At 67.5% G+C, this 100,617-nt stretch carries 103 protein-coding genes and 1 pseudogene; 60 read left to right on the plus strand and 44 right to left on the minus strand.

What is annotated here, in order from left to right; translation table 11 throughout:
* The 11 genes from ACGF7Y_RS32780 to ACGF7Y_RS32830 form a co-directional block, all read left to right on the plus strand.
* A partial coding sequence (locus ACGF7Y_RS32780) for a hypothetical protein (RefSeq protein ID WP_393240695.1) occupies nt 1-935 on the plus strand: 935 nt, incomplete at its 5' end.
* A 44-nt stretch (nt 936-979) separates the two neighbouring features.
* On the plus strand, nt 980-1,606 hold the full coding sequence (locus tag ACGF7Y_RS32785; protein WP_393240697.1) for a hypothetical protein: 627 nt from the start codon (nt 980-982) through the stop codon (nt 1,604-1,606).
* Between the two features lie 23 nt (nt 1,607-1,629).
* A complete protein-coding gene (locus ACGF7Y_RS32790; protein WP_393240700.1) occupies nt 1,630-2,004 on the plus strand; it encodes a hypothetical protein in 375 nt (124 codons plus the stop codon).
* Nucleotides 2,005-2,033: 29 nt separating this feature from the next.
* Nucleotides 2,034-3,530 (plus strand): hypothetical protein, encoded by a 1,497-nt coding sequence (locus ACGF7Y_RS32795; RefSeq protein ID WP_393240702.1) that lies wholly within the window; start codon nt 2,034-2,036, stop codon nt 3,528-3,530.
* Entirely contained in the window at nt 3,530-3,931 is a 402-nt protein-coding gene (locus ACGF7Y_RS32800; RefSeq protein WP_393240705.1) for a hypothetical protein, read from the plus strand. The genes ACGF7Y_RS32795 and ACGF7Y_RS32800 overlap by 1 nt, the downstream gene beginning before the upstream one ends.
* A complete protein-coding gene (locus ACGF7Y_RS32805; RefSeq protein WP_393240708.1) occupies nt 3,931-4,350 on the plus strand; it encodes a hypothetical protein in 420 nt (139 codons plus the stop codon). Before ACGF7Y_RS32800 ends, ACGF7Y_RS32805 begins: the two co-directional genes overlap by 1 nt.
* Nucleotides 4,347-4,688 carry a hypothetical protein gene (locus ACGF7Y_RS32810; protein WP_393240710.1) on the plus strand — a complete coding sequence of 114 codons (342 nt, stop codon included), beginning with the start codon at nt 4,347-4,349 and terminating at the stop codon, nt 4,686-4,688. Before ACGF7Y_RS32805 ends, ACGF7Y_RS32810 begins: the two co-directional genes overlap by 4 nt.
* Nucleotides 4,689-4,690: 2 nt before the next feature.
* Nucleotides 4,691-5,707 (plus strand): toprim domain-containing protein, encoded by a 1,017-nt coding sequence (locus ACGF7Y_RS32815; RefSeq protein ID WP_393240713.1) that lies wholly within the window; start codon nt 4,691-4,693, stop codon nt 5,705-5,707.
* Nucleotides 5,708-5,737: 30 nt separating this feature from the next.
* Nucleotides 5,738-6,085 (plus strand): hypothetical protein, encoded by a 348-nt coding sequence (locus tag ACGF7Y_RS32820; RefSeq protein WP_393240716.1) that lies wholly within the window; start codon nt 5,738-5,740, stop codon nt 6,083-6,085.
* Nucleotides 6,086-6,126: 41 nt separating this feature from the next.
* Complete coding sequence (locus tag ACGF7Y_RS32825; RefSeq protein WP_393240719.1) at nt 6,127-7,077, plus strand: sigma factor-like helix-turn-helix DNA-binding protein; 951 nt, start codon at nt 6,127-6,129, stop codon at nt 7,075-7,077.
* A gap of 79 nt (nt 7,078-7,156) precedes the next feature.
* Nucleotides 7,157-7,900 (plus strand): phage Gp37/Gp68 family protein, encoded by a 744-nt coding sequence (locus tag ACGF7Y_RS32830; RefSeq protein WP_280496240.1) that lies wholly within the window; start codon nt 7,157-7,159, stop codon nt 7,898-7,900.
* Nucleotides 7,901-7,962: 62 nt separating this feature from the next.
* Here the strand turns inward: ACGF7Y_RS32830 and tcmP are convergent, their stop codons facing one another.
* The 3 genes from tcmP to ACGF7Y_RS32845 form a co-directional block, all read right to left on the minus strand.
* Nucleotides 7,963-9,027, minus strand: coding sequence for a three-Cys-motif partner protein TcmP (gene tcmP / locus ACGF7Y_RS32835; protein ID WP_393240722.1), 1,065 nt, complete (start codon nt 9,025-9,027; stop codon nt 7,963-7,965).
* 176 nt (nt 9,028-9,203) lie between these two features.
* Entirely contained in the window at nt 9,204-9,839 is a 636-nt protein-coding gene (locus ACGF7Y_RS32840) for a hypothetical protein (RefSeq protein ID WP_393240725.1), read from the minus strand.
* Nucleotides 9,836-10,474, minus strand: coding sequence for an RNA polymerase sigma factor (locus tag ACGF7Y_RS32845; protein ID WP_393240728.1), 639 nt, complete (start codon nt 10,472-10,474; stop codon nt 9,836-9,838). The genes ACGF7Y_RS32840 and ACGF7Y_RS32845 overlap by 4 nt, the downstream gene beginning before the upstream one ends.
* A 1,321-nt stretch (nt 10,475-11,795) precedes the next feature.
* Between ACGF7Y_RS32845 and ACGF7Y_RS32850 the strand changes: the two genes are divergently transcribed.
* From ACGF7Y_RS32850 to ACGF7Y_RS32860, 3 genes are all read left to right on the plus strand, one after another.
* Nucleotides 11,796-11,978 carry a hypothetical protein gene (locus tag ACGF7Y_RS32850; RefSeq protein ID WP_393240731.1) on the plus strand — a complete coding sequence of 61 codons (183 nt, stop codon included), beginning with the start codon at nt 11,796-11,798 and terminating at the stop codon, nt 11,976-11,978.
* Between the two features lie 24 nt (nt 11,979-12,002).
* The gene (locus tag ACGF7Y_RS32855) at nt 12,003-13,049 is read left to right on the plus strand and encodes a hypothetical protein (protein ID WP_393240734.1); all 1,047 of its coding nucleotides are present in this window, start codon (nt 12,003-12,005) and stop codon (nt 13,047-13,049) included.
* Between the two features lie 136 nt (nt 13,050-13,185).
* The gene (locus ACGF7Y_RS32860) at nt 13,186-14,103 is read left to right on the plus strand and encodes an HNH endonuclease (RefSeq protein ID WP_393240737.1); all 918 of its coding nucleotides are present in this window, start codon (nt 13,186-13,188) and stop codon (nt 14,101-14,103) included.
* Between the two features lie 648 nt (nt 14,104-14,751).
* Here the strand turns inward: ACGF7Y_RS32860 and ACGF7Y_RS32865 are convergent.
* Nucleotides 14,752-14,940 (minus strand): hypothetical protein, encoded by a 189-nt coding sequence (locus ACGF7Y_RS32865; protein ID WP_393240740.1) that lies wholly within the window; start codon nt 14,938-14,940, stop codon nt 14,752-14,754.
* Between the two features lie 100 nt (nt 14,941-15,040).
* Between ACGF7Y_RS32865 and ACGF7Y_RS32870 the strand changes: the two genes are divergently transcribed.
* The gene (locus tag ACGF7Y_RS32870) at nt 15,041-15,388 is read left to right on the plus strand and encodes a PadR family transcriptional regulator (RefSeq protein ID WP_393240743.1); all 348 of its coding nucleotides are present in this window, start codon (nt 15,041-15,043) and stop codon (nt 15,386-15,388) included.
* Between the two features lie 1,184 nt (nt 15,389-16,572).
* Nucleotides 16,573-16,932, plus strand: a complete 360-nt coding sequence (locus tag ACGF7Y_RS32875) for a PadR family transcriptional regulator (protein ID WP_393240746.1) — start codon at nt 16,573-16,575, stop codon at nt 16,930-16,932.
* Between the two features lie 899 nt (nt 16,933-17,831).
* Here the strand turns inward: ACGF7Y_RS32875 and ACGF7Y_RS32880 are convergent.
* The gene (locus ACGF7Y_RS32880) at nt 17,832-19,490 is read right to left on the minus strand and encodes a DUF262 domain-containing protein (protein ID WP_393240749.1); all 1,659 of its coding nucleotides are present in this window, start codon (nt 19,488-19,490) and stop codon (nt 17,832-17,834) included.
* Nucleotides 19,491-20,210: 720 nt separating this feature from the next.
* Entirely contained in the window at nt 20,211-21,647 is a 1,437-nt protein-coding gene (locus ACGF7Y_RS32885) for a recombinase family protein (RefSeq protein WP_393240752.1), read from the minus strand.
* Nucleotides 21,648-21,830: 183 nt separating this feature from the next.
* On the opposite strand from ACGF7Y_RS32885, the gene ACGF7Y_RS32890 reads away from it, so the two are divergent.
* A complete protein-coding gene (locus ACGF7Y_RS32890) occupies nt 21,831-22,952 on the plus strand; it encodes an Abi family protein (protein WP_051175523.1) in 1,122 nt (373 codons plus the stop codon).
* A gap of 483 nt (nt 22,953-23,435) precedes the next feature.
* Here the strand turns inward: ACGF7Y_RS32890 and ACGF7Y_RS32895 are convergent, their stop codons facing one another.
* On the minus strand, nt 23,436-24,092 hold the full coding sequence (locus ACGF7Y_RS32895; RefSeq protein WP_393240755.1) for a hypothetical protein: 657 nt from the start codon (nt 24,090-24,092) through the stop codon (nt 23,436-23,438).
* Nucleotides 24,093-24,253: 161 nt separating this feature from the next.
* Between ACGF7Y_RS32895 and ACGF7Y_RS32900 the strand changes: the two genes are divergently transcribed.
* Nucleotides 24,254-25,117, plus strand: coding sequence for an alpha/beta fold hydrolase (locus ACGF7Y_RS32900; protein ID WP_393240758.1), 864 nt, complete (start codon nt 24,254-24,256; stop codon nt 25,115-25,117).
* Between the two features lie 37 nt (nt 25,118-25,154).
* On the opposite strand, the gene ACGF7Y_RS32905 is transcribed toward ACGF7Y_RS32900, so the two are convergent.
* Nucleotides 25,155-25,589, minus strand: a complete 435-nt coding sequence (locus ACGF7Y_RS32905; protein WP_393240761.1) for a hypothetical protein — start codon at nt 25,587-25,589, stop codon at nt 25,155-25,157.
* Nucleotides 25,590-25,763: 174 nt separating this feature from the next.
* Here ACGF7Y_RS32905 and ACGF7Y_RS32910 point away from each other — a divergent pair, with 174 nt between their 5' ends.
* Nucleotides 25,764-27,056 (plus strand): phage tail tip lysozyme, encoded by a 1,293-nt coding sequence (locus ACGF7Y_RS32910; protein ID WP_393240763.1) that lies wholly within the window; start codon nt 25,764-25,766, stop codon nt 27,054-27,056.
* A gap of 49 nt (nt 27,057-27,105) precedes the next feature.
* Here ACGF7Y_RS32910 and ACGF7Y_RS32915 read toward each other — a convergent pair whose 3' ends face one another.
* On the minus strand, nt 27,106-28,548 hold the full coding sequence (locus ACGF7Y_RS32915; protein WP_051175521.1) for a cytochrome P450: 1,443 nt from the start codon (nt 28,546-28,548) through the stop codon (nt 27,106-27,108).
* Nucleotides 28,549-28,661: 113 nt separating this feature from the next.
* On the opposite strand from ACGF7Y_RS32915, the gene ACGF7Y_RS32920 reads away from it, so the two are divergent.
* The 11 genes from ACGF7Y_RS32920 to ACGF7Y_RS32970 all read left to right on the plus strand — a co-directional run bounded on the left by ACGF7Y_RS32920 (nt 28,662) and on the right by ACGF7Y_RS32970 (nt 38,794).
* Entirely contained in the window at nt 28,662-29,300 is a 639-nt protein-coding gene (locus ACGF7Y_RS32920; protein ID WP_393240766.1) for a TetR/AcrR family transcriptional regulator, read from the plus strand.
* Nucleotides 29,301-29,569: 269 nt separating this feature from the next.
* A complete protein-coding gene (locus ACGF7Y_RS32925; RefSeq protein ID WP_393240769.1) occupies nt 29,570-29,725 on the plus strand; it encodes a hypothetical protein in 156 nt (51 codons plus the stop codon).
* A gap of 243 nt (nt 29,726-29,968) precedes the next feature.
* Nucleotides 29,969-31,585 carry a hypothetical protein gene (locus ACGF7Y_RS32930; RefSeq protein WP_393240772.1) on the plus strand — a complete coding sequence of 539 codons (1,617 nt, stop codon included), beginning with the start codon at nt 29,969-29,971 and terminating at the stop codon, nt 31,583-31,585.
* Between the two features lie 283 nt (nt 31,586-31,868).
* Nucleotides 31,869-33,263 carry an ATP-binding protein gene (locus ACGF7Y_RS32935; RefSeq protein ID WP_393240775.1) on the plus strand — a complete coding sequence of 465 codons (1,395 nt, stop codon included), beginning with the start codon at nt 31,869-31,871 and terminating at the stop codon, nt 33,261-33,263.
* Nucleotides 33,264-33,288: 25 nt separating this feature from the next.
* On the plus strand, nt 33,289-35,238 hold the full coding sequence (locus ACGF7Y_RS32940) for a VWA domain-containing protein (protein WP_393240778.1): 1,950 nt from the start codon (nt 33,289-33,291) through the stop codon (nt 35,236-35,238).
* A 51-nt stretch (nt 35,239-35,289) separates the two neighbouring features.
* On the plus strand, nt 35,290-35,631 hold the full coding sequence (locus tag ACGF7Y_RS32945; protein ID WP_357957422.1) for a hypothetical protein: 342 nt from the start codon (nt 35,290-35,292) through the stop codon (nt 35,629-35,631).
* Nucleotides 35,632-36,093: 462 nt separating this feature from the next.
* On the plus strand, nt 36,094-36,453 hold the full coding sequence (locus ACGF7Y_RS32950) for a hypothetical protein (protein WP_391464315.1): 360 nt from the start codon (nt 36,094-36,096) through the stop codon (nt 36,451-36,453).
* Complete coding sequence (locus tag ACGF7Y_RS32955) at nt 36,443-37,273, plus strand: hypothetical protein (RefSeq protein ID WP_393240782.1); 831 nt, start codon at nt 36,443-36,445, stop codon at nt 37,271-37,273. The genes ACGF7Y_RS32950 and ACGF7Y_RS32955 overlap by 11 nt, the downstream gene beginning before the upstream one ends.
* A complete protein-coding gene (locus ACGF7Y_RS32960; protein WP_245549078.1) occupies nt 37,270-37,746 on the plus strand; it encodes a roadblock/LC7 domain-containing protein in 477 nt (158 codons plus the stop codon). The genes ACGF7Y_RS32955 and ACGF7Y_RS32960 overlap by 4 nt, the downstream gene beginning before the upstream one ends.
* Before the next feature lie 11 nt (nt 37,747-37,757).
* Nucleotides 37,758-38,129 carry a hypothetical protein gene (locus tag ACGF7Y_RS32965; RefSeq protein ID WP_040869544.1) on the plus strand — a complete coding sequence of 124 codons (372 nt, stop codon included), beginning with the start codon at nt 37,758-37,760 and terminating at the stop codon, nt 38,127-38,129.
* A gap of 80 nt (nt 38,130-38,209) precedes the next feature.
* A complete protein-coding gene (locus ACGF7Y_RS32970; protein WP_393240785.1) occupies nt 38,210-38,794 on the plus strand; it encodes an NADPH-dependent FMN reductase in 585 nt (194 codons plus the stop codon).
* Between the two features lie 43 nt (nt 38,795-38,837).
* Here ACGF7Y_RS32970 and ACGF7Y_RS32975 read toward each other — a convergent pair whose 3' ends face one another.
* Nucleotides 38,838-39,152, minus strand: a complete 315-nt coding sequence (locus ACGF7Y_RS32975; RefSeq protein ID WP_393240788.1) for a hypothetical protein — start codon at nt 39,150-39,152, stop codon at nt 38,838-38,840.
* A gap of 175 nt (nt 39,153-39,327) precedes the next feature.
* On the minus strand, nt 39,328-39,810 hold the full coding sequence (locus ACGF7Y_RS32980) for a MarR family winged helix-turn-helix transcriptional regulator (protein ID WP_393240791.1): 483 nt from the start codon (nt 39,808-39,810) through the stop codon (nt 39,328-39,330).
* Between the two features lie 71 nt (nt 39,811-39,881).
* Between ACGF7Y_RS32980 and ACGF7Y_RS32985 the strand changes: the two genes are divergently transcribed.
* Complete coding sequence (locus ACGF7Y_RS32985; protein WP_393240794.1) at nt 39,882-41,336, plus strand: MFS transporter; 1,455 nt, start codon at nt 39,882-39,884, stop codon at nt 41,334-41,336.
* A gap of 383 nt (nt 41,337-41,719) precedes the next feature.
* Here ACGF7Y_RS32985 and ACGF7Y_RS32990 read toward each other — a convergent pair whose 3' ends face one another.
* A complete protein-coding gene (locus tag ACGF7Y_RS32990; protein ID WP_393240922.1) occupies nt 41,720-42,691 on the minus strand; it encodes a helix-turn-helix transcriptional regulator in 972 nt (323 codons plus the stop codon).
* 89 nt (nt 42,692-42,780) lie between these two features.
* Here ACGF7Y_RS32990 and ACGF7Y_RS32995 point away from each other — a divergent pair, with 89 nt between their 5' ends.
* A complete protein-coding gene (locus ACGF7Y_RS32995) occupies nt 42,781-43,422 on the plus strand; it encodes a TIGR03086 family metal-binding protein (protein ID WP_393240797.1) in 642 nt (213 codons plus the stop codon).
* Between the two features lie 246 nt (nt 43,423-43,668).
* Here ACGF7Y_RS32995 and ACGF7Y_RS33000 read toward each other — a convergent pair whose 3' ends face one another.
* Genes ACGF7Y_RS33000 through ACGF7Y_RS33015 form a run of 4 tightly spaced genes read right to left on the minus strand, consistent with a single transcriptional unit; the run spans nt 43,669 to nt 47,243 of the window.
* Nucleotides 43,669-44,643, minus strand: coding sequence for a glycine betaine ABC transporter substrate-binding protein (locus ACGF7Y_RS33000; protein WP_393240800.1), 975 nt, complete (start codon nt 44,641-44,643; stop codon nt 43,669-43,671).
* On the minus strand, nt 44,640-45,404 hold the full coding sequence (locus ACGF7Y_RS33005) for an ABC transporter permease (RefSeq protein ID WP_393240803.1): 765 nt from the start codon (nt 45,402-45,404) through the stop codon (nt 44,640-44,642). Before ACGF7Y_RS33005 ends, ACGF7Y_RS33000 begins: the two co-directional genes overlap by 4 nt.
* On the minus strand, nt 45,401-46,600 hold the full coding sequence (locus ACGF7Y_RS33010; RefSeq protein ID WP_393240806.1) for an ABC transporter ATP-binding protein: 1,200 nt from the start codon (nt 46,598-46,600) through the stop codon (nt 45,401-45,403). The genes ACGF7Y_RS33005 and ACGF7Y_RS33010 overlap by 4 nt, the downstream gene beginning before the upstream one ends.
* Complete coding sequence (locus ACGF7Y_RS33015) at nt 46,593-47,243, minus strand: ABC transporter permease (protein WP_393240925.1); 651 nt, start codon at nt 47,241-47,243, stop codon at nt 46,593-46,595. Before ACGF7Y_RS33015 ends, ACGF7Y_RS33010 begins: the two co-directional genes overlap by 8 nt.
* A gap of 183 nt (nt 47,244-47,426) precedes the next feature.
* Between ACGF7Y_RS33015 and ACGF7Y_RS33020 the strand changes: the two genes are divergently transcribed.
* The 3 genes from ACGF7Y_RS33020 (at nt 47,427) to ACGF7Y_RS33030 (ending at nt 50,292) form a co-directional block, all read left to right on the plus strand.
* Nucleotides 47,427-48,044, plus strand: a complete 618-nt coding sequence (locus ACGF7Y_RS33020; protein WP_393240809.1) for a CHAP domain-containing protein — start codon at nt 47,427-47,429, stop codon at nt 48,042-48,044.
* Between the two features lie 230 nt (nt 48,045-48,274).
* Nucleotides 48,275-49,402, plus strand: a complete 1,128-nt coding sequence (locus ACGF7Y_RS33025; RefSeq protein WP_393240812.1) for a hypothetical protein — start codon at nt 48,275-48,277, stop codon at nt 49,400-49,402.
* A gap of 176 nt (nt 49,403-49,578) precedes the next feature.
* A complete protein-coding gene (locus ACGF7Y_RS33030; RefSeq protein WP_393240815.1) occupies nt 49,579-50,292 on the plus strand; it encodes a DUF1906 domain-containing protein in 714 nt (237 codons plus the stop codon).
* 15 nt (nt 50,293-50,307) lie between these two features.
* Here ACGF7Y_RS33030 and ACGF7Y_RS33035 read toward each other — a convergent pair whose 3' ends face one another.
* Entirely contained in the window at nt 50,308-50,667 is a 360-nt protein-coding gene (locus tag ACGF7Y_RS33035; protein ID WP_062974541.1) for a hypothetical protein, read from the minus strand.
* 129 nt (nt 50,668-50,796) lie between these two features.
* A complete protein-coding gene (locus tag ACGF7Y_RS33040) occupies nt 50,797-51,597 on the minus strand; it encodes a hypothetical protein (RefSeq protein ID WP_393240818.1) in 801 nt (266 codons plus the stop codon).
* A 252-nt stretch (nt 51,598-51,849) separates the two neighbouring features.
* On the opposite strand from ACGF7Y_RS33040, the gene ACGF7Y_RS33045 reads away from it, so the two are divergent.
* The gene (locus ACGF7Y_RS33045) at nt 51,850-53,148 is read left to right on the plus strand and encodes a mannosyltransferase (RefSeq protein WP_393240928.1); all 1,299 of its coding nucleotides are present in this window, start codon (nt 51,850-51,852) and stop codon (nt 53,146-53,148) included.
* 110 nt (nt 53,149-53,258) lie between these two features.
* Here the strand turns inward: ACGF7Y_RS33045 and ACGF7Y_RS33050 are convergent, their stop codons facing one another.
* Nucleotides 53,259-53,546 (minus strand): 4a-hydroxytetrahydrobiopterin dehydratase, encoded by a 288-nt coding sequence (locus ACGF7Y_RS33050; RefSeq protein WP_393240821.1) that lies wholly within the window; start codon nt 53,544-53,546, stop codon nt 53,259-53,261.
* A 51-nt stretch (nt 53,547-53,597) separates the two neighbouring features.
* Nucleotides 53,598-53,774 (minus strand): hypothetical protein, encoded by a 177-nt coding sequence (locus ACGF7Y_RS33055; protein WP_085994939.1) that lies wholly within the window; start codon nt 53,772-53,774, stop codon nt 53,598-53,600.
* A gap of 233 nt (nt 53,775-54,007) precedes the next feature.
* Here ACGF7Y_RS33055 and typA point away from each other — a divergent pair, with 233 nt between their 5' ends.
* The 6 genes from typA to ACGF7Y_RS33085 all read left to right on the plus strand — a co-directional run bounded on the left by typA (nt 54,008) and on the right by ACGF7Y_RS33085 (nt 61,666).
* On the plus strand, nt 54,008-55,906 hold the full coding sequence (gene typA / locus ACGF7Y_RS33060; protein ID WP_393240824.1) for a translational GTPase TypA: 1,899 nt from the start codon (nt 54,008-54,010) through the stop codon (nt 55,904-55,906).
* A gap of 943 nt (nt 55,907-56,849) precedes the next feature.
* Nucleotides 56,850-58,577 carry an ABC transporter family substrate-binding protein gene (locus tag ACGF7Y_RS33065; RefSeq protein ID WP_393240827.1) on the plus strand — a complete coding sequence of 576 codons (1,728 nt, stop codon included), beginning with the start codon at nt 56,850-56,852 and terminating at the stop codon, nt 58,575-58,577.
* Nucleotides 58,574-59,458: an N-acetyl-1-D-myo-inositol-2-amino-2-deoxy-alpha-D-glucopyranoside deacetylase gene (mshB, locus tag ACGF7Y_RS33070; RefSeq protein ID WP_393240830.1), complete on the plus strand. Its 885-nt coding sequence runs from the start codon at nt 58,574-58,576 to the stop codon at nt 59,456-59,458. The genes ACGF7Y_RS33065 and mshB overlap by 4 nt, the downstream gene beginning before the upstream one ends.
* Nucleotides 59,459-59,567: 109 nt before the next feature.
* Nucleotides 59,568-61,037, plus strand: a complete 1,470-nt coding sequence (locus ACGF7Y_RS33075) for an amino acid permease (protein WP_393240833.1) — start codon at nt 59,568-59,570, stop codon at nt 61,035-61,037.
* Between the two features lie 36 nt (nt 61,038-61,073).
* Complete coding sequence (locus tag ACGF7Y_RS33080) at nt 61,074-61,232, plus strand: hypothetical protein (RefSeq protein WP_168434053.1); 159 nt, start codon at nt 61,074-61,076, stop codon at nt 61,230-61,232.
* The gene (locus ACGF7Y_RS33085; RefSeq protein ID WP_393240836.1) at nt 61,229-61,666 is read left to right on the plus strand and encodes a hypothetical protein; all 438 of its coding nucleotides are present in this window, start codon (nt 61,229-61,231) and stop codon (nt 61,664-61,666) included. The genes ACGF7Y_RS33080 and ACGF7Y_RS33085 overlap by 4 nt, the downstream gene beginning before the upstream one ends.
* 99 nt (nt 61,667-61,765) lie before the next feature.
* On the opposite strand, the gene ACGF7Y_RS33090 is transcribed toward ACGF7Y_RS33085, so the two are convergent.
* Nucleotides 61,766-63,373, minus strand: coding sequence for a PH domain-containing protein (locus ACGF7Y_RS33090; RefSeq protein ID WP_393240839.1), 1,608 nt, complete (start codon nt 63,371-63,373; stop codon nt 61,766-61,768).
* Nucleotides 63,370-63,867, minus strand: coding sequence for a PH domain-containing protein (locus ACGF7Y_RS33095; protein ID WP_393240842.1), 498 nt, complete (start codon nt 63,865-63,867; stop codon nt 63,370-63,372). Before ACGF7Y_RS33095 ends, ACGF7Y_RS33090 begins: the two co-directional genes overlap by 4 nt.
* A gap of 510 nt (nt 63,868-64,377) precedes the next feature.
* On the opposite strand from ACGF7Y_RS33095, the gene ACGF7Y_RS33100 reads away from it, so the two are divergent.
* The 4 genes from ACGF7Y_RS33100 to pruA all read left to right on the plus strand — a co-directional run bounded on the left by ACGF7Y_RS33100 (nt 64,378) and on the right by pruA (nt 70,496).
* Nucleotides 64,378-66,978 carry a bifunctional FO biosynthesis protein CofGH gene (locus ACGF7Y_RS33100; protein WP_393240845.1) on the plus strand — a complete coding sequence of 867 codons (2,601 nt, stop codon included), beginning with the start codon at nt 64,378-64,380 and terminating at the stop codon, nt 66,976-66,978.
* 319 nt (nt 66,979-67,297) lie between these two features.
* On the plus strand, nt 67,298-67,621 hold the full coding sequence (gene fdxA, locus ACGF7Y_RS33105) for a ferredoxin (protein ID WP_014987978.1): 324 nt from the start codon (nt 67,298-67,300) through the stop codon (nt 67,619-67,621).
* Nucleotides 67,618-68,739, plus strand: coding sequence for a succinyldiaminopimelate transaminase (gene dapC, locus ACGF7Y_RS33110; protein WP_393240849.1), 1,122 nt, complete (start codon nt 67,618-67,620; stop codon nt 68,737-68,739). The genes fdxA and dapC overlap by 4 nt, the downstream gene beginning before the upstream one ends.
* A gap of 122 nt (nt 68,740-68,861) precedes the next feature.
* Complete coding sequence (gene pruA / locus ACGF7Y_RS33115) at nt 68,862-70,496, plus strand: L-glutamate gamma-semialdehyde dehydrogenase (RefSeq protein ID WP_393240852.1); 1,635 nt, start codon at nt 68,862-68,864, stop codon at nt 70,494-70,496.
* A gap of 9 nt (nt 70,497-70,505) precedes the next feature.
* Here pruA and ACGF7Y_RS33120 read toward each other — a convergent pair whose 3' ends face one another.
* Nucleotides 70,506-71,369: an oxygenase MpaB family protein gene (locus ACGF7Y_RS33120; protein ID WP_393240855.1), complete on the minus strand. Its 864-nt coding sequence runs from the start codon at nt 71,367-71,369 to the stop codon at nt 70,506-70,508.
* 169 nt (nt 71,370-71,538) lie between these two features.
* Between ACGF7Y_RS33120 and ACGF7Y_RS33125 the strand changes: the two genes are divergently transcribed.
* Nucleotides 71,539-72,171, plus strand: coding sequence for a TetR/AcrR family transcriptional regulator (locus ACGF7Y_RS33125; RefSeq protein WP_040869514.1), 633 nt, complete (start codon nt 71,539-71,541; stop codon nt 72,169-72,171).
* Between the two features lie 5 nt (nt 72,172-72,176).
* Here the strand turns inward: ACGF7Y_RS33125 and ACGF7Y_RS33130 are convergent, their stop codons facing one another.
* Together ACGF7Y_RS33130 and ACGF7Y_RS33135 are read right to left on the minus strand one after the other, a co-directional pair.
* Nucleotides 72,177-72,896: a hypothetical protein gene (locus ACGF7Y_RS33130; RefSeq protein WP_393240857.1), complete on the minus strand. Its 720-nt coding sequence runs from the start codon at nt 72,894-72,896 to the stop codon at nt 72,177-72,179.
* A gap of 105 nt (nt 72,897-73,001) precedes the next feature.
* A complete protein-coding gene (locus ACGF7Y_RS33135; RefSeq protein ID WP_393240860.1) occupies nt 73,002-73,853 on the minus strand; it encodes an oxygenase MpaB family protein in 852 nt (283 codons plus the stop codon).
* Nucleotides 73,854-73,979: 126 nt separating this feature from the next.
* Here ACGF7Y_RS33135 and ACGF7Y_RS33140 point away from each other — a divergent pair, with 126 nt between their 5' ends.
* Together ACGF7Y_RS33140 and ACGF7Y_RS33145 are read left to right on the plus strand one after the other, a co-directional pair.
* Entirely contained in the window at nt 73,980-75,398 is a 1,419-nt protein-coding gene (locus ACGF7Y_RS33140; protein WP_393240862.1) for an acyl-CoA synthetase, read from the plus strand.
* 33 nt (nt 75,399-75,431) lie between these two features.
* Complete coding sequence (locus tag ACGF7Y_RS33145) at nt 75,432-75,824, plus strand: PPOX class F420-dependent oxidoreductase (RefSeq protein WP_393240865.1); 393 nt, start codon at nt 75,432-75,434, stop codon at nt 75,822-75,824.
* Nucleotides 75,825-75,902: 78 nt separating this feature from the next.
* Here the strand turns inward: ACGF7Y_RS33145 and dapD are convergent, their stop codons facing one another.
* Nucleotides 75,903-76,850, minus strand: coding sequence for a 2,3,4,5-tetrahydropyridine-2,6-dicarboxylate N-succinyltransferase (dapD, locus tag ACGF7Y_RS33150; protein WP_063051105.1), 948 nt, complete (start codon nt 76,848-76,850; stop codon nt 75,903-75,905).
* A gap of 10 nt (nt 76,851-76,860) precedes the next feature.
* Nucleotides 76,861-77,028 carry a hypothetical protein gene (locus ACGF7Y_RS33155; RefSeq protein WP_393240868.1) on the minus strand — a complete coding sequence of 56 codons (168 nt, stop codon included), beginning with the start codon at nt 77,026-77,028 and terminating at the stop codon, nt 76,861-76,863.
* A 101-nt stretch (nt 77,029-77,129) separates the two neighbouring features.
* Between ACGF7Y_RS33155 and dapE the strand changes: the two genes are divergently transcribed.
* The 7 genes from dapE to ACGF7Y_RS33190 all read left to right on the plus strand — a co-directional run bounded on the left by dapE (nt 77,130) and on the right by ACGF7Y_RS33190 (nt 84,303).
* The gene (gene dapE / locus ACGF7Y_RS33160) at nt 77,130-78,233 is read left to right on the plus strand and encodes a succinyl-diaminopimelate desuccinylase (protein ID WP_393240870.1); all 1,104 of its coding nucleotides are present in this window, start codon (nt 77,130-77,132) and stop codon (nt 78,231-78,233) included.
* Between the two features lie 112 nt (nt 78,234-78,345).
* Nucleotides 78,346-79,125, plus strand: a complete 780-nt coding sequence (locus tag ACGF7Y_RS33165; RefSeq protein WP_393240872.1) for an enoyl-CoA hydratase-related protein — start codon at nt 78,346-78,348, stop codon at nt 79,123-79,125.
* A 152-nt stretch (nt 79,126-79,277) separates the two neighbouring features.
* Complete coding sequence (locus ACGF7Y_RS33170) at nt 79,278-80,087, plus strand: TIGR00730 family Rossman fold protein (protein ID WP_357036257.1); 810 nt, start codon at nt 79,278-79,280, stop codon at nt 80,085-80,087.
* Nucleotides 80,081-80,641 carry a TIGR00730 family Rossman fold protein gene (locus ACGF7Y_RS33175; RefSeq protein ID WP_393240875.1) on the plus strand — a complete coding sequence of 187 codons (561 nt, stop codon included), beginning with the start codon at nt 80,081-80,083 and terminating at the stop codon, nt 80,639-80,641. Before ACGF7Y_RS33170 ends, ACGF7Y_RS33175 begins: the two co-directional genes overlap by 7 nt.
* Before the next feature lie 14 nt (nt 80,642-80,655).
* Nucleotides 80,656-82,425 (plus strand): long-chain-acyl-CoA synthetase, encoded by a 1,770-nt coding sequence (locus tag ACGF7Y_RS33180; RefSeq protein WP_393240878.1) that lies wholly within the window; start codon nt 80,656-80,658, stop codon nt 82,423-82,425.
* Nucleotides 82,426-82,483: 58 nt separating this feature from the next.
* The gene (gene folP / locus ACGF7Y_RS33185; RefSeq protein WP_393240881.1) at nt 82,484-83,368 is read left to right on the plus strand and encodes a dihydropteroate synthase; all 885 of its coding nucleotides are present in this window, start codon (nt 82,484-82,486) and stop codon (nt 83,366-83,368) included.
* On the plus strand, nt 83,365-84,303 hold the full coding sequence (locus tag ACGF7Y_RS33190; protein ID WP_062974573.1) for a glucosyl-3-phosphoglycerate synthase: 939 nt from the start codon (nt 83,365-83,367) through the stop codon (nt 84,301-84,303). The genes folP and ACGF7Y_RS33190 overlap by 4 nt, the downstream gene beginning before the upstream one ends.
* A gap of 31 nt (nt 84,304-84,334) precedes the next feature.
* Here the strand turns inward: ACGF7Y_RS33190 and ACGF7Y_RS33195 are convergent, their stop codons facing one another.
* From ACGF7Y_RS33195 to sigE, 9 genes are all read right to left on the minus strand, one after another.
* Nucleotides 84,335-84,670 carry a hypothetical protein gene (locus ACGF7Y_RS33195; protein ID WP_393240884.1) on the minus strand — a complete coding sequence of 112 codons (336 nt, stop codon included), beginning with the start codon at nt 84,668-84,670 and terminating at the stop codon, nt 84,335-84,337.
* A 225-nt stretch (nt 84,671-84,895) separates the two neighbouring features.
* Nucleotides 84,896-85,972, minus strand: a complete 1,077-nt coding sequence (locus ACGF7Y_RS33200) for an XdhC family protein (RefSeq protein ID WP_393240887.1) — start codon at nt 85,970-85,972, stop codon at nt 84,896-84,898.
* 93 nt (nt 85,973-86,065) lie between these two features.
* Nucleotides 86,066-86,401: a hypothetical protein gene (locus ACGF7Y_RS33205; protein ID WP_393240890.1), complete on the minus strand. Its 336-nt coding sequence runs from the start codon at nt 86,399-86,401 to the stop codon at nt 86,066-86,068.
* A 21-nt stretch (nt 86,402-86,422) separates the two neighbouring features.
* Nucleotides 86,423-86,971 (minus strand): hypothetical protein, encoded by a 549-nt coding sequence (locus ACGF7Y_RS33210; protein ID WP_393240893.1) that lies wholly within the window; start codon nt 86,969-86,971, stop codon nt 86,423-86,425.
* A gap of 364 nt (nt 86,972-87,335) precedes the next feature.
* Entirely contained in the window at nt 87,336-88,193 is an 858-nt protein-coding gene (locus tag ACGF7Y_RS33215) for a hypothetical protein (RefSeq protein ID WP_393240896.1), read from the minus strand.
* A gap of 52 nt (nt 88,194-88,245) precedes the next feature.
* Nucleotides 88,246-88,662, minus strand: coding sequence for a Sec-independent protein translocase protein TatB (gene tatB / locus ACGF7Y_RS33220; protein WP_040869494.1), 417 nt, complete (start codon nt 88,660-88,662; stop codon nt 88,246-88,248).
* A 33-nt stretch (nt 88,663-88,695) separates the two neighbouring features.
* Nucleotides 88,696-90,234: a trypsin-like peptidase domain-containing protein gene (locus ACGF7Y_RS33225; protein ID WP_393240899.1), complete on the minus strand. Its 1,539-nt coding sequence runs from the start codon at nt 90,232-90,234 to the stop codon at nt 88,696-88,698.
* A 10-nt stretch (nt 90,235-90,244) separates the two neighbouring features.
* Nucleotides 90,245-90,637: a hypothetical protein gene (locus ACGF7Y_RS33230; RefSeq protein WP_393240902.1), complete on the minus strand. Its 393-nt coding sequence runs from the start codon at nt 90,635-90,637 to the stop codon at nt 90,245-90,247.
* 61 nt (nt 90,638-90,698) lie between these two features.
* Nucleotides 90,699-91,358, minus strand: a complete 660-nt coding sequence (gene sigE / locus ACGF7Y_RS33235; protein WP_357036291.1) for an RNA polymerase sigma factor SigE — start codon at nt 91,356-91,358, stop codon at nt 90,699-90,701.
* A 277-nt stretch (nt 91,359-91,635) separates the two neighbouring features.
* On the opposite strand from sigE, the gene ACGF7Y_RS33240 reads away from it, so the two are divergent.
* The 3 genes from ACGF7Y_RS33240 to ACGF7Y_RS33250 all read left to right on the plus strand — a co-directional run bounded on the left by ACGF7Y_RS33240 (nt 91,636) and on the right by ACGF7Y_RS33250 (nt 93,044).
* Nucleotides 91,636-92,268: an O-methyltransferase gene (locus ACGF7Y_RS33240; protein WP_373283906.1), complete on the plus strand. Its 633-nt coding sequence runs from the start codon at nt 91,636-91,638 to the stop codon at nt 92,266-92,268.
* A 75-nt stretch (nt 92,269-92,343) separates the two neighbouring features.
* Entirely contained in the window at nt 92,344-92,577 is a 234-nt protein-coding gene (locus ACGF7Y_RS33245) for a hypothetical protein (protein ID WP_393240906.1), read from the plus strand.
* Nucleotides 92,578-92,819: 242 nt separating this feature from the next.
* Entirely contained in the window at nt 92,820-93,044 is a 225-nt protein-coding gene (locus tag ACGF7Y_RS33250; RefSeq protein WP_393240909.1) for a hypothetical protein, read from the plus strand.
* 13 nt (nt 93,045-93,057) lie between these two features.
* Here the strand turns inward: ACGF7Y_RS33250 and glgC are convergent, their stop codons facing one another.
* Nucleotides 93,058-94,272: a glucose-1-phosphate adenylyltransferase gene (glgC, locus tag ACGF7Y_RS33255; RefSeq protein ID WP_357036297.1), complete on the minus strand. Its 1,215-nt coding sequence runs from the start codon at nt 94,270-94,272 to the stop codon at nt 93,058-93,060.
* Between the two features lie 137 nt (nt 94,273-94,409).
* Between glgC and glgA the strand changes: the two genes are divergently transcribed.
* Entirely contained in the window at nt 94,410-95,564 is a 1,155-nt protein-coding gene (gene glgA / locus ACGF7Y_RS33260) for a glycogen synthase (protein WP_393240931.1), read from the plus strand.
* Nucleotides 95,565-95,573: 9 nt separating this feature from the next.
* Here glgA and ACGF7Y_RS33265 read toward each other — a convergent pair whose 3' ends face one another.
* From ACGF7Y_RS33265 to ACGF7Y_RS33295, 7 genes and pseudogenes are all read right to left on the minus strand, one after another.
* Complete coding sequence (locus ACGF7Y_RS33265) at nt 95,574-96,449, minus strand: putative RNA methyltransferase (protein WP_393240912.1); 876 nt, start codon at nt 96,447-96,449, stop codon at nt 95,574-95,576.
* Entirely contained in the window at nt 96,450-96,617 is a 168-nt protein-coding gene (locus ACGF7Y_RS33270; protein ID WP_011211259.1) for a DUF3117 domain-containing protein, read from the minus strand.
* A 141-nt stretch (nt 96,618-96,758) separates the two neighbouring features.
* On the minus strand, nt 96,759-97,352 hold the full coding sequence (locus tag ACGF7Y_RS33275) for a DNA-3-methyladenine glycosylase I (protein ID WP_040869482.1): 594 nt from the start codon (nt 97,350-97,352) through the stop codon (nt 96,759-96,761).
* The gene (locus tag ACGF7Y_RS33280; RefSeq protein WP_040869480.1) at nt 97,349-97,669 is read right to left on the minus strand and encodes a DivIVA domain-containing protein; all 321 of its coding nucleotides are present in this window, start codon (nt 97,667-97,669) and stop codon (nt 97,349-97,351) included. Before ACGF7Y_RS33280 ends, ACGF7Y_RS33275 begins: the two co-directional genes overlap by 4 nt.
* 51 nt (nt 97,670-97,720) lie before the next feature.
* A complete protein-coding gene (locus ACGF7Y_RS33285; protein WP_063051087.1) occupies nt 97,721-98,857 on the minus strand; it encodes an Mrp/NBP35 family ATP-binding protein in 1,137 nt (378 codons plus the stop codon).
* A 19-nt stretch (nt 98,858-98,876) separates the two neighbouring features.
* Nucleotides 98,877-99,740 carry a lytic transglycosylase domain-containing protein gene (locus ACGF7Y_RS33290; RefSeq protein ID WP_393240919.1) on the minus strand — a complete coding sequence of 288 codons (864 nt, stop codon included), beginning with the start codon at nt 99,738-99,740 and terminating at the stop codon, nt 98,877-98,879.
* A gap of 113 nt (nt 99,741-99,853) precedes the next feature.
* Nucleotides 99,854-100,617: pseudogene (locus ACGF7Y_RS33295) on the minus strand (lytic transglycosylase); the annotation flags it as partial.

The raw sequence follows: 100,617 nt of genomic DNA on the forward strand, positions 1-100,617 counted from the left end.
CCAGCGAGGGCCAGCATTTCGATGAGATGCGCCGCCGCATCGTCTCTCTCGTGGTGAACGCGCCGGTCGGGCCGCCCCAGTCGTCGGTGGAGTTCCTTCAGCGGTTGAACGCCGATGTGCTGCTGGACCTGTGGGGTGGTGCTCCGGATGTGAAGCGGATGATCGCCGCGTTGCAGGCGGAGAAGGTGCCGCAGCTGGATGACGCGCTGATCAAAGCGTCGAACTTGTTCGATCTGTTGCAGGACCAGCACGGGCGCATGGTGTTCGACGGCGGTAAAAGCCTCGATGACCTCGATGTGCTGTATGTGACCGTGCCGGGTCTGGACAAGGACGCCGCCCGCGCCCAGGTCGCCGCGATCCTGCGCATGGTCATGCTCCGGGCCGGGCGCACCGCCAAGGACCAGCGCCGCTCGGTGACGATGATCATCGACGAGGTTTCCGCGACCACCACCGAACAAGGCTCGATCGGCTTGGTCGACGTGTGCGAGCGCGGCCGCTCCCAGGGGGTGGCGTTGATGTTCGCCGCCCAGTCCCAGGAAGGTCTGGCCCGCGATGAGTGGAGCCTGAAGCGGCTGCTGAAGGCGTGCGCTGGTGGGTTGATCCTCGGCTACAACGAGAACGCCGGCGACCTGTGCGAACACCTCGGCTCCGTGCACGGCATGCTGCCCAGCCGTCATCTGATCAAGGGGCAGCGCACCGGCGACGAGGGCCAGGTCTCGATCGGTGAGAAGTGGCTGATCAGCCCGGATGTGCTGCGGCAGCTAGAGACCGGCGAATTCGTCTACGGCCGCGGGCGTCGCGCGCAATGGGGCCACATCGTCCAGGTCAAACGCTCCGAACTGACTCCGCTGCCGGGCACCCCGGCCGCCGAAGCCGCCGCTGCGGCGAAGACGAGCGGCAAGCCGCAGGTCTCCGGCGACACCGCCGTCGCCTAACCCGTCGTCCGTAATCCCACCGAATCGATTGAGAGGCAACACCCATGCGCATCATCCGCGACAACAACGACCACAACAACGACGAGGACCCTGACGAGCGCCGTCGGCCCGCTAGCGAGCGGGATCAGGCCGAGATCCTCGCCGAGGAGATCGAGGACTACCTCGCCGACGTCCTGGCCTGTGCCCCACCCGACACCCAGGACTTCACCCCGCCCGCACCGCAGCCACGGCCCGCGCTGCACCTGGTCAAGACCGACACCGACACCACCGGCGGCGCCGACCCTGACTACGACAAGCCGCTCGATCCCGAGGTGTTCGCTGCTGCTGGGCGGGCGGCGCGGCGGCGGATGGCACGCGGTACGGCGGGCGGCTCCGCTGTTGTGGTCACCGCGACCGTGCTCGCCACCTGGGGGCAGCCGTGGATCGTGACCGGTCCGCTGGCCGGGTACGGCACGGCGTGGCTGGCCTACCTGTGGTGGAACGCCGCACTGCGGCCCAGCATCCCCGAGCTCATCAGCACCGTCACCAGCGGCATCGGCCACGCCATCGCCGTCATCGCCACCGCTATCGCCGCGATCGTGCGCGGCCTGGCCGACCGCCGCGACCAGCTCGATACCGCCGATCCCGGTCCCGAAATTCAGCCTGCCAGCCCGGCGGCTCCGTCCCTGTAACCCGACCAGTGAGAGGAATCCTCATGTCCGACACCACGAACGACCCCATCCTGCCGGTTCCGTGCGAGCTGGACCGGCAGCTGTGGGAGTACTCCGAACGCATCGAGCAGGTACGCCGTGACCTGCTGACGATGCAGTGGCAGTTCAGCGAACTCCAGGGTGCGCCCGAGTCGATCGCCGTCGATTCGCTCGGTGAGCCGATCGACCCGCAGCAGGCGACCGAGCGCGTGCTCACCGCGCTGGTCGCCGCCGACGCGGCCCTGGGCGCGACCGCAGACACGCTCTCCGGCGCCCGCCGCTACTCCAACCGGCTCAAGCTCACCGACGCCGCCGCTGAGGTGCGCGAGCAGCGCCTCACCGCCGCCAAGCGCCGCCAGCGCTCCGGCCGCTCCCGATAACCCTCACCCCACGAAAGGAATTCATCACCATGTCTGACCGCAGTGTCGAAGACGAATTGATCGCCGAGGCCCGCAGATTCGGCCACTCCCTCACTCACATGCTCCGGTTGCACGCCCAAGCCGCCAACTGGTTGGAGCGGCGGAAGGTGCGCAAGCAGATCAGTTTGGCGTTGCGTGAGCAGCGCCGCGAGGCCGAGGTGCTGCGTAAGCATCAACTGTCCTGGACCACTCAGGCCGTCGACCGCTACCGCGTGCACGTCCAAACGGTCGCCACTCGCGCGAACGACCCGAGCGTGGACCACGAGCGGCGCGCCCGCGACGCTCACGCGCTGGCCGAGCACCGCGATCGACTCGCGCGCGGCTTCATCGGTAACGAGCACCTGACCCACACCGAGCAGGGCATCGCCCTGGACGGTTTGGACGCCGCGACGGTATTCCCGCAGTACAAGACCGGTAACCTGTTCGCCCGCGCCCACAAGGTCAAGGGCCTGGAAGCCTTGCACTACCGCGCCCGTGTGGCCCGCGAGAGCGCCAGCATCAACCGTGGCGCCGATCGCGAGCGGCAGCACGGCTTGGACGCCGCGCGCCGAGCCAACACCGAGGAGTCGTTGCTCGCCCGTATCGACGCCGCTCAGGCCCACCGCCACCGCTACACCGCGCAGATGACGTGGTCCGATCCAGACGGCGGGAAGCTCACCGAATCCCGCTCGTTCGCCACCGAGCACACCGCCACCAGCTGGTTGCAGCGCAACATCAGCGGCACGTCGTGGTCGGCCGGCACCATCTTGCAGATCGAGACCCGCGACACCCTCAACGCCGCGAATCAGTACGTCGACTACGGCCGCCCCGAGACCGTCGCCGACCAGCTCACAACCCGCGAGGCTGTGTTGCGGGAGCGGACGCTATCCGGGCAGGTGCACCGCGAGCAGGCCGAGCAGGCCCCCCGGCAGCGCGAGAACACCGACCGGGAACGCCCGCCCGAAACCGCCGGCGTTGACCGGCTGGCACAGGTGGAGCGCCAGTTGAACGATATGGCCGCCGACCGGGACCGGCTCGAAAGCCGGGTCGGGATGCTGCAACGCGGCCTGGATTCGGTCACCGCCGACCGCGACCAGATCCGCCGCAAACTCGATTCGGCCGAAGGGCACATCGAGGCGTTGAAGAACCGCAACCTGCGCCTCGCGGCCGAGATCGGCGAGTTGCGGGACCGGCCGGGTGTCGAGCAGCTCACCGCCGAGCGTGACCAGCTCAAGCAGGAACGCGACGAAGCGGTGCGCAAACTCGTGCAGTCCACGCCCGAGCATGAGCGCTACGGCAGCCGCCAGCGCAGCAACGACACCGGCGCCGCAACGCCGCCGGCGGATCCGGGTCGGCAGTCCGGCGACACCGGTCCGGTGGGCAAGCGAGCCAGCTACCTGCGCGACCTCACCGGAAATGGCCACGAGCAGGCCGGGCCGGACACGCAGTCCTGGCCGCGGCCGGACCGAAACGGAAATGGCCGCAACGGTATCGAGAGGAGCCGGTGATGCAACGCGAGCGTGAAGACCAGATGCGCGTGGATTTCGCCGAGTACATCGGCGTGCTGCGGCAGATGACGGGTGCCAGCATCACCGACCCGGAGCAGCGGACCCGGTTCGCCCGCACGGCGCAACTGGCCGACCCGTGGCGTGGCGGTCGCGACGGCGGCCACTGGGAGTACCTCGAAGACGCCTACGCCCGCGCCGAACGCGATCCGCAGTCGACCACACGGATTCTTGCCGGTATCGAGCGTGCCGAGTCGCTCGGGTTCGAACCGTTCCTGACCGACATGCAACTGCGCAGCCTGCGCCAAGTCCGTGATCTCACCGGGCACAGCCGACCCGAACGGGCCAGTGATAATCCCGCGCCGCGCCACGACCGCGGTAGTGGGATCGAGAGGAGCCGGTGATGCAGCGCGAGCACGAGGAAGCGATGCGTGCCGAGTTCGCCCGGTACACGCAGCTGGGTGAGGACATGTACCGGCCGGGCACTACCGATGCCGAGTTCGACCGCATCGTCGCGCAGCGCCGCGAGACCGATCAGCGGTGGGGCGAAGGGCCGCACGCCGGGCACTGGAGTTACCTGTCGGACGCCTACGAGGACTGGCGGCAGGCGCCCGACACCATGTTCCGGTTCCTCGACAACATCGACCACAACAGTGGCGAAGGGGTCACCGACCTCCAGCACCGCAGTCTGCGCCAGGCCGGGCAACTGGCCGGTCGAAACAGCGAGAAAGTCCGCGACGCCGCCCGCCGCTACATCGACCGCGCCACCTCCCAGCAGTCCACACCCCGATCAGGCCGCGGACAGATCGAGAGGGGGCGGTGAGCATGCACATCGAGCACGAAGAAGCGATGCGCGAAGCCTTCACCGAAGTCGACCGACTGTCGCGGCTGCGGGACCGACCGGGCGCCAGCGAGGCCGAGGTCCACAGCTTGTACGCCCAGTCGCAGGCGATCGACCAGGGTTGGCGCAACGGACCCCATCCCGGGGAGTGGAAGTACCTGAACGACGTGCACGACATGTGGTCGCGTTCACCCAGCACTATGCGGCGGATGCTCGCCTCGCCGGGCGCTGGCCGGTTGGACGGGGTGCAGCGGCGCAGTATCGAGCAGGCCCGCATCCTCACCGCAGCCCACCGGGCCCAGGTCGAACGGGGGCGGTGACGGTGCCCGAACAGCCTCCGCAGCAGGGCCGTTCGTACGAGGTGGTCACCGCCGCATTGATTCGCCGCGTTGGTCCGGCCAAGTGGCCGCGGGAGCCGCAGCAGTGGACGAACTACCTGTGCCCGGTGCACGAGGGCGACGGCCACCACCACAACCCCAGCCTGGGCGTGCGGTACGACCCGCGGCAGGGCAAAACGATGGTGCGCTGCTGGGCCCGCTGCGACGACCAGGACGTACTCGACCGAATCGGATTACGGGTGCGGGACCTGTGGGACCGCCTCCCGGAGCGTGACCCGAACCGGCGCGCGAGCACCGGTGTGCACGGTCAGCGGAACGGCGTCACCGAACGCCGAACGCTCACGCCTGTGGAGCGGGCGATCGCCGCAGCCCGGTTCCCGATACCGGCGAAGCGTGACCTGGGGGCGCAGATCGGGCGGCCGGTGAACGTGGACACCTACGTCTACAAGTGGCCCGACGGCCGCGTGGAGGGCGCGGTCACGCGGGTGCACACACCGCACGAGCACGGACACGCCAAAAGCTTCTGGCAGGCCCACTGGACCGGAACCGAATGGGTGAAAGAGGGTTTCGCGCCGATCCCATGGAAACTCCCCGACATCCGCGAAGCCCTCGACACCGGCCGGGAGATCTTTGTCTGCGAGGGCGAAAAGGACGTGCAGCAGGCGAACCGAGCCGGGTTGATCGCGACCTGCAACGCGATGGGCGCTGGCTCCTGGACCCCGGAGCACGCGCGGTGGCTGGCGGGGGCGGGGCGGGTGATCGTGGTCGCCGACCGCGACCGCCCCGGCTACCAGCACGCTGCCAAAGTCGCCGACACCCTCACCGGCCGCGTCGGCGAGGTTCGCGTGCTGCAAGCCCGCTCCGGCAAGGACCTGTCCGATCACTTCGACGCCGGCTACGACCTCACCGACCTCGACCCAGTCCCACACCTGGACCGACCACAGCAGCAGGAGCGATTTCGTATCCCGGCCGCGAGCCGGGACCGCACCCGCAGCCGCTGACACGACCACAAACGAAGGGAAACAACCGCCATGACCAACAACGCAGACCCGGGCGACATCTACCAGCGTGCCAGTGAACTGGGGCGCGCCATGATCGCCGCCACCACCGCGGCGAACAACCCGGAGTTGGCCTATCCCGACTGGCCCGATACCACGCCGTTGCCCGACCTCGGGCATCAGGAGGTGGCCGCCGAGATCGCCTACTACAGCTTCCTCGACGAGCACCGGGCCGAACTGGGCCAGCATCCCGATTTCCGCATCGAGTACGGCGTGCTCGACGAACTTGCCGCCGAGCAGCGCAGCGTGACCGACCTGTTCACCGACACCGGCAACCCCGAGGAACGTCACCGCGATAGCGACCGACGTCGCAGCCGTTGATCCCTCCGCACCGATCACACCAGAGAGGAGAACCCTGAATCATGACCGAGAACGTGACCGGTGCGGAAGCGGTGCGTAGCAACGACGCTGCGCACCGCAGCGCACCAACTGATGCACAACCCAGTTCACACGCCACCGGCAACCGGCTGCGGGCGTGGCCGGTCCTGCTGCTGGCGCTGCCTGCGTTCGTGGCGATCTGGTCCGGCTGGGTCGGCCTGGGGCAGTTGACCGGGTTCGGGCCGGTGCGTCCGCTGCCCGGGATCGCTGACGAGTTGGAGATCAATTCGGCGATTACGCTGCCGATCGGGATGGAGACCTATGCCTCCTACGCGCTGTATGTGTGGCTGTCGGGGCGTATCCGTTCGGACCGAACTCGCAGCTACGCGAAGTGGTCAGCCTTCGGTAGCCTCATCCTCGGCGCCGTCGGGCAGGTCGCCTACCACCTGATGAAAGCCGCCGGCGTCACCTCCGCGCCATGGCCGGTCACCGTCCTCGTGGCCTGCCTGCCGGTCGCTGTGCTGGGCATGGGCGCTGCGCTGGCGCACATGATCGGCCGTGAGCACCACACCGCACCGCCCGTGCGCACCGAGCCGGAACCAGCGCACCAGCCCGAACCAGTACGCACCGTCTCGGTGCACGAGGTCCGCACTGAGACCCGCTCGACGTCCACCGAGCTGACTGCCCCTCGGGCGGCAGCCGAGTTGGAGGGTGCACAGCAGATCGCGATCGAAGCCCCTGCGCACCACGAGTCCGACAGTGCACCGGAGCGCATCGACCGGTGGGTGACGGTGGCGCAGCGGGTGTGCAGCGCCGACCCTGCCGGGCGCCGGGATCCGGAGACGGTCGCTGCGATTCTGCGGCTGCGGCACGAGGACGGGTGGTCGCACGCGCGCATCGCCGAGCAGGTCGAGGTCAGTTCCTCCACAGTGACCCGCACGCTGTCCGCCGCCCGGGAGTACACGAGCCCGGCTGTAGTGGACGAGCAGTTCTGAGACAGGAAACACACGATGTGTAACCGCGGGCTACGAAGACGGAATGTCGTAGTGTCAGCAGCATTCGGGAGGAGGCGGCATGTCGGATAGGTCAGGGATCGAATGGACCGAGGCGACGTGGAACCCGGTCACGGGGTGTGACCGCGTATCGGCGGGCTGCGATCACTGCTACGCCATGGTGCTGGCGAAACGCCTCAAAGCGATGGGGGCCGACAAATACCAGCATGACGGAGATCCACGCACGTCCGGCCCAGGCTTCGGCGTGACGATCCATCCACAAGCGCTGGACGTGCCGCAGCGGTGGCGGGCTCCACGGGTTGTGTTCGTCAACTCGATGTCGGACCTGTTCCACGCCAAGGTGCCGGTCGGATTCATCCGGGACGTTTTCGACGTGATGCGCGAGACCCCGCAGCACACCTACCAGGTGCTCACCAAGCGGTCGATGCGATTGAAGCGCCTGGCCGACCGGCTGGAGTGGCCGAACAACGTGTGGATGGGAGTGTCGGTGGAGAACACCGACTACCTCGATCGCGTGGACCACCTGCGGGAAGTCCCAGCAGCCGTGCGGTTCCTGTCGTGTGAGCCGCTGCTCGGGCCGCTGGACGGTTTGGTGCTGGACGGCATCGGGTGGGTGATCGCTGGCGGAGAATCCGGCGCTGAGCACCGGCCGATGGATCCGGCGTGGGTCCGCGGCATCCGCGACAGTTGCCAGGCCGCGGACGTCCCGTTCTTCTTCAAGCAGTGGGGTGGGCGGACACCCAAAGCGATGGGCCGAGAACTCGACGGACAGCTGTGGGACGAGATGCCAGCCCTGACTGCATGACCAAAGGTACTGGGCCCCGTCGACTACGGCGGGGCCCAGTTCTGTCGTACCAAGGGGCGGTTCTATGCTTTGGCGTCGCTGGTTGCGATGGTGACGATGGATCCTATTCGGATTTGGCGACCACCATTGTCGAGTTTTACAGCTCCGGAATGCACGAGTGGTCGTAGAGCTTTGATGACGTGCTCCGGGCGGAACACCGTGTTGAACAGGGTGTAGTCGCGCAGGTCTGCGACTCGCGCCTGCCCGATCTCTTTCAGACGTTGGTGCAGCAAGCGGGTCAGCGGACCCAGTTGCGGATCCTCAAACTCGAAAAGCGCTTCCAGTTGGCTATCGCGCGGGTCACGGAATCCCACGCCGAACACGCGATCGACTTCCCACAGGCTATCTTTCATCTTCTGAACGCCGAGTCGGTGGTTGGTCCCAAATACCAGATACAGCGTGTCGCCGCGCCGGTCGACCAGCTCGAAGTCCAGCAGGTACTTGAATCCCGCGCTTTTGAGTGCCGATCGGTAGCAGGTGAGGATGAACTGCCGTTTCTTGCTGCTATCGATCGATCCAGCTTGGCGCCAGGTCTGGTCTCCGCCGAACACTTCGTCTGCGGACTCGCCGAGATCGTCGACGAAGCGCACGAAGTGCTGGGGTTTGAAGGTGACGATCACTTCCGAGCCCTTGTTGTTGGCGATGCGCTGCAGGAACCGGTATGGCACTGGCGCGTTGCCCCAGGAATCGAGAACCGCGAGGATGGGTGCCTCCCATGCCCCTGCACTGTCGAGCTCTTTCTCAAGAAGTTCTTCGCACTTGCCCTTCTTGACCAGTACAGGCATCTGATCTTCTGGTCGCGGCCGCTCGGGGAACGCTCGCTTCAGCTGTTCGGGGAGCATGGCGATGCAGCGTTCGTCGTCGTCGATGAACAGGAAACGCGCCTTCTTCGAGTAGTTGGAGACCTGTTCGACGAAGGCGCGCACCGCAATGATGGGCGAACCGTCCTCGCCGCGGTCGTACACGCCCGGTCCGGAAAACCCCTCGGCGTAGGTGGCTGTGTTCCACGAGTTGTCGCTGAGGATGATCGGGAACCATCGACGCAGGTAGCGGTCGTAGATGTCGTGCTTGGCGGCAGTGTGTTCCACCCGCGGCCATGGCACAGGTCCGTCGACTGGCATGCTTGCAACCCCCTTGTGCAGTCTCCGCAGTCGGCACGCCTTCCAACCCAAGGGTATCGGTGTGAGGGCGGCGGAGTAGGCATCTTTGCTATGAAACCTTCTGTGATGAAAAATGTTTCGCATGACACGCTCGCGGTAGCTCGCTATGCCTCTCGTGCCATCGCGGTTTCGGTATCCCACAGCGGCCGCAGCCGGCTCCTCGTTGGCCGCCGACAGTCGGTCTTGACCGAGGACAGGCGCACCAGAACGTGCTCAAGTGGCATCCTTAGCTCGTCGGCAAGGTAGTGAAGGATCCGCATGATGGCTGCGCTGTCGAGCTCCTGCGGGTCGGTAAGAATCTCGTCGAAAACCATTGCGCTCAGCGCTTGCTGGCGACTCAATATCATGTCTGGCAGCCAACTCACCGACCATCGCTCGCCGTGCTTCCCGTTACCGAGACGTACCGCCACCTCCGGCGAGGTTGTGCTCCGAATACGCAGCGGTGCGATGAGAAGCGCATCCATGCGTGTGCCCACCTCATGGAGTCGTTCCGCCAGCTGCCACGCCGCAGGCGGGAAGAGCTCCCACCCCAGGTAGTGGTCTTCGTGGCGTTCTTGTGTCTGGCTGTCGGAGAATGGGCGTCGTTTCCGATCGAAGCCGAGGCGCCGCCGCAACTGCGCAAGTCCAGCCTCAACGTCGTACTGCACTTCGTCGTCGTAGGTTTCGTCCGCTGCGTGCACGTAGGTCGTCTCGCCGATAGCAGCCGATCTGCTGTAGTGCCCTCCCATGTTCGCGGTCATGCCGAGACTCCACCTCCACTGCTTTTACCCGAGTTCGAGCACCCGCCCTCGAACTCGCGGTGGTTGCTAATGCGATGCTCGCCGCGTGCGACGATCGCTTGTATCTTCAGGCGTGCTCTGGACTTGTGAGATCGCACAGTCGACGGTGCGATACCCATGTTCTCGCTCACCTCGGCATCGGAGAGATCGAATTTCCAACAGGAGATTGCTATTTGGAACTCGGCCTCTGTCAGCTCGTTCGCCATAACGATCCAGAAGTGCTCCTCTTCCATTGCACTGAGCACGAGGTCGAGAGGGTTCTTTCTCCCCGTTGGCGCGAACAGGGAGACGTGATCGTCGATGTAGTCGGATACGAGCACCACCCTCGTGCTGCGTCTACGCATGTGGTCGTGCACCCGTCGAGTAGCGATTCTTATTATCATCGGCAGGGCCGAGTCCGCTGACTTGTCCTGGAAGTCGCGACCGAACTGGATCCACACGGCTGTGAATACCTCTTGAACGATCTCGTTCGCGCGATCACTCTCGCCGTTGAGCAGTTTGTTGGCGTACCGGAACACCGCGGGTGCATGACGTCGAAACAGCTCTTCGAATCTCTGTTGTACTTCGAGCGGTTCCGGAAGGATCGGATCGGTCATTGTGCGGGGGTCCCCCAATGATGCGTAGCTGCCACGCTCACCCGAACGGTAGCTCGGCGAGTCTCGTTCGAGGCGGTGTTGCAGTAGGACTCGACCGCCGTGCCCGGGGCACGGAGGCGGCGCGCTGGTGTTCGAAGCGACCCGGCTAGGTGGTCGCCCGCCGTCGCCGGCTGTGGAACATGTGAACACCACGCTGACCGGCGCACCACTGCGAACCGGTCTCCGGCAACCCGCAAAAGAGTCATACCTAGTAGTCGCGGAAGCCGCCCCAAATGTTGAGACACGGCTGAACCTCGCGAGCGACACGCCGTCACGCCCCTCTCATCAGGGGCCGCGGGGTGCACCGATGCCGGGATCGCGCCGGGACAGTGCCGGGACAGTGCCGGGAGGGTGCCGGGATTTCCAAGTCCCGGCAGTGTCCCGGCATGCCCAGGCCAAACTGGCGTTTGACCTGGGGTGTTTTGCGCCGCCTCCTGCCCTGCCCGGCCGACACTCTCTATGGCTTCGCTGTTCATAGAGAGTGTCGGCCGGGCAGGGCAGGAGACAACACAAAACACAGAAGACGAAAAGACAAGAGATGACCACAAGGGAGGCAGGGACCACAAAGGGGGAAGGGAGGACCACAAGAGGCCGGGGTTGGGAGCGTGGCTGGGGTGGGAGCGGACGTCGCGTATAGGGCACGCGGGTGGGGAAGGTGGCGGGTCGTTCGGGGCGTGTGCGCGACGCGAGGGTAGGAGGATGGACCACAAGAGGAGGGGGTGGGTTGCGGGTAGGGCCGACGCTCACCATGCCAGCAAGGGCAATTCCGCCCCGACCGCTGGCAGCACGGCGACACCGTCCTACCCGAACTCGCCCTCCACACCAGCGTGCTGGCCACCACCGCCCGCGACGTCCTCAAGGTGATGGCCCACCACGCGGTCCACGGAATCGCCCGGACCCGCGAAATACGCGAGACCAGTCGCGGGGCGCCTACCACAACGGGCAAAACCGGCTGGTCGCCGCGAAACTCGACCTCACCGCCACCCGCGATGACCGCGGGTGGGCGCTGACGGCACTCTCGGACACCGTCGCCGAGCATAACCGCGGCCAACTCGACACACTCACCGCCGCACTCGACAGCCACCTACCCCGCGACCTCGACAACGCCGATGCCAGAGCACCGACACCGCGCGGCCCGGCCCACCACACAACGGCTACGCCTTGACCTGTAGTTGTGTGCCACTGCGGCGGCTGCGGGCCGCCCAGCGCACATCGACACCGGCCCGATCCTGTGCAGAACCTGCCACCATCCCTTCACCATCGACACCCAGGAGCGCTGACCATGCAACGCAACCAGTTCCCGAGCCTGTGCATCGAGTGCTCCCGCGGCATCGCGAAAAACTGCGGATTCATCTACAGCCCCGGCGCTCGCAACCTCGTCGTCTGCGACGACTGCATATACCGCATCTACGGCACGCACAAAGGCTTCCTGACACCACCTCTCGACAGCGACTCGGAGCAGTAGCTTCGGGGTTGTACATTGCTCGCCATGGAAGCGGAGGAACAGCCATCACCAGATGACGTCGCCGAACCGGCACCGGACAACCCGAATGCATCGTCTGATTCACGAATGGTGCAAATCGGGATGGTCCTGAACGACTTGTCAGATGATCTAGAGTTCCCCGTCGATATGGGAAATGGGTGGTCGCTGGACCGTGCTACTCCAGAAGAAGTGGCCCATATCAAACGGGAGTTCAATTCAATAGGGCAAATTGCCAAGGGTGGTGGGTCGCGAAATTTTCACTACTTACCGTATGAGTCGAAACCTCACATTCAGGAGAGCGGTGCTCTATGGCGCGACTACTCGCCGAACCCGAGCGACTGGAGATACACTGTCATTCGGTTGCTCTCGGAAAGTATGACCGACTTCTGGAAAGTAGTCGAAGCCTTGCGCATTTCGGAAGCTGGGATTCGGATAGGCGGGTGGATCGGATTCACGCCCGGCCAGACGCAATACCAGACGACCATCAATTACATCGAGAGTATACATTATCTAGACTGGATTCATGCGCGTTGGCTACCTCAGACACCTGATCTTGCGCACGTCCGAGAAGTGGCAGCTCTTCGATGGCAATTGGATGATAACAGATTTCCGTCCATAGCTAAAGCCATGAAATTGTTCTTGCAGCTAGATCAGATGGCGGACAATTACGATGCAAAACTGCTGGGTCATTTCGCAGTGCTGGAAAGCCTGTTGAGTCACCAGCCGAATCCTAACGATCCCGTAGACTCGATAAGTCGCCAGTTGAAGAGAAATTTAATCCTGCTGGATCATCGGATGCCGCAGGGGCAGGGTCTGGGATTATCCGCTTTCAAAGAAGCATCCGCAGAGCAGGTGATCGGAAAGCTGTACTCGGTACGCAGCGCAGCGGCGCATGGTGGAGACAATAAAACGGCACTCGAATGGTTGAACAAACGCAAACCCGAAGACTGGGGACTTATGGACACGATTCAGCAGTTTGTCATGAAGATTACCGCCCGGGTGCTCGTTGCGGCGCTGAAAGAGCCGCAACTTGTGACCGACCTGACTGGGTAGGCCCCGCAGCGTGTGCGCTGAGTCTTCGTGACCGACCTCTATCCGAGGTGGTGAATATCGATGTGTCGCACCAGCTTCGTAGTCTTGATGTGTGCGGGTCCGCGGCGGGCCGCGCTGATTGCTGGGAGGGTCGCGAGTGCGTGCATGGGCGCTGTTGTCGAAGGTGGATGGCCGGGTGTGGGAGAGCAACGAGGGGTACCCCGATGTGCTCGGTTCGATCTATGTCTATGACAGCGGAGTCGCGCGTCATCGGCAGGTGCAAGTCGGAGACGTGGTGATCTTGCGGAGTTCGACTTCGGTGTACGGGGTTTCGCGGATCGACCGCATCGACTCCGAAGCGGGGACGAAGGTTCGGTACGTGTGCTCGCGATGTCGGAGGACGGGGCAGGTTCCGCGCAAGACCAAGGGCTCGAAGTTCTTGTGCCGTCACGCCGATTGCCGCAACGAGTTCGATGAGCCACTACGTCTTGAGGTGCCGGTCACTCGATTTGCCGCCAGCTACGGCGCGCAGTGGACCGCCCTCGACGGTGCGTTGCCGCTCCATGCGGTCGAGGCGTTGTTGGACCGCGCTCGCCAGAACGCTATCCGGAAGTGCGATCCGGACGGGTTGGTTCGCCTTCTGGAGGGGCTGTCGGTGCCGGTGCCGGCGGTCTCGGGTCCGCGGACGAAGCCGCCGAAGGGCGGCAGGCGCGAGGCTCTGGTTCGAGTGCGGAACGGACAGAAGCAGTTCCGGGATGGACTACTGGAACGATATGGCGTGCGATGCGCGGTGACCGGTCCTTGCCCGGTGAAGGTCGTGCAGGCCGCACATCTGCGTGCGTTCGCAGAACACGAGACACACGACCTGGACGAGGGGTTGCTGCTGCGGTCCGACTTGCACCAACTGTTCGATGCTGGTCTCATGGCGATCGATCCGGCAACGAGGTCTGTCGTGTTGGCGCCGTCGATGGACCACTACCCCGACTATCAAAAACTCGTGGGAACGGTGATCGCTGATGGCCCGTACATGGCGGCACTCGCCGACCATCACGAGGCGGCCACCGCGGCATGGTAGTTCGATCTGTTCGCGACCCGATAGACAGCGTCGTTCGGCGTTTGTCAGGTGATTGGCCCCTCCCGTTCGACCACAATGGGGGGACCGCGAGGCTTGATACGTCGGTGAAGGATCAGGAAGGTTGTGTTGTGCGTCGCCACACCGAGGTCACTCCACCGTGTGACCGCCCCGGGGTTGATCGAACACCCACCTTCACGATGTATCCGCGGTCGCGCAAACCGAAGAGCTCGGCCCGAACCGTCGAGGTTCGGGCAGTTCGGGCCAAACCCGCGGCACGGATAGACCCGCGGCACGGATAGATACGGTCAACGCCCTCGAGAGTGATCTGATGGTGTTCTGGCGGATACTGCGCGACCGTCCGACCGAATTGGCGCGCGTGTGCGCGCCCCGCACGCGCGGACCGAGCACGAGGCCTCGCGCGAGCGGGCCCGCCGAGTATGCCGATCGCAGCCCGGGGGACAGGGCATCTAACGGAACTCGCTGCGCCGCACCGGGCTGCGGGCTGCCGGTGAAGCGGCCCACGACGGGGCGACCGCGTCGGTTCTGCTCGACCGCCTGCCGCGTCCGTGCCCATCGAGCGCCGAAGTCCGCTACGGGCTGACGCGTCGGCGGACGCACGCCGCCAGACGCGGACCTCGACATTCCCGGCTAGAGCGCTGCGATCACGGCGACTCCCAGACCGACTGTTCCGCCGAAGGCCGCGCCCCCGCGAAGCACCGCATTGGCCGGCGTCGTTCCGCCGATCCAGCTCAGAAACCCGGCCAGCATGCCGCAAATGACACCTATGGCGACTACCAGGGACAGCGACAGTACGAGCACATACGGGTTGCCCTTCATCGGGTGTTCCACTCCTTCAATCGAGACTTTCCTCAGCTGGCATCTGGCCAGCTCGCACCCCTATATAGAGTTACAAGCATGGCAGTGTAGAGTGTCTTTCATGCCCGGTAAAGTTCGGATGACCTTGCAGACGCTGCAGGTGCTACAGGCCCTGCTGGAACGTCCGGCGGACGAGCATTACGGACTGAAGATCTCCGAGCATTCGGGGTTGCCGACGGGAAGTATCTATCCGATCTTGACCAGGCTGGAGACCGCCGGGTGGGTGACCAGCGACTGGGAACAGATCGACGAGTCGGTGGAGGGCCGTCGGCGTCGGCGGTACTACCAGCTCACGAAGAACGGGGCTACCGCGGCACGTGAGGAAATTGCCAAGATGCGGGAACGCTTGTCGTCGACACGCGCGGCTAGCTGGCAACCGGCACCTCGGCCCGGCTGGGGAATGGCATGACCGACCAAGCCGGGCACGACTTGGAGGCCCAAGTCGGCGATGGCTTGGTCTTCCGCGTCGTAGACGGCAAAGTTGTCCAGCTGGGGGGCGGCGAAGCGATCCGGCTGGGGGGCGGCAAGGACGCGTGGGAGCCGGATTGGCTTGCCCACCGGGTGATCGGCGTAGCGCTGCGGTGCTTGCCCAAAGGCTCCCGCCGTCGGTTCCGCGAGGAGTGGCTTGCAGAACTGGAAGAGATGGAGCGCGCGGGTATCTCCACTCTTGTTCCGGCGCTTCGGATTTTGCATGGTGCCCCGGCTCAGGGTCGGACACTTCGTGCCGCCATACGGCGTCGGGCGCGGGCCACTGCTGCTCTTCCTCCGGCTTTCGGCCGACGGACGTGGCTGGTCTCGATCGAGGCGCCCGCGGAAAAACCGATCCGGCCTGGAGATGAATGGTGCAGGCGTATACCGTGTCCGCCGCAGGCCAGGGGCGGGGATACGGTTGTGTGCCAGGACGCCGATGGGCTTCTGGGCATCACATATGTACGAGCGTCTTCGGACCGTGGCGTCTACCCGCACTGCCCGTGCTGTCGATCCCGTGCATTCCAGAATCGCCCCGACCGGCTGCCCAAGTACCGGTGCGCCGACTGCCAGAGGGGCTTCGACAATCCCCTAGGCATAGCAGTGTCGTACGGCAGCGATCGGTCGATCGAGTGGGCGCTATGGTCGGATCTGAGCGGACTGCTCACCGTCGATGACCTGAAGGCACTGCGAATCGGACGGCGGTCATGGAGAGGGGTGTCCGAACTTCACTCCGGTGCCTTCGCGGACGCGCTGGCAGCCACCTGGAAGCCCCAGGCCATGTGCTACAGACCGTCAGCCCCGCCCACAGGCCAACATCAAGAGAACGAAGCTGTGTCCTAACAGGGATCAGCTTCGGTAGAGGCGAGGCAAAGCCTGAAGCGCAATCACCGCTGGTTGTGGGGGGCGCCCGCGACCGCGCACCGCGGTGTCCAGTCCTGTTGTGCTGCGCCGGTGCCGTCCGTCGGGCGCAGTCATGACAAATCCGAAGATTTATGCAGGCGTGACGGGGGAGCGCGGGGAAGGCAGTCGATCTGACGGCTCGGCAAGATTCCTGAGAAGGAGGGAAGCGAAGCCTCACTAGGCTATGTAGATACACAGAATAGGCAGTGTAGAGTTTCTTGTATGCTAGGCAAAGTGCGGATCACGGTGCAGACGCTGCAGGTACTGCAGACGTTGCTGGACCGGCCAATGGATGAGCACTACGGCATAGGGATCTCGGAAGATTCGGGACTGGCCACAGGCAGCATCTATCCAATCCTGGCGAGGCTGGAGACTGCGGGATGGATCACCAGTGATTGGGAGGACATCGACGAGTCAGCGGAGGGTCGACGGAGGCGCCGCTACTACCGCCTCACCCATGATGGTGCCGCCAAGGCGTACAGCGAGGTCGCCAAGAGACAACAGCGGCTGACATCGACGCGTGATTCGACGTCCTCTGGCTGGCGACCTGCCGCACCACGACCGGGATGGGGATTGAGTTAGTGACTTTCGCGAGCAAGTCAGTTTGGCGCGTGGAAGCAGGGAAAACTGACTTAGTCCACTCGTCGATTCGTGCGGCGTTGCGGTTTCTGCCAGCTGACTACAGAAGGCGCTACCGTGACGAATGGTACGCAGAGCTGGACGAGATGGAGCGCGAAGGCCTTCCCCTTCGTCTCCCGGCCTTTCGCATTCTGCTCAATGCACCAGCCACGGGTTGGGCGCTTCGTGCGGCCGGCCGTCACCAGGCAACTGGATTGCCCAGTATCGCTCCAACGGGGGAGCAGCGGACGTGGTTAATATTCGCCCAAGCGGTGAACTATTTGCTCGAACCGTCGGCGGGTTGCATTTTGGGCTATCGAATGCCTCGGCATGTCAAAGTCGGTGATCTGATAGTACTTCGAAACGAAGCCGGTCTCTTGGGTGCGGCGATAATCGACCAGGTGCTAGAGCGCGACGAGCTTAGATGGTCAGCCTGTCCTATATGCCGATCAGTCAACTCAGTGCATCTGCGAGAGTTCCCACCGCTGTATCGATGCAAATATTGTGGCGAATTGTTCAGCCGCCGGATGCTCATGGTGGTGCAGTCGAGACATTACGCCACCAATCACGGTCGCACATGGGTGCCGATGCGTGGATTACTTTCGAACAAAGAGCTCGGCGCGCTTTGTGTTAATCCAAAGTCGCATTCTCCTATTCAGGAGCTCCGCCCGGGCGCCTTTGAGACGGAGATGGCCTCCCGGTATCCAGAGATCCTTCGCCACACAATACTGGCTCGAGCTACGAATGTGACATAGCCAGTACTGCTCCGAGGGCGCGATCCGTGTGCAGGAACGCGCCCCATGGTGGGGGTGTTTCGAGGTGCACCCGTGATCCGGTGTCGCACCGGCTGCGGAACTTCGAAGCTACCGCGGCCATGCCTTAACTGCTAGATCGGCAAGCATGTCTGCGCGAATAGCGGAGTCATTAAAAGTCCATTGACTGTGCTGGCCGACTTCTCTCGTCAGCTTAAAAGCTGACCTCTTATATGTAAGAGATTTCTCCGTAAAGGGTCTGTCCTCAAGGCCGTTGTTCAACGTCCGTTCGAGTAATGTGAAGTTCTGTAGTTGATCTCTTATTACCAAGAAACGGTTGTATTCACCGTCGTTCTTGAACGCAGTCCTTTTGGTTGATTTGGCGAAGATGTGCTCAATTGTGACGCTCTTGCTACTCCAGTCGGGCATGGCATCGGCCAATTCTCCCATTTCCATCAACCGTTGGCGTTCAAGTCGCGCCAACAAGTATTTCGCTCGGGTAGTTGTGATAGTTCCGTAGCGCGTAAATGCCTCTCTGAATGTGGCATCATCGGGTACCAATCCCATCATATAGCCGCGCACGTCATCGGCACTACTAACCTTTTTCTCGGTAACAGCCACTGCTGCGTCGCAAAAAGCGGTCTCAGCAACACCTCCCCCGAGCGTGCCTGCCATCCAGGCGCGAACGGACCAATTGGCGACAACATCGACGAAGCGCGTGGCATCACTATGTGACCATGTCGCAAACGCGGCCAGCAGCAATGGCGTGCTCGCCTCGAATCCGAATCTTCGGAAGGCGAGTAGAGAGTCCTTCACCTCGATAGACTGAGAAGACCAGCTGACGTCGTCCGGTTCGCGGAGTGCGATGTACTGCTGCATTGCGCTCTCCAGCTTCTCCAAGTAGAAGCGCACAGAGTTTGGATCCCGGCCTATGTCGGCCTGCAGCGCTTTATAGAGGCCGCGGTTGGTCACTCTTCCTCGGCGTGACATGAACTCGTACCGCAAGAATTTGACAAAATCCTCCGGCTTATCGAAACGTCCTGTCAGTCTTGTCCACACGCTCTCGGCATGCGATATTCCGGTCGCCCCAGCTTGGCTAAAGAGGTAGTTCTTGAGCAGGTCTGCAGTTGTAAGATCCGCTCCTCGGTCATTGAGAGTCTCGAAGATCACGTACGCCTCAGGTAGTCCCGTGGCCACAGCCAGGAGAACCTGTACTTCTTTGTCTAGATAGTCGACCAAATCGATCAGCTGTCGATAGTCGGACTTGTTTGGCGCTAGATTGTCCACATAGTTCTTGAGGCTGATATAACAATCGACTATTGGACTCGACCGGAGGTCGTCTGATCGCCCGTCGAGGAGTGCTGTGAAGGTCGGATGATCGTCGGGGTTCAATACCAGCTTTGGAACGGTCTGTTCCTCAGTCAGAACATAGTCACTTAGATGGGTATCCTCAACAGACTGGGCGGCCCGGGGTTGATCCAGCTGATATAAACGGTCTCGGATCGCCACAAATAGAAGGGCAGTTGTAGTGATTCTCTGCTGCCCATCGATAATCAGTTTTCGAGTTTCCCCAGTAGCATCCGATGCGAGTACCACTGTACCCATGAAATAAGCCTCTCGCGCACTACGAGCGCGCTCAATGTCAGACCAGTATTCGGCCACGTGTTCGTTTTGCCACGAGTAACGTCGTTGGAAGCGAGGGACTTGTAGAAGCCGGTCGGCGAGAAGATGGCCAAGGCGGTCATGATCAAACTGCGCAGGGTCTGCCACAGGCTACATCCTAGAGGTCGTCACCTTGAGTAGGCGAAATGATGCGACCGGCTAGTGCAGAGAAGCGTGCCCACATGGTCGCGATCCCGAAGACGTTGGCGCAGTCGAACCGGTGCTGGCGTCGAAACTGTCGGCTGGCGCGGATGTCCGGCCCAGTCAGGTCCGCGTGCAGTGCCTGCTCGACGGCGTCGACACAAGTACCTGGAGTTGACCCAGGGGTTCAAGCCGGGACTCGGCAGGCCCGAGCGTCGGTCGCCGCGCAACTCTCGTCGTCGATCACGCAAACGTGGTGTGCACTGCGGTTCGGAGAGCTGTCCCCAACATCCTGCGTTGCAGCCGCCTGGCTGAGCCTGTTGGAACTGGGGCCTTGAGATCGAATGTGCACCGACAACGGCTTGACTGAGATCACCTGCGACTGTGTGTTCCCTCGTCGCGTCCGTTCAGGGCGGTGGTCAATGGTGGCGCTGAGCGAGCTGGATTGGGCACGGATGGGGCACAAGCAAGATCAGACCCGGTGAAATCCGGTTCTGAACTGGTGAGACGGTGGTGCGCGATACTGGATTGAACCTGTGCCGCGTCCGGGTGCTTAAGATCAAGTGTCGCCCGGCTCGACAGCAATGTATTTTGCTTCTATGGTCACGAGTGACCGGCGTTTTGCGAGGTTAGGACACCGTTCGGAGTGTTTGATCTCATAATCCATTGGTCTCTGAGGTCGTCGTTCTACTTCGGGATGATGTGCACAGACTCGGGATCGAATGCCTTCCGCCCGCGCGGTGCCGAGTACAAGCGGACCTCGCACAACAACTCGATCACCGCTCGGCGGGCGGCGAGGTCGGCTTCGTCGAAGGCATCGACCGGTGAAGGGGCACGCAAAATGTCGGATGCGGCCGTGCCCGCTGTGAGGCCGATTCGTTCGGTTTCCAAAGCTGCGATCTTGTCTTCCGTCTCTTGCTTGATCTCGGCGAATAGCTCGCCGTCGATCAGTTCCGCCTTGTAATCGGCGCGTGCTCGTTTGAGTCGATCGCGTTCTGTCTGTTCTGCACGGACGAGCGTTTCGACCCGGTCATCGTCCTGTTGGATAAGCAGATCTGCGAGGTCAGGCTGGGCGAGTCTCCGTTCAACGAACTGCAACACGAAGCTGTCGACCATGTTTCGAACTCGCATGATGTGGCCTGCGCAGCGGTATCGGAGACCGTGCGCTCGGACGGGCGAGTCGCAGATACCGCAGAGGTATAGGCCGGATCCAAGGTGTTTGCGTTCGGTACCGGCGCGATTGGACTTCCGCCGCGGGTCGTCCAGTCTGCGTTGCACATCAAGCCAGACCCCGTCCGGCACGATGGCTTCCCACATGCCGCGCACCGGTGCCCCGGTCACGTCGCGAACGATTTCCCCATCGAGCATGCTCCAGCCCGCGTACCGCGGGTTTCGGAGTATCGAGATCACAGATGTTGGATTCCATGGTCGGCCGCTACGTGTTGGCAGCTGCGGAACCGACTTTGGAAGATCCTGGACCATAGTTCGGTCACCTACTGCACGAAAGGTCGGCTCGGCGCCGGAGAGTGCAGCCGCTATGGCCTTCAGCGATGATCCATTTGCGAAGGCTTGGTACACCGCCCGGACCGCTTCGGCCTCGTCCGGTACCAGCTCGCCGTCGAGTGTGTACCCAGTGGCGCGAATACCCCGCGGGGGGCGGCCCTTGGCCGCTCGCTGGCGTTGGGCGCGGCTTTGTCGTGCACCCTTCCGCTCCATCTCGGCCCGTGCGACCGCCGCCTTGATGCGGGCGTACATCCGGCCACCATCGGTTTGCAGGTCAGCTTCACCATTGGCGGTGACGAGCCGAAGCCCCTGCGTTTCAGCGGCATCGATCCAGTCCTCGAGCTGGCGAGGCTGGCGTGTGAGTCTGTCGAGGTCCCAGGTGATGAGGGCGTTGAACCGGCCGGCCTTGTAGTCCTCGACCATCTGGTCGTAGGCGGGCCGGTTCTTGGCCTTGTTGTACGCGGAGATGCTGTTGTCCGTGTACGTTTCGACCACAGTCCATCCCCTGGACATGGCGATGGCCTCGCAGTCCTCGCGCTGGCGCTCGACGGCGAGCCCTTCGCCGGTCTGATCCAGGCTCACCCGAAGGTAGATCGCGGCGCGGACAGGAACGATCGACATGACGTGATTCTACTGCGGAACGTCGTCGAGTTCCGGTTCAACGTGTAGGGGGTGTGTCGGCGGTTGGTCGAAGCGTACGCCACACAAAGAGTGCCCCAGCGGCATAATCTGCTAGGGACCAGAGGCCGATCTGGGGCACTGGAGCCAGTGTAACGCGACGGTCAATCGTGATCGGGGGAGAGCATGCCGGACCTGACTGCGTGGGTCACGCGACGTCGGTTCGACGAGTACTTGGTGGCGGCGAACCACGACCCGGATGCTGCGCGCGATCTGTACGAGTGGAACGTCGCCATCTCCGCGGCGTTCTTCGAGCTGATTTCCCATGTCGAGGTTGCTCTGCGTAACGCGATCGACGCAGTCCTTCAGCGTCTTGAAGTACTGGAGTCGGCTCGCGTGGACCTCTCCCAAGGGTGGTGGTTCGCTAATCCGGCATTCCTGACCGACCATGACCTGGAATTCCACCGAACGGCACGCCGACACCTCGGTGCCAGGGCGGACGGAGCCACTCGCGACAAAGTTCTTTCCTCTATGACGTTCGGCCTCTGGCTAAGTGTCTTCGGGCCGAAGTACGAGCAGTTGTTTCGTAAGCATCTTGTCCACGCGTTTCCGAACAGGCAGAAGGTTGAGTTCAGGCGCGACACTGTGCACAGGAACGTCCTCGCGCTCAAGAATCTGCGCAATCGCATTGCCCACCACCAAGCAATCTTCGATCTCCCTCTCGAGGAGCGATTCGAGCAAGCGATGGATCTACTCCGCTGGATCGACGCCGATCTGGAGCGGTGGGTCACGGGGCTGTGCCGGGTGCCGGATCTGCTGAATGAGCGCCCAGAGGCGGCTGAATCGATCGCCGTTATCGTGCCTGCGCGCAAAGCCTGGCCACTCTATGAGCAGCACAGTGCCTACGTTTGTCAACCGGGCAGATTTTTTCGACAGATCAGCCACATCGGGTTCTACGCGGATGCCGCGCTGCAGCGCGAGATACCAAAGGTGCTAGAGCGTATCGACCCTGTCGTTTGGACACCCGAGGAGATCGGCCGAAGAATGGGCTCGGGCAAGGAAGACGACAGGCGCATCGCCGAAATCATCAAGGGCGCGCGGGCTCTCGGTTGGGCGGAAGACGAATACCAACTCTTCCTCCTCACCCGCCCTGATGCCGAGGGGTTGAGCAGAGGGCACGTGACGTTGCCCGGGGAGCTTCGCCGCCAGAGCAGCGGACGAGGTAGTGCGTGGGTGCAACGACAGCGCTACGTGGCTGTTGCGGCACTGCAGTCGGCGCGGACCCTGGGTGACCTCGACCAGCAGTAGTTGGAAGGTGCTACCTGTGGCGGCGCTGAACCTGAACTCTCTCTGGTCGAACTCCTGCGGACGACACCAAACTTTATGTTCACAGCGCTCGGGCACCGATGCACTTGGGTGAGCTTTCGGGACAGATGCATCGGGCCGTATGACCCAGTTTTGGTGGGTTGCGATCGGTGGCCTTGGCCGCAGCATGCACCGGGGGCTTCCGATCGCTGTGTTCTGTGCCTGCGAAGTTCGGGTTGACGACCCGTGTGTCGGTCGGAGAAGTCGACGCCTCGACGAGCTCTTGCACCAGAGGGAGGGGCCATTCAGACGTTGGTCGACGGCGGAATGTGACCCCCTTGACATCCAATCCTGCACGTCAAACACCCTGTTCACGACTCGACTCACATTCTGAAGCCGAATGACCTCAGCGCACGACTCGCCGCTACAACTGCCGATGTCCAACGCCTAGTGGCGCGTTCCGAATGCGCCTCGGGCACTAGCGGCTCAGAGTCCGAGTACCTGACCAACCCTATTGGTCAGATCCTCCTCGGACACGGTGTCGACGTCGGTGACGGAAAGTTCGAGGCGGGCGCTCTCCGTGCGGAGACGATTGGTGAACAACCGATCACGTTCGAGCAGGTTTCGTGCAGCACGCTCCGGATCACGGGTCTTGCCCGGGATCTCCCAGCCGCGCTTATCGAACGCTGCCCGGCGGAACGCGGGTGAGGGAAGCAACCACACGCCGTGGCTGCGCTCGGTGAGCAGTGGAGCGACCAGATGCGGCAACAGTCGGAAGCCCTCGGCGATGACACCGGTTTCGGAGGATGAACACAACAGGTCGTCGATGATGAAATGGAATCCTTCGCCCCGGTACCAGTGGAAGGTGTCGAGCATCGTCTCCGGCGACCGGTTCACCCAGCGTTCATCCATACTCATCGCCGCGAATCTGCTCAGCCAAGGTGAGTTCTCCCGTGTGCTGCGCGCAGCGTGGTCGCGCATGGCGTCGTCGGTCGAGTACACGCGCAAGCCGTGCCGGGCGGCGAGATCGCCCGCGATTGTCGATTTGCCGGCACCGCTGCCCCCACCGATCCAATAGATATGGCGCAGTCGTGCGCGCAGCGCGGCTGCGGTACGAGGCTGCTCGTGATCGTCGGCACCCATTCGACCAAGCTATCCATCGACGCCGACTGCGCCCAGGACATCCCCTTCCGCCGAGTTCAAGGGGCGATTGCGGGAGTGTGGACAAAATCCCGGCTACACCGATGACTTTCGAGTGAATCTGTCGTCAATTCGGTTGGGATACCGACAGACAGGAGTCAGTGATGACGAGACCGTTTCGATCGGGCATGGCCTCGGTGCGGGCGAACGGTGTGGATCTGGGCATCGAGAGCTTCGGCCGCGCGGACAATCCGCTGGTCCTGCTGGTCGGCGGCACAACGATGTTGTCCTGGCCCGACGCGCTGTGCGAGCGGCTCGCGTCGGGCGGACTGCGCGTGGTTCGCTACGACCTGCGCGACTCCGGCGCGTCGACGACTCTCGACCCGGAGAATCCGGCGTACGACCTGCGGGATCTCGCCGCCGATGCGGCCGCGCTGGTCGAGGTGCTCCGTGCCGGGACCGCCCATCTCGGTGGCGTCGGCGTCGGCGGGATGGTCGCTCAGGTCGCCGCGCTGGACCACCCGGATATGTTCTCCGCACTGACCCTCGTCGGCACCCGGCCGGTGGCGCCGGGTCCAGTCGACGAGGACCTGCCCGACCACGACCCTGCGGTCATGGCCGCGCTATTCTCCCACCCGCTGCCGGACTGGACCGACCGAGACGCTGTCGCGGCGTTCGCCGCCGAGGGGGCCGCGCCGATGGGCAACGATCGGGAGGAAGCGCGGGAAACGGCGGCCCGAATCTGGGACCGGACACCGTCGAGCGATCCCGCGGTGCACCAGGCGAATCAGCTCGGGATGGTGTTCTCCCGGATCGATTGCGCGCCACGCTGGCGGGGCCGGCTCGGTGAACTCGACGTGCCCACGCTCGTGGTGCACGGTCGCGCCGACCCGTTCTTCCCGGTCGGCAACGGCGAGGTCCTCGCCGCCGAAATCCCCGGGGCGCGACTGCTCGTCCTCGACGACATGGGTACCGCTCTGCGACACACCGCGGCCGACCAGGTCGCTGCCGCCATGCTCGCCCTGTAACCGCCGGTCGGGAGGCATCCTGAGTCGACGGGGTCCGTCACGCGGGCTGAGCGAGCATAGAGGCCTGACCGCCCAGCAGGCGGCGGATCTCCTCGTCCGGATACGGGGTGCTCCGGCTCTCCTGCTGGAACGCACGCATGAACGCGGACATCGCCGCGGCGATCGGCGCGTGCCGGGTGAGGAGCGCGGCGATTTTCTCACCGATGCCCTCCGGCGGCTTGCCCTCGGCGAGGACGCGCACCATCGCGGCGCGCGCCTCCCGGTCCTCCCGCCGGAGCCCGTACAGGGCAGTGAGCAGCCAGTTCACCAGGTAGGTGGCGGTGTAGCCGCGGTCGTAGCTCTGGTTCTGGTCGAAGAACGCGGCCTCCTCCGGCGAGAGGTCGAACCCGCAGGAGAGCGCGAGGCCGTAGTCGCCGAAGTAGAGGCGTTGACCGTCGGCGCAGGATCGCGCCGAGGCCGACAACTTCCGCACCACCGTGCTGGTCGCCCTCGAAGCCGCTGCGGCAACGAGCCGCAGCGGTCAGCCCGGCCCTGTCGTCAACGAGATGACCCGCAAGGTGGCCGCGGCTCTGCACGCCGCGTGAAAGGTGTGGCCACACGCTGCCGTTCGCCGAGTGAATCCCTGAGATTGCGTTGGTGTTCGGGAATGCCGCGCCGGCCGGTTCGGTCAGCGCGGTATGGCAGCCGTTCCCACATCCGGGGACATTCGATAATCGACGTGTCGAGGTGTGTCGGCGTTGTCTGTCTGGATGAGAGCGAGGTGCCGATGAGCCCCAACGGCACCAAGCGGCTGGGTGATCTGCACGAGCTTCCCGCCTGCGCACCGGCAGGTTTGAAAGCTCTGTTCACGGTGGCCGAGGGCATGATTCAAACCCAGGTCGAGCTGCTGGGCTCGGGTACGCCGTCCAAGGCTCCTGATCTGCGTCAGCTGCTGCGCGATGAGGGAATCGTCAAACCCGAGGATCAGTCGACGATGATCGACAAATACAGCGATCACAAAGACGAGGTGCAGAAGGTCACCTCGGGCATCCACCGGAAGGACGACGGCATCGTCGTGAAAACCGCTGGGGTCGGCGATGTCGTGACGAAGGCCTACGGTGCCATCGATACCTCGGTCGGGGAACTCAACGCGAAGATCGATGCTTCTCACAACGCCGTACGGACGGTGACCGACAAAAACGGCAAGCCGGTGACGGACGAGAACGGCAACGTGCAGAAGGAACTGCCGAGAGACATAGTCAACGGTCTGTTCGAGGGTGTCTGGGATACGTTGAACACGACATACACTCAGGTCAGGTCCGTTTCGGACAAGGCAGCTGCCGAGGCGCTGAATATTCGCGGCGACGAGCCGAGTTTCACCCCCACCAACGCCAACACCAACACCAACAGCGGCGGCGCTCAGCCGGTGTCGTACCCCACCTCCGGGTACAACGGAAGCACCCCGTGGACCCCCAGCTCCGGTTCGATGGGCACCGCGATCATTCCCAGCGGAGAGAAGCCCACCGCGATGGCGATCATGCGCTACCTCATCGAGGAACACGGCTTCACTCCCGCGCAGGCAGCGGGAATCGTCGCCAACGCCAAGTTCGAGTCGGGGTTCAACGTCGGGGCCACGGGCGACAGCGGATCGGCCCACGGCCTGTTCCAGTGGCGATTCGGGCGCCACGCGGGCTTGCAGGAGTTCGCCAACCGGCCGGGCGAGAACATCGGTGACTGGAGAACCCATATCGATTACATGGTTCAGGAATTGCGCGGCGGAAGCTCCTACCAGAAGGCCGAAAACCTCATCGACTCGAACAGGGGCGACCCCCGTGCGGTGGCGGAGGCCTTCGACCGGTACTACGAGAAAAGCTCCGGATCCACGATCAACAGCCGACGCGAATACGCGGCTGGGCTGCTGACGGAGTGGAACAACGCTCAGGCGGCCAACGCCGTCTGAGGCAGGCAGGGCGTGACCCGCATTGCGGTTCCGGCCGAGCCGAGACTCTTCACGATGCCGTCGAGAACGTCGAGATGTGCGCGTGCCGAGGCCGCAGATTGATCGGGAGGCCGTCGTCGGGTGTCGGGCCGGTGCCCCAGGTGAGCGGCACCTGGTAGTCGACGGGGACGCTCCACTCGTACCGCAGCAGCATCCGGTGCATGATCGACTTCACGGTCATGCCCCCGAAATGCAGGCCGATGCACTTGTGCGCGCCGCCGCCGAACGGCGACCAGGCATATCGATGAATCCGGTCCTCGCGGCGGTGCTCGGCGAAGCGCTCCGGATCGAACTCGTCCGGGCGGGGCCACCACCGGGCCAATCGCATGGAGGGGTACGCGCCGATGATGATGTCGGTGCCGGCCGGAACGTAGCGACCCAGGATTTCGGTGTCCGCGATCGCCTGACGCATCAACACACCCGCGGGCGCGTACATCCGCAGTGTTTCCTTGAATGCCAGGTCCAGCGAAGGCAGCCGCTCCAAGTCGTCGTAGTCGAGATGCTCCTTGCCCAGCGCGATCGCTTCCGCGCGCAGCCGCTCCTGCCAGTGCGGATTCTTACCGAGCAGGTAGGTGAGCATGGACAGCGTGACGGCGCTGGTGTCGTGTGCCGCCATCAAAACGAAGATCATGTGGTTGACGACGTCGTCGTCGGTGAAGGTCTCCCCGGTGTCGCTCGTGGCGTGGCACAGCACGCTGAACAAGTCGGAGCCGTCGCCGGCGCGTTTGGCGGGCAGTTGGGCGCGGAAGTACTGCTCGAGCAGCGCTCGGCCGTGCAGTCCGCGCGACCAGGTGCCGCCGGGTACCGATGCCCGGATCAACGCCTGCCCGCCGACCACGGTGTGCTCGAAGGCGTGCTCCAGCCGCTTGGCCTCCGGCCCGAGCTTCGCACCCACGAAGACCTCGGTCGCGAGGTTGAGCAACATCTGTTTCACGTTGTCGTACAACAGGAATCCCGGCTCCGGGCGCCAGGACCCGAGTTCCCGCTCGATGCCCGGCCGCATCAGGTCGAGGTAGCTGATCAGCCGCGTCCTGGTGAAGGCCTGTTGCATGATGCGCCTGTGGTGCAGGTGCTCATCGAAGTCCAGCAGCATGATGCCGCGCCGGAAGAACGGCCCGATCCAGTACTCCCACCCCTTCTCGCTGGAGAAGACCTTGTCCTTGTTGCTCCAAACGACTTCCAGCGCTGCCGGGCCGAGTACGTTGACCGCTCGGCGGCCGAAGAGGTTCGTCCACGACACTTCGCCGTACTTCTCGAAGGCGTTGCGTCCCCACGCGATCGGATCGCTGTAGACGCGTAGCGAGTGTCCGATCAACGGCGCTCCCGAATCTCCCAGCACCGGGAGCAGGTTGCTTCCCGCCGGCGGTTCGGCGAGCGCGGTCGTCCGGGCGGGATAGCGATCCGCCAAGTCGGCGGCGTACTCCTGGAGCCTGCGGCGAATTCCGGCGTGCATGTGGCGTCCTTTCGCGGCGCTGCGAAGGTTCGAAGCGATCCGGCTCGCCACAAATTGGTGACGTTCCGTCACCAATTGACGCGCATCGAGCGGGTGCTTGTCAAGATGGAGTCATGACCAGCCCATCTACCTGGGGCGGCCGGACTGTCGAGGCGCGCCGGGCAGCCCGCCGCGAACGATTGATCGACGCCGCGATCGATGTCTGGGCGGACAGCGGCTGGGCGGCGGTCAGCCTGCGTAGCGTCTGCGCCCGAGCCGGCTTGAACGATCGGTATTTTCGCGAGAGTTTCGCCGATCGGGAAGAACTGCTCGCCGCTGCCTGGGACCACGTGCGGGACGAGACGACTGCCACTCTGGTCGCCGCGATCGGTGACCGGCGCGAATCGCCGCCGCTGGAGGTGCTGCATCGCGCGGTCGAGGCGGTGGTCCTCGGCTTCGCGGAGGATCCCCGTCGCAGCCAGGTTCTCTTCGGTGATCACGCGGGCAGCGCGATACTGGAACGGCGCCGCCACGATCTGGTGCTACTCGCCGCCGACTTGCTGGCGACGGGCCTCGAGCCCTATCTGCGTGCCGGGGTGGACAGGGAGGAGTTTCATCGCACGGCCCTGATGGCTGTCGGCGGGTTCGTGGAATTGACCAGCGCTTGGCGGGCGGGCGCCGTCGCGATAGACATCCCCGGTCTCATCGATCAGACGATCCGTCTCGGCGACATCCTCGCCGGGCACTATCTCGGGGACTACACCCGCTCGTGAGCTCGCTCCGCCATAAGCGGCGACGGTCTGCACAGCCGGTGTAAAGGCGGGCTCATGTTTCTCGACTCGAGGCCGGATGGCGGAAGAGGGTTGTCGGGCAGAAACTTCGGAGACGTTCCCCCCGGCTGCACCGAGGAGGCGATGGCCGGTGCGGCGGGCCGAGGCCGGATTGCGGGCCAACCCTTACCATCCCGATGTGATCCGCCGCCGCCGGACGGGCGTCCAGGGGACTTACGCAGACCATCCCCGGCACCTTCCAGGCCTGTCACGTGGCCGGAACCTCCAGCAACATTCACGACCCGGTGGCCGATGTCGCCGCCAGCATGAACTATGTCATGGAACGGTACGGTGTTTCACGGGACGGCCACGACCTGCAAGCGAAGGTCCAGCAGGCAGATCCGAACCGTTCGCCGAAAGGCTACTGAGCACGGACTCCGAGAGCGGGTCCGCGTTGTGGCCCGAGTTCTGTGCTGGGCGGTTCGTCCCGCTGCCCGGCGGTGTACTTCATTCGGTCCTGTTTGCTCGTCGGGTCGAACGGATTTCGATGACGGGTTATCTTTTCCGTCTGGGCCGGGTCGATCGTCCGGTTCGGCGGTAGTGGTCGACGGCCGAGGCAGCTATGGCGCGCTGCGTCTGGAACACTCGATCGTCGGAAAGGTTCTTTGCTGATGTTCCGTCGTTTCACGACCAACGCGCCCACGGGTGCGCCGCCGGTGGATGACCTGGTGGCCGGTGCGCTGCCGGACCGGGTGCAGATCGCGCATGAGCGGTTGGCCCACCAGGACGATCCGGCACTGCTGGAAGCATTGTCGGAGCGTGAGCTCGCCGCCTCCCGCGAGTTGGCCGAGCTCGTGCGCGACTACGAACGCCACGAGAAGCGGGCGCGTATCCAGGCGGCCGCCGATGCCGCGGAGCGCGTGCGGCGCACAGCCGCCGAGTTGGCCGAACGCGAGGCCGCCGATCTGCTGCGGGCCGCGCAGGCGATCGGTGAACAGCGCCACAGCAGCAGCCCGCACGCGAAAGTCGCTCGCCTGCACCAGCGCAAGCCACGGGTGCTGGGGCTGCTCGCCGGTGTGGTCGCGTTCTCGATGCTGTTCTCCGCGGTCACCGTGCAGCAGAACATCGCGCCGACCGGCGGCGCGACGAATCCGATGTTCTGGCTGTCGTACGGCTTGGAAGCCTTGATCAGTGCGGTACTCGTCGCGCTGATGCTGTCCACCGGGGATACCGCCGAGTGGGGGGTGATCGATCGGCTGTGGCAGGTCTACACCGTCGAAGGCGTCTTGCTGACGGCGAGTATCGCGCTGAACACGTTCCCGTATTTCCGGACGGGTGACATGGCCGGGATCGGCATCCACGCGATCGCACCGATCATGATCGGTGTCGCGCTCGTCACCCACCGGCTCGTCGCCGAGCGATACGGCCGCGCGATCGAGCAAGCGACCGCTGCCGTGCCCGACCACGAAGATCTCCAGGAACGACTGGCGGCGCTCACTCAGGTCGGCGGAGCCGGAAACCAGATTTTGCCCAGCATTCTCATGGAGCCCGCGGCGCCCGTTCAGCAACCGGCCGCTGTGCCACAGCCTGCCTCGGCTCCAGAGGGCGCGGCTGTTGCGGGACAGCGCCCCGACGCTACGCGGCACGAACAAGGCTCTCCGGTCGCAGCGGGGCAGCCCGCCGCCGAGATCTCAGCGCCCGCTCCCGCTCCGGAACTCACGGAGCTGTGGCTGGCCACGACGCCGTTTCCCGCGGTCGAACGGTCTCCCGTCGCGGAGGGCGGTTCGGAAGCGCCTGTCGAGGCCACCGCGGACGAAGCCGTGCTGGACGCGCGACTGGCCGCGGCGGTGCGTCAGACGCTCAACCGGATTCGATTCAGCAAGCCCGGCGAGCAACCGGTGGAGCAGCCCGCCGCTGCCGCGCCCGCACCGAACGCCGCGGAAACCGCGGAGACGGCCGACGAGCACGGCGTGCCAGGGGAGAGCGTAGAGGCGTCGTTCGCCGATGATGCGGCGGAGGCGGTTACGGCGCGCGAGGCCGATGGGGAGCACGACTCGGAGACTGCCGAGACGCACCCCGAATCGAATGTCCGTGCGCTGGAGCCGCTCGACGCGGGCGTGGTCCAGCACTACGCGCCCGGTGCGGGCGACATGGATCGCCCGGCGCGGATGGAACCGGTCACATCGGTCGTGGCGGCGAACGGGTCACCGATCGCGCACGACGCCGAAGACGTGTCCGCCGCGACAGCGCCGCGCGCGATCAGCGAACCTCAGCTGACTACCCGATAGTCCGGCTCGTCTCTTCGGAGCCGCGAGTAGCTTCGCCGGGTCCTGCGAATCGGGCGACGGCCGATCCTGATTCGAGAAAAGCCCCTCACGCAGGGGCTTTTCTGCTGTGAGAGTCCCGACTCCGATGGGCTCGCCGCTTCGGGTGACTGCGGGCCCGTGCACGAACCCGGGAGGCCGAAGGGATGCGTTCCTTCGTCGCCGGGCCGATAGCGTGCCGACAGGTCGGCGTCCCGCGCTTGCTTCCCGGTCGACCCGATGGCGAAATGGACGTAGCGTCGAATTCGTGAAAGTTCCCGCACATCTGCCCACCACCGCGGGCGACCTGCGTTCGGCCGGCTATCTGCCGCGTGGCGTGAAGACCGAGATCCGCGAGAACCTCCTCGCGCTGCTGAGTTCCGGCGGTGACCCCTGGCCCGGCATCGTCGGGTTCGACCGAACGGTGGTGCCGCAGCTGGAACGCGCGCTGCTGGCGGGGCACGACGTCGTGCTGCTCGGCGAGCGCGGCCAGGGCAAGACCCGGCTGCTGCGTTCCCTGGTCGGCTTGCTGGACGAATGGACGCCCGTGATCGCAGGGGCCGAGCTGGGCGAACACCCGCTCGACCCGATCAGCCCGGCCGGTCGGCGGCTGGCCGAGGAACTCGGCGACGACCTGCCCGTCGCGTGGCGGCATCGCTCGGAGCGGTACGCCGAGAAGCTCGCCACGCCCGACACCTCCGTCGGCGACCTGATCGGTGACGTCGACCCGGTCAAGGTGGCCGAGGGGCGCAGTCTCGGTGATCCCGAGACGATTCACTTCGGTCTCGTCCCGCGCGCGCACCGCGGCATCGTGGCGATCAACGAGCTGCCCGACCTCGCCGAACGCATCCAGGTCGCGCTGCTGAACGTGATGGAGGAACGCGATATCCAGGTCCGCGGCTACACGCTGCGCCTGCCGCTGGACGTATTGCTCGTGGCCACCGCCAACCCGGAGGACTACACGAACCGCGGCCGCATCATCACACCGCTGAAGGACCGTTTCGGTGCGGAGATCCGCACCCACTATCCGCTCAGCGTCGAGGCCGAGGTGGCGCTGGTGCGCCAGGAGGCCGAACTGGTGGCCGAGGTGGGCGATCCGCTGATCGAGGTGCTCGCTCGGTTCGTGCGTCAGCTGCGCGAGTCGTCCGCGATCGACCAGCGCTCGGGGGTGTCCGCGCGCTTCGCCGTTGCCGCGGCCGAGACGGTGGCGGCGGCGGCGCTGCGCAGGTCGGCGGTGACGGGGGAGAGTCCCGCGGTGGCGCGGCCCGTCGACCTCGAGTCCGTTCCCGCGGTGTTGCGCGGCAAGCTGGAGTTCGAATCCGGTGAGGAGGGGCGTGAGCAGGAACATCTCACCCACCTGCTGCGCCGCTCGTTCTCCGAGACGGCGCGGGCGTTGCTCGGCGGCCTGAACCTGCGGCCACTGGCCGAGGCGGTCGGCGACGGGCATCCGGTAACCACCGGCGAACGCGTCACCGGGGAGGAAGTCCTCTCGGCCCTGCCCGAACTGCCTGTGCTGCACGAAGTCGCCGAACGGCTCGGCGTCGACGCGGCCGATCCGCCGCCGCGGATCGCCTCTGCCGTCGAGTTCGCGCTGGAGGCGCTGTACCTGGCCCGTCAAATCGCGAAGGACTCCGACGACGGCTCGGCGGTGTACGGCCGATGACCGCCGTCGTTCCCGGCGAGGCGTCGTGACGACCCCCGACCGCTACTCCTACGGCCCCTATCACGAGGGGCCCGATCCGTTGGCGCCCCCGCTGGACCTGCGGGAGGCGCTGGACCGGATCGGTCGCGACGTCATGGAGGGCAGTTCGCCGCGCAACGCCCTGCAAGAGCTGTTGCGGCGCGGCACTCGTACCATGCCGGGGCTGGAGGAACTGACGCGCCGGTTGTGGCAGCGCCGCGCGGAGATCGCCAGGAGCCACCGGCTGGACGGCACGCTGCAACAGGTCCGGGAACTGCTCGAAGAGGCGTTGGAAGCCGAGCGCGGCGCCCTGTTCCCCGACCCGTCCGACGACGCCAGGTTCGCCGAAGCGCAGCTGGACGCACTGCCGTCGAGCACGGCCGCCGCCGTCACCGAACTCGCCGAGTACCCCTGGCGGTCGCAGACCGGCCGCGACAACTATCAGAAGATCCGTGACCTGCTCGGCCGCGAGCTGCTGGAATCGCGCTTCCAGGGGATGAAACAGGCTTTGCGGAACACCACTGCGCAGGACGTGGAGCGGGTCCGGCGGATGATGGCCGACCTGAACGACCTGCTCGCCGCCCACGCCAGGGGTGAGGACACCGAGCAGCGGTTCGCCGAGTTCATGGCCGAGCACGGCGAATTCTTCCCGGAGAATCCGCGCGACACCGAGGAACTGATCGACGCGCTCGCCGCCCGCGCCGCCGCCGCGCAGCGCATGATGAACTCGATGTCCGAGCAGCAGCGCGCGGAGCTGTCCGAGCTGATCGGCCAGGCGTTCGGCGATCCGGGGATCGCCCAGCAGGTCTCCGCGCTGGACGCGCATCTGCGGGCGCTACGTCCCGGAGAGGACTGGAACTCCGGTCGGAGGTTCCGCGGCGACGACCCGCTCGGCCTCGGCGAAGGCGCGCAAGCCCTGCAAGATCTCGCCGAACTCGACGCGCTCGCCGAGCAACTCGGCCAGTCCTATGCCGGTGCGCGTTTGGAGGACATCGACCTGGACGCGCTGGCCCGCCACCTCGGTGCGGACGCGAGCGTGGATGCCGCCCGGCTGGCCGAACTGGAGCGCGAATTGCGCGGGCAAGGCATCTTCGAGCGCGCACAGGACGGCTCACTGCGACTGACGCCAAAGGCTTTGCGCCGGCTCGGCGAGGTGGCGCTGCGTGACGTCGTCGGACGCTTGCGATCCCGTCGCGGTGAGCGGGACACGGCACTGGCGGGTGCCGCGGGTGAGCCGACCGGCGGTTCCCGGGCCTGGCGGTTCGGCGACACCGAGCCGTGGGACGTGTCGCGGACCGTCCGCAATGCCGTGCTGCGGTCGGCGTCGACGGGCAAACGCGGTGTGCGGCTGGACGTTGCCGATGTCGAGATCATGGAGACCGAGCAGCGGTCCAGGGCCGCCGTCGCGCTGTGCGTGGACACGTCCTGGTCGATGGTGCAGGACGGGAGATGGGTGCCGATGAAGCGCACCGCCTTGGCGCTGCACCACTTGATCGCCACCAGGTTCCGCTCCGACGCGCTGAGCGTGATCACCTTCGGCAGGCACGCGACGACCGTGGACATCGGCGAACTGACCGCGCTGGAAGGCGTCTGGGAGCAGGGCACCAATCTGCACCACGCGCTGCTGCTCGCCGCAGGGCACCTGCGCAGGCATCCGGACGCGGTGCCGATCGTGCTCGTCGTCACCGACGGCGAGCCGACCGCGCATCTGGAGCCGGACGGCCAGACGTACTTCGATTGGCCGCCCGCGCAGCGCACGCTGGCTGTGACGATGGCGCAGGTCGACGCCTTGGCCAAGCTGGGTGCGTCGGTGACGGTGTTCATGCTCGGGGAGGACCCGCGCCTGGCCGCGTTCGTCGATCTGATGGCCCGCCGCAGCGGTGGGCGCGTGGTGATGCCGGATCTGGACGGTCTCGGCGCCGCCGTGGTGAGCGATTACCTGCGCGGTAAGGCGTAAGGCGCGACCAACGCTGCGGACAGGGAGGGCGGCCGGCCCTACACTGAGCGGGTGACTTTTCGTCGGCTCGTCGCAGTGTCGTTCTTCGCCTTGGTGGTTCCCCTCGGCGTCGCTGCCTGCACGACGGAAGGCCCTGGTACGAAGACCGATTGCGCCCTGAGCGGCTGCACGGTGACATTCGCCCGCGGTGTGGACGCCAAAGCGAGCATCCTGGGCATCGAAGCGAAACTCATTGGCGTGAACGGCAACCTGGTCACCCTGTCGGTGGGTGGTCAGGAGGTCACGGTGCCGGTCGGGGAGACCCGGTCCGCCGACGGAAGCACCGTCGCGGTGCAGGAGGTGACCGACGACAAGGTCGTGGTCAAGATCTCCACCGGCCTCACCGCCGGCTGATTTCGTCCGGTGTAGCCGCCCGGTCCTTCGAGCGGGTGTATCGCCGATCTTGTAATTGCTGCGAGATGACTGCCCGGTGTGCCGGTCTCCCCGGCATGGCATGCCTCCGTGCGCGGCGCACGCCGGCGAAGGCGTGCGGTGTCGGTGACGCCTGCCCGTGCGTGCACAGTCGCAGGCGTGTCGCGTATGTGGCACCGGAGCAGTCGAGCGGCCGTATCGAGGATTTATTGTGGCCGGGTCGGCGTGTCGAGATCGAAAAACCGACGGGTATTGAATACCAATAGGTATTGAATACCAAAAGGTATTTATTACGCGCTGCCAGGGAAAATGTTTTTTACCGGAAATTTCTCCCCGATTAGCTGTACAGCGTGCGGTGCGCGTGTGTAGCGTCTGGAACCCGTAAACCCCTCACATGACAAGTGGTGGCGCGTGATCGGTATCGACGGTTGTCTGAAACGCATCATGGATATTCCCGGTGCGCGCAGTGTGACATTGGTGGACGGTGCGAGCGGTCTGGCGATCGCCGCGGACGGCAGGCACGAGGTGCTGGACGAGCACGAAGATGCCGCCGCCACAACGGATGTGGTGCGCGCGGTGCTCGCCTGCCCGGCATTGTCGAGCGGCGGCGACGGTGACGACGTCACCGAGATCATCGTCTGCGGAACCCGCGGATACCACCTGCTGAACCTGGTGAACGGCGACTTCGACGGACGGCTTTTCGTACACGTGCTGTTCGACGAGGACACCGGGAATCTCGCGATGGCGCGATATCAGCTGCGCGGAATTCTCGATGAATTGGCCGAGGACACCGATGAGTCCTGAACTCGCGGTCGAATTGCGGCGGCTGGAGAAGGAAGGACGTACGGGCGTGCTGCGCGCGGGCGACGGTGCGTTTCACCTCGCCGAAGGCGCGATCGTTTCCGCCGATTGCCGCCGCACCACGGGACTGGACCGGCTGGTCGTCGAGGCGGGCGTGGCGACCGCCGAGGACTGGCGGCGCGCGGGGGCGGGCGATCCCGGCCGTGTGCTGGGGCGGCCCCGGCTGGAAACCCTCGCCATGCTGTCGGTTTTCGACGCCGCCTACTTCCTGCTGGCCTCGCCCGCCGTCCCGGAGTTCCGTCCGGCCCCACCGCACTGGCTGGCCCCGGTCTGCCATATCCCGCCGCGGACTCTCGTGCAGGAGTGCGCGCGGCGCGGCGATCCGGAGTCCGGGCCGTGGCCCGCGGATCTGGTCGATCGGGTGCCGGTCGTGCCGGTGCGCCGGGTGCGGCGGCGCCGTCTGGTGCTCACCGGGGGGCAGGCCGAGGTGCTGGCCGCCGCGGACGCGCGGCGCAGTGTCGCGGGGATCGGCCGCGAACTGGGCCGCACCACCTATGGATGTCTGGTCGCGGTGCGGGATCTGACCGCCGCGGGGCTGATCGAGCCGCCCGCCGGAACATCCGTCCTGGTGGCGGCCCGGCCGGTCGCACCCGAACCGGTGACCGACGAGCCCGTGGCGGTCGCAACCGTGAGCGCCGAGCCGGGCCGGCTTCCGAGACGCCGCGGGCGGCACTCGGCGCCGGTCCCCGTCGCGGAGCGTTCGGAACCGCCGGACCGGGACCTGCTCGTCCGCCTGCAAGCGGCTTTGGAGGAGCTCGCGTGACCGCGCGGAAGAAACTGCTCGGCAATGTGATGGGAAGGTTGACCAAGGTGGCGATGTCCGGACCCGAACCGAACGCGGCGGTGCTTCTGGAGCTGAAGGCCCTGCGCGATCGCGTCCCTCGGCTGACCGGCGCGCTCGTGGCATCCAACGACGGGCTGCTTGTCGCCCACGATCTACCTGCGCAGATCGAGCCGAACGGGATGGCGGCGATGGCCGCCTCGCAGCTGTCGCTGTCGCACCGGCTGGCCACCACCGCGCATGGCGGCGGGTTCAGCGAGGTGGTGGTGCACGGCACGAGCGGGCACGTGGTCATCTACGCGGCGGGCTGGACGTCGCTGACCGTTCTGGCCGCCCCCGAGGTGAACATCGGCAGGCTGCATCTGGAATCCCGCCCGGCGGCGCGGGCGATCGCCGACTTGCTGACGCCGGTGGCGACCGACGCACGAAGCGAACAGACAACGAAAACCCACTGAAAGGAACACTTATGTCCACTATGGATCTGGCCCTCAAAGACATGATGGTGATCGACGGCGCGATCGGCGCCGCCGTGGTCGACTACAACAGCGGTATGGCGCTGGGCATGCTCGGCAGTTCCAAGTCCCTGGATCTCCAGGTCGCGGGCGCGGGCAACACCGAGGTGGTGCGCGCCAAGATGCGGACCATGGACCAGCTGGGGCTCAAGGAGGACATCGAGGACATCCTCATCACGCTGTCCGGGCAGTACCACATCATCCGTCCGATGACCGGCCGCAAGTCCAAGGGCCTGTTCCTCTACCTGGCGCTGGACCGCGGCCGGGCGAATCTGGCGATGGCCAGGCACCGCCTGAAGGGCATCGAGGAGGACCTGGAGGTCTGATCGGCGCTCGCCGATTTGACCTGAAGCGTGGTTCAGGTCCGACGCTGTTGTGTGCAACGCACGCGTCGAAGGGAACCACCATGTCCGACCACCCGATTCAGCTCGCCGTGATCGTCGGCAGCACCCGTACGGGCCGCTTCGGCCCGACCGTCGCCACCTGGTTCGCCGAACACGCCGACCGGCGCGACGACGTCACCGTCGACGTCGTCGATCTGGCCGAAACACCCTTGCCGCAACAACTTTCCCACCACCCCGGGCCCGAGGCGGCGCGGGCGCTGGCAGCGGTGGGGCCCCGGCTGGCCGCGGCGGACGCTTTCGTCGTGGTGACACCCGAGTACAACCACAGCTATCCGGCGTCGGTCAAGAACGCCATCGATTGGCACTACACCGAATGGCGGGCCAAGCCGGTGGGATTCGTCTCCTACGGCGGGATCTCCGGCGGTTTACGCGCGGTCGAGCACCTCAGGCATGTGTTCGCCGAACTGCACGCGGTCACCGTGCGCGACACGGTGAGCTTTCACGATGCGGGCAGGCGATTCGACTCCGCAGGGCAGCCGACCGATCCGGAGATGCCGGTGTCAGCCGCCGATCAACTGCTCGGCCAGCTGGTCTGGTGGGGGCGTGCACTGCGGTCGGCACGGGCCGAACATCCCTATACCGCTTGATGTTCGACACTTCGGTTCGCTCCGCCGGGCTGTGCTCGGGAAGTCAGGCGACCAACCGCAGGCTGCGCCACCGCTTCTTCCCCCACCGGCGTAACCCGGGACTGACGACCAGCACCGGCAAGAGCAGGACGAATCCGATCAGAGTCAGGTAGACCACGATTTCGCCCACGATCTGGACGACGGTGGGCAGGGCGAAGGGAACGGCCAGCGCTCCCAAGGCAATGGCCAGCGGGTAGGCGCCCGCCTGAGCCGCGGTGACGGCGGCGAAGGCGAGTCCGCCCGCGAGCAGCAGACCGACCAGTGCGACCAGGTAGTTGTCCCACCACGCGGTGTTCGTCGCCCGATGTGGCTCGCGCATGCGGGGGAGCCTAACGCCGTGATCCCGGGGAGAGGGGCGAATCGTCGGCATCCGGTGCGATCGGCGGTGGCGTGGCCGCACGAGGTTTACCGTCACGGGTGTTGAGCCATGCCCCGGCGAACATCAGTGCGGCGCCGAAGGCTCGGACGGGCGCGATTGATCGCATGACCGTTCGTCACGCGAGGTCGGGCGGGCGTGGCCACGGATTGTGCTCTTTGTCCTCGACCGACTGGTTGAAGCGCGCGATGAGCTTGCTGAGTTGATCGATGTCGGCCTCGGTCCAGTCGGCCACCACGGCGCCGATGCCTTGGCGGCTCTGCACGCGGTCGGAGGCCAGTGACTCCAGCCCTTTCGGGCTGGCGCGGATCTTGCGGGCGATGCCCCCGTCGGGGTCGGGCACCCGGTCGACCAACCCTTGCCTGAGCATCGCCGCGACCTGCCGGTTGATCGTGGAAATGTCCAACCGGAACGCTTCGGACAGCTCGCGCAGACTCAGCGGGTGGTCCAGTTCCAGCCTGGTCAAGATCAGATACGCCGAGCGGTCGAGCTGGAAGCCGGGGCGCCGTAGCAGCGCGGCGGGAAAGTGCCTGGACAGTAGCGAGAGCTCGTAGGCGAGGCGGCTCAGCGCTGCGTCGTCGCCGGGACCGGAATCGGACATGCCCCACTATGTCGCGAGGATCACGTCGATACCAAATTGTGCAGCATACACACCATATGTACCGTGCATACGTGACAGTAACCGCCGACGCGTCTTCGACCGTCTCTGATTCCAGCGACCGGCGTCCCGCGCCGGCCTTGCTCATCGCGACGCTCGGCATGGTCGGTGTCGTCGTCTCGCTCATGCAGACGCTGGTCATCCCGATCATTCCGGCACTGCCCACGCTGCTGAACACCTCCGCGTCCAACGCCTCCTGGGTCGTCACGGCCACCCTGCTGGCGGGCGCGGTGGCGACGCCGATCAGCGGACGTCTCGGCGACATGTTCGGCAAGCGCCGCATCCTGTTCGCGAACCTGCTTCTACTGGTGGCCGGTTCGGTGGTCTGCGCGTCGTTCTCCACGCTGCTGCCCGAGATCGTCGGCCGCTCGCTGCAAGGTGCGGCGGTCGGCGCCATTCCACTGGGCATCAGCATCATGCGGGACGAATTACCCGCCGAGCGGGTGGGCTCCGCGATGGCGATCATGAGTGCCACGCTCGGCGTCGGCGGCGCGATCGGCCTGCCGGTCGCGGCGGCCATCGCGCAGAACGCGAACTGGCACGTGCTGTTCTGGACGTCCGCCGCGCTCGGCGTCGTCTGCGCCGCCGTGGTTTTCGTGTTGGTGCCGGAGTCGCCGGTGCGCACACCCGCCCGATTCGATTTCGGCGGTGCGATCGGGTTGTCGGCGGCACTGCTCGCGCTGCTCATCGCGATCACAAAAGGCGCGGACTGGGGTTGGGCCAGCGCCCCGATCCTGATCCTGTTCGCGGTATCTCTGGTGGTGTTCCTCGGCTGGGGCGCTTTCGAACTGCGGCAGCGTTCACCGCTGGTGGACCTGCGGGTCTCGGCGCGACCGCGGGTGCTGTTCACCAACGCGGCCTCGATCGCCGTCGGCTTCGCGCTCTACGGCATGTCGCTGACCTTCCCGCAGCTGCTGATGGCGCCGGAGCAGACCGGTTACGGCTTCGGGCTGTCCATGATCAGCGCCGGGTTGGCGCTGGCGCCGACCGGTTTCGTGATGATGCTGCTGTCGCCGGTGTCGGCGCGGCTGTCGGCGAGCCGCGGCCCCAAGGTCACTCTCGCACTCGGATCGGCGGTGATCGCGGTCGGGTACCTGTGCGCGGTGGTGTTGATGAACAGCGTCTGGGAGATCATGCTCGCCGCGGTGATCGTCGCGGGCGGCGTCGGCCTGGCGTACGCGGCGATGCCCGCGCTGATCATGGGCGCGGTGCCGATCACCGAGACCGCGGCGGCCAACGGCCTGAACTCGCTGATGCGCTCGATCGGTACCTCGACCTCCGCGGCGGTGATGAGCGTGGTGCTGGCGCACATGACCATGCAGCTGGGCCCGCACCTGCTGCCCTCGCGCGACGGGTTCCACACCACCTTCCTCATCGCGATGGTGGCGGCGCTGGTCGCGATCGGCCTGACCGCCTTGATCCCGATGCGGAAGACCGCCGACGCGGCTACCACCATCGGGCATTCCTGACGACTGTCGTTCCGGGGTACCGATCCCGGGTTCAGCCGGGTCGGTACCCCGGGGTCGAGACCACGGGTCCCAGCGGGAGCGGCTGCGCGAGTGGCGACTCCGGCAGTAATCGTTCCTGCGGGCTGGTGTCGAGGCACCGGTATGGCCCCCGGCTCGCCTGCCGACGGCTTCGTTCGTGCTTGTGAGGGGTTCTTCCCTACTTTCTTGGTGAGCGAGTGTGTTGGGTTGGCGCGTGCGCGAATCCTCGTGTGCCGTGTGCCGTGTGCCGTGTGCCGTGTGCCGTGTGCCGTGTGCCGTGTGCCGTGTGCCGTGTGCCGTGTGCCGTGTGCCGTGTGCCGTGTGCAGCGGCAGCGCTGGTCGGTCGAGTGCCGATCAGTTCGAATTCAGGAGTCGGCGACGGACTCGGTGTACCGGCGGCCGAGGGTACGGATGTGGGCGACCAGCTCCGGCGGCCCGTCGACGCGGAAATCCATCATCAGCATGGACAGGTAGATCGCGATGGTCTCCAGCGCGTCCGCGCCGGTGTAGAGCACACAGGTGTCCGCGTCCACGGCCTCGACCACGCCGACGGCGGGATTGATGCGGGCGATGACCGTCTCGGCGGGTGCGAGCACGGTGACCCGCGCCCGCACCTTCCATCCGGTTGTCGCGACGTGCCGCATGACGAAGGCGACCAGATCGTCATCCGGAAGCGAGCGTGCGGCGAAGCGGCGGGAACCGCCTTCGGCGTGGCTGATCCGGGCCACCGGGATCGCGCGCCACGTGTGGTCTTCCAGGCTGTAGGCGACCAGATACCAGCGGCGCTGCCAGTTGATCAGCCGGTACGGCTCCACCTCGATAGACGCTTCGATCCCGGCTTCGGCGATCCGGACCGTCGCGCCGTCGCGGATGGCCCCGGCCAGGGTGGTGAGCACGGCGGCGGGTACCGGCGCGTCCGGCTCGCGCGATCCGGTCGTGGCCGGGCCGATCGCCGTCGCGTCACGCAACGCGGAGACCTTGCGCTGCAAGCGTTTCGGCAGGATCTGATCCAATTTGCCCAGTGCTTTGGTGACGTGCTCGGCGATGTCCGCGATGCCGGTGGAGCCGTCCTCGGCGAGTCCGACCGCGACGGCGACGGCCACCGCTTCGTCGTCGTCCAGTAGCAGAGGCGGCATGGTCGCGCCGCGGCCGAGCCGGTAGCCGCCGATGGCGCCGCGTTCGGCGTGCACCGGGTAGCCCAGCTCGCGCAGGCGCTGGATGTCGTGCCGCAGGGTGCGATCGGTGACGCCGAGACGCTCGGCCAGTTCGCGTCCGGTGTGTGCGCGGTCCTGGAGCAACGCGAGCAACCGCAGCAGTCGCGGAGTGGTCGAGGCCACTTTTTCCTCCCGGGTCAATTAGGAATGAAAGTAGCCTAATGCCCGCATAGGCTTATGTCAGCACCGAAAAACGACCGAAGGGCTCCGACATGAACGCCACCACCACCGCCGCCGCGACTCTGCGCCCCGTCTGGCGCGGCGTGCTCGCCGATTCCTACCGCGCACTGGAGAGCGTCGTCGCCGGTGTGCGGGCGGATCAGTGGCATCTGCCGACCCCGTGCTCGGAATGGGATGTGACGCAGGTCGTCCAGCACGCCGCCGGTGACCAGCTGGCGTTCGCCGAGTTCCTCGGCATCGGCGACGGTCCGGCCTACAACCCGTTCGAGCCGTCCGGCGCGGTCGACGGTGCCCCCGCGGAGTTGGTGCGCGGGGCGATCGAGCAGACCGCCCTCGCCTGGAGCACCGTGGACGACGCCACCGAGACGGTGCAGACGCCGCTGCCGCACGGCGCGCTCGCCACACCGGTGGCCGCGGTGATGTGCGCGCTGGACGCCGCGGTCCACGCCTGGGACATCGCGATCGCGACCGGCCAGGCGTCGCCGTTGACCGATGAGCTCGCCACCCACCTGCTCGCCGCCGCCCGGGCCGGTCACCCGGCGCCCGGCAGCGGCGAGACGGCGGAGATCGTCGAACCGCTGCGCCAGTGGGGGGCCTATGCCGCGATCGTCGACGGCCCGTCCGGCGACGCCGTCGGTGATCTGCTGCGGTACCTGGGGCGCGAGCCGCGCTGAGCGTTGCGGCGGCTCCGGCGGGGCCCGCTGCCCATGCGCTGACAGAGGCCACCGGCTCGGCCGGACCTGACCTTCGACTTCCTATCGCGCGAACACGGGTCATCGTGGCCGATCCGGACAGCTTGTTCGGGTCGGCGGCGATGGACCGACCGGCACATCGGTGGTGGCCCCGCGGAGGCGTTCTCGATCGAATCGCAACGATCTCGGGACCCGACGGGATCGGCGCACGCCCGGTGACTCACGGCTTCAACGTGCGGTGACGAACCCCTCGGCGACCATCCAGTCCCGGGCCACCTCCGCGGGTTCGCGCCCGTCCACGTCGACCTGACGGTTGAGTTCGGTGATGGTCTCGTTGGTGAGGCGCTGCGAGATCGGCGTCATGATCTCGACTACCTCCGGATGCTCGTCGGCGAAACTCTCGCGCATCACCAGCGCGGCGTTGTACTTCGGGAAGAACCCGCGATCGTCCTGGAGCAGGACCAGATTCAAGGCCGGGATGCGCCCGTCGGTGGCGGCGACCGAGCCGAAACGGCACTGTCTGCCGTCTGCGGTCGCCTGGTAGACCACCGCGTCCTGCACGATCTGCTTGCGCACCTTGCCCGCGTCGATCTCGTACTTGCGGACGAGGCCGGGGAATCCGTCCTGGCGGACGTTGAATTCGGTGCCGACGCAGATGGCCGCGGCGGCCGGATCGGCGGCGGCCAGCGCGGCGTAGTCCGACAGCGTGCGCACGCCGGTCTCCCGCGCGGTCCGCGCGCTCATGACCAGCGCGTAGGTGTTGTTCATCGGCGCCATCGCGGTCCACACCATGCCGTGCTCGGCGAGGTCGGCGTCCCGCACCGCCTCGAACTGGCCGATCTCGTCGGGCACCGGCTTCTCGTTGCCGAGGTAATTGATCCAGCCGGTGCCGGTGTATTCGTAGGCGATGTCGATCTGCCCGTGCAGCTGGGCGTCGCGCACGCTGTTGGAGCCCTGGATGTTGGTCAGGTCGCGGACCTCGGCGCCGGCCGCGGTCAGGGCGAACTCGATGAGATACCCGAGGATGTTCTGTTCGGTGAAGTCTTTGGAGCCCACCGTGACCGGCACGCCGTCCAGTGCGGGGATCGGGCGGATACTGCCCGGCCCCACCCGCAGCGGCACCGCGCCGCCGGATTGCAGCCCGCAGGCGGCCACCAGCGCCAACCCCAGCCCCAGAGCGAGCACGCGCCACACCCGCGTCATTTCAGCCCCCTGGGCCCGAGGAATTCCTCGGCGAGCGCGCCGAACCAATCCACCAGCAGGGCCAGCGCCACCGCGAGCACCGCGCCGACCACCAGGGTGACGTTGTCGCGCAGTTTGTAGCCGGTGTCGATCAGAATGCCCAGCCCGCCCGCGCTCACCAGGAACGACAGCGTCGCGGTGCCGACGGCGAGTACCAGCGAGGTGCGCAACCCGGCCAGGATGTAGGGCACCGCGAGCGGGAATTCGATGCGGCGCAACACCGTCACGGCCGACATCCCCTGACCGCGGCCCGCATCGATGAGCGTCCGGTCCACCTGCTGGTAGCCCAGGATGGTGTTGCGCAGCACCGGAAGCAGCGAGTAGAACGCGATCGGCGCCACGCCGATCCAGAAGCCGGTGGTCCGGGTGGCCAGATAGAACAGCACGATCAGCCCGATGGCAGGAGCGGCCGCGCCGATGTTCGCTATGCCCACGAAGATCGGTGTGAGGCGCCGGAATCCCGGTCTCGTGAGCAGGGTGCCCAGCGGGACGGCAACCGCGAGCACGATCAGCACCACGGTCCCGGTGATCAGCACGTGCTGCCAGGTGACGGTCGCGACGTTGCCCGCGTTCAGGCTCGCTCGCTGCGTGACGGTGAGCTCGCGGGCGAACGCCCACACCAGCACGCCGGCGGTGAGCACGAGCACGAGCACGGGCTGCACGAGCAAACGGATGCGCTCCGCCCTGCGCTGGGCGGCGGGTGACGCGATGGCGGTGGTCATGGCGTCCCGTCCCGCGCGGCGCCGTCCGCTCCGTGTTCGGCGCGCAGGGCCGACAGGTGGCCGATCAGCGTGTCGATGGTGATCAGGCCGACGTACTCGCCGCGCGGTCCGGTCACCACCGCGGTCGCGTTCTGATGCGTCAGCAGGGCTTCCAGCGCGTCCTGCAGCGTCGATTTCAGCGACAATGTCTCCGGCACCGGTGATCCGAGGCCGCGCAGCGAATCGGCGTGCGCCAGGTGCTCGGCCGAGACCCAGCGAAGTGGACGGCCCTGACCGTCCAGCACCAGCGCCAACGGCCGGTCCCGGTCCGCGAGCGCGGCGCGCAGCGTGCCGGCCGGGTCCTCCTCGGTGGCGGTGGGGCAATCGCCGAGTTCGACGTCCCCGACCCGGGTCAATGTGAGCTGTTTGAGCGAGGCGTCCGCTCCGACGAAGCCTGCGACCGTCTCGTCGGCGGGGTCGGCCAGGATCGCCGCGGGCGTGTCGTATTGCAGGATCCGGGACTTGTCGCCGAGTACGGCGATGCGATCGCCGAGCTTGACCGCCTCGGTGAAATCGTGGGTGACGAAGACGATCGTCTTGCCGAGTTCGCCTTGCAGGCGTAGCAGCTCGTTCTGCAGCGAGCCCCGGGTGATCGGATCGACCGCGCCGAACGGCTCGTCCATCAGTAGCACGGGCGGGTCGGCCGCCAGCGCCCTGGCCACACCGACGCGCTGCTGCTGGCCGCCGGACAACCGGCGGGGATAGCGGTCGCGGAAGGTGTCCGGGTCGAGGCCGACCAGTTCCAGCATCTCGTCGACCCGTGCCGCGATGCGCCGCCGGTCCCACCCGATCAGGCCCGGCACGGTCGCCACGTTCTTCGCGACGGTCAGGTGCGGGAACAATCCCGCCTGCTGGATCGAATAGCCGATGCCGCGGCGCAATCGGTCGGGATGGATCGTGGCCGCGTCACGCCCATCGATCGTGATGGTGCCCGAGGTGGGCTCGATCAACCGGTTGATCATCCGCATGGTGGTGGTCTTGCCGCAGCCGGACGGTCCCACCAGGACCACGATCTCACCGGCCGGGATGGTGAGCGAGACGCTGTCCACGGCCGGATCACGCTGTCCCGGATAATGTTTGGTCACCGAATGCAGCACGATCTCGACGCCGGAGACGACGGATCTCGCGGAGCCGTCGCGGGTTTCGGTCTCAGTCACGGATTCCCCTCGAGGTGGTGAGCCGTCCGATCAGGACGTAGATCCCGTCGAGTACGAGTGCGAGCACGACGACGAGGAGCGTGCCGACCAGGGCCTGCGGCAACGCGTTCGGGCTGCCGAGGCGCGCGAGACCGGAGAAGATCAGGTTGCCGAGCCCGGGACCCTTGGCGTATGCGGCGAGGGCGAGAATTCCCATGATCAGTTGCGTGCTCACCCGCATTCCGGCCAGGATCGCCGGCCAGGCCAGCGGCAATTCGATCCGGGCGAGCACCCGGAGCCGGTTCATCCCGACCCCGCGGGCCGCATCGGTCACGGCCGGGTCCACCGAGGCGAGCCCGATGATGGTGTTGCGCAGAATCGGCAGCAGTGCGTACACCACGAGCGCGGTGATCGTCGGCGCGACACCCAGGCCGAGGATCGGGATCAGCAGGCCCAGCAGCGCGAACGACGGAACGGTGAGCACCGCGCCCGCCAGCGCGGAGGCGATCGAGGAGCCGAACGGGCTGCGGTAGACCAGCACCCCGATCAGCACCGAGACCGCCGTGGCCAGCAGCACCGATTGCACCACGGCCGAGACGTGCAGGTAGGAGTCGACCAGCAACTGATGCCGCCGGTGCACGATGAATGTCCACAGCGTGTCCAGGGCGGTACCTCCCCATCGGCCGGCCTCTTGGGAGACTAGCGCGGTTTCGCCGGTGCCGTACGCGATTTCGGCTCGTAACGGAGTTGCCTCCGGCTCGGTCACGAAAACCGGACGGATGGCGCCGGGAACCGTCGCGCACCCTCGCGCGTCGAATTCCATAGGCTCGACAACAGCATCACACGAATGAACGGGGGAGCGATGGCACAGCGGCCAGGATGGCGATCAGGGCGGTGGATCGCGCTCGCACTGGTGGTGCTCGGTGTAGTCGGCGCCGGAATCACCGGGGCCCTCTGGTGGCAGGACCGCGCCGACCGCCGAGCGGTCGTGGGCGAGCGTCTCACCGAGTTCCCCGCGCTGGACCGTTCGGCGCTCGACGCCACCCAGGCCGGAATCGTCGCGGTCGCCGAGCGCGAGTTCGCCGATCCGGGCGCGGGCACGAAATACGCGGAAGGCGTCGAGGAGGCGTGGTGCGCCGATTTCGTCAGCTGGGTGCTGCGCGAGGCCGGTGTGGCGCTGGCCAACCCCAATTCGGGCTCCTGGCGGATTCCGGGTGTCTACACGTTGCAGGAGTACTACGAGAGCGTCGGCCGGTTCGTCCCGATCGGCTCGGACTATCGACCGCGGACCGGTGACGTGCTGTTGTACCGGGAGTCCAGTCCGTTCGGGCAACACACGAACATCGTGCTGCGGGCCGATGGCGGGCAGGTGACCACGATCGGTGGCAACGAGTACGGCGGGATCCGGATCCATCGCTTCACGCTGGACGACGTGACGGGAGTGGTCGGTCTCGGGCGATTGTGAAGATCACTCCCGCGGAGCGGAATCTGTCCGATATGCGGGTGAAACGGCGTGCCGGATGGTCTTACGATGGAGACGGCGGCGCCCGGCAGCGCCGCCGCCGGTCCCCGCCCTGCTTCCCCCTCATCGGCAGGACGGGGATCCCGGGCTGAACAGCGCGTTCCGGGGCGGGACAAGATCGGTCGCGTACCGTGTCGGGTGTCCATCGAGAGGTGAGGGTTCCGGAACTACTGATGCATCCGACCGACGAATCGAGTAGTGCGCCAGCCTGGATCGACTACGCCGAGTTCGGCGAGCGTTTCGTCACGCACGCCGTGAACGCCGCTCGCATCGAGTCCGCCATCTCCGGTATGACGGGCCGCGGCTTGACCATCGGGCCGGTCTCGATCGGCCCGGCCGGACTCGCGGGTTTCGTCGCCGAGGGCAAGGTCGGCGCCCCGCGCGTCCTGCACAGCGGTCCCTCGGTGACCTTCGCCGTGACCGTCCCGGTGTCGCTCACGCTCAAAGTGCTGCTCGGTGGCCGGAAACTGCGGCTGGAGGCCAGGGTCGAGATCGATCTGACGCTGCACGCGCGCACCGCCGAGCCCGTCCTCATCGTCATCGACATTCCGCCGATCACCCAGCGTGACATCAGCTTCGTCCTGCGCGCCCAGGCGGTGGAGTCGGCGTGGGAATGGCTGCTCGACCCCATCGCGGGGGTGGTGCAGCGGGAGGTCGCGTCCCGGGTGAACGCCATGCTGGCCGATCCGCAGACCCGCCGGAACCTGGTGTTCGACGTCGAGGCCATGGTGGCCGGTAAACGCTCGCCGCACCGGGACCGGATCGCGTTCGACTGGATCGGTTACGACGAGTTCGGGCACCGGTTCTTCTCCCGCATCGTGACGCGCGAACGGGTGTCCGACGTGGTCGAACGGTTGGCGGGCCGGCCGATCGAAGTCGGGCCGCTGCGGGCGGGGCCGCGCGCCAGTGCCGTCGTGACCGTCCGGGGAGCGGTCCGCATGCCGCGGCTGGCGGACCGGTCGGCGGATCCGGTCGCGTTCGACCTGACGCTGCCGGTAAGCCTGGACATCACGGTGGACGTGCTGAAAGCAAATCGCTATCGCGCCGACGTCGAGGTGCCGTTGGCGCTCACCGCCCGCGCCGCCGACCCCTTGCGCGTGGTGATCGACGTGCCGCCGCCGAACCCCGCCGACATCCGGATGGAGTTCGCCGCGCAAGGCGCAAGGGCGGCCGCCCTCGGTGTGCTCGCCGGGATAAGAAAACAGGTCGTCGCACAGGTGGCGGCGGTGATCCGCAGAGAACTGGCCGATCCCGCGATGCGCACCATCGACGTGGCCGCGCGGATCGACGGCGTCGCCTGACCCGATCACCTGCGGCCAGTGTGGCGAATGTGAAACGTGTTTCTCCTGGGTCTAGCGGTTCTAATGTGAATGTGGTGAAATGAGTTCACGTTCGAGGCTCCCGGCGCACGGTGATTTGGGGAAGGTGCGCCGGGCACGCTGCTCTTCCAGGTCGGGGTTGCGCGAAGGAGTCGACGATGCGTTCCATTCCGGTGTCCCGGCGTGATCTGTTCGCCTTCGCGGCCGCGGCGGCCGTGGCCGGCGTCACCGCGGCGGCAGTACCCGCCGCCGCGCGGCCCTCGCTCGGCACCCTGATCGATTACGCGGGTGGCGTCCCCTCGGCCGCGGCGATCCGCGACGCCGGACATGTCGGCGTGATCCGTTACGTGTCCGACCGCAGGCCGGGCGCGGAGTGGATGGCGGGAAAACCGCTGCGATCCGCCGAAGTCGATGATCTCAAGGCGGCTGGTCTGCAGATCGTCTCGTGCTATCAGTTCGGCAAGGGGCCGACCGCGGACTGGCGCGGCGGGCTGGAGGCGGGCAAGCGGCACGCCGAGCGCGGGCTCGCGTTGCACCGCGCCGCCGGTGGTCCGGACAACGTGCCCATCTACGCGTCCATCGACGACAACCCCTCCCCGGTCGACTTCGCCACCATGATCGCGCCGTACCTGCTGGGCTGGCAGGCCGTGCTCGGTAAGGAGAACACCGGCGTCTACGCGAACACCCCGACCATCGAGCTGGCCCGCACCGCCGGATTGGGCGCCTGGTACTGGCAGCACAACTGGGGCACACCCAAAGGCTTCGTGCACCCGGCCGCCCACCTGCACCAGTTCGAGATCGACAAGCAGTCCATCGACGGGGTGGGGATCGACGTGAACAACGTGCTCACACCCGAGTACGGGCAGTGGTGAAGCGACCGAGCGCCGCTACGTCTGGCAGTGGCTTATCGGGGTGACGCGCAGGTCGGGTTCGTCGTCCGGGACGACGCGCAGGGTGGGGCGGCTGTCCGGGGCTTCGTGGTTGCCGAGCCAGGAGAACAGCGACCACCGGGACAGGCCGGAGAACGCGGAACCGAGGCTGGCGAACGAGAACGAGGAGATCGCCGAGCCGACCGAGCCCACCGACCCGATCGACAGCACCGAACCCACGCTGCCGATGGACAGGACCGAGTAGGCCGACCCGATGGACAGGATCGACCCCTCCGAGCGGAAAGACAGGATCGAGCGATGCGAGCGTCTGCTGCGGATCGAATGTGCCGTGCGTATCGAATGATCGATGGTCGCCATACTTAGCGGTCTACCACAGTCCGGACGGCTCGTGGGGCGGCGCGGCGGATCCGTTCGAGGTTGTCGCGGGCTTCCCCGGAACGACCGCGGGCGGCGACCCCGATGGAGTCGCCGCCCTCGATCGAAAGCTCAGCCTACGGTGAAGAATCCGAGCGTCGGCAGGAACGAGCAGGTCCGCGCCTCGTCGTCACCGGACTTGGTGGTCAGCGAGCCGGAGACGACCGCGACGACGCGGCCGAAGCCCGTGTCGGCGATCGCCGACAGCGTAGCGGGGCCGTCCGGGTTGATCTTGGCCTCGTCGGTCAGCGGCAGGACGCCGGACTGACGGGTGTCCAGGTTCAGCCACTGCACCGTCATCGGCGGATTCTGCACCGGCGTCGGCGACTTGGTGCCGAGCGCGGTGAAGACGAACCCGGTCTGGCCGGCGCTCGGGCCGGGCGGCGGCAGCGTGGCCGGGCCGGGGACGGCCAGGGCGGTGCCCACCGAGTCGGCGCTCGGGCCGATGCAGCCCTTGCCGATGGTCGGGTACAGGAACTGCGCGATCGCCGGGCCGTCCTGCGGCACCTCGGGACCACCGCCGCCGCTGCCGTCCAGGAAGGTGATGATCCGTTCCAGTGTCGACTTGATCTGCGGCGGCAGGTTCAAGGTGGCCAGCAGCTTGCGCGCCTGGTCCAGGATGGCCGACTGTGGGCCGGCGATCCCGCCGGGGGCGGCGATATCCGCCGGGCCCGCGACGGCGCCGACGATTGCTGGGGCGAGCGCGGCCAGCGCATCCACCGGAACACCTTCGGGAACCATGGGAACGCTGTTCGTGAGCGCCGCCGGGGCGGTCGCGGGGGCCGCGATTGCTGTCGTCGGCGCGGCGAGCGTGGCGCTCGCCGCGATGGCGAGCGCGGACAATGCGATCCGCGATCCTCGGGTGCGAAGCACTGGTCTGGCCGTCCTTACCTCGGGTACATCTGGGTTCGATTGCTAAAAGCCATCGTTTCGGGGGTCACTCTAGGGACATTGCGGCTATGTGTACAGCCGCGGCGTCCGGAAGGCGCCGTGGACGATCAGTGTTAGCAGAATATACCGCGCCCTGATGTTACTGGTGTGAAAGTTGATGCAAATGTTACCGGTGGTTCGAGGGTGGAACCGACCGGAAGCGCGCTGCGGTTAATCTAATCGGTGCCGTCCGCGCTGTCGCCAGAACATCCAAGTCCGGGCGTGCCGAACCGCCGCACCGCACTCGAGCCGAAAGCCAGCGATTTGAATCGTCACCTCCGATGGGCTTTGTCGGTGCTGGGCCTGTCCGTGCTGGCCCGGTTGCTCTGGATGCTGCTGTCTGCGAACGGGATGAACCTCGTCGACCTGCACGTCTACGTCGGTGGGTCGGCCGCGCTGCTGACCGATCAGCTCTACGACTTCACCTACGCGGAGAAGACCCCGGACTTCCCGTTGCCGTTCACCTATCCGCCGTTCGCGGCGCTGGTGTTCTTCCCGCTGCACTATCTGCCGTTCACCGTGGTCGCGGTGGCCTGGTTGCTGGCCATCGCCGCGGCGCTGTACGCGGTGGTGCACATCAGTCTCGAGCTGATCTTCGGTGCGCAGCGGCTGCGGACGCCGCAGTGGCGGGCCGCGACCGTCGGCTGGACCGCGCTGGGACTGTGGCTGGAACCGGTGCGAACCACGATGGACTACGGCCAGGTCAATGTGTTCCTGGTGCTGGGCGGGATGCTCGCGGTGCGCAGTTCGCGGTGGTGGATCTCCGGCGGACTGGTCGGGATCGTCGCGGGCATCAAGTTGACGCCCGCGATCACCGGCCTCTACTTCGTCGCGCGCGGGCGCTGGGCAACCGTGGTGTGGTCGGCGGTGGTCTTCGGCGCGACGGTGGGGCTGAGCTTCTTGATCGCACCCGCCGAGGCGCGCCGGTACTTCGGCACACTGCTCGGGGACGCCGACCGGATCGGCCCGGTGGGGTCGGTGTGGAATCAGTCGTTGCGCGGCACACTCAGCCGGATCCTCGGCTACGACGTGGAGTCCGGCCCGTGGTGGATCGCGGCCGTGCTCGTTGTCGCGGTGCTGGCGTTGCTGGCTTGGCGCGCGCTCGGCCAGGACGACCGGCTCGGCACGCTGATCGTGGTGCAACTGTTCGGGCTGATGGTCTCGCCGATCTCCTGGTCGCATCACTGGGTGTGGCTGTTGCCCGCGGTGCTCTGGCTGGTCTACGGGCCGCTGCGCCGGGCGCCCGGCGCGCGGATCCTGGCGGGGTACTGGCTGGTGACGATGTTGGTCGGGGTGCCGTGGGTGCTGTCGTTCTTCCAGGATTCGATCTGGACCATCTCGCGCCCGGGGGTGCTCGCCTGGCTCGGCGCCGTCGACGTTCTCGGCGTCGTGGTGTTCTACCTCTGGGTCATCCGCTTCGGGCCCCGGCACGCGCGATCGGGCGCGGACGAGGAAGCGCGCGTGACGGCAGAGGGTCCCGCGCGTACTACGTAGGCGCCACCGTCACGGTCATGCGCGGGCAGATCTCCGGGCTTGGTTCGTGGCCGACGCGACGACGGGCGACAGCTCCCGGTTTCGAGCGAAGCTTCCTGCTCGCTGCGAATTCAGCACAGCCGATCTATCTGGTGCGCCAGGGCGACGTCCAGCGCGGTGAGCCCGCCCGCGGAGTGGGTGGACAGGCTGAAGGTCACCTTGCGCCAGCGGATATCGATGTCCGGATGGTGGTCGGCTTCCTCCGCGACTTCGGCGACCCGGCGCACGAGGTCGATGCCCGCGGGAAAGGTGGGCGCCTCGACCGTGCGAACCAGTGCGTCCCCCGCTCTGGTCCAATCCGGCAGTTCGGTGAGGGCCTCGGCGATCTCGATATCGGAGAGCAGTGTCTGCTGGGCCATAACACTCCTTACTACTCGCCTCGGGCCGCCCCGGAAAGGTGGCGGCGATGGTCAGGCCGCGCGTGCCTGCTTGAGTGCCTTCTTCAGATCCTTGCCGGTGACTCCGGCCGCTTCGCACTTCTTCATCCGCATGATGACCACGGGGCACTTCAGGCAGCGCGTCTTCTTCCGACAGCACTTCTTCTTGGGTTTCAGGCTCGAAACCTTCTTTGCTTTGACCTTGCCCACGGGGGTTAGCGTACCCTAAGTACAAAGCCTGAAACGTTTGCGCGAACGGACTGCCGGTAGGGTGTAGCTGGCCGCTATGCCCGGTGAGTTTCGATTCTCCACCTGTCTGCAAGGAGCCCGGCGTGAGCGTCAGGACCCGGAGGCGGCAACCTGCGTAACCGCGCAGGGGTCCCGCTCTCGCAGGACACCGAGCACCATCGGCTCCCACACCGAAACAGCAGGAGGATTCAGGCGTGTCGTCTGCACGCGATTTTCGCAACGTCGCCATCGTGGCCCACGTCGACCACGGCAAGACGACCCTGGTCGACGCCATGCTGCGCCAGTCGGGCGCCTTCGCCGAGCGGGCCGAGCCCGTCGATCGAGTGATGGACTCCGGCGACCTGGAGCGCGAGAAGGGCATCACCATTCTCGCCAAGAACACGGCGGTGCACCGCCACCACCCGGACGGCTCGGTCACCGTCATCAATGTCATCGATACCCCCGGTCACGCCGACTTCGGTGGTGAGGTCGAGCGCGGCCTTTCCATGGTGGACGGTGTCGTGCTGCTGGTGGACGCCTCCGAGGGCCCGCTGCCGCAGACCCGGTTCGTGCTGCGCAAGGCGCTGGCCGCGTCGCTGCCGGTGATCCTGGTCGTGAACAAGACCGACCGCCCCGACGCCCGCATCGAGGAGGTCGTCGAGGAAAGTCACGACCTGCTGCTCGACTTGGCCTCCGACCTGGACGACGCCGCCGCCGAAGCCGCCGAGCTCGCGCTCGACCTTCCGGTGCTGTACGCCTCCGGGCGAGAGGGCAAGGCGTCCAAGGAACGTCCGGAGAACGGCAACGCCCCGGACGCGGAGAACCTCGACGCGCTGTTCGACGTGCTGCTGGAATACATTCCCGCGCCGAAGGGCGATCAGACCGCGCCGCTGCAGGCGCACGTCACCAACCTGGACGCCTCGGCCTTCCTCGGCCGTCTCGCGCTGGTCCGCGTCCACAACGGCGAACTGCGCAAGGGGCAGAACGTCGCGTGGATGCACGCCGACGGCGTCAAGCAGGTGAAGATCACCGAGCTGCTGCAGACGATCGGCGTTGAGCGTCAGCCGGGTGAGGTCGCAGTGGCGGGCGACATCGTCGCCATCGCGGGCATCCCGGAGATCATGATCGGCGACACCCTCGCCGACATCGACGATCCGGTCGCGCTGCCGCGCATCACCGTGGACGAGCCCGCCATCTCGGTCACCATCGGCACCAACACCTCGCCGCTGGTCGGCCGGGTGCAGGGCCACAAGCTGACCGCCCGCATGGTGAAGGCCCGCTTGGACCAGGAGCTGGTCGGCAACGTGTCGCTGCGCGTGCTCGACATCGGCCGCCCGGACGCCTGGGAGGTGCAGGGCCGCGGTGAGCTGGCGCTGGCCATCCTGGTCGAGACCATGCGCCGCGAGGGCTTCGAGCTGACCGTCGGCAAGCCGCAGGTGGTCACCAAGCAGGTCGACGGCAAGGTGCACGAGCCGTACGAAGAGCTGACCATCGACTGCCCCGACGAGTACCTCGGCGCGATCACCCAGTTGCTGGCCGCGCGCAAGGGCAAGATGGTGCAGATGAGCAACCACGCCGCGGGTTGGGTGCGGATGGAGTTCATCGTTCCCTCGCGTGGCCTGATCGGCTTCCGCACCGACTTCCTCACCGAGACCCGCGGCACCGGCATCGCCAACGCCGTGTCGCACGGCTACGCGCCGTGGGCCGGCGAGATCCGGGCCAGGCACACCGGCTCGCTGGTCTCCGACCGGTCGGGCACGGTGACGCCGTTCGCCATGATCCAGCTCGCCGACCGCGGGCAGTTCTTCGTGGAGCCGGGCGCGGACACCTACGAGGGGCACGTCGTCGGAGTCAACCCGCGCGCGGAGGATCTCGACATCAATGTCACCCGGGAGAAGAAGCTGACCAACATGCGCAGCTCGACCGCCGATGTGATCGAGACCCTGGCCAAGCCGCTGCAACTGGATCTCGAAGGCGCCATGGAGTTCTGCGCCGCCGACGAGTGCGTGGAGGTCACCCCGGAAGTGGTTCGGATCCGCAAGGTGATCCTCGGGCAGAACGAACGTGCGCGGGAACTGTCCCGGCGCAAAGCGCGGGACCGCGCGGCGCTGTAATCAGCTCCGATGGAACGGGATTCGGTGTCCGAGGGGATGCCGGATCCCGTTCCGGTCGGGTGCGCGAGCCGGAAGGCGTTCGCGCTGGAGGGCCGCGGATTCGACTCGCGTACGCCTGAAGATCGTCGGCAATTCATCCGTGATGCAATTCGGGGCGAGCGCGGGAATCGGAATATCCTCGATACGGCTTTGTGATGTGGTTTGCGGACCGGGACTGCTGCCGCATCTGCCTTCCGAAGGACGTCGATTACTTTTACGGTATTCTCGGCCAGTTCTCTGCGCTGTGAGGCCATGGAACGAAGTATTCGCGGCCTCCGTGCAGAGAATCGCCGACGGTGCACGTTTTCTGCGTGGGGAATTGGTGAGAATTCGGGACGAGAGTCGGATGTAGAACGCTTTGCGTCATCCAATGGAATGGGCAGACTTACGGCGCGTTATGATTCATCCCGACCTCACGCTTGTGGTCACCCGGGCGGTCGAGGAGATGCCCTTCCTCGGCGACCGGAGGCTTGACGTGCAGCTCTGGCAAGCATGCGCCTGGAGTGGGCGCGCCGGTTCATCGCTTCGCGTAGGCGGGTTTCTTCTCCCGGCCGACGTTTCGGTGCGATTGTTCATTTGCGCGAACGAGTGAAATTCGCTCGTGTTCTCACGAACATCGACGATCGGCAGGAGAATTATCGGAATGCGGCGCGCCGGTACAACGTCGGACATTGCTTCGTAGCGGGTACGCCGAATATTTGCCGAGGTTCGGTGCGGTATGGATGGGTCGTATCACCGGCGCTGGGACGCGCTCGCGTTTGCGCGTCCGCGGATATCCGATCGACCGCGTCGTTTCCCCGCTCGGCAGCAGGAATCCGGTAACGGCCTCGACCGTACGGTAGAGTTCCCGAGCGTGAAAGTGGGCGCAGGAAAACGCGCAGCGTGGCGCACGTTGTTGCCGGCCGTGGCAGTGCTGACCTTGATCAGCAGCTGTGCCGCGAATCCGCCGCCGCCCATCGAGAGCACCGACAGCCCGAAGACCACACCGGTCAAGCCCGCGGAGACGACCGTGGTCGTCGCCCTGGACACCATCGGTACCGCCTTCAATCCGCATCTGCGCTCGGACCAGTCCGCCGCCACTTCGGCGATCGCCTCCCTGGTGCTGCCGAGCCCGTTCCGGCCGGTACCCGATCCGGCGCGGCCCGGCGCGACGGCATGGGTGCCGGATTCGTCGTTGCTGGTCTCCGCCGAAGTGACCGCGCAGGAACCGTTCACGATCACCTACAAGCTGCGCAACGAGGCGTCCTGGTCGGACGGAGCGCCGATCGCGGCCGAGGACTTCCGCTACCTGTGGCAGGAGATGATCTCCGAACCGGGAGTCGTCGATCCGGCCGGATACCGCATGATCTCGGATGTGAACTCCTCGGCGGGTGGCAAGACGGTCACCGTCGTGATGGCGCAGCCCTACCCCGGCTGGCGCGAGTTGTTCACCGATCTGCTGCCGTCGCATCTGCTCAAGGACGCGCCCGGCGGGTTCGCCAGGGGGATGAACGGCCAGGTCAACGGGGTCCGAGTGTCCGGTGGCCCGTTCGGGATCCGCTCGGCGGACCCGGGCCGTGACGAGATGCTGCTGGAACGCAACGACCGCTTCTGGGGCACCCCGGCGATGCCGGGCCAGATCCTGCTGCGCCGCGGCGGGACGCCCGCGCAACTGGCGGGCTCGCTGCGCACCGGAGACATCCAGATGGCGCTCGTCCACGGCGGCGTGGCGACCCAGGCGCAGTTGGCGGCGATTCCCTCCGTGCGGACCGCGATCATGCCGCAGTCGCGGGTGCTGCAAATGGCGCTCAACGGGCGCAGAGGCGAACTGAGCGATCCCAGGGTCCGTTCGGGTGTGCTGGCGCTGCTCGACCCCGCTCTGCTGGCGACGGTCGGCGCCCAGACCGGCAACTGGGTGGAACCGGCTCGCGCGCAGGTGCTCGCGCCGTCCGATCCCGGCTACGCCCCGACCGCTCCGCCGCGTCCGTCGGCGGAGGAGGCGTTCGCGCTGCTCGCCGCCGCGGGTTACGGCCGGGCGCCGGAGCCGCCGCCCGCGATCTCCCCGACCTCGCCCGCCCCGCAGCCGCGCACCCTCGGCAAGGACGGCAAGCCGCTGGCCGTGCGCATCGGCGCGGTGGATCGGGACGCCACCGCCTTGGCCGTGGCCAACACCGCTGCCGACCAGCTGCGCAGCGCGGGCATCGATGCCACCGTGCGCAGCGTCGCCGCCGACGAGCTCTACGGCAAGGAACTGATCGAGGGAACGGTTGACGCGATCGTCGGCTGGGAAGTGGCCGGATCCGATCCGGCCACTGTGCTCGCGTCCCGCTACGGATGCCCGCCGCCCGCGCTGCCGGGGGTCACCGGCCCGGCGCAGGCCATCGCGGAGGCGGCGCAACGCGCGCCGAGCAACCTGTCCGGGATATGTGATCCGACGCTGCAACCCGCGATCGACGAGGCTCTGCGGGGCGGCGACGTGGGACGGGTGCTCGCCGAAGCGGAGCCCAAACTGTGGGCCATGGCGACGGTGCTGCCGATCGTGCAGGACAACGCCGTCGCGGCGTCCGGTCCCCGGCTGGACGGCGCCTCGCTCAGCGGCGCGATCCAGGTCGGCATCTTCGGCGACGCGTCCATGTGGCGCAGGATTCCGTGACCGCGGGGACGGGCGGGCTGCTGCTGGTGCACGCCCACCCGGACGACGAGTCCATCACCACCGGAGGCACGATCGCGCATTACCGCCGTCGCGGCGTGCCGGTCACCGTGCTCACCTGCACGCTCGGCGAGGAGGGCGAGGTGATCGGTGACGAGTGGGCGCTGCTCGCCGCGCAGCACGCCGACCAGCTCGGCGGCTATCGCATCCTCGAGCTGACCCGTGCGCTGGCAGCGTTGAACGCGGGGCCGCCGCGCTTCCTCGGCGGCGCGGGACGCTGGCGCGACTCCGGAATGGCGGGCACGCCCGCCGCGCACAAGCCCCGGGTATTCGTGCGCTCCGGGGACGAAGCGGTGCGGGCCCTCACCGACGCGGTGCTCGAACTACGGCCGCGCGTCGTGGTCGGCTACGACCCGAACGGCGGCTACGGCCACCCGGACCACATCCGAGCACACGAGATCACCACGGCCGCTGTTCAGGTGGCGGCGGGCGAGGGCTGGGACACTCCGAAGTACTACTGGACCGTCACCGACGCCGACATGCTGCGCCTGCACACCGCCGCGCTGGCCCGGCGCACGGCCGCGGGCCTGCCCGGCGCGCTGCCACCCGGTTGGCGGCTGCCCGCCGAAGGCGAGCTCGCGAGCGTGCCCAGTGACGCGGTGACCACCACGATCGACGTGTCCGACGTGCTGACGGCCAAGCGCGCCGCGCTGCGGGCACACGCCACCCAGGTCACCGTCGCGCCGTCCGGCCGGGAATTCGCCCTGTCGAACAAGATCGCCCAGCCGGTTCTGCCCGAAGAGCACTTCATCCTGGTGCGAGGGCGGCGTGGTCCGCTCGGGCCGGACGGGCGGGAGCACGATCTGTTCGCCGGACTGGAGTGACCGGACCTCCGCCGATGTTGTCGCCCGAGGGTTGCCATCCAGCGGTGCCCGCGCGGCGGGTACCGTTCGGCGTGATCTCGGGACATCGAAATGGAGGAACCGGCGTTTCATGACCGCGCGCGGCGACGAAGCTCACCTCAGCATCGAGGACCATGGGTACCACAAGAGTCTGAAGCCGCGGCAGCTGCAGATGATCGCGATCGGCGGCGCCATCGGCACCGGCCTGTTCCTCGGCGCAGGCGGACGACTGGCCAGCGCCGGCCCCGGATTGTTCCTGGTCTACGGCGTGTGCGGGTTCTTCGCGTTCCTGATCCTGCGCGCGCTCGGTGAACTCGTCCTGCACCGGCCCTCCTCGGGGTCGTTCGTCTCCTACGCGCGCGAGTTCTTCGGCGAGAAGGCCGCCTTCGTCGCGGGCTGGATGTACTTCCTGAACTGGTCGATGACCGGCATCGCCGACACCACCGCGATAGCGCAGTACTTCCACTACTGGTCCGGGTTCTCCGCCGTCCCGCAGTGGGTTCTCGCGCTGGTCGCGCTGGTCCTCGTGCTGAGCGTCAACCTGATCTCGGTGAAGTGGTTCGGCGAGATGGAATTCTGGGCCGCGCTGGTCAAGGTGTTCGCGCTCAGCGCGTTCCTGATCGTCGGCACGATCTTCCTGCTCGGTCGCTTCACCGTGCGTGGTGAAGCGACCGGCCCGAGCGTGGTCGCCGATCACGGCGGCCTGTTCCCGACCGGCATCATGCCGCTGGTCGTAGTGGTGTCCGGTGTCGTCTTCGCCTACGCCGCAGTCGAATTGGTCGGCACAGCGGCGGGTGAGACGGAGCACCCGGAGAAGATCATGCCGCGGGCGATCAATTCGGTGATCGCCCGGATCGCCGTCTTCTACGTCGGTTCGCTGGTGCTGCTCGGGTTGTTGCTGCCGTACACGCGGTACACCGCCGATGAGAGCCCCTTCGTAACGTTCTTCACCATGCTCGGCGTCCCCGGGATCGGCAGCGTGATGAATCTCGTGGTGCTCACCGCGGCGTTCTCCAGCTTGAACGCCGGCCTGTACTCGACCGGCCGCATCCTGCGCTCGATGTCGATGAACGGCAGCGCGCCGAAATTCACCGGGGTGATGGGCGGCAACGGCGTCCCCTACGGCGGCATCCTGCTCACCAGCCTGATCGCGCTGGTCGGTATCGCGCTCAACGGCATCGTCCCGAATCGGGCGTTCGAGATCGTGCTGAACATGGCGTCGCTGGGCATCGTCGCCTCGTGGGCCACCATCGTGCTGTGCCAGCTGCAATTGTGGCGCTGGTCCACTCAGGGACGCATCGAGCGGCCCGCGTTCCGCATGTTCGGCGCGCCCTACACCGGCCTGCTCACGCTGGTGTTCCTGTTCTTCGTCGTCGTGCTCACCGGGTTCGACTATCCGGTGGGAACCTGGACCGTCGCGACCCTCGCCCTGATCGTCCCGGCGCTCATCGTCGGCTGGTTTGCCGCGCGTAAGCGGGTACTGGCCATCGCGGCGGAGCGTGGCGGTCCGACCGGCGAGTTCCCGGTGGTCGCCGCGCTGCCTGCCGACCGGGAGAACTGATCATGCATCTCGTAGCGCCGGAATAGACTCGGCAGTATGTACAACTGGGAGCTGCAGAACGCGATCGCGGCGTTCGTCGAAAGCATGCGGCCGCATTGGCCCGAACAGCACGACATGTATATGACGGTGCTGTACGCGTTCGCCGATATGCAGAGCCACCTGTTGACCCTCCTCGGCTACCCGCCGGTGCCGTGACGACGAAGCTCGATGACCACGCGGGCGATCGGGCTCCTGTGGCAGCTGCGGATGCCCGCCGTCCCATGGGCGTCGTCGGCTCGGTGATCCTGGTGCTCCTGGTCCTGAACGCCCTGCTCACCCTGGCGCTCGAGGCGCTGTACCTGCCGACCTACCTGGGCTCCGTCGCCTTCCCGGCGTCCGCCGTGGTGGCGGGGGTGGTGAACGTCCTGCTCGTCGCGGGCGCGCGATCGGTCACCCGGCGGCCCGCCGTGCTGGGTCTTCCGGTGGTGGCCTGGGCGTTCGGCTTCCTAATCTGCGCGAGCGCCGGTCCGGGCGGTGACATTCTGCTGGGCGGTGATTGGCGGACGGCGCTGTTGCTGTTCGGCGGGCTGCTGCCGCCGCTGGGGTACCTCTACATCCAGGCGAACGCGAGCCTCTTCCGTCGTCACTGATCTCGGCGGCCGGACCGCCGAGGTCGCGTTGCCGGCGTATGTGCCGCAGGCCTCCGATGCCGCGGCTCGGCAACCGATCAGCGGCACCCGCCCGGTGGGTCAGCGCGCACCCGGTAGCCCCGGTGTGACCGCTTCGATGAGACCCCACGCCTCGTCGGTGGGCAGGTCGACCACCGCGTAGCGCTTCTTACCCGCCGCGGTGGCCGCGACCACCGTGGCGACTCCCGCACGCCGCTGGAAGAAGGTCCGGCGCACGGTCCAGCCGATCACGCCGGGGGCCTCCAGACAGTCGCGGTCCCGGTCCAGCGACCCGGCCCGGGTGATCAGCCAGGTCGGGCCTGCGGCCGTGCGGGGCAGTACCGCGTGGCCGAGGCCGCGATAGCGGTCCTCCGCGAGCGCGAGCGCGATCGGTAGCGCGAGGCCGGGCACCAGCCACCACCACGGTGAATAGTGCTCTCCAGCAAGGGAAAAAGAGACCGATATCGCGGCGATCAGAACGACCGGCGCGAGCGCGCGAGTATATCTGCGGCGCCGCGCGGCGGGTCCATGGGCGATAAGCGGAGCGCTGCCCGGCTCCGGGGCGGTGTGCGAGGCCGATGCCCCCGCGCCGGTGGGCCTCGCGTCCGGACGGAGCGGAATGGCGTTGTCGTGCACCTGCTCCGGGGCCAGGAGACGGCCGAGGGTGTGTTCGACGGCCTCGCGCGGGGCCTGCGGCAGGATCTTCTGGCGCGGGTTCTCGCCGGTCATGATCGCTTCGAGTTCGGCGCCGCCCGCAAGGCGCAGCAACAAGGGTTCGTTGACCGTCGCCCCGCGCAGCCGCGCCCGGTCGAGCGTGATCTGACGGGTGGTGAACAGGCCGTGGCGCAGCTGCAAGGTCTTGCCGTCGTCGCGCACGCGCAGTCCGAAATAAGTGGTCAGATAGTGCGCGCACGCGGCAGCGCTGACCACGAGGACGATGGCGCACAGCAGCGCCCCCGCGGCGAGCGCGAGGACGAGCACGCCGCCGTCTTCCACGTCGTGTACCGCGTCCGACCGGAACACGATCTCGCCGAGCCCGTACTGCAGCGCGAAGCCGACGATCGGGGCGATGATCGCGAACCCGGTCAGCGACAGCGGGGCGTAGCGCACCCACGCCGGGCTCCAGTGCCCGATCTCGCGCGCCCGCGTGCGCGGGGCGGCGAAGCCACCGGATTCGTTCTGCCCCGGCTCTTTCCGGTCCTCGGACTGCTCCGCCCGCGCGGCCGTGTGGGCGAGCAGCGCGGCCCGCAACGGCGGCACGACCCGCGTGGCCAGGGCGTCGAGCTTGAACTGCTCACCCGATTCGGCCTGCTGGCCGGTGCCGATCGCCAGCACCGCGAGTCCGAGAGCCCGGTGCAGCAGGTCGGCTTCGATGTCCACCGAGCGGATGCGTGAGCGCGGCACCGACAGCTTCTTGCGTTGCAGCAGGCCGGTGCGCAGCTCGACGTGCGTCGGCCCGACCCGATACGTCGTGGTGAACCAGCGGGTCAGCGCGAATCCGACGATCAGCACGATCGGAATGATGCTCCACACGTGGTTGCCGCTGCTGGTGCCGAGGATCACCGAACCGATCAGCACCGGGATGAACTTCACCACCTCGGTGATCGGGTGGACCAGCAGCATCCGCTTGTCCAGCCGCTGCCACGGCTGTTCGGCCTGCGCGGCGTCCACCGCCGGTGCGCCACTCATGTCGCGTCCCCGCGATGCTGGGCGGCGATCCTGGTCAGCCGCGTCACGGTTTCCTCGGCGACCGGGAGATCGAGCGCGCTGATCTGGACCGCCCCCGCGGAGGACGCGGTGGTCACGGTGACCGTCGCCAGTCCGAGCAGGCGCTCGAGCGGCCCGCGTTCGGTGTCGACGGTCTGGACGCGCGAGATCGGCGCGACCCGGCTCTCCTGGTTGAGCCAGCCGACCCGGGTGTAGACCGCCTCGTCGGTGACCTCCCAGCGGTGCACGGCGTAGCGCCACCACGGGGCCACGCCGATGTTCAGCACGGCAGGCACGAGCGCGACCAGGAAGAAGCCGAGCTGCCATCCACGATGCGCGGAGTCGAGCAGCGACCACACCAGCAGAGCCGCGAACGGAATCACCCAGCCCAGCGCGGCATGCGCGGTCCACAGGAGCCTCGCCTTGGGACTGGGGCGCCAGGCCGGCTCGGCCATGATCGTGCGCGGCTGCGACATGCTGCCAATGTTTGCACGACCAGGTGTGCGCTGTCGCCGGCGAGCGCCGGCGGCGCCGAGCGGGCAGGCGGGTGGGCGCGGGGACTGCGCAATGCCCATGGCTGCACGAATTCTTCTGTGCCGCAGAGAATGCAGCGGCGGATCACATACGTGAGGCGCGGTCGTCCTCACGCGTTGTCGCCGCAGGCGCGGCGTCGGTGTTGCCGCGACAGCGGTGGTCGTTCCCGGCGCGGCGCCGACGTGGGTGCTCTCCGAGGAGTTCACGCGCGCCCGTCCTTCACTGCGAAGGCCGCGTCTGGCGGAACGACCCGAAGCCACCGTCGAAGGGTGAACGCGAGTCCTGTGCCGGGCAGTGCCCTGGAATAGCCTCGGGCACCCCGCAGTTGTCAACGCTCAACGGCGCTCCACGTCTCCGCGTGGGTGCCGTGGCGGGTGGAGCCGTAGCCCCGGGTGGCTTGTCCGCTCCGCCGCAACCAGCACTGGAGGGAGACAGTTCCGGATGTGTAGCGCATGATCGAGGGCGTGACCGACCTACCGAACCCGAGCGTCCCGTCCGCGCCGCCCAGTCCATCGGCCATGCGCCGGGCGCTGCGCAGGGCCCGCGACGGTGTCACGTTGAACGTGGACGAGGCCGCCGTGCTGCTGCACGCCACCGGCGACGACCTGGCCGACCTCTGTCGCAGCGCCGCGCGGGTGCGCGACGCCGGGCTGGCGTCGGCCGGGCGTCCGAAGACGATCAGCTATTCCCGCAACGTCTTCATCCCGCTGACCCGCCTGTGCCGGGACAAGTGCCACTACTGCACCTTCGTCACGGTGCCCGGCAAGCTGCGCGCCGAGGGCAAGGGCATGTTCCTCGAACCCGACGAGGTGCTCGACATCGCCCGCCGAGGTGCGGCGCTGGGCTGCAAGGAGGCGCTGTTCACGCTGGGTGACCGTCCCGAGGATCGCTGGCCGGAGGCCGCGCAGTGGCTGGACGAACGCGGCTACGACTCCACGCTGGACTACCTGCGCGCCGTGTCGATCATGGTGCTGGAGGAGACCGGCCTGCTGCCGCACCTGAACCCCGGCGTGATGTCGTGGGAGGAGATCGCGCGGCTCAAGCCGGTGGCGCAGTCCATGGGCATGATGCTGGAGACCACCTCCGCCCGGCTGTTCACCGAGAAGGGCAACTGCCATTACGGCAGCCCGGACAAGGACCCGGCCGTGCGGCTGCGGGCCATCACCGACGCGGGCCGGCTCTCGGTGCCCTACACCACCGGCATCCTGGTCGGCATCGGCGAGACGATGGCGGAGCGCGCCGAGTCGATCATGGCGATCCGCAAGCAGCACAAGGCTTTCGGTCATATCCAGGAAGTCATCATCCAGAATTTCCGCGCCAAGGACGACACCGCGATGCGGGACGTGCCGGACGCGGGCCTGGAGGAATTCCTCGCCACCATCGCCGTCACCCGCGTGCTGCTCGGGCCCGACGTGCCGGTGCAAGCGCCGCCGAACCTGGTGTCGCACGAGGAGTGCCGCGCGCTGATCGAGGCGGGCATCGACGACTGGGGCGGGGTCTCGCCTGTGACGCCCGACCATGTGAATCCGGAGCGGCCGTGGCCGAACCTGGACACGTTGCGGGAGATCACCGAGGCCGCGGGCTACGAGTTGGTCGAGCGGACCTCCGCGCACCCGAAGTACGTGCGCGCCGGCAATCCGTGGGTCGATCCGCGCATCGGCGCGCACGTCGCGGCGCTCACCGACCCGGCGACGGGGCTGGCGAAGCCGGACGCGATCCCGGTCGGCCTGCCCTGGCAGGAACCCGAGGAGTCGTGGGAATCGGCCGGGCGCGTCGACCTCAACACCGCCATCGACACCGAGGGCCGCAACACCGAGGCCCGCAGCGACGCGGCGCTCGGGCAGGACCTCGTCGGCGCTTTCGGCGACTGGGAAACCATTCGTGAACAGGCGCGCGACCTCGCCGTCAGCACGCCACAGCGGCTGGATTCCGACGTGCTCGCCGCGCTGCGCGCCGCCGAGCGCGATCCGGCCGGGCTCAGCGACGCCGAGTATCTCGCGCTGGCCACGGCGGACGGCGCCGACCTGGACGCGGTCGCCGCGCTGGCCGATCAGCTGCGCCGCGACACCGTCGGAGACGACGTCACCTACGTCGTGAACCGGAACATCAACTTCACGAACATCTGCTACACCGGGTGCCGGTTCTGCGCGTTCGCCCAGCGCAAGGGGGACGCGGACGCGTTCACGCTGAGCATGGACGAGGTCGCCGACCGGGCTTGGGAGGCGCATGTCGACGGCGCCACCGAGGTGTGTATGCAGGGCGGCATCGACCCAGACCTGCCGGTCACCGGGTACGCCGACCTGGTTCGGGCGGTCAAGCAGCGGGTGCCGTCGCTGCACGTGCATGCGTTCAGCCCGATGGAGATCGTGAACGGCGCCTCGCGCGGCGGTCAGAGCATCCGGGACTGGCTGGTCGCGCTGAAGGAAGCGGGCCTGGACACCATTCCGGGGACCGCCGCGGAGATCCTGGACGACGAGGTGCGCTGGGTGCTCACCAAGGGCAAACTGCCCACCTCGGCGTGGATCGAGGTGATCACCACGGCCCATCAGGTGGGCATCCGGTCCAGCTCGACCATGATGTACGGCCACGTGGACAATCCGAAGCACTGGGTCGGGCATCTGCGCGTGCTGCGCGGTATCCAGGACGAGACCGGCGGTTTCACCGAATTCGTGCTGCTGCCGTTCGTGCACCAGAGCGCGCCGCTGTACCTCGCGGGCGCCGCGCGGCCGGGGCCGACCAACCGGGACAACCGCGCCGCGCACGCGCTGGCCAGGATCATGCTGCACGGCCGGATCCACAACATCCAGACCAGCTGGGTCAAGCTCGGCACCACCGGCACCCGGGTGATGCTCAACAGCGGCGCCAACGATCTCGGCGGCACGTTGATGGAGGAGACCATCTCCCGAATGGCGGGCTCGCAGCACGGCTCGGCGAAGACCGTCGCCGAACTGGTGGAGATCGCCGCGGGCATCGGGCGACCGGCCAGGGAGCGGACGACCACCTACGGTGTGCCGGAACGCAAGGTGTCGGCATTGCCGCTGACGGTGGGATAGGGAATCGGCCGCGCTTCACGGGGACCGGTCTTCGGCGCACGGGTGTGGCCCGCCTTGTCGACGGGCCACCCCGAAGTCCCGCGAACGAGTGATTCGTCAGTACTTGGGTAACTCGCCGGAGACTCCGAAGCCGGAGCGGCCGTCGACACAGGACCTGAACGCAAATCCGGTGCCACCCGACCGGTACGGCCGGAAGACCCGCGTAGCGGGACATACCACCCGAAGTTAGGGCAGGCTGACCAGTAGTAACGTGGGGCGCCGGGATAGGGTTTCGCCGGGCGGACTATCCCGCAGGCGAGGACAGACTAGGAGAGCGGCAGTGCCGTACATCATCGCTGAACCGTGCGTTGACGTGAAGGACAAGGCATGCATCGAGGAATGCCCCGTGGACTGCATCTACGAGGGTGGCCGCATGCTGTACATCCATCCCGACGAGTGCGTGGACTGTGGTGCATGTGAGCCGGTGTGCCCGGTGGAGGCGATCTTCTACGAAGACGACACCCCGGACCAGTGGAGCGGATACGTGAACGCCAACGTCGATTTCTTCGATGAGCTGGGCTCGCCCGGCGGCGCCACCAAGGTCGGCAAGGTCGATTACGACCCGCCGTTCATCAAGGAACTGCCCCCGATGGCGAGTGAGTGAGACCTGACGTGTCGCCGCGTGGCCGGGTCAGCAGCCTGCTACCCGATTTTCCCTGGGACACCATCGCTTCGGTGAAGGTGCGGGCGGCTGCCCATCCAGGCGGGATCGTCGACCTGTCCGTCGGCACTCCGGTCGACCCGGTCGACCCGCTGATCCGGACCGCGCTGAACTCCGTCGCCGCCGTGCCCGGCTATCCCACCACGCACGGCACCCCCGAACTCCGTGCGGCCGCGGTCGACGCGCTGAAGCGGCGCTACGGGATCACCGGACTCGAGCCCGCGGCCGTGCTGCCCGCCATCGGCACCAAAGAGCTGATCGCGGGACTGCCCCGGCTGCTCGGCCTCGGCGCGGGCGACCTGGTCGTCATCCCGGAGGTCGCGTATCCCACCTACGAGGTGGGCGCGCTGCTGGCGGGCGCGCAGGTGCTGCGCGCCGATGGACTGACCCGGCTCGGCCCGCAGACGCCCGCGCTGATCTACGTGAACTCGCCGTCCAACCCGACCGGCCGGGTACTCGGCGTCGAGCATCTGCGCAAGGTGGTCGCCTTCGCCCGGGAACGCGGCGCGATCGTCGCCTCCGACGAGTGCTACCTGGGACTGACCTGGAAGGGCCGCGCCCTCTCCTTGCTCGACCCCGAGGTGTGCGACGGCGACCACACCAACCTGCTGGCCGTGCATTCGCTGTCGAAGACCTCCAACCTGGCCAGTTACCGCGCCGGGTTCGTGGCGGGCGATCCGGCGCTGGTCGCGGAGCTGCTCGAAGTGCGCAAGCACGCGGGCATGATGGTGCCGTTCCCGATCCAGGCCGCGATGACGGCCGCGCTCAGCGACGACGCGCACGAGGCGCGTCAGCGCGAGCGGTACCGCGCCCGCCGTGACGTCCTGCGAAAAGCGCTGGAGGCGGCGGGTTTCCGGATCGACCACTCCGAGGCGGGCCTGTATCTGTGGTCCACGCGCGGTGAGCCGTGCCGGACCACCTTGGACTGGCTCGCCGACCGCGGCATCCTCGCCGCGCCCGGCGACTTCTACGGTCCCGGCGCGAGCGAGCACGTGCGGATCGCGCTGACCGCGACCGACGAGCGGATCGCCGCGGCGGCCGAACGACTGGCCGCGGGCTGACGCCGGAAGCGTTTTCCTGCTCCGTGCGAGCGCAGCAATTTCGGTAGGGGCCGTTCTGATCCCGGGGTCATCCCGGTGTGTCGGCGTCCACGCGCGCCGGGCCAGGCGAGCTAGCCTGAGGTATGGACGCTGTCACGGTTGTCCCCACGCCCGCCAACGAGCCGGTGCACTCCTACGCGCCCGGTAGCCCCGAACGAGAGCTATTGCTCGGCAAACTCGCCGAGCTGTCCGCCGCGCCCGTCGACGTGCCGCTGGTGATCGGCGGCAAGCACCGCCCCGGCATCGGTGAACGGCACGACATCGTCGCACCGCACCGGCACCGGCAAGTGCTGGGGACCTACACCGACGTCATCAAGTCGGAAGCGCACGGAGCCATCGATGCCGCGATGGCGGCCGCCCCGGGGTGGCGGGCACTGCCCTTCGAGGACCGCGCCGCGGTGCTGCTGCGCGCCGCCGACCTGCTGGCCGGGCCGTGGCGGGAGACTCTCGCGGCGGCCACCATGCTCGGGCAGTCGAAATCGGCCCAGCAGGCCGAGATCGACGCCCCGTGTGAGCTGGTCGACTTCTGGCGTTTCAACGTCGCGTTCGCGCGCGACATCCTGGCGCAACAGCCCGGGTCCAGTGCCGGGGTGTGGAACCGGATGGACTATCGGCCGCTGGAAGGGTTCGTCTACGCCATCACGCCGTTCAACTTCACCGCGATCGCCGGGAACCTGCCGACCGCGCCCGCGCTGATGGGCAACACGGTGGTGTGGAAGCCCTCGCCGACGCAGACGTTGGCGGCGTTCCACACGATGCGGCTGTTGGAGGCGGCGGGCCTGCCGCCCGGCGTGATCAACATGGTCACCGGAAACGGCGTGCAGCTGTCGGAGGTGGCGCTGACCGATCCGCGGCTGGCTGGAATCCATTTCACCGGTTCCACCAGGACATTTCAATATCTGTGGCAGCAGGTGGGCGCGAATGTCGACCGCTATCACGGCTATCCGCGCTTGGTGGGGGAGACGGGTGGCAAGGACTTCATCGTCGCGCACTCCTCGGCCGACCCGGACGCGCTGCGCACCGCCCTGATTCGCGGAGCGTTCGAGTATCAGGGCCAGAAGTGCTCGGCGGCCTCGCGCGCCTACATCGCGCGGTCGGTCTGGCGCGCGATGGGCGACGAGTTCCTGCACGAGACCGAAGAGCTGAGCTACGGCGACGTCGCGGATCTGTCGAATTTCGGTGGGGCGTTGATCGATCGGCGCGCCTACGACAAGAACGTGACGGCCATCCGCCGCGCCGTGGAAGCGGGCATCGCCATCCCGGTCGGCGGAACCTACGACGACAGCGAAGGCTGGTTCGTCCGGCCCACCGTGTTCCTGGCGGACAACCCGCACGACGAATCGTTCGCCACCGAGTACTTCGGACCGATCCTGTCGGTGTACGTCTACGACGACACCGAACCCGGCGCCTACAGCGCGATACTCGCCGAAGTGGAGTCGGCGGCGCCCTACGCGCTCACCGGCGCGGTGTTCGCGCAGGACCGGTACGCGATCGAAGAGGCCGACGCCGCGCTGCGATTCGCGGCGGGCAACTTCTACGTCAACGACAAGCCCACGGGCGCGGTGGTGGGTCAGCAGCCGTTCGGCGGGGCGCGCGCCTCCGGCACCGACGACAAGGCGGGTTCGCCGTTGAACCTGCTGCGCTGGGTCGCGCCACGGACGATCAAGGAAACGTTCGTGCCTGCCGTGAATTACCGCTATCCGCACATGGGGAGCTGAGGCGCGCGGTTACACCAGCGGCTTCCCCTGCCGCAGCCGCCTGCGCAGGTCGTAGTGGTAGGCGTTGAGCGGGAACATTCGTGCCGATTTCGGCAGTCGCCGGTGCACGGCCCCGATGGCCCGCAGCAGCCGGTCCAGGCGCCGCTGGTCGCGGTCGGTCCAGGTCATGCCCATCTCGTCGCGCAGGTGCTGCGGGAGCAGGCCGGTGACGATGAAGCGTTGCAGCCCGGCGAAGACGACCTGCACCGGTCGCGGCATCATCTTCAGGTCGATCAGGCCGTCGAAGTAGTCTCGCAGCTCGGGCTCGATGCCGTGCTTCTTCAAGTTCTCGTCCCAGTACCGCTGGAATGCGGCGCGATTCGCCGGCCACATCTCCGGCCGCATCTGCAAGGTGGTGCCCAGGCGCGCGGCGTAGTCGTAGAAGGCGTCGGCGGTGGCGTCGTCCATGGGGCCGTGCATCCGGGTGTAGAGGTCATCGATGCCCCAGTACAGGCAGGCCGCGACCCACAGCTGCAGGTTCGGGTCGAAAGCGTTGTACTTCACCGGGCTCGCTGCGGTGGAGCGCACCGATCGGTGCGACACGTTGACGGCCTCGCGGTACGCCTCGCGCTCGGCATCCGACCCGAGCAGCGCGACGGCGATATAGGTGAGGGTGGTGCGCAGCCGCTTGATCGGATGCAGCGTGACCTTGCCGCTGTCGACGGTGCTCTCCAGGACGCCGCGGCCGACCGGGCGCAAGCTCAGCTGCATGATGACATTGGCCGCGCCGCCGAGAAAGGCGGCGATGCCGTCCACGTACTCTTCGACCGTCTCCGGCGTGAGGGCTCGGCTGGGGTCGGGCTCGTGCTCGGCGGTGCGCAGCGGCGCGGTCATCGTCGACCTCGTCTTTCGTGTCGGCCCGATCCAGGAAGCATCGGTCGATGAGAAGATTATTCCCCAACTTTCTCATCGACTCGCGGCTGGTGTCAATCATGCGAGAAGACGGTGACGGTGTGCGATGCTGAAAGTGTCATCGTTTCGGTCTCGCGGATAGGGTTGAGGTATGGCCAGGTTGACCAGGCTGCTGCCGCTGGTGCGCAGCGCTGCCCCCGAGGATCGCAACCAGGCGCGAGTGCTGGACGCGGCGCTGCTGGCGTTCCTCGACTTCGGTATCAAGCGGACCAGCATGGTCGAAGTCGCGCGCCGCGGCGGATTGTCGCTGGCCACGCTCTATCGCCGCTTCGCGAGCAAAACCGATCTGATCAGGGCCGTCGGGCTGCGGCAGACGCGCGATTTCATCGAGGAGGTCGACGCCGCGCTCCAGCGCCAGGTAGACCGGAACGCGAGCGCGGAAGATCAGATCGTCGAACTGTTCGCCGCGTTCATCAACGGCCTGCGCGGAAATCAGCTGATCCACCGGCTGCTTGCCACCGAACCCGAACTCGTGCTGCCCTACCTGACCACCCAGGGCGCTCCGGTCATCGAGCTCGGGCGGGATTACCTGGCCGAATTCATCACCCGCTTGCAGCGCGAAGGCAAGTTGCCGGAATACGATCCGGAGCCGTTGGCCGAGATGATCGCCCGTACCGCGCTGTCACTGGCGCTGACGCCGCAGACCGTCATCCCGCTCGGTGACGACGCGTCGATCCGGCAGTTCGCGCGCGACCACGTTGCGGTGTCGTTCCGGGTGCGCTGACCGGCTCAGCGGTGCAGCGGGACCCCGGTGATCATCGCCCAGAGCGCGGCCGTCACGTCCGCGGTCTGCTCGGCCGAGGTACCACGAGTGTGCGCGGTCACGGCGAAACCGGGGCCGTAGGAGGCCGAGGCGACCTCCGGCTCGCCGAGATCCGACCAGCCCCATTTGGTGCCGAGCACGAACGGCCACCGTGCGGTGCCCCAGTCCTGTTCGGTGCCGTCTTGGGCCGTCGATCCCGCCGCCGCCATCCATTCGAAGATCGGTGATCCGGGATCGGTGCGCAGTTTCGTGGCCAGAAAGTCGGAGACGTCGGCGGCGCTGGTCGTCCCCGCGCCCCAATTGGGTCCGGGCGTCGTCTCGGCGAGCCCGTATTCGGCGGCGATCGCGGCGATGGCCTGGGGATACTTGGCCTCCATCACGCTCGCCGCCCCGTCATCGGAATAGCGGATCATTTGCTCGCCTAGGAATCGATCCTCGGCCGAGCCGTCGCCACGGCGCAGGGCGTAGTCGGCCAAGAAGAGTTTGGACAGCGACAGGCTCGAGCGCGACTCGTGTTCGTTCGCCGTGCCCCAGCCGATGCCCACCGAGGTGCGCACGGAGATCGCTGTGCGCGGCGGTACCGCGGCCACCTCGGTCTCCGCGGTCTCGTCAGCGCAGGCCAACGGGGCGGACAGCGCCAGGAGCGCGCCGGCGACGAGCGCGGTCGCGGTCAATCGGTAGCCCATCTTCTCCTCCTGGCTCGCGTCGTCGGACCGCCGATCGGGGACACCACGATCGGGAGGTACGTGATGCGATTGCCCAGGAGTAGCTATACGAAACGGAGTCCGCCGTCAGACCAGGCGCAGGCCGAGCCGGCGCCGGAGGCGCATATCGAGGAGATAGGCGTTCAGGGGAAACAGGCGGATCGGTCGCGGGAGCCGGGATTGCGTGGCCCCGACCGCGCGCAAGATGTGGGCGAGTGCGCGCTCGTCGCGGTCGGTCCAGGTCATGCCCATCTCGGCGCGCAGATGCTCGGGCAGCAGGCCGGTCACGAAGAAACGATGCAGGCGCCCGAACGCCAGCTGCGCGGGCCGGGGCAGCATGCGCAGGTCGACGAGGTCGTCGAAATAGGCGCGGATGACCGGGTCGATGCTGGTCTTCGCCAGATTCGTGGCCCAGTACTCCTCGAAGGCGCGCCGGTCGGCCGGCCACATCGATTCGGGCATCTGAAGGGTGGTGCCGAGCCGGGCGGCCAGATGGTAGAACGCGTCGGCCGTCGCCTCGTCCATCGGGCCGTGCATGCGCTCGTACAGATCCTGCGCTCCCCAATGCAGGCAGGCCGCGACCCAGAGTTGCAGCGCGGGGTCGAAGGCGTTGTAGCGCACCGGGCTCGACGCGGTCGAGTGGACGGGGCGGTGTGAGACGTCGACCGCCTCGCGATAGGCGGTGCGTTCCTCGTCGGTGCCGAGCATCGCCACCGAGAGGTAGGTCAGGGTGGTGCGCAGTCGTTTGATCGGATGCAACATCACGTTGCCGCTGTGCACGGTGCTCTCCAGCACGCCGTATCCGACCGGCGGAGTGCTCAGCTGCATGATGACGTTCGCGACGCCGCCGAACAAGCCGGCTATGCCGTCGATGTATTGCCCGATGTCGAAGGAATCCGGCGATTCGGGGGAACGCGTGGCGGGAAGTGGCCTGGTCATCGTCGACCTCGCAGTGCTGAGAAAGCTATGCAACAACGTTCTCACTACGTCAGCGGGAGTGTCAACCGTCACAGCCTGCACCGGTCGCCACGCGCCGCGGTGAACCCGGCGAAGTAGCGTGGTCGGATGTCGTTCGGTCCTCCGCTGCTGCTCAGTTCGCTGAACCCGCTCGCCGTCGCAGGCGGAGCGGACATCCCCGACGCCGTCACCATCGACGGGACCACCCTGTCCCGCAGTGACCTGCTGGGAGCGGCCACTTCGGTGGCCGAACGCGTCGCGCGCGCCGAGCGGGTGGCGGTGCTGGCAGGCCCCACCGTGGAGACCGTGCTCGCGGTGGTCGGCTGCCTCATCGCGGGTGTCACCGTGGTGCCGGTGCCACCGGACTCCGGAACCGCGGAGCGCGCGCACATCCTGGCCGATTCGGGTGCTCAGGCGTGGCTGGGGCAAGCGCCGCAGGACGCGGAACTGCCCGTGCTGCCGGTGCGACGGCACGCCAGGTCATGGCACACCTATCCCGAACCCGACCCGGCCGCTACGGCATTCGTGCTGTACACCTCGGGAACCACCGGTTTGCCCAAGGGCGTGATGCTCAGCAGGGGCGCGATCGCCGCCGGTCTGGACGCCCTCGCCGACGCATGGGCCTGGACCGCGAGCGACACGCTGGTGCACGGGCTCCCGCTGTTCCACGTGCATGGGCTGATTCTCGGCCTGCTCGGCCCGCTGCGCGTGGGCAGTCCGCTGATCCACACCGGCAAGCCGACGCCGCAGGCGTACGCGGCGGCCGGAGGTTCGCTGTACTTCGGTGTGCCGACCGTGTGGTCGCGGGTGGTCGAGGACCCCGACTCGGCGAAGCGATTGTCCGGCGCGCGGCTGTTGGTCTCCGGTAGTGCGCCACTGCCCGTGCCGGTGTTCGAGCGACTGCGCGAGCTGACCGGGCACGCGCCGGTCGAGCGCTACGGCATGAGCGAGACCATGATCACGCTGTCCACCCGGGCCGACGGCGAGCGCAGGCCGGGCTGGGTCGGCACGCCGGTGCGCGGCGTGCGCACCCGGCTGCGGGACGAGTCCGGCTCCTCGGTCCCGCACGACGGCGAGAGCATCGGCGGCCTCCAAGTGTCCGGCCCCATGCTCTTCGACGGTTATCTGAACCGACCGGAGGCGACCGCGCAGAGCTGGACCGAGGACGGATGGTTCCGGACCGGCGACGTCGCCGCGATCGACGCGCAGGGCTTCCACCGCATCGTCGGCCGGGAATCGGTGGACCTCATCAAATCCGGTGGCTACCGGGTCGGCGCGGGGGAGATCGAGACGGTGCTGCTCGGTCATCCGGCGGTCGCGGAGGTCGCGGTGGTCGGTCTGCCCGACGACGACCTCGGTCAGCGCATCACCGCCTTCGTCGTGCTGCGCGATGCCGCGACCGAACGCGAACTGATCGACCATGTCGCCGGTGAACTCTCGGTGCACAAGCGTCCGCGCGAGGTCCGCGTGGTCGACGCACTGCCGCGCAACGCGATGGGCAAGGTGCAGAAGAACAAGCTGGGTTGACCTCGAGTTCGGTAGAGGTTCTACGGTCGGCCCATGACTTCGACCCTGACCCCCGAACAGATCGACTACCTGCACACCCAGCGCCTGGGCCGGCTGGCCACCGTCCGGCCCGACGGCACCCCGCAGAACAACCCCGTCGGCTTCCGCTACAACGCCGACCTGGGCACCATCGACATCGCGGGCTGGAACATGGGCGCCTCGTGGAAATTCCGCAACCTCGCCACCAACGACCACGTCGCATTCGTCGTCGACGACATCGCGTCGGTCCAGCCATGGCGGGTCCGCTTCCTCGAAATCCGCGGCACCGCCGAAGCGCTCACCGACGTCGACCCGTACATCTCCGGCGCCTCCCGCGAGATGATCCGCATCCATCCCGGACACGTCATCGCATTCGGGCTCTCCGGTGAGTCTCCCCACCTCGCCTGATCCGGCCGAGGCTGCACGAGTGGACATGGTTGCGGCAAAGCGCGAGAAGACCTCTCGACCCTGTCCACTCGTGAAGTTCTAGTCGTTGGCGTGGAGGTCGGCGTTGAGTTCTATGCCGGTGCCCTTGCGGGGGACTACCTCGACGGCGCCGGTGGTGGAATTGCGGCGGAACAGGAGGTTGTCGTGGCCGGCCAGGTCGGCCGCCTTGACGAGGGTGCCGTCGGGGGTGGTGACCTTGGTGCCCGCGGTCAGGTAGAGGCCCGCCTCGACCACGCAGTCGTTGCCGAGCGGGATACCGAGGCCGGAGTTCGCGCCGAGCAGCGAGCGCTCGCCGATGGAGATGACCTTGGTGCCGCCGCCGGAGAGCGTGCCCATGGTGGACGCGCCGCCGCCGATGTCGGAGCCGTCGCCGACCACGACACCCGCGGAGATGCGGCCCTCGATCATCGAGGCGCCGAGGGTGCCCGCGTTGAAGTTCACGAAGCCTTCGTGCATGACGGTGGTGCCGGAGGCCAGGTGCGCGCCGAGGCGGACGCGGTCGGCGTCGCCGATACGGACGCCGGAGGGCAGCACGTAGTCGACCATGCGCGGGAACTTGTCCACGCTGTACACGGTGACCGGACCGCGAGCGCGCAGCTTGGCGCGGGTGGCCTCGAAGCCCTCCACCGCGGCGGGGCCGTGGTTGGTCCACACCACGTTGGTCAGCAGGCCGAACTGGCCGTCCAGACTCACCTCGTGCGGCTTGACCAGGCGGTGCGAGAGCAGGTGCAAGCGCAGGTAGACGTCGTGCGCGTCGACCGGGGCGGCGGACAGGTCGGCGATCGTGGTGCGCACCGCGATCACGTCGACCCCGCGCGCGTCGTCGAAGCCCAGCAGCGCCGCGTACTCGGCGGGCGCCTCGTCCAGCCGCTTGGTGCCGGTCTCGGCGAACTCGCCCAGCTGCGGGTTCGGGTACCACGTGTCCAGTACGGTCCCGTCCGCGGTCACATTGGCGATACCGACTGCTGCTGCTCCCTGGATGCTCACGGCCTAGAGGTTACCGACCCGCGCCGGACAACGGTGCGGCTGCTCCGGCGACCGCCGTCACCAAGCTCGATACCCGTTCGGCTCCGGGACCGGACGGCCGAGTGCCCGGTGAGCAGCCGACGCTGCCACCCGAGTGCACGAAGATCACCGCGTCCACCGAACGCACCCCTTCCCTCACGCGCAGCAGTGTGACGAGCCGCGACCGCTCCCGGAAGAGGCGGCCGCGACCCGAGGCGGCGTGCGGGCCGTCGCGGGTGAGCGGGTCGTAGGGTGAAGCGTGTGACCATCGACCTGCATGCCGACCCGATCGCACTGACCGCCGCACTCGTCGACATCCCGAGCGTCTCGCGCGACGAGGCGGCCATCACCGACGTGGTGGAGCGGGCGTTGCGTGAGCAGACGACGGGGTTCGAGATCCTCCGGCACGGAAACGTCGTGCTGGCGCGCACCGAGCGTGGGCTGCCCACCCGGGTGATCCTGGCCGGGCACCTGGACACCGTGCCGATCGCCGACAACGTGCCCGGCCGGTTCGAGGTGAGCCCGGTGGGTGAGCGGGTCCTCTACGGCTGCGGCTCGGTGGACATGAAGTCGGGCGACGCGGTCTTTCTGCACCTCGCCGCGACCGTCACCGACCTGGTGCACGACCTGACCCTGATCTTCTACGACGGGGAGGAGATCGCCGCCGAGTTCAACGGGCTCGGGCACATCGAGCGCGATCTGCCCGACTGGCTCACCGGCGACCTCGCCGTGCTCGGCGAACCGTCCGGCGGCTGGATCGAGGCCGGTTGCCAGGGCGCGCTGCGCGCTCGGCTGCGCACGTCCGGCGTGCGTGCGCACGCGGCGCGGGCGTGGCTGGGCGACAACGCGATTCACCGGCTGGCCCCGATCCTCGGGCGGCTGGCCGACTATCGCGCGCGGGAAGTGGACATCGACGGCTGCGTCTATCGCGAGGGTCTGTCCGCCGTCCAGGTCGAGGCCGGAGTAGCGGGCAATGTCGTGCCGGACGCCGCCGAGCTGGAGGTCAACTTCCGTTTCGCTCCCGACCGCACGATCGACCAAGCCGTCGAGCACGTGCGCGAGGTCTTCGCCGGACTCGAGCTGTCCTTCGAGGTGATCGACGCGGCGCCGGGCGCGCTGCCCGGCCTGACGGCGCCGGCGGCCAAGGACCTGATCGACTCGGTGGCGCGCCACGGCGGCGGCGGTGTCCGCGCGAAGTACGGCTGGACCGACGTCTCGCGTTTCGCGGCCCGCGGCATCCCCGCCGTCAACTTCGGTCCCGGCGATCCCAACCTCGCGCACAAGCGCGACGAGCACGTCCCCGTCGACCAGATCACCGCCGTCACCGCCATGTTGCGCAGCTACCTGAGCAGCGCACCGGACTGAACGCTCCGCGCGGATCAGGGTGCTCTCGCCGCATTCGGTGCGGCGCGGTAGGCCTCCGAATCGGGGTTTCCGACCTGTCGTGTCGCTGCCCGCGGCGATCTACGGTGGAGATATGACCGCCTTGGAGTATCGGCATCTGCTGGTCGCGCGGGACGGCGACACGGTGCGCATCACCATGAACCGGCCGGAGCGGCGCAATGCGCTGTCGGGTGAGCATCTGGCCGAACTGCTCGACTCGTTCCGGGCCGCCGGGGCGACCGACGCCGCCGGGATAGTGCTCGGGGCGCGCGGCCCGGTGTTCTGCGCGGGCCACGATTTCGCCGACGTCGCCGCGCGCGACTTGCTCGGCGTGCGGGAACTGCTCACGCTCTGCACCGAGCTCATGTCGACCATCCAGTCGGTGCCGCAGGTGGTGATCGCCCGGGTGCACGGTCTGGCCACGGCCGCAGGCTGCCAGCTGGTGGCCTCCTGTGATCTGGCCGTCGCCGCCGAATCCGCCGGTTTCGCGCTCCCCGGCGGCAAGGGTGGCTGGTTCTGCCACACCCCCGCGGTGCCGGTGGCCCGCGCCGTCGGACGTAAACGCCTGATGGAAATGGCCCTCACGGGTGACCCGATCGATGCCCGCACCGCCGAACAGTGGGGCCTGATCAACCGAGTGGTGCCGGACGCCGAGCTGGACACTGCCGTGGGTGCGTTGCTCGCCCGCGCTACCCGGGGCAGCCGGGCCAGCAAGGCACTCGGCAAACGCACCCTCTACAGCCAACTCGACCGTCCCGAAGCAGACGCCTACGCCCTCGCCCTGGAAGTCATGGCCGCCGCCGCTCAACTTCCCGGCGCCCGCGAGGGAATGGCGGCCTTCCTGGCGAAGCGCCCGCCCGCCTGGCCCGATTAGCGCAGCCGTGGCACCTGCCCCCGGGGTCGAAATCGCGAGCGCCGCCGTCATCACGTACCCACCGAGACCGGACGGAGAGTGACTCGGAACGCCCGGACGACTTCTCCCGTCCAGCCCCTGGGTCCGCCTTGCCGGACGGTAGCGTGGAACGCATGTCCACCGACGCCGCGGACCGTGAGGTCGCCCCCAAACCCAAGTCGACACCGAAATTCCGCGGCCCGATCATGTTTCGCCGCGAGCGGGCCGACGGCGTGGGCACCGCCGACCGGCACCTGCTGGACAAGCGTGGCGACACGGACTGGGTACACACCGATCCATGGCGCGTGCTGCGCATCCAAGCCGAGTTCGTCGAGGGCTTCGGCGCGCTCGCCGAGGTGCCGCGGGCGGTGACCGTCTTCGGTTCCGCGCGCACGTCCGCCGACCACCCGGAATACCAGGCCGGGCGGGCCATCGGCGCCGCGCTGGCGCGGGCCGGTTTCGCGGTGATCACCGGCGGCGGCCCCGGCGCGATGGAGGCGGCGAACCGGGGCGCCTGCGAGGCGGGCGGCTACTCGATCGGCCTCGGCATCGAGCTGCCGTTCGAGCAGAGCCTCAACGACTGGGTCGACCTGGGCATCAATTTCCGGTACTTCTTCGTCCGCAAGACGATGTTCGTGAAGTACTCGCAGGCGTTCATCTGCCTGCCCGGCGGTTTCGGCACGCTCGACGAGTTGTTCGAGGCGCTGACACTGGTGCAGACGCACAAGATCACCCGGTTTCCCATCATCCTGTTCGGCACCAGGTACTGGGCGGGGCTGGTCGATTGGCTGCGCGATTCGCTCGGCGGTTCGGGCAAGATCTCCCCCGGCGACCTCGGTCTGCTGCATGTGACCGACAGCGTCGAGGAGGTCGTGCACATCATCCAGGCCGCCGCGGAGGCGGGTGGCGCCGAGGACGCGATCGGGACGGAGGATCAGTGGTGAGCGATCGGCCTTTCGCCGTCTGCGTCTACTGCTCGGCGAGCACCACCGACCAGGACTACCTCTCGCTGGCCGCCCGGGTGGGCACCGAGATCGCCCGGCGCGGTTGGCAACTGGTGTCCGGTGGCGGGCATGTCTCGATGATGGGCGCGGTCGCCACCGCGGCGCGCGCGGGCGGCGCGAACACCATCGGCGTGATCCCGAAACACCTGGTGCACCGGGAGGTCGCCGACGTCGACGCCGACGAGTTGGTGGTCACCGACACCATGCGCCAGCGCAAGCAGGTGATGGAGGACCGCGCCGACGCCTTCCTCACCCTGCCCGGCGGCATCGGCACGCTGGAGGAGTTCTTCGAGGCCTGGACCGGCGGCTATCTGGGACAGCATGAGAAGCCCGTTGTTGTGCTGGATCCCAATGGCTTCTTCCGCGGGTTGTTTTCCTGGCTGGACGAGTTGTACGAGCGGAAGTTCGTGCCCCAGACGGCATTGGACCGGATTACCGTGGTGACCGATCTCCCGTCCGCGTTCGCGGCACTGGAGGCGGCGCGGACCCAGTGAGGAGAGCTGAAGACGTGAGCACCGACGCCCGCTCGACGGTGAGTTTGTTCGACCTCGCCCGAAATCTTCCCGGGATGGCCCTGGACGCGCCGGGCATGCTCCGCAACGCGCTGAGCATGCTGGTGACGGCGGATTCCAAGTCCTCGGTGGGGCTGTATTTCCAGCGCAGCGCCCACCGGCATCCGGATCGGTTGTTCCTGCGGTTCGAGGGGGCGACCTTCACTTACGGTCAGGCCAACGCGCAGGTGAACCGGTATGCGAGCGTGCTCGCGGACCGGGGGGTGCGGCGCGGCGACGTGGTCGGCGTGCTGATGACCAACCGGCCGGAGACACTGTTCGTCGTGCTGGCCACGGTCAAGCTCGGTGCCACCGTTGGGTTGCTCAACCACCATCAGCGTGACAACGTGCTGGCGCACAGCTTCGGCCTGCTCGGCAGCGTGCTGAACGTGGTGGGCGCGGAATGCGCCGACGCGATCGACTCGCTGCCCGAGCCACCCGCCGACGTCCTCGCCGCCGACGAACTCGACGAGGCGGCCCGCGACGCCGACGACGCCGATCCACCGAGCTGTGCGGAGATCACCGCGCGGGACCGGGCGTTCCTCATCTTCACCTCCGGCACCACCGGATTGCCGAAGGCCAGCGTGATGACCCATCTGCGCTGGACCAAGAGCATGGCAGGCCTGGGCGGCCTGGGAATTCGCCTGCGCGGCAACGACACTCTGTACTGCTGCCTGCCGCTATACCACAACAACGCGCTCACCGTCGCGTTGTCCGCGGTGCTGGCCTCCGGCGGCACACTCGCGCTCGGCCGCGGTTTCTCCGCGTCCCGGTTCTGGGACGAGGTCATCCGCGAGCAGGCCACGGCGTTCATCTACATCGGCGAGCTGTGCCGCTACCTGGTCAACCAGCCCGCCAAGCCGACCGATCGACAGCACCTGGTCCGGCTCGCCGTCGGCAACGGGCTGCGTCCGGAACTGTGGGACGAGTTCAAATCCCGGTTCGGCATCGAGCGGATCGTGGAGTTCTACGGCGCGAGCGAGGCGAACATCGCGTTCGTCAACGCCTTCGGCGTGGATCGCACGGCTGGTTTCGGTCCGCTGCCGTACGCCGTCGTGGAGTACGACGAGGGGACCGGAAAAGCGAAGCGGGACAACAAGGGCCGTTTGCGCCGGGTCGGCACCGGCGAGGTCGGGCTGCTGCTGGCCAAGGTGACCGATCGCTCGCCGTTCGACGGTTACACCGACAAGGACGCCACCGAGGCCAAGCTGGTGCGCGACGGCTTCCAGTCCGGGGACGTCTGGTTCGACACCGGCGACCTGGTCCGGGAGCAGGGCTGGCATCACATCGCGTTCGTCGACCGGCTCGGCGACACGTTCCGCTGGAAGGGCGAGAACGTGGCGACCACCGAGGTGGAGGGCGCGCTGAGCAAGGCGGAGCCGATCGCGCAAGCGGTGGTCTACGGCGTGGACATCCCCGGGACGGACGGCAAGGCGGGCATGGCCGCGGTGACGCTGCGTCCCGGTGCTGAATTCGACGGGGCGGCGGTGGCGAAGCTGGTCTACCAGCAATTGCCGGGGTATGCGGTGCCCTTGTTCATTCGTATCGTCCACGAACTGGAGCAGACCTCCACGTTCAAAAGCCGCAAGGTCGAACTGCGCAAGCAGGGGTATACCCCGGACCCCGACAGCACGCTGTACGTCCTCGCGGGCCGCACCGAGGGCTATGTCCCCGCCTACGACGACTATGCCGCCGAGGTAGCGGCGGGACGGGCGCCCAAGAGCTGACGGGCGAGATCAGCACGGCCTGAAGACCCGGAGTGACGGACTGGCTACAGTCGTTGACATGTTCAGCTCGACCGCGGCGCCGCTTCCCACGCTGTGCGGCAGGCCGGTGGCGACGGATCGAGCGCTGGTGATGGCGATCGTGAATCGCACGCCGGACTCGTTCTACGACCGCGGCGCCACGTTCACCGACGCGGCGGCGATGGAGGCCGTGGCGCGCGCGGTGGACGAGGGCGCCGACCTCGTCGACATCGGCGGGGTGAAAGCCGGACCGGGCGATTCGGTGGACGCGGCCGAGGAGACGCGCAGGGTGGTGCCGTTCGTCGCGGCCATCCGCGCGAAGTACCCGCAGCTACTGATCAGCGTCGACACCTGGCGTGCCGAGGTGGCGCAGGCGGCGGTGGGCGAGGGGGCGGATCTGATCAACGACACCTGGGCGGGCGCCGATCCCGATCTCGTTCCGGTGGCCGCCGCGCACGGCGCCGGTGTGGTGTGCAGCCACACCGGTGGCGCGGTGCCGCGCACCCGGCCGCATCGGGTCCGCTACGCCGACGTGGTGGGTGAGGTCACCGAAACCGTGGTGCAGGCCGCGGAGAACGCGCTCGCGGCCGGGGTGCGCCGGGATTCGATTCTGATCGATCCGACGCACGATTTCGGCAAGAACACCTATCACGGGCTCGAACTGTTGCGCCGAGTCGACGTTCTTGTAAAAACCGGATGGCCAGTCTTGATGGCGCTGAGCAACAAGGATTTCATCGGGGAGACTTTAGGTGTCGGTCTTTCCGAACGGCTGGAGGGCACATTGGCGGCAACAGCATGGTCGGCGGCGGCCGGCGCCCGAGTCTTCCGTGTCCACGAAGTCGCCGCGACCCGGCGGGTCGTGGACATGATCGCCGCGATCCAGGGCATCCGGCCCCCCGCACGAACCTTGCGAGGTCTGGCATGACATTTCAACACCGTGAGCCCGCCTGGGCGACGACCCATACCTGGGACACCCCGAACTGGCGAGTGGACGAACTCGTCCGCGCCAAAGCCGGGCGCACCGTGTCGGTGGTGCTGCCCGCGCTGAACGAAGAACGGACCGTGGCCGACGTGGTGGCCAGCATCCGGCCGCTGCTCGGCACGCTGGTCGACGAGCTGATCGTGCTGGACTCCGGGTCGACCGACGCCACCGCGGAGCGCGCCCGTGCGGCGGGCGCCGAGGTGATCAGCCGCGAGCAGGCGGTGCCGGAGCTCGAGCCGGTCCCGGGCAAGGGGGAGGTGCTGTGGCGCTCCCTGGCGGTGACCAGCGGTGATCTCATCGCTTTCGTCGACTCCGACCTGATCGACCCGGATCCCGCCTTCGTCCCGAAGTTGCTCGGTCCGTTGCTCACGGTCGGCGACATGCATCTGGCCAAGGCCTATTACCGCAGGCCGCTGCGGCAAGGCGGCGCGGTGGACGCGGCGGGCGGGGGTCGTGTCACCGAACTGGTCGCCCGGCCGCTGCTGGCCGCGCTGCGACCGGAACTCTCCCAGGTTTTGCAGCCGCTCGGCGGTGAATACGCGGGCACCCGCGAACTGCTCACCTCGGTGCCGTTCGCGCCGGGCTACGGCGTCGAGATCGGGCTGCTGCTGGACACCTACGACCGGCTCGGCATGTCCGCGATCGGCCAGGTCAATTTGGGCGTGCGCACGCACCGCAACCGGCCGCTGGCCGACCTGGGGGTGATGAGCCGCCAGATTCTCGGCACCGTGCTCGGGCGCAGCGGCATCCAGGACTCCGGTGCGGCGCTGACCCAGTTCCCGCTGATCGGCGACGAGTTCACGGCGCACCGCACCGAGGTCTCCCTGATGGACCGCCCGCCGATGAACACCCTGCGGCCCGCGTGGGCGGCGGCCTGAACCGCTGCACCGTCGCGGCGCCGGGATGCGGTCAGGCCCCTTCGGCGTGTGGGTCCCGCATGTATCCCGCCTCGATCAGGGTGCGGAAGGCCGCGAGCTTGTAGACGCACTCGGCCGGTTCACAGATCCGGTGGCGTTGCATGAGTTCGTGTGCCTCCGCCACGGTCAACGGCTCGACGGGCATCTGCTGCGGCCTGCCGATCGGGCAGGTCGGTAGCAGGCGCACGGGCAGCTGGTCCGCGATCACGTGCTGGGCGACGCCGACCCGGCGCCGCCGGTTCGCCGGTCCGTACATCAATCCGATGGTGGCGACCAGGCCGGCGGCGCCGACGAGCGAGCAGAGGACGGCGATCTGGGTGGCGGTCACGGCGCTTTCTCCTCTCGGTGGGGCGGGCCGGGCAGAGCGTGGCGGGGCCGAAGCGCGAACGCACCGTCACCTACTCATGGTTAACTTTCAGCAAATTAAGTGTGAGCCGAGGCGGCGCGCCGTGCAAGAGGTAAATGGGACGCGCAACCAACGTAGTGTGCAGATTTATGGCCGGGTATGCCCGCTGGCCAGGTGGCCAACCGCCCTAGAGACAACTTTGAGCAATCAGCGGTGGATGGGCCCATCGGTGCGGTCCAGCGGCAGAGCGGAGGCCCCATCGCGTTCGGCCAGGATCTGGGCGGCGATCGAGACGGCGGTCTCGTCCGGTGTTCGCGCGCCGAGATCGAGCCCGACCGGACTGCGCAGCCGGCCGAGCTGGTCGTCGGTGACGCCCGCGGCCCGCAGGCGCTCGACGCGCTCGGCGTGGGTGCGGCGGGATCCGAGTGCGCCGACGAAGCCGATGCGCGGGCACGACAGCGCCGTCACCAGCATCGGCACATCGAATTTGGCGTCGTGGGTGAGCACGCAGACCACGGTGCGCTGGTCGATCCGCCCCGCCTCCTGCTCCTCGCCCAGATACCGGTGCGGCCAGTCCACGACGACCTCGTGGGCGGCGGGGAACCTGGTCGCGGTGGCGAAGGTCTCGCGGGCGTCCACCACCGTCACCCGGTAGCCGAGTTGGCGGCCGGTGCGGCTGAGCGCGCGCACGAAGTCGTTGGCGCCCGCCAGGATCATCCGCGCCGGAGCCGCGAAGACCTGGACGAACGTCCGGGGTCGCGGCGCGCCGTGTGCCGCGCACTCGTCGGCGCCCACCACCCCGCAGCGGCCCGCGGCCAGCAGCGCCCGCGCGTCGCGGTCGACGTCGTGCCACGGTTCGGTATCGGCGGTCGTCAGCAGTTGCCATTCCGGTGCGGCGTCCATGGTGGTCGCCACGGCGACGGGGGAGCCGTCCTCGATCCGCTGCCGTAATGCGGTGAGCAGCGGGAGTCGTTCGGGTGAGACGCGCTCGACGAACACCTCGATCTCTCCGCCGCAGCTCAAGCCCACCGCCGGTCCATCGGAGTCGGCATAGCCGAACCGGTCGGTCACCGCATGGCCGCTGCTCAGGACCTCTTGCGCCGACGCGACGACGGCCGCCTCGACGCAGCCGACGGACAGCGAGCCGTGTACGTCGCCGGAGCCGGTGACGATCATCGCCGCTCCGAGTTCGCGAGGCCCGGCGCCGGTCGTGTCCACCACCCGGGCCAGCGCGACCGGCCCGAGCGGCAGCAGGGTGAGCAGTTGCCCGAGTATCGCGCGCACCGGAATCCGATCCTTTCGGCGAGCGGGTCCAGCGCATCGGGCCCGTGTCAGCCGGCGAATATCCGCCGTACCGTAAGCCTAGTTACCGGAGACCTATCCGTCGCGGCGATGACGATGCGATAACAGCACTTGGTCCGCGCGTGCTTCGGGTCGGTCCTCGTCCTGATCCGCGGCCCCGTTTCGGGAATCGTCGCCGGTGCGGGGCCGCTCTCGTTCCGCGCGCTCGGCGTCGGGCCGATCGGCTCGCGGGTCCGCGCCCACCGGGCCGTCCGCTTCGGGTGAGGTGGCCGACTCGTTCGCCAGCCGGGCCTGAAGGTCGGCGACGGTCACGTGAGCCTTCGCCCCCGCGGGCCGCAGCAGGACACTGAGGATCAGGCCGAGCAGGCCCACCGCCAGGACGGCGCCGCCGATCAGCAGTAACGGATTCACGATTCCTCCTTGCCGGACACCTCAGGCGTCCGTTTCGCGGAGCTGTAGCTGGGACGGGACGGCGCCGGTCTCGAAGTACGCCGTGAAGATCTCGGCCGCCTGCTCGGCGGTGAAGACCTCGTCCGGATAGACCCGCGGCGTGGGCACGCAGGCCGGGACCGGCACGTCCACCCGAGGCAGTCCGAGCCGCTGACCGGGTAAGCCCACGGTGAAGCGATGCGGCATGCCCTCGACGGTGGTGCGCACCTCGAGGGTGAGCGTGTCTGCCGAGCCGGTGCATTGCAGGTACTCCCGCCCGGGAGCGGAACTGATCGCCGGGTCGATGTCCGCGGCCCGCATCGGCTCGGCGAGCCGGGTCATGTTCACCGAGTAGCGGTGGAAGCCGTCCAGCCTGTCCAGCGGTCGCAGAAAGCTGTCGATGGGCTCATCCGGGCGGAGGAAGACTCGCAACCGGTCGCTGTAGGTCACCCGGTGGGTGGTCACCGCCGGATCGCCCGTCCGGGCGGGGGCCGCGGCGCCGTGCCGCGGGCGCCGCAGCACGGAGAGAAGGGACACGGAACTCGCAGACATCGACTTTCGATCACGCATCAGAGTTCACCTATCACATGCGGTTATCGTCCAGCTATTCAATCATCCCTGTATGAACACGCTCGGACGAGGGTTGGTGACCTGTGCCACACGAGAGAATTGTGGCCGGTGTGATGCTCCTGACTCGCCACGACCAGGTGATCGGTGGAATAGTTCGCGGCATGTTGGAGTGTCCACTCGCCGTCCACCGTCCGGATTTCTGGCCGTGGATGGGCTCAACTACGATGTCCGCATATTTGCTGAATGTCGTTGGGCGCGTGGAGCCGGCGCGCGGGTGATCACAACCGCTGGTAGGGGCGGGTCCGACGCCGGTCTCCGACAACGGAGGTCGAGCGAGATAGGTGAGTCAGCGGCGCACACCCGTTGCGGGCGATCTGTTTTCGGGGTCGTGGCGGTAGACCGGCGTGAGCAGGTCGGCTTCCAGGGGTTCACCCGTGGCACGGTCGAAGCGACAGGCGATCAGCACCGAGAACAGGTGATTGCTCGCTCGTTCGTGCAGCGTGGCCAAGCGGGTGGCGAGTAACCGGATGGCGCCGAGCGAGCCGGGCGGATGCATGCCATCGATCATCAATACACTGCCCCGCCCGTCGGGCCGGGGAAGTCTGCCCAGGTAGGCGATGTCGTGCGGTTCCGGTCCGCCCGGCCGGTAGACCCGCCGAGCCGCCCGGTCCTCGATTCCCCGGCGCGCGTCCCCCACCCTCGCCACCGCGCGGCGCAAGCGGGGATCGGCGGCCACCAACTGGCGCAGGCTCGGAGACAGTTCCGGACCGCCCAACACGATCAGGCCGTCACGTCGCAGGTCGATCGGGCGGCCCGGTAGGAAATGCTCGACCGCTACGCCGAAGCCGAGTTCGCGCAGGAGTTCGGCCAATCGCTGTGGTGCGGCGGGATCGGGCGCGCCGATCACGCGCCCGGCGCGCACCTCGGGGACGAGCACGGTGAGCGAACCGTGCCCGAAGAACAGTCCTTCCGGCGCGGGGCCCTGGGTACTCACCTGGTGGATGCGGGCCCGGGAAAGGCCCGCCGCCGCACCGATTCTGGCGAACGTCCAGCCTTCGGCATGGAGCTCCCGGATGACGGCACGCCGAATCCTGGTCAGTTCGTTGATGGTCTGCTGGGCTGCCGCCACCCCGTCGGTGGCCGCTTTCAGTCGCTCGACCTTGTCCTCGATCGCGAACACGCGCGCCACGTCATCGGCCGACATGTGCGAAGTCTAGACAGCTGAACAGCGCTATGCGTCTAGTCTGCTTGACGAATCAGGTGGCGTCGGTGTCGATCGGCGGACGTTCGTTGCGCTCCAACGGCTTAGCCAACTTGGGCATCGGGTAGTCCGGCATCCCGCTGTTCGTGCTGTAGAGGTCCTTCGGATCGGGCAGCGCGCTGTCGAAATCCTTGAACAGCGAATCGTCGCCGTTGAGAAGATGTTTGGTCACCATCGCCCGCGGGGTCATACCGCGCAGTTCGTTCAGGTCGGCCAGCGGCTTACGCAAATCGTCGAACTCCGGCCCGAGTTCCTGTCGCAACTGGGAAGTGGCGCCGCTCGCGTAATCGCGCACCTGCCGCAGGCTGCGCGTGGTCCAGCGCACGGCACCGGGCAAGCGCTCCGGGCCGAGGATGACGAGGGCGGCGACGAGCAGGATGACCATCTCGCTCCAGCCGATGTTGCTGAACACGTAACCAGGCTACCCGGCGATCCGGCCGCCGGGTCAGTCGGATTCCAGCGTCACCGGCACGTCCACCTGCCTGCCATCGCGGATCAACTGCACGTTCACCGTTTCGCCGATGTCGCGCGATTGCACCGCGACGACCAGTTCGTCCGGACCGGTGACCTCGCGATCGCCGACCTTCACGATCACGTCACCCTCCACGATCCCGGCCTTCGCCGCGGGACCGCCTGCCACGACGTCCGCCACCGCCGCACCGCTCATGACTTCGTTGGCCACCTGCTTGGTGCGCGCGCTCAGGCCGATCGTCGGGTGGTGCACGACGCCGTCGCGGATCAAGGTCTGGGCGACCTCGATCACCTTGTCCACCGGGATCGCGAAACCGAGGCCGACCGAGCCGCCGGTCTCGCTGCGGATGGCGGTGTTGATGCCGATCACCCGGCCGTCCATGTCCACCAGCGCGCCGCCGGAGTTACCCGGGTTGATCGACGCGTCGGTCTGCACGGCGTCGATCACGGCCTTCGTGTCGCTGCCCTCGCCCTCCAGCTTCACCGGGCGGTGCAGGGCGCTGACGATGCCGGAGGTCACCGTCTTGCTCAGGCCGAGCGGCGAACCGATGGCCAGCACATCGTCACCGACCTGGACGTTGCCGGATTTGCCGAGTTGGGCGACGGTGAGGTTCTTCACATCGACCTTCAGCACGGCCAGATCGGTCTTCGGGTCGCGGCCGACGATCTGGGCGGGCACCCGGGTGCCGTCGGAGAACTGCACCTGGATCGCGGACCGGTTGGACTTGTCCTGCGCGGCCATCGAGACGACGTGGTTGTTGGTGACCACGTAGCCGCCGCCGTCGATCACCACGCCGGAGCCGGTGGCGCCGTTGTCTCCGACGGTCACCCGGATGGAGACGACCGAGGGCAGCACGGCGTTGGCGACTTGGGCGATCATGCCGTGCGGACGGTTGCCGTCACCGGTCTGTTCGAGGGTCACCTTCCGCGAGGTGAGCGTCGAGGCGGTTTCCGCGGTCAGCCGTCCGACCAGCCCACCGACCAGGCCGATGACGACCGCGACGAGCGCGAGCAGGGCCAGCGCCTTGGGCGCGACCCGGGAACCGAACAGGACTTCGCGGGCGCTGAGCTTCTCGGCCTGCGGCAGCGTCTGCGGCTTGGGGGTGGGCACCGCGGGGGCGCCCAGGCGTGCGACCGCTTCGGGATCACGCCACGGATCGGCCGGTCCGGCCACGGCCGACGGGCCGTGGGCGGCGTCGGGGTCGCGCTGCAGGATCTCGGTGGAGCCTTCCGGGCGCCCGAACGCCTCGGCCAGCACCGCGTCGGGGGGACGGTTCTGCAGTTCGGGACCGGATTGCGGCGTCGAACCCGCCTTGCGGAGCGGCATGGGCTCGGCGAACGAACCGGATAGGCCGGACGGCCTGCGGAAGGCACGTGCGGTATGCGTGTCGACATGGGGCCGGTAGACCGGACGCGGACCGAGAACGGGTGCGTCCGGCGGACGGAGATTCCCGCGGTCGGCCGCCGAATTCGAGGTGTCGGCCGATCCGGAATTCGTCGATTCGGTGGTCACTCGGGAAACTCTACTTGCGCCACCACGTTGTCCACCGGGTCGCGGTGAACGAATCGGTCAGAAAGCCGAAAACCGCCTCGTTACGCCCGGACTGGCCGGAAGCCGACGAGGGTGGCCGGCCGCTGGACGCGCCGCCCGGCAGCTCCGCGAGCGGAATCCTGGTCAAGCTGTCGTGCAGGCCGGTCGGAATCGCGACCTGGCCCGCGTGCCGCAACGCGATGCGCGCCTGCTGCTGGGCATCGACCTCCGCCGCGCACTCGGGACACAGCGACAGGTGTTGAGCGGCACGCAGGTAGGCGTTCATCCGCAGCTCCCCGTCCACGTACGCCGCGACCGCCTCACTCGCCAGATGCTCGGTGGGGCGGAAACGAGGCGGACCGGACGTGCTGGAGTCGCCACTCATTCGGTGCTCACCCTTTCAACCGACATCGACCGAGGTTCGGGCGATGCCGGCGTCCGACGAATCACCCTATGTTCGCTTCAGCGGCGAACCGCTGCTCACTTCCATTATGCGCAAGGTAGTCGCGCAGGGCTTGACGTCCACGATGGATCCGACTGCGCACAGTGCCCAGTTTCACGCCGAGCGTAGCGCCGATCTCCTCGTAGGACAGCCCCTCGATGTCACACAGCACGACGGCCGCGCGGAACTCCGGCGCGAGCGAATCCAGGGCCGATTGCAGGTCGGGATCCAGCCGGGCGTCGTGATACGCCTGCTCCGGCCCCGGGCCCTCGGCGGGCACCCGGTCGTAGTCCTCGGGCAGCGCTTCCATCCTGATCCGGTTGCGGCGGCGCACCATGTCCAGGAACAGGTTGGTGGTGATGCGGTGTAGCCACCCCTCGAAGGTGCCCGGCTGGTAGTTCGACAGCGAACGGAACACCCGGATGAACGTCTCCTGGGTGAGGTCCTCCGCGTCCTGTGCGTCGCCGGAGAGGCGATAGGCCAACCGGTAGACCCGGTCGGCGTGCTCCCGGACCAGTTCGTCCCACGTCGGCATCGCCGACCGGTCACCGGTGGCATCGAAGGCAGCAGTCCCGCTCAGCTCGACCGCGTCCTCGACGGAGTCGGCTTCGACCGGCAGGATCTGCTCGGGCAGGGTGGCGTATTCGCGCGCCGCATCGACCATGTGGATGGGGCTACCTCCTACTAGGGACCGCAAACGTGGGGACTCGCTCCGGTCCGGGTCTTCGGACCGTCACGTACGGATACAACAGACAACCGGTATGTCGTTGTTCCCGCGTCCCGTGTTAATACACGGTCGGTTGCTCATACTCTTTCTGGTCCTGATATGGCCGGGATATGGAGATCCTGAGGGTCACCTGAGAAAACCGGCGGCGGAAATGGCGGGCGGCGCGTGTTGTCCGGAACGCCGAGATCACCCGCCCGGCGTTAGCCTCATACCCGTGGCATCGAATCTGGAGCGGAATCTCGCCTACGTGGAGGAATCCGTCGTAGAGGACGAAATCCTCATCAGCGCGCGCGAACGGGCCACCGAACTCGGCGCTGTCCCCGTGCCGCCCTCGGTGGGGGCGCTGCTGAGCATGTACGCGCAGCTGCTCGGAGCGCGCGCGGTGGTCGAGGTCGGTACCGGCGCGGGCATCAGCGGATTGTGGCTGCTCGACGGCATGCGCGAGGACGGCACGCTGACCACCATCGATTCGGAGCCGGAACATCAGCGTGCGGCCAAGGAGGCGTTCCGCGCGGCCGACATCCCCCCTGCGCGCACCCGGCTGATCAACGGACGGGCGCTGGATGTGCTGCCCCGGCTGGCCGATGGCGCCTACGACCTGGTCTTCATCGACGCGGCGCCGCTCGAGCACCCCGAGTACGTCGCCCAAGCGGTGCGCCTGCTGCGCGAGGGCGGCGCCATTCTGCTGCACAACGCGCTGCTGGGCGGGCGCGTGCCCGATCCGGCGCAACGGGATCCGGCCACTCAGGCGGTGCGCGCCGCCACCCGCGCCATCGCGGAGAACCCGGAACTCACCTGTGTACTGATTCCGGTCGGAGACGGATTGCTCTGTGCCTCACGGGGTTAGTGATTCGCGCGCGGTGTGATTCCTTCCCGGAATCCGGGGTATGCGCTGAGGAAGAACCCAGTGAGGAAAACAGTTATGCGTGAACTAAATCCCATCGAAGTAGCGGTCATGGGGGACGTGGTGACCGAACGGCGAACGAGTTGGCTGCGGCCGACTCTGTTTGCCCTGCTGTTCGTGATTCTGGGAGCCGTGCTCGTGATGGTGGTGGTTAGCAACACCGATTTCGACACCGGCCCGGAGAAAACCACTCCGCCCCCGGGACCCTGCGAGCCGTTCTGCACCCAGAACGTCGCCCCGCCCGCACAGTAATACCTCCGTCGACGGCGGCTCTCGCTCCGGCCGAATAGGCTTGCCGCCGAAGTTTTTCCGGAAATTCGGGCCAGCGCGCCCTCTTCTCCTGGCGAACGCGCCACCCGCAGGTGATCGGCGGAGTTCGCGAAAAAGCGACCTTACCGCCACGATTCGGCTCGAGCCGCAGCGCGACGCCGATGACCGACCGATACTGGTGGAGGTCAGGTTCCGAACGGATCCGGAAGAGGTGCGACGTGGTGATGATGATGTTCCTTTGGGACGAAGACGAGCGTCGTCCCAAATCGATCCATTGGGGCCGGACCATGATCGCTTTCGGCACGGTGCTTTTGTTCGCCGTGCTGATGGTCTACTTGGTGTGTACCGCCGATTTCGGTGACGCCTCGAAATCGACCGTGCCGCGCACACCGGGGCCGTGCGCGCCGTTCTGTCTCGGCCCGCAGGCGCCAGAGCCGGGGGGACCCTAGTACCGCTCGCCGGCTACACCCACACGCCTTTGCCGACCGTGACGACCCCGCCGTTGCTCACGGCGAAACGGCTGCGATCGCGCGCCAGGTCCACTCCGATGATCTCGCCTTCGCCGACGACCACGTTCTTGTCCAGAATGGCGTGCCGCACCACCGCACCGCGTCCGATCCGCACGCCGGGCATGAGCACACACCCTTCGACGGTGGCCCCGTCATCGACCATGACATTGGCACTGAGCACCGAGTTGCGCACGGTGGCGGCGGACAGGATGCTGCCCGCACCCACGATGCATTCCTGCGCCAGCCCGCCCTGGGCGAACTTGGCCGGCGGCAGGTTCTCGGCCGCCCCGCGGATGGGCCAGTGGCGGTTGTAGAGGTTGAACACCGGGTGCACCGACACCAGGTCCATGTGCGCGTCGTAGAACGCGTCGATGGTGCCGACATCGCGCCAGTAGCCGCGGTCACGGTCGGTGGCGCCGGGCACGTCGTTGTCGGCGAAGTCGTAGACGCTCGCCTGTCCGGCCGCGACGAGGGCCGGAATGATGTCGCCGCCCATGTCGTGGTCGGAGTCGGCGTTGTCCGCGTCCGCCCGGATCGAGTCGACCAGCACCTTGGTGGTGAAGACGTAGTTGCCCATGGACGCGAACGTGACGTTCGGATCGTCCGGCGTGCCGGGCGGATGCGCGGGCTTCTCCAGGAACTGCGTGATGCGGCCGGCGTCGTCACTGTCGATGCAGCCGAACGCGCTCGCCTCGCTGCGCGGCACCCGGATACCCGCCACGGTCACGCCGGCGCCGGAATCGATGTGGTGGCGCACCATCTGCTCCGGATCCATCCGGTAGACGTGATCGGCGCCGAAAACCGCGATGTATTCCGGGTCCTCGTCGTAGATCAGGTTCAGCGACTGCAGGATCGCGTCCGCGCTGCCGGTGTACCAGCGTGGTCCCAGCCGCTGCTGCGCGGGCACCGGGGTGATGTACTCGCCTGCGAAACCGGACAGCCGCCAGGTCTGCGAGATGTGCCGGTCGAGCGAGTGCGACTTGTACTGGGTGAGTACGCACAGCCGCAGGAAACCCGCGTTGACCAGGTTGCTGAGGACGAAGTCGATGAGGCGGTAGGCGCCGCCGAACGGGACGGCTGGCTTGGCGCGGTCGGCCGTGAGTGGAAAGAGTCGCTTGCCCTCGCCACCGGCGAGCACGATCCCGAGTACGTGCGGCTGGCTCCTCACACCTGCCAAACTACCGGGTGGAACGCCCGTGAGTGGCCGCCGCGGACCCGAACGTCTACTTTGGACCGGTGAGTTTCGGCACGGATGGCGGACGTTCGGCGGTGGATTCCGACGAGCGGGACCGGCTTCGCGTCGCGATGCTGACCCGCGAATATCCACCCGAGGTGTACGGCGGGGCGGGGGTGCACGTCACCCAGCTGACGGCGCATTTGCGTCACCTGTGCGAGGTGACCGTGCACTGTATGGGCGTCGAGCGCTCGGATGCCGTGGTCCATCGACCGGATCCGTCGCTACACGCCGCCAACGCCGCGCTGCGGATGATGTCCGCCCAGCTACGGATGGCCGACGCCGTGGGCGAGGTGGACGTGGTGCACTCGCACACCTGGTACAGCGGCTTGGCCGGACATCTGGCCGCGACCCTCTACGGCATCCCGCACGTGCTGACCGCCCATTCGCTGGAGCCGCGCAGGCCGTGGAAGGCCGAGCAGCTCGGCGGCGGCTACCGGCTGTCCTCCTGGTCGGAGCGCAACGCCGTCGAGCACGCCGACGCCGTCATCGCGGTGAGCGAGGGCATGCGCCGCGACGTGCTCGACGCCTACCCCGCCGTCGACCCGGCCCGGGTCCATGTGGTGCACAACGGCATCGACGGGACCGTCTGGCATCCCGGTCCGGCGACCGGTGCCGAGCCGTCGGTGCTCGCCGAACTCGGCGTGCGTACCGACCTTCCCATCGTCGCCTTCGTCGGCCGCATCACGCGCCAGAAGGGGGTCGGCCACCTGCTGGCCGCCGCCCGCGACTTCGATCCCGATATCCAGCTCGTGCTGTGCGCGGGCGCGCCGGACACGCCCGAGCTGGCGCAAGAGGTCACCGCGGCGGTGCACGAGCTGCGGCAGCGTCGCGGCAACGTGTTCTGGGTTCGCGAGATGTTGCCGACCGAGCAGATCCGGCAGATTCTCGCCGCCGCGTCGCTGTTCGTGTGCCCGTCGGTCTACGAGCCGCTCGGCATAGTCAACCTGGAGGCGATGGCCTGCTCGACCGCGGTGGTCGCCTCGGACGTCGGCGGCATCCCCGAGGTGGTCGACAGCCGCAACGGACGGCTGGTGCACTACGACGCGGGTGCGGCCGGGGACTACGAGCACGGGCTAGCCGCCGCCGTGAACGAGGTGGCCGGCGATCGAGAGCTGGCCGCCCGGCTCGGGGCCGCGGGCCGGGAGCGGGCGATCTCCGAATTCGACTGGTCGCGCATCGCGGCGCGCACGGTGGCGGTGTACGACGAGATCAGGAAGGGCTGAGCCGGGCGATCAGGCCGCCGGGCGGTAGGTGCCCACGACGACCGAAGCGGTCACTTCGACGGACTCCGGCAGCCGCGCCGGATCCGCCGCTACGGCGGCGGCGTGGTGCGCGGACGGACCCATCCCCACCACGTGCGCGACATCGGCTCTGGCGAGCGTCATCGGGTACTCCACCAGCGTCCGGTCGACCGGTTCGAAATATCCCGCCATGGCGGCGTCGAGCCTGCGGTCCTTGTCGGGGTCGACCCGGACCATGTCCAGAGGCTCGATCAGCTCGCGAAGATGACGTTCGGTGGGTGTGGCGACGACGAAGCGGCCGTCCTCGGCGAGCACCCGGGCGATCTCGCCGGGGTTGCGCGGGGCGAAGACGGAGAGTACGCAGGCCAGCGCACCGTCGCGGATCGGCAACCCGCGCCAGGCGTCGGCCAGCACCGCCGCGGCGCGCGGGTGGGCGCGGGCGCAGCGCCGGACGGCGGGTTTGGCCACGTCCAGTCCGATGCCGACGGCCGGGGGAGCGGCGTCGAGCGCCCGGGCGAGGTAGTAGCCGGTGCCCGCGCCGATCTCCAGTACCGGGCCGTTTGCCCGCCGCGTCGTGACGGCGTGCGTCACCGCGTCGGCGATCGGCGCGAAGTGCCCTCCGCTCTGGAAAGCGGCACGGGCGTCGAGCATGGCCGCGGTGTCCCCGGTCATCTTGGTCGACGCGCCGGTCAGCAAACTGACGTAGCCCTGTCTGGCGACGTCGAAGCTGTGGCCGCGACCGCAGCGCAGTGCTCGATCCCGCGGTTCGAGTGCGAGCGGCGCGGCGTCCTGGTGCGCCCGAATGCATTCCGGGCAGGCCAGGACGCCGGCCGCGTCGGCGAGGGCCGAGTGCTCAGCCGGGCCCACTCAGCTCGTGACGCTCTTCAGTTCGTCACCGAGCGCCGCTGCCTCGTCCGGCGTGAGTTCGACGACCAGACGCCCGCCACCCTCGAGTGGAACCCGCATGACGATTCCACGCCCTTCTTTGGTTGCCTCGAGGGGACCGTCCCCGGTGCGGGGCTTCATGGCCGCCATCCTCTGCTCCCTCCAGATCTGCGCGGTCTGCTGCGCACTTTCTTGGAACTCCAGTTGTCACCAACCAGTGAGCTCGCCGGCGTTTGGCGAGCTACACCCGTCCCATTCTTCCCTATCGCGGATGTGGACGGATAGCTGAGTTCAAAAAGTGACCGGTCGGCCCGTGCCGGGCCGGTCGTTGCCCACCCAGCAATCGGCCAGGTGGTCATCCACCATCCCGGTGGCCTGCATCAGGGCGTACGCCGTGGTCGGTCCGACGAACCGGAATCCGCGCCGTTTCAATTCTTTTGCCAGCGCGATGGATTCGGGTGTGGTCGCGGGCACGTCGGCGCCGCGGCGCGGGCGCGGGCGCGGCGGTGGGGCGAACGACCAGAGCAACTCGTCCAGGCCGATGTCGAGGTCGCGGGCAACCCGGGCGTTGGCGATGGCCGCGTCGATCTTGCTGCGGTTGCGGACGATGCCCGCGTCGGCCATCAGCCGGGCGACATCGTCGTCGCCGAACTCCGCGACGCGCTCGATGGCGAACCCGGCGAACGCGGCACGAAAGGCCGGGCGTTTGCGCAGGATGGTCAGCCAGGACAGGCCGGATTGAAACGCCTCCAGGCAGAGCCGCTCGAACAAGGCGTCGTCGCCGTGCAGGGGCTTGCCCCACTCGTGGTCGTGATAGTCCCGATAGAGCTGGGACTCCAGCGGCCAGGCACAGCGAACCAGCCCGTCGTCGGCCAGGGCGCTCACTTCGACTCCGGCGCGATCGGCGTCTGCCACCGCGCGGCCTGCGCTTCGGCCAGCTGGTGCTGGAGCTCATCGATCCGCGCGGCCAGCCGGGTCAGCGCCCAATCCACCTCGCCGGCTTTGTAGCCGCGCACCACCTGCTGGAAGCGCAACGCGCGCACGTCCGCCCCGGTGATCCCTTCCACCGGCAGCACGGTGGCCGTCGTCCCCTCCGGCAGCGGCCCCAGCTCCTCCGACCGCCCGAACACCGCACTGGCCAGTAAGAACAGCACCGCGGCGACCAAGCCGACGATCAGCACGTACAACAGCATGGTGAGCATGAGGTGAGCTTATTAGGGCACACCGACGGGTGGTCTCGCGCGTCGTGCTCGCTACAGATGCCGGGTGGTGTCGATACCGAGGGACATGCCCGCGAGGCCGCGGCGGCGGACGGCGAGCTTGTCCGCCACCTCCAGCAGAGCCTTGGCGGCGGGGTTCTCCGGATCGCGCAGCACGATCGGGGTGCCTTCGTCGCCCGCTTCCCGCAGCGCCTGTTCGATGGGGATCTGACCGAGCAGCGGTACGGTCGCACCCACCGCGCGGGTGAGCCGGTCGGCGACGGCCTGGCCGCCGCCGGAGCCGTACAGGTCCATCCGGGTGCCGTCCGGCAGGTCCAGCCAGGACATGTTCTCCACCACGCCCGCGATGCGCTGGCGCGTTTGCAGCGCGATCGCGCCCGCTCGCTCGGCCACCTCGGCGGCGGCCGGCTGCGGGGTGGTGACGACCAGGATCTCGGCTCCCGGGATCAGCTGTGCGATGGAGATCGCGACGTCGCCGGTGCCGGGCGGCAGGTCGAGCAGCAGGATGTCGAGGTCACCCCAGAACACGTCGGCGAGGAACTGCTGCAACGCCCGGTGCAGCATCGGGCCGCGCCACACCACGGGCGTGTTGCCCTGAGTGAACTGGGCGATCGAGATCATTTTCACGTCGTGCGCGACCGGCGGCATGATCATCCGCTCGACCTGGGTGGGCCTGGCATCGGTACCGAGCATCCGCGGGATGGAATGACCGTAGATGTCCGCGTCCAGCACGCCGACCGACAGTCCGCGCGCGGCCATGGCGGCGGCCAGGTTCACCGTGACGCTGGACTTGCCGACGCCGCCTTTCCCGGAGGCGACCGCGTAGACGCGGGTCAGCGAGCCGGGCTGGGCGAACGGGATGACCGGGTCGGCCGAGTCGCCGCGCAACTGCTTGCGCAGTGCGGTGCGCTGCTCGTCGTCCATCACGTCGAGATCGACGGAGATGGCGCCCACACCGGGCACGTCGGCGATGGCCTTGGTGACCCGCTGCTGGATCTCCGTACGCAGGGGGCAGCCCGCCGTCGTCAGGTAGATCTCCACGTGGACATCGCTGCCGGCGCCGATGACGACGCTTTTCACCATGCCCAGCTCGGTGATCGGCTTGCGGATCTCCGGGTCGTCGACCTTTGCGAGGGCACCCCGCACGTCCGATTCCGTAACTACTGGCATGGCAGGAATTTTAGGCGTGTCAAATTTTCGGCAGATCCGCGGGCCGGGGTGCGACCCCCGTGCTGTAGGAGGTCTCCCAGGCCATGACGTTCGCGACGTAGGCCATGGAGTGGTTGTAGCGCAGGATCGCTTTCGACTGTTGTGCCAGGTCACGCATATTCAGGCCGCCTTCGCACAGGTACTTCCCGGCGGTCAGGGCGGCGTCGAACAGATTCTGCGGATCGGCGATGCCGTCGCCGTTGCCGTCGCCCGCGTAACGCTTCCAGGTGTCGGGCAGGAACTGCATCGGACCGATAGCGCGGTCGTAGCCGTCCAGGCCGTCCAGTGCGCCGTTGTCGGAGTCGCGAACGACGTGGTTGCCGGTGAGCGAGCCGTCCAGCACGGGGCCGTAGACGGGGCTGAGCGGGTTGCCGTCGGCATCGGCCTTACCGCCGAAGGCGTGGGTGGACTCGACCCGGCCGATGCCGGCCAGCAGCGACCACGGCATGCCGCACACGGGGTTCTCGGCGGCCAGCACTCGTTCCGCGTTCTGATAGGCGGCGACGGCCACGCCGGGGACGCCCAGCGGCCCGGCAGGCATCGCGGCGGGTTGCCGCCCCCTCGGCAGCGCAACGGTTTTCACCACGGGCGTCGCGGTGGGCGCGGCCTTGGCCATTGCGTGCGCGAGGAATTCGGTGCCCGCGACGGGCTCGACGGCCGACTGCGGCCGGGCGCCCTGCACGTCCTGATCATCCGGCGTCTGAACCGCGGCCGCGAGCGGGACGGCGTCGCCGACCTCGGAGGCGGCGGTGACGGAGACGAGCCCAGCGGGAACCAATCCGGTCAACGCGATAACGGAACTGCGCCTGACGGTGGCAGGCGGTTGTTTTCGATGACGCCCCACGGTGTGGTGACCCTCCCATGACTCGCTGTGAGCCCTTTGTTACGGACCGAGGGAGAGGCTACCGCATCCGAGATCTTTTTGTTACTGCTTCGTGATCTGATACGGAGTTTGAATCACTGCTGGGGTGCGACCGGTGGCGCGGGCAGGGGGATGACGATGCCGAACGGCAGGGTGATTCCCGGCGGCGGCGTAGGCGCGGATTCGGCGCTGGGCGCCGGTTCGGCTTCGGGCGCCGGGGCGGGCGGGGTGGTGGTCGCGGGTTCGGTGTCGCCGCGCGGTGCGTTGTCGGGGACGGGCAGGTCACCGGGGATGGGCGCGGATTCGGTGGTGGCCAGCGTGGTATCGGGCTGAACGCATCCGGCGGCCGCCCGGTCCGGGGTGCCGGGCTGCCCGAGGGCTCCGGCGTCGGCGGGCCTGCCCGCCACGGCGGGATCGGCCGGGCCCGCGGGGGCGGCGGGGTCGCGGGGTGCGGCCGCCGCGCCGCCGTAGGGCTGCTGCGGTGCGAGCGGCACGCGTGCGGTCCCGGGTAGGTCCGGGAACGGCATCGGGGCGGGCACCGATTGTCCCGCACACGGATTCACCGGCGGTGGCGGCGGGCAGAAGATCCCGCAGGGAATGGGCGGCAGACCCGGAATCGTGATCATCACCTGGGTCGGCTGCTGTCGCGGCCGCGGGGCGGGCGCCTGGCCTGCCGCCCACGCCTGTTCGGCCGGATCGGTGGTCGGGGTGGTCGTGCGCACCGCGGACATCTCCGAACCCGGCGACAATGCTCCCGGCGGTATCAGGTCCGGCGAGATGCGCACCTGCGTAGGCGAACCCCCGGTCCGATACGCCGCCGCCCAACTCAGCACATTCGCCGCATACGCCATCGAGTTGT

Origin of the sequence: Nocardia sp. NPDC047654, from assembly GCF_043205035.1 — a bacterium.
Lineage (GTDB): Bacteria > Actinomycetota > Actinomycetes > Mycobacteriales > Mycobacteriaceae > Nocardia.

Excerpts from the sequence above, each read along its gene's own strand:
- ACGF7Y_RS32950 (WP_391464315.1), top strand. The coding sequence starts at position 36,094 with ATGGATATTCCCGGTGCGCGCAGTGTGACATTGGTGGACGGTGCGAGC.
- ACGF7Y_RS33280 (WP_040869480.1), bottom strand. The coding sequence starts at position 97,669 with ATGCTCACCATGCTGTTGTACGTGCTGATCGTCGGCTTGGTCGCCGCG.
- ACGF7Y_RS33000 (WP_393240800.1), bottom strand. The coding sequence starts at position 44,643 with ATGACGCGGGTGTGGCGCGTGCTCGCTCTGGGGCTGGGGTTGGCGCTG.
- ACGF7Y_RS33135 (WP_393240860.1), bottom strand. The coding sequence starts at position 73,853 with ATGACCAGGCCACTTCCCGCCACGCGTTCCCCCGAATCGCCGGATTCC.
- glgA (WP_393240931.1), top strand. The coding sequence starts at position 94,410 with ATGCTGACCCGCGAATATCCACCCGAGGTGTACGGCGGGGCGGGGGTG.
- ACGF7Y_RS32820 (WP_393240716.1), top strand. The coding sequence starts at position 5,738 with ATGACCAACAACGCAGACCCGGGCGACATCTACCAGCGTGCCAGTGAA.
- ACGF7Y_RS32865 (WP_393240740.1), bottom strand. The coding sequence starts at position 14,940 with ATGAAGGGCAACCCGTATGTGCTCGTACTGTCGCTGTCCCTGGTAGTC.
- ACGF7Y_RS33270 (WP_011211259.1), bottom strand. The coding sequence starts at position 96,617 with ATGGCGGCCATGAAGCCCCGCACCGGGGACGGTCCCCTCGAGGCAACC.
- folP (WP_393240881.1), top strand. The coding sequence starts at position 82,484 with ATGTTCAGCTCGACCGCGGCGCCGCTTCCCACGCTGTGCGGCAGGCCG.
- ACGF7Y_RS32915 (WP_051175521.1), bottom strand. The coding sequence starts at position 28,548 with ATGCACGCCGGAATTCGCCGCAGGCTCCAGGAGTACGCCGCCGACTTG.
- pruA (WP_393240852.1), top strand. The coding sequence starts at position 68,862 with ATGGACGCTGTCACGGTTGTCCCCACGCCCGCCAACGAGCCGGTGCAC.
- ACGF7Y_RS32995 (WP_393240797.1), top strand. The coding sequence starts at position 42,781 with ATGAACGCCACCACCACCGCCGCCGCGACTCTGCGCCCCGTCTGGCGC.
- ACGF7Y_RS33095 (WP_393240842.1), bottom strand. The coding sequence starts at position 63,867 with ATGTCGCAGCCGCGCACGATCATGGCCGAGCCGGCCTGGCGCCCCAGT.
- ACGF7Y_RS33165 (WP_393240872.1), top strand. The coding sequence starts at position 78,346 with ATGACCGCCTTGGAGTATCGGCATCTGCTGGTCGCGCGGGACGGCGAC.
- ACGF7Y_RS32870 (WP_393240743.1), top strand. The coding sequence starts at position 15,041 with ATGCCCGGTAAAGTTCGGATGACCTTGCAGACGCTGCAGGTGCTACAG.
- ACGF7Y_RS33145 (WP_393240865.1), top strand. The coding sequence starts at position 75,432 with ATGACTTCGACCCTGACCCCCGAACAGATCGACTACCTGCACACCCAG.
- ACGF7Y_RS32875 (WP_393240746.1), top strand. The coding sequence starts at position 16,573 with ATGCTAGGCAAAGTGCGGATCACGGTGCAGACGCTGCAGGTACTGCAG.
- ACGF7Y_RS33090 (WP_393240839.1), bottom strand. The coding sequence starts at position 63,373 with ATGAGTGGCGCACCGGCGGTGGACGCCGCGCAGGCCGAACAGCCGTGG.
- ACGF7Y_RS32785 (WP_393240697.1), top strand. The coding sequence starts at position 980 with ATGCGCATCATCCGCGACAACAACGACCACAACAACGACGAGGACCCT.
- ACGF7Y_RS33050 (WP_393240821.1), bottom strand. The coding sequence starts at position 53,546 with ATGGCCCAGCAGACACTGCTCTCCGATATCGAGATCGCCGAGGCCCTC.
- ACGF7Y_RS32930 (WP_393240772.1), top strand. The coding sequence starts at position 29,969 with ATGTTCCGTCGTTTCACGACCAACGCGCCCACGGGTGCGCCGCCGGTG.
- ACGF7Y_RS33005 (WP_393240803.1), bottom strand. The coding sequence starts at position 45,404 with ATGACCACCGCCATCGCGTCACCCGCCGCCCAGCGCAGGGCGGAGCGC.
- sigE (WP_357036291.1), bottom strand. The coding sequence starts at position 91,358 with ATGGTCGATGCGGCGCGCGAATACGCCACCCTGCCCGAGCAGATCCTG.
- ACGF7Y_RS33245 (WP_393240906.1), top strand. The coding sequence starts at position 92,344 with ATGCGTGAACTAAATCCCATCGAAGTAGCGGTCATGGGGGACGTGGTG.
- ACGF7Y_RS32790 (WP_393240700.1), top strand. The coding sequence starts at position 1,630 with ATGTCCGACACCACGAACGACCCCATCCTGCCGGTTCCGTGCGAGCTG.
- ACGF7Y_RS32910 (WP_393240763.1), top strand. The coding sequence starts at position 25,764 with ATGCCGCGCCGGCCGGTTCGGTCAGCGCGGTATGGCAGCCGTTCCCAC.
- ACGF7Y_RS32885 (WP_393240752.1), bottom strand. The coding sequence starts at position 21,647 with ATGTCGATCGTTCCTGTCCGCGCCGCGATCTACCTTCGGGTGAGCCTG.
- ACGF7Y_RS33125 (WP_040869514.1), top strand. The coding sequence starts at position 71,539 with ATGGCCAGGTTGACCAGGCTGCTGCCGCTGGTGCGCAGCGCTGCCCCC.
- ACGF7Y_RS32980 (WP_393240791.1), bottom strand. The coding sequence starts at position 39,810 with ATGTCCGATTCCGGTCCCGGCGACGACGCAGCGCTGAGCCGCCTCGCC.
- ACGF7Y_RS32900 (WP_393240758.1), top strand. The coding sequence starts at position 24,254 with ATGACGAGACCGTTTCGATCGGGCATGGCCTCGGTGCGGGCGAACGGT.
- ACGF7Y_RS32845 (WP_393240728.1), bottom strand. The coding sequence starts at position 10,474 with ATGACCGATCCGATCCTTCCGGAACCGCTCGAAGTACAACAGAGATTC.
- ACGF7Y_RS33215 (WP_393240896.1), bottom strand. The coding sequence starts at position 88,193 with ATGTCGGCCGATGACGTGGCGCGCGTGTTCGCGATCGAGGACAAGGTC.
- ACGF7Y_RS32955 (WP_393240782.1), top strand. The coding sequence starts at position 36,443 with ATGAGTCCTGAACTCGCGGTCGAATTGCGGCGGCTGGAGAAGGAAGGA.
- ACGF7Y_RS33120 (WP_393240855.1), bottom strand. The coding sequence starts at position 71,369 with ATGACCGCGCCGCTGCGCACCGCCGAGCACGAGCCCGACCCCAGCCGA.
- ACGF7Y_RS32965 (WP_040869544.1), top strand. The coding sequence starts at position 37,758 with ATGTCCACTATGGATCTGGCCCTCAAAGACATGATGGTGATCGACGGC.
- ACGF7Y_RS33075 (WP_393240833.1), top strand. The coding sequence starts at position 59,568 with ATGACCGCGCGCGGCGACGAAGCTCACCTCAGCATCGAGGACCATGGG.
- ACGF7Y_RS33035 (WP_062974541.1), bottom strand. The coding sequence starts at position 50,667 with ATGGCGACCATCGATCATTCGATACGCACGGCACATTCGATCCGCAGC.
- ACGF7Y_RS33025 (WP_393240812.1), top strand. The coding sequence starts at position 48,275 with ATGCATCCGACCGACGAATCGAGTAGTGCGCCAGCCTGGATCGACTAC.
- ACGF7Y_RS33030 (WP_393240815.1), top strand. The coding sequence starts at position 49,579 with ATGCGTTCCATTCCGGTGTCCCGGCGTGATCTGTTCGCCTTCGCGGCC.
- ACGF7Y_RS32805 (WP_393240708.1), top strand. The coding sequence starts at position 3,931 with ATGCAGCGCGAGCACGAGGAAGCGATGCGTGCCGAGTTCGCCCGGTAC.
- ACGF7Y_RS32975 (WP_393240788.1), bottom strand. The coding sequence starts at position 39,152 with ATGCGCGAGCCACATCGGGCGACGAACACCGCGTGGTGGGACAACTAC.
- ACGF7Y_RS32825 (WP_393240719.1), top strand. The coding sequence starts at position 6,127 with ATGACCGAGAACGTGACCGGTGCGGAAGCGGTGCGTAGCAACGACGCT.
- ACGF7Y_RS33080 (WP_168434053.1), top strand. The coding sequence starts at position 61,074 with ATGTACAACTGGGAGCTGCAGAACGCGATCGCGGCGTTCGTCGAAAGC.
- ACGF7Y_RS32970 (WP_393240785.1), top strand. The coding sequence starts at position 38,210 with ATGTCCGACCACCCGATTCAGCTCGCCGTGATCGTCGGCAGCACCCGT.
- ACGF7Y_RS33250 (WP_393240909.1), top strand. The coding sequence starts at position 92,820 with ATGATGATGTTCCTTTGGGACGAAGACGAGCGTCGTCCCAAATCGATC.
- ACGF7Y_RS33130 (WP_393240857.1), bottom strand. The coding sequence starts at position 72,896 with ATGGGCTACCGATTGACCGCGACCGCGCTCGTCGCCGGCGCGCTCCTG.
- ACGF7Y_RS32855 (WP_393240734.1), top strand. The coding sequence starts at position 12,003 with ATGGAAGCGGAGGAACAGCCATCACCAGATGACGTCGCCGAACCGGCA.
- ACGF7Y_RS32920 (WP_393240766.1), top strand. The coding sequence starts at position 28,662 with ATGACCAGCCCATCTACCTGGGGCGGCCGGACTGTCGAGGCGCGCCGG.
- ACGF7Y_RS32795 (WP_393240702.1), top strand. The coding sequence starts at position 2,034 with ATGTCTGACCGCAGTGTCGAAGACGAATTGATCGCCGAGGCCCGCAGA.
- ACGF7Y_RS32830 (WP_280496240.1), top strand. The coding sequence starts at position 7,157 with ATGTCGGATAGGTCAGGGATCGAATGGACCGAGGCGACGTGGAACCCG.
- ACGF7Y_RS33140 (WP_393240862.1), top strand. The coding sequence starts at position 73,980 with ATGTCGTTCGGTCCTCCGCTGCTGCTCAGTTCGCTGAACCCGCTCGCC.
- ACGF7Y_RS33210 (WP_393240893.1), bottom strand. The coding sequence starts at position 86,971 with ATGTCTGCGAGTTCCGTGTCCCTTCTCTCCGTGCTGCGGCGCCCGCGG.
- ACGF7Y_RS33190 (WP_062974573.1), top strand. The coding sequence starts at position 83,365 with ATGACATTTCAACACCGTGAGCCCGCCTGGGCGACGACCCATACCTGG.
- ACGF7Y_RS33285 (WP_063051087.1), bottom strand. The coding sequence starts at position 98,857 with ATGCCAGTAGTTACGGAATCGGACGTGCGGGGTGCCCTCGCAAAGGTC.
- ACGF7Y_RS32800 (WP_393240705.1), top strand. The coding sequence starts at position 3,530 with ATGCAACGCGAGCGTGAAGACCAGATGCGCGTGGATTTCGCCGAGTAC.
- ACGF7Y_RS33020 (WP_393240809.1), top strand. The coding sequence starts at position 47,427 with ATGAACGGGGGAGCGATGGCACAGCGGCCAGGATGGCGATCAGGGCGG.
- ACGF7Y_RS32840 (WP_393240725.1), bottom strand. The coding sequence starts at position 9,839 with ATGACCGCGAACATGGGAGGGCACTACAGCAGATCGGCTGCTATCGGC.
- ACGF7Y_RS32850 (WP_393240731.1), top strand. The coding sequence starts at position 11,796 with ATGCAACGCAACCAGTTCCCGAGCCTGTGCATCGAGTGCTCCCGCGGC.
- ACGF7Y_RS32890 (WP_051175523.1), top strand. The coding sequence starts at position 21,831 with ATGCCGGACCTGACTGCGTGGGTCACGCGACGTCGGTTCGACGAGTAC.
- ACGF7Y_RS33100 (WP_393240845.1), top strand. The coding sequence starts at position 64,378 with ATGATCGAGGGCGTGACCGACCTACCGAACCCGAGCGTCCCGTCCGCG.
- ACGF7Y_RS33170 (WP_357036257.1), top strand. The coding sequence starts at position 79,278 with ATGTCCACCGACGCCGCGGACCGTGAGGTCGCCCCCAAACCCAAGTCG.
- ACGF7Y_RS32895 (WP_393240755.1), bottom strand. The coding sequence starts at position 24,092 with ATGGGTGCCGACGATCACGAGCAGCCTCGTACCGCAGCCGCGCTGCGC.
- ACGF7Y_RS33230 (WP_393240902.1), bottom strand. The coding sequence starts at position 90,637 with ATGAGTGGCGACTCCAGCACGTCCGGTCCGCCTCGTTTCCGCCCCACC.